The 115,343-nt window shown below is 68.9% G+C and carries 97 protein-coding genes, 1 tRNA gene and 1 pseudogene (2 of these 99 cut by a window edge); 53 read left to right on the plus strand and 46 right to left on the minus strand.

Annotation, left to right across the window (positions count from 1 at the left end; all coding sequences use genetic code 11):
* Both AB0J95_RS17140 and AB0J95_RS17145 read right to left on the minus strand, forming a co-directional pair.
* Positions 1–42, minus strand: the 5' portion of a protein-coding gene (locus AB0J95_RS17140) for a hypothetical protein (RefSeq protein ID WP_364758071.1). Its footprint begins 312 nt before the window's first position; the window shows 42 of its 354 coding nt (coding positions 1–42); it begins with the start codon at positions 40–42; its stop codon lies beyond the left edge, outside the window.
* A gap of 406 nt (positions 43–448) precedes the next feature.
* Positions 449–871: a hypothetical protein gene (locus AB0J95_RS17145; protein ID WP_364758073.1), complete on the minus strand. Its 423-nt coding sequence runs from the start codon at positions 869–871 to the stop codon at positions 449–451.
* Between the two features lie 136 nt (positions 872–1,007).
* Here AB0J95_RS17145 and AB0J95_RS17150 point away from each other — a divergent pair, with 136 nt between their 5' ends.
* The 4 genes from AB0J95_RS17150 (at position 1,008) to AB0J95_RS17165 (ending at position 3,936) form a co-directional block, all read left to right on the plus strand.
* Positions 1,008–1,751, plus strand: a complete 744-nt coding sequence (locus AB0J95_RS17150) for a LysR family transcriptional regulator (protein ID WP_364758074.1) — start codon at positions 1,008–1,010, stop codon at positions 1,749–1,751.
* Between the two features lie 28 nt (positions 1,752–1,779).
* Positions 1,780–2,268 carry a VOC family protein gene (locus AB0J95_RS17155; RefSeq protein ID WP_364758076.1) on the plus strand — a complete coding sequence of 163 codons (489 nt, stop codon included), beginning with the start codon at positions 1,780–1,782 and terminating at the stop codon, positions 2,266–2,268.
* A gap of 112 nt (positions 2,269–2,380) precedes the next feature.
* Positions 2,381–3,373 (plus strand): aldo/keto reductase, encoded by a 993-nt coding sequence (locus AB0J95_RS17160; RefSeq protein ID WP_364758078.1) that lies wholly within the window; start codon positions 2,381–2,383, stop codon positions 3,371–3,373.
* 128 nt (positions 3,374–3,501) lie between these two features.
* Positions 3,502–3,936: an LLM class flavin-dependent oxidoreductase gene (locus AB0J95_RS17165; RefSeq protein ID WP_364758080.1), complete on the plus strand. Its 435-nt coding sequence runs from the start codon at positions 3,502–3,504 to the stop codon at positions 3,934–3,936.
* A 207-nt stretch (positions 3,937–4,143) separates the two neighbouring features.
* Here AB0J95_RS17165 and AB0J95_RS17170 read toward each other — a convergent pair whose 3' ends face one another.
* Positions 4,144–4,908, minus strand: coding sequence for a LuxR C-terminal-related transcriptional regulator (locus AB0J95_RS17170; RefSeq protein WP_364758082.1), 765 nt, complete (start codon positions 4,906–4,908; stop codon positions 4,144–4,146).
* 304 nt (positions 4,909–5,212) lie between these two features.
* Between AB0J95_RS17170 and AB0J95_RS17175 the strand changes: the two genes are divergently transcribed.
* Complete coding sequence (locus AB0J95_RS17175; protein WP_364758084.1) at positions 5,213–5,587, plus strand: peptidase inhibitor family I36 protein; 375 nt, start codon at positions 5,213–5,215, stop codon at positions 5,585–5,587.
* Positions 5,588–6,020: 433 nt separating this feature from the next.
* Entirely contained in the window at positions 6,021–6,881 is an 861-nt protein-coding gene (locus tag AB0J95_RS17180; RefSeq protein WP_364758086.1) for a S1 family peptidase, read from the plus strand.
* Positions 6,882–6,924: 43 nt separating this feature from the next.
* Here AB0J95_RS17180 and AB0J95_RS17185 read toward each other — a convergent pair whose 3' ends face one another.
* The 3 genes from AB0J95_RS17185 to AB0J95_RS17195 form a co-directional block, all read right to left on the minus strand.
* Positions 6,925–10,875, minus strand: coding sequence for an amino acid adenylation domain-containing protein (locus tag AB0J95_RS17185; RefSeq protein WP_364758088.1), 3,951 nt, complete (start codon positions 10,873–10,875; stop codon positions 6,925–6,927).
* Entirely contained in the window at positions 10,872–11,381 is a 510-nt protein-coding gene (locus AB0J95_RS17190) for an SET domain-containing protein-lysine N-methyltransferase (protein WP_364758090.1), read from the minus strand. The genes AB0J95_RS17185 and AB0J95_RS17190 overlap by 4 nt, the downstream gene beginning before the upstream one ends.
* Positions 11,382–11,485: 104 nt before the next feature.
* The gene (locus tag AB0J95_RS17195; protein WP_364758091.1) at positions 11,486–12,367 is read right to left on the minus strand and encodes a helix-turn-helix domain-containing protein; all 882 of its coding nucleotides are present in this window, start codon (positions 12,365–12,367) and stop codon (positions 11,486–11,488) included.
* Between the two features lie 387 nt (positions 12,368–12,754).
* Here AB0J95_RS17195 and AB0J95_RS17200 point away from each other — a divergent pair, with 387 nt between their 5' ends.
* Together AB0J95_RS17200 and AB0J95_RS17205 are read left to right on the plus strand one after the other, a co-directional pair.
* Entirely contained in the window at positions 12,755–13,843 is a 1,089-nt protein-coding gene (locus tag AB0J95_RS17200) for a histidine kinase (RefSeq protein ID WP_364758093.1), read from the plus strand.
* A 14-nt stretch (positions 13,844–13,857) separates the two neighbouring features.
* Complete coding sequence (locus tag AB0J95_RS17205) at positions 13,858–14,505, plus strand: response regulator transcription factor (RefSeq protein WP_364758095.1); 648 nt, start codon at positions 13,858–13,860, stop codon at positions 14,503–14,505.
* Here AB0J95_RS17205 and AB0J95_RS17210 read toward each other — a convergent pair.
* Positions 14,502–15,971 carry an MDR family MFS transporter gene (locus AB0J95_RS17210; RefSeq protein WP_364758097.1) on the minus strand — a complete coding sequence of 490 codons (1,470 nt, stop codon included), beginning with the start codon at positions 15,969–15,971 and terminating at the stop codon, positions 14,502–14,504. The genes AB0J95_RS17205 and AB0J95_RS17210 overlap by 4 nt on opposite strands.
* Before the next feature lie 232 nt (positions 15,972–16,203).
* Between AB0J95_RS17210 and AB0J95_RS17215 the strand changes: the two genes are divergently transcribed.
* The gene (locus AB0J95_RS17215; RefSeq protein ID WP_364758099.1) at positions 16,204–17,757 is read left to right on the plus strand and encodes an amidohydrolase family protein; all 1,554 of its coding nucleotides are present in this window, start codon (positions 16,204–16,206) and stop codon (positions 17,755–17,757) included.
* Here the strand turns inward: AB0J95_RS17215 and AB0J95_RS17220 are convergent.
* Positions 17,722–18,117 carry a helix-turn-helix transcriptional regulator gene (locus AB0J95_RS17220; RefSeq protein WP_364758101.1) on the minus strand — a complete coding sequence of 132 codons (396 nt, stop codon included), beginning with the start codon at positions 18,115–18,117 and terminating at the stop codon, positions 17,722–17,724. The two genes, AB0J95_RS17215 and AB0J95_RS17220, sit on opposite strands and share 36 nt — an antisense overlap.
* A gap of 451 nt (positions 18,118–18,568) precedes the next feature.
* Here AB0J95_RS17220 and AB0J95_RS17225 point away from each other — a divergent pair, with 451 nt between their 5' ends.
* The gene (locus AB0J95_RS17225; protein ID WP_364758103.1) at positions 18,569–20,170 is read left to right on the plus strand and encodes a tannase/feruloyl esterase family alpha/beta hydrolase; all 1,602 of its coding nucleotides are present in this window, start codon (positions 18,569–18,571) and stop codon (positions 20,168–20,170) included.
* A gap of 45 nt (positions 20,171–20,215) precedes the next feature.
* On the opposite strand, the gene AB0J95_RS17230 is transcribed toward AB0J95_RS17225, so the two are convergent.
* Together AB0J95_RS17230 and AB0J95_RS17235 are read right to left on the minus strand one after the other, a co-directional pair.
* Complete coding sequence (locus AB0J95_RS17230; protein ID WP_364758105.1) at positions 20,216–21,013, minus strand: alpha/beta hydrolase; 798 nt, start codon at positions 21,011–21,013, stop codon at positions 20,216–20,218.
* Between the two features lie 47 nt (positions 21,014–21,060).
* Positions 21,061–21,642, minus strand: a complete 582-nt coding sequence (locus tag AB0J95_RS17235) for a TetR/AcrR family transcriptional regulator (protein ID WP_364758107.1) — start codon at positions 21,640–21,642, stop codon at positions 21,061–21,063.
* Between the two features lie 70 nt (positions 21,643–21,712).
* Between AB0J95_RS17235 and AB0J95_RS17240 the strand changes: the two genes are divergently transcribed.
* Together AB0J95_RS17240 and AB0J95_RS17245 are read left to right on the plus strand one after the other, a co-directional pair.
* Positions 21,713–22,456, plus strand: coding sequence for an SDR family NAD(P)-dependent oxidoreductase (locus AB0J95_RS17240; protein ID WP_364758109.1), 744 nt, complete (start codon positions 21,713–21,715; stop codon positions 22,454–22,456).
* A 19-nt stretch (positions 22,457–22,475) separates the two neighbouring features.
* Entirely contained in the window at positions 22,476–23,306 is an 831-nt protein-coding gene (locus tag AB0J95_RS17245; protein ID WP_364758111.1) for a siderophore-interacting protein, read from the plus strand.
* Positions 23,307–23,754: 448 nt separating this feature from the next.
* On the opposite strand, the gene AB0J95_RS17250 is transcribed toward AB0J95_RS17245, so the two are convergent.
* Positions 23,755–25,815, minus strand: a complete 2,061-nt coding sequence (locus AB0J95_RS17250) for a hypothetical protein (RefSeq protein ID WP_364758113.1) — start codon at positions 25,813–25,815, stop codon at positions 23,755–23,757.
* 249 nt (positions 25,816–26,064) lie between these two features.
* Here AB0J95_RS17250 and AB0J95_RS17255 point away from each other — a divergent pair, with 249 nt between their 5' ends.
* Complete coding sequence (locus AB0J95_RS17255) at positions 26,065–27,105, plus strand: ferritin-like protein (RefSeq protein WP_364758115.1); 1,041 nt, start codon at positions 26,065–26,067, stop codon at positions 27,103–27,105.
* Positions 27,106–28,629: 1,524 nt separating this feature from the next.
* The gene (locus tag AB0J95_RS17260; protein ID WP_364758117.1) at positions 28,630–28,752 is read left to right on the plus strand and encodes a hypothetical protein; all 123 of its coding nucleotides are present in this window, start codon (positions 28,630–28,632) and stop codon (positions 28,750–28,752) included.
* A 365-nt stretch (positions 28,753–29,117) separates the two neighbouring features.
* Here the strand turns inward: AB0J95_RS17260 and AB0J95_RS17265 are convergent, their stop codons facing one another.
* Genes AB0J95_RS17265 through AB0J95_RS17275 form a run of 3 tightly spaced genes read right to left on the minus strand, consistent with a single transcriptional unit; the run spans position 29,118 to position 32,447 of the window.
* Positions 29,118–31,484: an FtsX-like permease family protein gene (locus AB0J95_RS17265; protein WP_364758118.1), complete on the minus strand. Its 2,367-nt coding sequence runs from the start codon at positions 31,482–31,484 to the stop codon at positions 29,118–29,120.
* A 4-nt stretch (positions 31,485–31,488) separates the two neighbouring features.
* Complete coding sequence (locus AB0J95_RS17270) at positions 31,489–32,196, minus strand: ABC transporter ATP-binding protein (RefSeq protein WP_364758791.1); 708 nt, start codon at positions 32,194–32,196, stop codon at positions 31,489–31,491.
* Between the two features lie 38 nt (positions 32,197–32,234).
* On the minus strand, positions 32,235–32,447 hold the full coding sequence (locus AB0J95_RS17275) for a hypothetical protein (protein WP_364758120.1): 213 nt from the start codon (positions 32,445–32,447) through the stop codon (positions 32,235–32,237).
* Positions 32,448–32,570: 123 nt separating this feature from the next.
* On the opposite strand from AB0J95_RS17275, the gene AB0J95_RS17280 reads away from it, so the two are divergent.
* From AB0J95_RS17280 to AB0J95_RS17290, 3 genes are all read left to right on the plus strand, one after another.
* A complete protein-coding gene (locus AB0J95_RS17280) occupies positions 32,571–33,806 on the plus strand; it encodes a sensor domain-containing protein (RefSeq protein ID WP_364758121.1) in 1,236 nt (411 codons plus the stop codon).
* Positions 33,797–34,456, plus strand: coding sequence for a response regulator transcription factor (locus tag AB0J95_RS17285; protein WP_364758123.1), 660 nt, complete (start codon positions 33,797–33,799; stop codon positions 34,454–34,456). The genes AB0J95_RS17280 and AB0J95_RS17285 overlap by 10 nt, the downstream gene beginning before the upstream one ends.
* Positions 34,457–34,575: 119 nt before the next feature.
* Positions 34,576–35,397, plus strand: coding sequence for an SAM-dependent methyltransferase (locus AB0J95_RS17290; RefSeq protein ID WP_364758125.1), 822 nt, complete (start codon positions 34,576–34,578; stop codon positions 35,395–35,397).
* Here the strand turns inward: AB0J95_RS17290 and AB0J95_RS17295 are convergent.
* Both AB0J95_RS17295 and AB0J95_RS17300 read right to left on the minus strand, forming a co-directional pair.
* The gene (locus AB0J95_RS17295; protein WP_364758127.1) at positions 35,394–36,503 is read right to left on the minus strand and encodes a hypothetical protein; all 1,110 of its coding nucleotides are present in this window, start codon (positions 36,501–36,503) and stop codon (positions 35,394–35,396) included. The two genes, AB0J95_RS17290 and AB0J95_RS17295, sit on opposite strands and share 4 nt — an antisense overlap.
* Before the next feature lie 46 nt (positions 36,504–36,549).
* Positions 36,550–37,368, minus strand: a complete 819-nt coding sequence (locus tag AB0J95_RS17300; RefSeq protein WP_364758129.1) for an acetylxylan esterase — start codon at positions 37,366–37,368, stop codon at positions 36,550–36,552.
* A gap of 123 nt (positions 37,369–37,491) precedes the next feature.
* On the opposite strand from AB0J95_RS17300, the gene AB0J95_RS17305 reads away from it, so the two are divergent.
* Complete coding sequence (locus AB0J95_RS17305; protein WP_364758130.1) at positions 37,492–38,343, plus strand: hypothetical protein; 852 nt, start codon at positions 37,492–37,494, stop codon at positions 38,341–38,343.
* Between the two features lie 165 nt (positions 38,344–38,508).
* Here AB0J95_RS17305 and AB0J95_RS17310 read toward each other — a convergent pair whose 3' ends face one another.
* From AB0J95_RS17310 to AB0J95_RS17380, 15 genes are all read right to left on the minus strand, one after another.
* Positions 38,509–41,619, minus strand: a complete 3,111-nt coding sequence (locus AB0J95_RS17310; RefSeq protein WP_364758132.1) for a BTAD domain-containing putative transcriptional regulator — start codon at positions 41,617–41,619, stop codon at positions 38,509–38,511.
* 38 nt (positions 41,620–41,657) lie between these two features.
* The gene (locus AB0J95_RS17315) at positions 41,658–41,975 is read right to left on the minus strand and encodes a DUF190 domain-containing protein (RefSeq protein WP_364758134.1); all 318 of its coding nucleotides are present in this window, start codon (positions 41,973–41,975) and stop codon (positions 41,658–41,660) included.
* Positions 41,972–42,286, minus strand: coding sequence for a DUF190 domain-containing protein (locus tag AB0J95_RS17320; RefSeq protein WP_364758136.1), 315 nt, complete (start codon positions 42,284–42,286; stop codon positions 41,972–41,974). Before AB0J95_RS17320 ends, AB0J95_RS17315 begins: the two co-directional genes overlap by 4 nt.
* Before the next feature lie 45 nt (positions 42,287–42,331).
* Positions 42,332–43,012, minus strand: a complete 681-nt coding sequence (locus AB0J95_RS17325; protein ID WP_364758138.1) for a response regulator — start codon at positions 43,010–43,012, stop codon at positions 42,332–42,334.
* 100 nt (positions 43,013–43,112) lie between these two features.
* Positions 43,113–44,135 (minus strand): hypothetical protein, encoded by a 1,023-nt coding sequence (locus AB0J95_RS17330; RefSeq protein ID WP_364758140.1) that lies wholly within the window; start codon positions 44,133–44,135, stop codon positions 43,113–43,115.
* Positions 44,128–44,316 (minus strand): hypothetical protein, encoded by a 189-nt coding sequence (locus AB0J95_RS17335; protein ID WP_364758142.1) that lies wholly within the window; start codon positions 44,314–44,316, stop codon positions 44,128–44,130. The genes AB0J95_RS17330 and AB0J95_RS17335 overlap by 8 nt, the downstream gene beginning before the upstream one ends.
* 113 nt (positions 44,317–44,429) lie before the next feature.
* Entirely contained in the window at positions 44,430–44,657 is a 228-nt protein-coding gene (locus AB0J95_RS17340; protein ID WP_364758144.1) for a hypothetical protein, read from the minus strand.
* Between the two features lie 72 nt (positions 44,658–44,729).
* Positions 44,730–44,891, minus strand: a complete 162-nt coding sequence (locus AB0J95_RS17345) for a hypothetical protein (RefSeq protein WP_364758146.1) — start codon at positions 44,889–44,891, stop codon at positions 44,730–44,732.
* Between the two features lie 126 nt (positions 44,892–45,017).
* A complete protein-coding gene (locus tag AB0J95_RS17350) occupies positions 45,018–47,666 on the minus strand; it encodes an AAA family ATPase (RefSeq protein WP_364758148.1) in 2,649 nt (882 codons plus the stop codon).
* A 158-nt stretch (positions 47,667–47,824) separates the two neighbouring features.
* A complete protein-coding gene (locus AB0J95_RS17355) occupies positions 47,825–49,666 on the minus strand; it encodes a glycoside hydrolase family 15 protein (protein ID WP_364758149.1) in 1,842 nt (613 codons plus the stop codon).
* Between the two features lie 297 nt (positions 49,667–49,963).
* Positions 49,964–50,239, minus strand: coding sequence for a hypothetical protein (locus tag AB0J95_RS17360; protein ID WP_364758151.1), 276 nt, complete (start codon positions 50,237–50,239; stop codon positions 49,964–49,966).
* Positions 50,240–50,306: 67 nt separating this feature from the next.
* The gene (locus AB0J95_RS17365) at positions 50,307–51,647 is read right to left on the minus strand and encodes a dipeptidase (RefSeq protein ID WP_364758152.1); all 1,341 of its coding nucleotides are present in this window, start codon (positions 51,645–51,647) and stop codon (positions 50,307–50,309) included.
* The gene (locus AB0J95_RS17370) at positions 51,647–52,075 is read right to left on the minus strand and encodes a hypothetical protein (RefSeq protein WP_364758154.1); all 429 of its coding nucleotides are present in this window, start codon (positions 52,073–52,075) and stop codon (positions 51,647–51,649) included. The genes AB0J95_RS17365 and AB0J95_RS17370 overlap by 1 nt, the downstream gene beginning before the upstream one ends.
* Positions 52,072–53,490, minus strand: coding sequence for an APC family permease (locus AB0J95_RS17375; protein ID WP_364758156.1), 1,419 nt, complete (start codon positions 53,488–53,490; stop codon positions 52,072–52,074). The genes AB0J95_RS17370 and AB0J95_RS17375 overlap by 4 nt, the downstream gene beginning before the upstream one ends.
* A gap of 73 nt (positions 53,491–53,563) precedes the next feature.
* The gene (locus AB0J95_RS17380) at positions 53,564–54,841 is read right to left on the minus strand and encodes an APC family permease (protein WP_364758158.1); all 1,278 of its coding nucleotides are present in this window, start codon (positions 54,839–54,841) and stop codon (positions 53,564–53,566) included.
* Between the two features lie 168 nt (positions 54,842–55,009).
* Here AB0J95_RS17380 and AB0J95_RS17385 point away from each other — a divergent pair, with 168 nt between their 5' ends.
* From AB0J95_RS17385 to AB0J95_RS17420, 8 genes are all read left to right on the plus strand, one after another.
* A complete protein-coding gene (locus AB0J95_RS17385) occupies positions 55,010–55,213 on the plus strand; it encodes a hypothetical protein (RefSeq protein WP_364758160.1) in 204 nt (67 codons plus the stop codon).
* 84 nt (positions 55,214–55,297) lie between these two features.
* Positions 55,298–57,718: a LuxR C-terminal-related transcriptional regulator gene (locus AB0J95_RS17390; RefSeq protein WP_364758162.1), complete on the plus strand. Its 2,421-nt coding sequence runs from the start codon at positions 55,298–55,300 to the stop codon at positions 57,716–57,718.
* Between the two features lie 89 nt (positions 57,719–57,807).
* Positions 57,808–58,572, plus strand: a complete 765-nt coding sequence (locus AB0J95_RS17395; RefSeq protein ID WP_364758164.1) for an ANTAR domain-containing protein — start codon at positions 57,808–57,810, stop codon at positions 58,570–58,572.
* Positions 58,569–59,252, plus strand: a complete 684-nt coding sequence (locus tag AB0J95_RS17400; RefSeq protein ID WP_364758166.1) for a hypothetical protein — start codon at positions 58,569–58,571, stop codon at positions 59,250–59,252. The genes AB0J95_RS17395 and AB0J95_RS17400 overlap by 4 nt, the downstream gene beginning before the upstream one ends.
* Before the next feature lie 27 nt (positions 59,253–59,279).
* Positions 59,280–59,717, plus strand: a complete 438-nt coding sequence (locus AB0J95_RS17405; RefSeq protein WP_364758168.1) for a hypothetical protein — start codon at positions 59,280–59,282, stop codon at positions 59,715–59,717.
* Positions 59,714–60,805: an AI-2E family transporter gene (locus AB0J95_RS17410; RefSeq protein WP_364758170.1), complete on the plus strand. Its 1,092-nt coding sequence runs from the start codon at positions 59,714–59,716 to the stop codon at positions 60,803–60,805. The genes AB0J95_RS17405 and AB0J95_RS17410 overlap by 4 nt, the downstream gene beginning before the upstream one ends.
* Positions 60,793–61,278, plus strand: coding sequence for a DUF1269 domain-containing protein (locus tag AB0J95_RS17415; protein WP_364758172.1), 486 nt, complete (start codon positions 60,793–60,795; stop codon positions 61,276–61,278). The genes AB0J95_RS17410 and AB0J95_RS17415 overlap by 13 nt, the downstream gene beginning before the upstream one ends.
* A 19-nt stretch (positions 61,279–61,297) precedes the next feature.
* Positions 61,298–61,930, plus strand: a complete 633-nt coding sequence (locus tag AB0J95_RS17420) for a 4a-hydroxytetrahydrobiopterin dehydratase (protein ID WP_364758174.1) — start codon at positions 61,298–61,300, stop codon at positions 61,928–61,930.
* A gap of 697 nt (positions 61,931–62,627) precedes the next feature.
* Here the strand turns inward: AB0J95_RS17420 and AB0J95_RS17425 are convergent.
* The 6 genes from AB0J95_RS17425 to AB0J95_RS17450 are packed head-to-tail and all read right to left on the minus strand — an operon-like array spanning position 62,628 to position 68,750.
* Positions 62,628–64,094 carry an aldehyde dehydrogenase family protein gene (locus AB0J95_RS17425; protein ID WP_364758175.1) on the minus strand — a complete coding sequence of 489 codons (1,467 nt, stop codon included), beginning with the start codon at positions 64,092–64,094 and terminating at the stop codon, positions 62,628–62,630.
* The gene (locus AB0J95_RS17430; RefSeq protein ID WP_364758177.1) at positions 64,081–65,103 is read right to left on the minus strand and encodes a branched-chain amino acid ABC transporter permease; all 1,023 of its coding nucleotides are present in this window, start codon (positions 65,101–65,103) and stop codon (positions 64,081–64,083) included. The genes AB0J95_RS17425 and AB0J95_RS17430 overlap by 14 nt, the downstream gene beginning before the upstream one ends.
* Positions 65,100–65,978, minus strand: coding sequence for a branched-chain amino acid ABC transporter permease (locus tag AB0J95_RS17435; protein ID WP_364758178.1), 879 nt, complete (start codon positions 65,976–65,978; stop codon positions 65,100–65,102). The genes AB0J95_RS17430 and AB0J95_RS17435 overlap by 4 nt, the downstream gene beginning before the upstream one ends.
* Entirely contained in the window at positions 65,975–66,685 is a 711-nt protein-coding gene (locus AB0J95_RS17440) for an ABC transporter ATP-binding protein (RefSeq protein ID WP_364758180.1), read from the minus strand. The genes AB0J95_RS17435 and AB0J95_RS17440 overlap by 4 nt, the downstream gene beginning before the upstream one ends.
* Entirely contained in the window at positions 66,685–67,440 is a 756-nt protein-coding gene (locus tag AB0J95_RS17445) for an ABC transporter ATP-binding protein (RefSeq protein WP_364758182.1), read from the minus strand. The genes AB0J95_RS17440 and AB0J95_RS17445 overlap by 1 nt, the downstream gene beginning before the upstream one ends.
* Positions 67,437–68,750 carry an ABC transporter substrate-binding protein gene (locus AB0J95_RS17450; protein ID WP_364758184.1) on the minus strand — a complete coding sequence of 438 codons (1,314 nt, stop codon included), beginning with the start codon at positions 68,748–68,750 and terminating at the stop codon, positions 67,437–67,439. The genes AB0J95_RS17445 and AB0J95_RS17450 overlap by 4 nt, the downstream gene beginning before the upstream one ends.
* A 100-nt stretch (positions 68,751–68,850) precedes the next feature.
* Between AB0J95_RS17450 and AB0J95_RS17455 the strand changes: the two genes are divergently transcribed.
* The 4 genes from AB0J95_RS17455 (at position 68,851) to AB0J95_RS17470 (ending at position 73,655) form a co-directional block, all read left to right on the plus strand.
* Positions 68,851–69,657, plus strand: a complete 807-nt coding sequence (locus AB0J95_RS17455) for an IclR family transcriptional regulator (RefSeq protein ID WP_364758186.1) — start codon at positions 68,851–68,853, stop codon at positions 69,655–69,657.
* Positions 69,658–69,735: 78 nt separating this feature from the next.
* Positions 69,736–70,863, plus strand: coding sequence for an NAD(P)-dependent alcohol dehydrogenase (locus AB0J95_RS17460; protein WP_364758188.1), 1,128 nt, complete (start codon positions 69,736–69,738; stop codon positions 70,861–70,863).
* Positions 70,860–72,317 carry an aldehyde dehydrogenase family protein gene (locus tag AB0J95_RS17465; RefSeq protein ID WP_364758190.1) on the plus strand — a complete coding sequence of 486 codons (1,458 nt, stop codon included), beginning with the start codon at positions 70,860–70,862 and terminating at the stop codon, positions 72,315–72,317. The genes AB0J95_RS17460 and AB0J95_RS17465 overlap by 4 nt, the downstream gene beginning before the upstream one ends.
* Before the next feature lie 114 nt (positions 72,318–72,431).
* Positions 72,432–73,655: a S1C family serine protease gene (locus AB0J95_RS17470; protein ID WP_364758192.1), complete on the plus strand. Its 1,224-nt coding sequence runs from the start codon at positions 72,432–72,434 to the stop codon at positions 73,653–73,655.
* 206 nt (positions 73,656–73,861) lie between these two features.
* Here AB0J95_RS17470 and AB0J95_RS17475 read toward each other — a convergent pair whose 3' ends face one another.
* Positions 73,862–74,506 (minus strand): PhoU domain-containing protein, encoded by a 645-nt coding sequence (locus AB0J95_RS17475; RefSeq protein WP_364758194.1) that lies wholly within the window; start codon positions 74,504–74,506, stop codon positions 73,862–73,864.
* 546 nt (positions 74,507–75,052) lie between these two features.
* On the opposite strand from AB0J95_RS17475, the gene AB0J95_RS17480 reads away from it, so the two are divergent.
* A complete protein-coding gene (locus AB0J95_RS17480; protein ID WP_364758196.1) occupies positions 75,053–75,673 on the plus strand; it encodes a DUF47 family protein in 621 nt (206 codons plus the stop codon).
* 2 nt (positions 75,674–75,675) lie between these two features.
* On the plus strand, positions 75,676–76,662 hold the full coding sequence (locus AB0J95_RS17485; protein ID WP_364758198.1) for an inorganic phosphate transporter: 987 nt from the start codon (positions 75,676–75,678) through the stop codon (positions 76,660–76,662).
* On the opposite strand, the gene AB0J95_RS17490 is transcribed toward AB0J95_RS17485, so the two are convergent.
* Together AB0J95_RS17490 and AB0J95_RS17495 are read right to left on the minus strand one after the other, a co-directional pair.
* On the minus strand, positions 76,646–77,155 hold the full coding sequence (locus AB0J95_RS17490) for an ATP/GTP-binding protein (RefSeq protein WP_364758793.1): 510 nt from the start codon (positions 77,153–77,155) through the stop codon (positions 76,646–76,648). The genes AB0J95_RS17485 and AB0J95_RS17490 overlap by 17 nt on opposite strands.
* 61 nt (positions 77,156–77,216) lie before the next feature.
* Complete coding sequence (locus AB0J95_RS17495) at positions 77,217–77,564, minus strand: roadblock/LC7 domain-containing protein (RefSeq protein WP_364758200.1); 348 nt, start codon at positions 77,562–77,564, stop codon at positions 77,217–77,219.
* A 616-nt stretch (positions 77,565–78,180) separates the two neighbouring features.
* Between AB0J95_RS17495 and AB0J95_RS17500 the strand changes: the two genes are divergently transcribed.
* The 11 genes from AB0J95_RS17500 to AB0J95_RS17550 all read left to right on the plus strand — a co-directional run bounded on the left by AB0J95_RS17500 (position 78,181) and on the right by AB0J95_RS17550 (position 99,834).
* Entirely contained in the window at positions 78,181–79,221 is a 1,041-nt protein-coding gene (locus tag AB0J95_RS17500) for a DUF1996 domain-containing protein (RefSeq protein WP_364758202.1), read from the plus strand.
* Positions 79,222–79,233: 12 nt separating this feature from the next.
* Entirely contained in the window at positions 79,234–80,508 is a 1,275-nt protein-coding gene (locus AB0J95_RS17505) for an FAD-dependent oxidoreductase (protein WP_364758204.1), read from the plus strand.
* The gene (locus AB0J95_RS17510) at positions 80,501–80,770 is read left to right on the plus strand and encodes an acyl carrier protein (RefSeq protein WP_364758205.1); all 270 of its coding nucleotides are present in this window, start codon (positions 80,501–80,503) and stop codon (positions 80,768–80,770) included. Before AB0J95_RS17505 ends, AB0J95_RS17510 begins: the two co-directional genes overlap by 8 nt.
* Complete coding sequence (locus tag AB0J95_RS17515) at positions 80,757–81,548, plus strand: thioesterase domain-containing protein (RefSeq protein WP_364758207.1); 792 nt, start codon at positions 80,757–80,759, stop codon at positions 81,546–81,548. The genes AB0J95_RS17510 and AB0J95_RS17515 overlap by 14 nt, the downstream gene beginning before the upstream one ends.
* Positions 81,549–81,558: 10 nt before the next feature.
* Positions 81,559–85,446, plus strand: a complete 3,888-nt coding sequence (locus AB0J95_RS17520) for a beta-ketoacyl synthase N-terminal-like domain-containing protein (RefSeq protein ID WP_364758209.1) — start codon at positions 81,559–81,561, stop codon at positions 85,444–85,446.
* A 146-nt stretch (positions 85,447–85,592) separates the two neighbouring features.
* Entirely contained in the window at positions 85,593–87,581 is a 1,989-nt protein-coding gene (locus tag AB0J95_RS17525; RefSeq protein WP_364758211.1) for an SDR family NAD(P)-dependent oxidoreductase, read from the plus strand.
* Complete coding sequence (locus AB0J95_RS17530) at positions 87,581–93,532, plus strand: PfaB family protein (RefSeq protein ID WP_364758796.1); 5,952 nt, start codon at positions 87,581–87,583, stop codon at positions 93,530–93,532. Before AB0J95_RS17525 ends, AB0J95_RS17530 begins: the two co-directional genes overlap by 1 nt.
* A complete protein-coding gene (locus AB0J95_RS17535) occupies positions 93,529–95,025 on the plus strand; it encodes a PfaD family polyunsaturated fatty acid/polyketide biosynthesis protein (protein WP_364758213.1) in 1,497 nt (498 codons plus the stop codon). Before AB0J95_RS17530 ends, AB0J95_RS17535 begins: the two co-directional genes overlap by 4 nt.
* A complete protein-coding gene (locus AB0J95_RS17540; protein ID WP_364758215.1) occupies positions 95,022–96,737 on the plus strand; it encodes an acyl-CoA dehydrogenase in 1,716 nt (571 codons plus the stop codon). The genes AB0J95_RS17535 and AB0J95_RS17540 overlap by 4 nt, the downstream gene beginning before the upstream one ends.
* Positions 96,725–98,404, plus strand: a complete 1,680-nt coding sequence (locus AB0J95_RS17545; protein WP_364758216.1) for an acyl-CoA dehydrogenase family protein — start codon at positions 96,725–96,727, stop codon at positions 98,402–98,404. The genes AB0J95_RS17540 and AB0J95_RS17545 overlap by 13 nt, the downstream gene beginning before the upstream one ends.
* Positions 98,401–99,834, plus strand: a complete 1,434-nt coding sequence (locus AB0J95_RS17550) for an MFS transporter (protein ID WP_364758218.1) — start codon at positions 98,401–98,403, stop codon at positions 99,832–99,834. The genes AB0J95_RS17545 and AB0J95_RS17550 overlap by 4 nt, the downstream gene beginning before the upstream one ends.
* A 3-nt stretch (positions 99,835–99,837) precedes the next feature.
* On the opposite strand, the gene AB0J95_RS17555 is transcribed toward AB0J95_RS17550, so the two are convergent.
* From AB0J95_RS17555 to AB0J95_RS17565, 3 genes and pseudogenes are all read right to left on the minus strand, one after another.
* The gene (locus tag AB0J95_RS17555; protein WP_364758220.1) at positions 99,838–101,022 is read right to left on the minus strand and encodes a low temperature requirement protein A; all 1,185 of its coding nucleotides are present in this window, start codon (positions 101,020–101,022) and stop codon (positions 99,838–99,840) included.
* A gap of 46 nt (positions 101,023–101,068) precedes the next feature.
* Positions 101,069–101,314 (minus strand): hypothetical protein, encoded by a 246-nt coding sequence (locus AB0J95_RS17560; RefSeq protein WP_364758836.1) that lies wholly within the window; start codon positions 101,312–101,314, stop codon positions 101,069–101,071.
* Between the two features lie 196 nt (positions 101,315–101,510).
* Positions 101,511–101,813, minus strand: a pseudogene (locus AB0J95_RS17565) (AsnC family protein); the annotation flags it as partial.
* Between AB0J95_RS17565 and AB0J95_RS17570 the strand changes: the two are divergent.
* The 5 genes from AB0J95_RS17570 to nrfD all read left to right on the plus strand — a co-directional run bounded on the left by AB0J95_RS17570 (position 101,743) and on the right by nrfD (position 107,470).
* Positions 101,743–101,907 (plus strand): hypothetical protein, encoded by a 165-nt coding sequence (locus tag AB0J95_RS17570; RefSeq protein ID WP_364758839.1) that lies wholly within the window; start codon positions 101,743–101,745, stop codon positions 101,905–101,907. The pseudogene AB0J95_RS17565 and the gene AB0J95_RS17570 overlap by 71 nt on opposite strands.
* Before the next feature lie 222 nt (positions 101,908–102,129).
* Entirely contained in the window at positions 102,130–102,450 is a 321-nt protein-coding gene (locus AB0J95_RS17575; protein ID WP_364758221.1) for an STAS domain-containing protein, read from the plus strand.
* Positions 102,451–102,505: 55 nt separating this feature from the next.
* A complete protein-coding gene (gene fdh / locus AB0J95_RS17580; protein ID WP_364758223.1) occupies positions 102,506–105,739 on the plus strand; it encodes a formate dehydrogenase in 3,234 nt (1,077 codons plus the stop codon).
* A gap of 1 nt (position 105,740) precedes the next feature.
* The gene (locus tag AB0J95_RS17585) at positions 105,741–106,559 is read left to right on the plus strand and encodes a 4Fe-4S dicluster domain-containing protein (protein ID WP_364758225.1); all 819 of its coding nucleotides are present in this window, start codon (positions 105,741–105,743) and stop codon (positions 106,557–106,559) included.
* Positions 106,559–107,470, plus strand: a complete 912-nt coding sequence (nrfD, locus tag AB0J95_RS17590; RefSeq protein ID WP_364758227.1) for an NrfD/PsrC family molybdoenzyme membrane anchor subunit — start codon at positions 106,559–106,561, stop codon at positions 107,468–107,470. Before AB0J95_RS17585 ends, nrfD begins: the two co-directional genes overlap by 1 nt.
* Here the strand turns inward: nrfD and selD are convergent.
* Positions 107,454–108,443 (minus strand): selenide, water dikinase SelD, encoded by a 990-nt coding sequence (gene selD, locus AB0J95_RS17595; protein WP_364758229.1) that lies wholly within the window; start codon positions 108,441–108,443, stop codon positions 107,454–107,456. The genes nrfD and selD overlap by 17 nt on opposite strands.
* Positions 108,444–108,496: 53 nt before the next feature.
* On the opposite strand from selD, the gene AB0J95_RS17600 reads away from it, so the two are divergent.
* The 5 genes from AB0J95_RS17600 to AB0J95_RS17620 all read left to right on the plus strand — a co-directional run bounded on the left by AB0J95_RS17600 (position 108,497) and on the right by AB0J95_RS17620 (position 113,612).
* Positions 108,497–108,591 (plus strand) — tRNA-Sec (locus AB0J95_RS17600).
* Positions 108,591–109,850, plus strand: a complete 1,260-nt coding sequence (gene selA / locus AB0J95_RS17605; protein ID WP_364758230.1) for an L-seryl-tRNA(Sec) selenium transferase — start codon at positions 108,591–108,593, stop codon at positions 109,848–109,850. The genes AB0J95_RS17600 and selA overlap by 1 nt, the downstream gene beginning before the upstream one ends.
* Complete coding sequence (locus AB0J95_RS17610) at positions 109,841–111,523, plus strand: SelB C-terminal domain-containing protein (RefSeq protein WP_364758232.1); 1,683 nt, start codon at positions 109,841–109,843, stop codon at positions 111,521–111,523. The genes selA and AB0J95_RS17610 overlap by 10 nt, the downstream gene beginning before the upstream one ends.
* A gap of 23 nt (positions 111,524–111,546) precedes the next feature.
* Positions 111,547–112,455 carry a LysR family transcriptional regulator gene (locus tag AB0J95_RS17615; RefSeq protein WP_364758234.1) on the plus strand — a complete coding sequence of 303 codons (909 nt, stop codon included), beginning with the start codon at positions 111,547–111,549 and terminating at the stop codon, positions 112,453–112,455.
* Positions 112,456–112,523: 68 nt separating this feature from the next.
* Positions 112,524–113,612 (plus strand): TDT family transporter, encoded by a 1,089-nt coding sequence (locus tag AB0J95_RS17620; RefSeq protein WP_364758236.1) that lies wholly within the window; start codon positions 112,524–112,526, stop codon positions 113,610–113,612.
* Here the strand turns inward: AB0J95_RS17620 and AB0J95_RS17625 are convergent.
* Positions 113,534–114,154, minus strand: coding sequence for a dihydrofolate reductase family protein (locus AB0J95_RS17625; protein ID WP_364758237.1), 621 nt, complete (start codon positions 114,152–114,154; stop codon positions 113,534–113,536). The genes AB0J95_RS17620 and AB0J95_RS17625 overlap by 79 nt on opposite strands.
* Before the next feature lie 67 nt (positions 114,155–114,221).
* Positions 114,222–115,343 carry the 3' portion of a ferredoxin reductase family protein gene (locus AB0J95_RS17630; RefSeq protein ID WP_364758239.1) on the minus strand. 219 nt of this gene lie beyond the right edge of the window, so only the last 1,122 of its 1,341 coding nucleotides appear in the window; its start codon lies beyond the right edge, outside the window; its stop codon occupies positions 114,222–114,224.

Here is a 115,343-nt window from a genome sequence, read left to right on the forward strand (position 1 = left end):
GGTGGTGGCGAGGTCGGTCCTCAGGCGGGTCACGGTGCTCATTTCGGTCCCCTTTCCGGTCTCTGCTCATGCGTCGAACCGGACCCGGCGATCTCGACAGGACCGCGGGAAAAATCTCAGCCGGTTCCCGGCGGCAGGAACCCGTGCTCGGACAGGTCGAACCAGTTGCCCTCCGGGTCGATTGCGCGGTACTCGGCGAACGGCCGATCAGTGGGCCGCGAGACCGGGTGTGGCACCCGGCCGGGTTCTCGCTGTCCAGCCGGTGCTGGATGAGCGCGAGGTTGATGTACCCGTCGGTGACGAAGTGGCTGCCGTCCGGGTCGACGTGGAACAGCTCCATCTCCAGCTGCTCGCAGGAGAACGCGGCCATCTTGGCGGCGTCGCGCACGACGAAGGCGAGGTGCGCAACTTCGGCTTGCTCATCGGGTCGGTCCTCCAGCGGCGGGAATCATGTTGTGGAAGCGGCGATCGCGCTGTCGGCGACCACCGCCTGGGAGGCCCGGCCGTGGTGTTTCTCGCCGCGCACGGTGACGAACGAGACGTCCTGCACGCAGCCGGAATCGCCGGGCCGCCACGCGGCGAGGCTGTGATAAAGCCTGCCGTGCAAGCGTTCCAGGTAACAGACGAGGTTGACCGGCCAGCCGCTGGCGTGGAACACGTACTCGTCCATCGGCGTCGGCCGTTCGCACAACGGATGCGCGCGGGCCGTCCCGAGGCCGAGCCGGGGCCAGTCCGGGTGCATGTGGATCGACCCGAGGATCTCCAGTCCGCCCGCCTCGGCGGCGCGGGCGGCGCAGAGCAGGTCGGCCGGGTCGAACCACCACGCGCGCACCGGGTTCTCGTATGCGGCACCGAACTGCGGCACGATCACGTCGCGAACTCCGCACATGCGGCCGGATCGGTGGTCCGCACGTTGCGCCCGAACTCGATGCCCCCGACGACGCAGGCGCCGTCCACGACCCGCCAGGAACGGCCGCAACGCCCGGTCGGATAGCAGAACGGGGCGCATGCGCCTTGATCTCCTTCATCTCGAGCTGATCGTGGCGATCGGGAACGCGGGCAGCCTGCGGCGCGCGGCCGCCGAACTGCACCTGACCCAGCCCGCGGTGACCACCCAGCTCAGACGGATCGAGCGGCACCTCGGCGGTGCGTTGTTCCTGCGCGGCGCCGAGGGCGTGCAGCCGACGCACCTGGGCGCCCTGGTGCCGCAGCAGGCCAAACAGGTGCTCGGGCAGCTGACCGAGCTGGAGCAGACCGCCCGGCGGGAGGCCGCGTCGGTGCCGGTGCGGGTCGCGGGGATCCCGGCCCAGCAGTACGCGCTGCTGGTGGAGACCGAGGTCGGGCTGGCCGAGCTGGCGGCGGAGAGCTGGGTGATGCCGCATCCGGACGACAGCGGCATGAACGAGTTCTTCGCGGCGGCCTGCCGCGCGGCCGGGTTCGAGCAGCGGATCACCGACTTCACCACCGAGTCGCACGTGGCGTTCGCGCTGACCGCGTCCGGCCGGGTGATCTGCCCGCTGTACCCGATCGGCGCGAACCGGGACGGGCTGGTCACGCTGCCACTGGCCGGCAACCCGCTGTTCCGGCGGATCGTGCTGGCCTGGCGGGCCGGCTGGGCCGAGGCCGCCATGGTGGACGAGCTCTGCGCGCGGATCGGCAAGGGATACCGTGAGCTGGTCGCTGGCGCCCCGGTCCATGCGGGCTGGTGGGCGCGGGGCGGGGCCGGTTTCGCCCTGCCGGGATCGGAATGAGAGGCGGACGACGGTGGCCATCCGGGGCATGAACCACGCGGTGCTGTGGGTGCGGGACGCGAGCGTCAGCACGGACTTCTACGTCGATGTCCTCGGCTTCCGTGTGGTGCACCGGACCGCCAGGGCCGCGTTCCTGCAGGCCCCGGAGTCGGCCAACGACCACGACCTGGGCCTGTTCGAGGTCGGCCCGCAGGCCGGGCTGAGCACCGCGGGAACGGGCCAGGTCGGCCTGTACCACGTGGCCTGGGAGGTGCCTACCCTCGCTGACCTGCGCCATTACCAGGAGCGCTTGTCCGAGGCGGGCGCGCTGGTGGGTTCGGCGGACCACGGCACGACGAAGGGCCTGTACGCCAAGGACCCGGACGGGCTGGAGTTCGAGGTCTGCTGGCTCGTGCCCGCCGACCTGGTCGACGACGACGCCCGCAACCGCCGTGGCGAGCTCGACCTGGACGCCGACATCGCCCGCTACGGCGCGGACACCGTCGGCGCGTGCGCCCGCGTCGGTACCCCGGGTTGATTGGAGTCATTCCCGCGAGAGTTCGTGGAGGCGCTAGTTGACCTTGAGCGCGGTCCAGGAGCCACAATCCCGCTCAACGCCCTGCGCTGATGGGCAACTGAGGGGATTTCGCATGAAGTACCGCATGATTGGCGGCGATCCGAGGACTCGCCGGGAAGTCAGTGTGCTGAGCCTGGGCGCGATGTTGTTCGGCACCGCCACGGACGAGGCGACGTCGTACGCCATCCTCGACCGCTTCGTCGAGGCCGGCGGCACCTTTGTCGACACCGCCAACAACTACGCCTACTGGGTCAATGGCACTCAGGGAGGTGAAAGTGAAGCGCTGCTGGGCCGCTGGCGACGCAGCCGCGGTGTCACGGACGAGGTCGTCATCGCCACAAAGCTCGGCGGGCGGCCCAACGCTCCGGCGACCGGGCTCAGTCACGACCTTGAGGGCTTGTCCGCCCAGGTGATCCGGGAGTCCTCGGAGCGCAGCAGGGAACGGCTCGGCGTGGACAAGCTGGACCTGCTGTACGCACACGCGTACCTCGAAGGCTCCAAGGTGCCGCTGGCGGAGACTGTCGAAGCTTTCGGGGGTTTGGTCGAGGACGGCACCGTGGGTCTCCTCGGTGCGAGCAACCACTGGGTATGGCGACTCGAGCGGGCCAGGAACCTCGCGGCCGCAGCCGGGCTCCCGGGCTATGAGGTCCTGCAGTATCACCATTCCTACCTGCGACCCCGCACCGATCTGCCGACCCTGCGGTCCGAGGACGGCAACCTCGGCGTGGTCGGCGGGAACCTGCTCAGCTACCTGCGGGCCGAGCCTGAGCTCACGCTGGTCGCCTACTCCCCCTTGCTGGGCGGCGGCTACGTACGTGACGACAAGCCGTTCGATGCCGCGTTCGACCACCCAGGCACGCCTCGGCGTCTCGCGGCACTGCGGGAGGTGGCCAAGGAGACGGGAGCATCCCTCAACCAGGTGGTGCTCGCCTGGCTGATGGGCGGTGACATTCCGATGATCCCCCTGGTCGGCGCCTCGTCCGTCGAGCAGTTGGAGGAGAGCCTGGCCGCGGTGGACCTGGAGCTGACGGCGCAGCAGCGGACGACACTCGACGCCGCGTACTGACACTCCAGCACCACCCATACGCCGTAGGGAAGGTCACGCGTGCGATTCGGACTCAAGATCAACCCGCGCGGCTGGGGCGATGCCACCCAGTGGGCCGCCATCGCCGAGGAGGCGGGCTTCGACAGTCTGTGGACCGGCGACAACCTGCGCCATCCCCGCGACCCGGCGGTGCCGGCACACCGGTTTGGAACGCGCGAGAACGCACGGATCGGCTCAGCGAGTTCGTCGGCATCGTCGACCGGCTGCTGCGGGGAGACGTCAGCGATCACAGCGGCGCCCACTACGCGTACCACGATGCCGCCATGGCTCCGGCGCCGGTGCGGGAGCGCGTCCCGCTCATCGTCGCCGCCAACGCCGCCCGATCGCTCGCGGTGGTGGCCGACCACGCCGACGGCTGGGTCACGTTCACCGGCACAGCATCGGAAGACGACTTCCACCAGGCGTCGATCGAACGCTCCCGCAGGCTCGGCCAGCTCTGCCTGAAGCGGGATCGCGATCCACGGACACCGCGCAGGATCCTGCTCGCGTACGGGGCGATGAACCCATGGGCCAGCACCGACTGACTCCCTGGCCAGGATCGCAGACCGCTACCGGGCGATCGGCTTCGACGAGATCGTCTGCTTCGCCCCCACCCCGAACGAGCGTCCCGTGTTCGACAAAGTCGCTGGGCGGTTGAGCGACTTGCGGCAGACGTGCGAGCGGTCTGCGGGCCGGACGGGGTGCCAGCGTGCACACCCCGAGATCGGCGACATCATTCCGAGGTCATCCGATCACGTGTCGCCACGTTCACAACCTCCCTGGGCAGTACAGCCAGCCGGGGGGAGGAGCCCGAGGGTTTGGGCGCGCAGGACGGTGAGGAGCCGGTCGTGGGTGCGGAGTTTGCGGTAGAGGTTTTCGAGGTGTTTGTGGGTGGTGCGGGTGGTGGTGCCGAGGCGGTGGGCGATGGCGGGTGCGGTGAGGCCTTCGGCGAGGAGGGTAAGGACGGTGAGTTCTCGGGGTGTGAGGCGGTGTTCGGCGGCGAGGGCGACTGGGTGTCCTTCGGTGGCCGGGCGCGCGGTGTGCGGCCGGGTGAGGGTGGTGTGCCAGGCCTGCAGGTGTTGGAAGTGGTTGTCGAGGCTGGTCAGGATGGGCCGGAGGCGGTCGAGACAGGCTCGTTCATGGTCAGTGAAGGCCGCGTCTGCCCGGCCGAGGACGATGAGACGTCGGGCGCCTGCGGGGGCGGGCAGTAGCAGGCCGAGTTTGGTGTCGGTCACCGGGACGCGGCGGCGGACGGCCTGCTCCACCATGGCGGGCAGTGCACGTCGGCCGAGTTCGACGGGTTCCCAGGCGGGAACACGGGTGGTGCCGGAGGCGTCGATGCCGACGACGAAGCCCCAGGGCGCGTGCAGGGATCTGGTCAGCTCGGCCAGGACCACTGGCCAGGGCAATCGCGGCTGCCAGGTATCCGGATCGTGGTCACCGGTCATGGCGGTATCCAGGAGCGTGGCCACCAGCGTGAGGACGCGTTCGTAGTCCCGCCCGGTCAGCTCGACCACCGGCCTGCCCCCTTGTCCATTCGTACCGGTACGTATGTCGCTCCCGGGTGCCGCGGTGTCACAGTGGAGACCGTAAAACCAGGAACGATCAGTGTCCGTCGACAGGGTTGCATATCCTTATTCGCACCACGCCGGTGTCCGGCTAATAGCCGGCATGACAATGTGACCGCGGAATGCTGACATTCTCGGATCCCGATTCGAAGATCACACACTCACAGTCGGGAAAGATCGAGGCCAGGACTGCGCCATCCATGGACGGCGCCACCGTCCACGACCTCGCAGGGATCTCCAGAAAGGGCCTATTGTGCGCAAGATCGTCAAGTGTTCACTGGTACCGTTGTCGATAATGGTGCTGCTGAATCTCACCCCGGCGGCGCACGCCGCCTCCGTGCTCGACAATGTCTGCGACCCAGGCGAGATCTGCCTGTGGGCGAATCCGAACTTCACTGGCCGGATGCTGACATTCTTCCCAGGCGACAAAGCCAACCTGACCGACTGGAATTACAACGATCAAATGTCGTCATGGCGCAACAGGACCAACATCAATGGTACGTGGTGGGAACAGGTGCACGGCACATGGTTCAATCCCTGTCACAACCTCTACGCCAACTCGTCGGCATCGTCGGTGTCACCGGACAACTCCGCGTCAGCGATCGAGATCGCCGGCGGGACGTGCTGAACCATCGCAACCGCTCGATACATGGGTGTATAGGGCCACGCTAGTCGCCCGACGTTTTCACAGGTCGGTTCTCGTGAGTAGCGCGACAATTTGGAAACGAGAGAAATGGTCACGAGAGCCGACCTTCCGGCCTCGCCGGGCGTCGGCACGCGACCGGCCGTTGGCTGAGCATCGAGGTCGCGCTCAACACGGTGTTCGAGACATCACGACCTCCACCGGCACACCCACCGCTGCGACCGATCCACCATGGTGAGCAGAGGAACCCTCTTGCGGACCCGTCCGGGTTCCCTGGTACGCACCCACATCGAACACGACCGGCCCGCCACACCTCGTTGAGATCGCCTCATCGATCCGCGGAATTGAACCGGGGGTTCCGTAACACCCGTATAGCCCGTGTAGGCAGGCCTATGTCCGGGCAGCGGGAGGTAGTCGAGTGCGCGCCGTCCACAGGAAAGTGACCAAGAAGAAAGCGCTGGTAGCGGCGGCGGGCGTGGCTGTCGTGACCGCTGCGGCCATCGCCATTCCGCAGGCGAACGCGTCCAGCGCCCCGCGGACATCCACGGCCATTCCAGGCACCGTGTGGGTGACAGATCCCGACACCGGGCAGATGGTCGTCACGGCCGACCGCACGGTGAAAGGCGACCGCTGGGACACGCTGATGACCACGGCCAAGACCATGAACGCGCGGGTCGAGCGGTCGGCCGAGGAGTTCCACCTGTTCGCCGCGGGCGGCGACGCCATCTTCGGCGGCGGGGCACGGTGCTCGCTGGGCTTCAACGTGACCACGGACGACGGCGACCCGGCTTTCCTGACCGCGGGCCACTGTGGCGTCGCCGCACGGCGGTGGTCGGTGTCGCGCAACGGCAGGCAGACCGCCACCGTCCAGCAGGCGCGGTTCCCCGGCAACGGCGACTTCGCCCTGCTCACCTACGACAACACCAACACCCAGGCACCGAGCGAGATCAACCTCGGCGGCGGGCGCACGGTCCAGATCACCAGGGCGGCCGACGCCCGGCGCGGCCAGCAGGTGTTCCGGATGGGCAGCACCACGGGCCTGCACAACGGCCGCGTGACCGGCCTGAACGCCACCGTGAACTACCCCGAGGGCCGGGTCACCGGCCTGATCCAGACCACCGTCTGCGCCGAGGGCGGCGACAGCGGCGGCCCGCTGTTCACCCAGGACGGCGCCGCGATCGGCCTGACCTCCGGCGGCTCGGGCAACTGCCGCACCGGCGGCGTGACCTTCTTCCAGCCGGTCACCACCGCCCTCGCCCGAACCGGCGCCCAACTCTGAAAGGTCAGCCCTCGTGCCTGGTTCGCGAGGGCTGACCTTTCAGTCATGCCTTGGTGGGGGCGCCTTCGTAGCGGAGTTTCGGCAGCAGGCGCTCGTGTTTCATCACGACGCTGTGCGCCGCGACCGAGGTGCACGTGCCGATGTCCGCGCCGTACAAGGGAACCGTGGCGTGGGCGAGCGTGGAGTAGGCGCCCACCTTGACCTTGTCGATCTTCAGGACACGGTCTTCGAAGGTGTGCGCCTGGAACATGGCGTTCACCGTGGCGCCGTCGCCGAACTCCAGCATGTCGGGGTCGACGACCTGGGCGAACCCGTCGCCGAGCACGACCCGTTTGCCGATCTTCATGCCGGTCCGCCGCAGGAAGACCGCCAGCATCAGGGTGCCCTCCAGCGCCGCCAGCGTCCCGCTGGCGATGACTCCCCAAGCGACGTACAGGAAGTCCCACCGGCTGCACCAGCATGACCACAGTGGATGGACGCCGGGCTTGACTTTGCCCAGCAGCAGCCATTTCATCGCCAGGATGATCAGGCACGGCAGCAAGGTGACCCCGAAAGTCACCACCGCGGCGCCAATCGCGAGAAAGGCCGCGAACGGCAGCAGCCGCACCGCGGTCGCGGTCCACCAGAACCACGTCACCATGATCGCCAGCGGCACCACCGGCAACGCGAACCGCAGCCACTCCCAGAACAGCCGCGTGACCCGCCGGGCCAGCGACGGCGAGTGAGTCAGCTTCCGGTCCACCTCGACGACTTCCCGGTGCGGCAGCTCGAAAGCGGGATGCCCGAACCACGAGCTGCCCGGCCGCACCGCGCGATCGTCGGCCACGGTGCTGATGCCGATCAGGATGTCCGCGGGCAGCCGTTGGCCGCCGGTGATCACCGCGTGGTTGCCGAGGAACGTCCGCGGGCTGATGTGGACGCTGCTCAGCGTCACCGTGCCCTGCTGGATCCTGGGCCCGCCAAGGTAGATCCCGTCGGCGAAGAACGTGTCGCCGCCGATGCGCACCAACTCGGGGACGACGTCGATGATCGTGCTGATCTCACAGCCACGCCCCAGTTTCATGCCCGCCCAGCGCAACCACACCGGCCAGTACAGGCCGCCGGACAGCCAGCGGCCGGCCGAGTCGACCAGCCCGGCCTTCAGCCAGATCCGGATGTAGGCGGGACTCCACCGGCTGATCACCTTCTCGGGCACCCGGCCGAGCATCCGCGCGGCCAGCGCCTCGAAGGCGATCGTCACCATCAGGGTCAGGCAGACGAGCCCGGCCATCAGCCACAGGAAAGGCATGTACAGCAACGGGTTGGCGATGGTCTGCAGCAGGTTGTCGAAAGTCAGCCCGTAGTACAGGATCACCCCGACCGCCAGCCCGGTGGCCGGGATGGCGAGCACCCAGCCGAGCAGCGTCCGGCTGACCAGCATCGCGATCGCGTGCAGCATCGGCGAAAGGATGCTGCCCTCCCGGTCCGGCTCGGGCGGCCGAGGGGCCGGGCCCACCAGCCGCGCGGGTACGCCGTCGTGCAGTTCACCGTCCGAGATGGACTGGCCGGCGGGCAGCGAGGACAGCGGCGCGAGCCAGGAGTCGCGGCCCATGTGCGTACCCGCCGCCAGGCCCGCGCGAATGTCCACTGTGGCACCGGAGTCGATCCGGACCGGGCCGACGACGATCTGGCCGTGTTCGAACCCCACCAGCCCGATGTGCGCGTCCTGGCTCAGCGTCACGTCGTCGCCGATGTCCAGCAGGTCCCAGCCGCCCTGAGTCAGGTTGACGCCGCGGTGGATGTGCACGCGTTTGCCAATCCTCGCACCGAGAGCGCGCAACGCCATGCACTGGAATTCCGTCCCGGCAATGAATCCCCACGGGATAAGCCGCACAACATGCTGCACGATCCACATCCGCAGGCGCAGGTTGCTCCAGGCCGGGGCCCGCACCGGCCGGTAGATCCCGATCAGCATCCGCTTGAGCCACACCGCGAGCAACACCGCGATCGGCGTCCAGGCCAGGCCGAGCGGGATCAGGATCACCGGCACGATCAGCACCAGCGGCAGCAGCCCGGTCTGGTCCGCCAGCCACGGCAGGAACTTGAACGTGATGAGATACGCGATCGGCGCCAGCAGAAGCAGTTCCAGCGCGATCCACGCGGCCTGGACCATGGTCACCTTGGCCGCGGCCCGCGCGGTCGAGACCACCGGCACCGGCGCCGGTTCCTGCCGGGCCGGCGCGCCCGGGCTGACCCGCCGGGCAAGTTGAGCGACGGTACGGGCTTCGTAGACGTCCCGGACGGTGATCGCCTCGGTGGCCCGGTTGAGCCGGAGCTTGGAGATCAGGATCGCGGCCTGCAGCGAGGTCCCGCCGAGGTCGTCGAAGAAGTCGTCCGTTGTGGACACTCCCCCGCTGATGCCGAACACCTCGGCAAAGGCGTCCGCGATCGCCTTTTCGACCGGGTTCGCCGCCACCGCGCCGCCATTGCTGCGGCGTTGCGGCAAAGTGAGCATGGGCAGGTCGGTCCGGCGCAGCTTTCCGCCCGCACTGCGCGGCAGATCCTTGATCACGCCGTACAGCGTGGGCACCATGTACGCGGGCAGATCCTCATGCAGCCTGGCCTTCAGGCCGGCCACATGGGGCGGCCGCATCGGGTCGACCGGAACGATATGCGCCGCGATGGCTTGCACCGCGCCCTCGCCCTGGACCCGGCAGGCCGCCTCCCGCACCCCGTCGCACCGCGCCAGGCAGGTCTCGATCGCCTCCAGTTCGATCCGGTAGCCGCGGACCTTGACCTGTGAGTCGATCCGGCCGTGGTAGAACAGCGTCCCGTCCGGCTCGGCGTGCACAAGGTCACCCGTGCGGTAAAGCCGCCCCAGCGCGGGATGATCCGGGAACTTCTCGGCACTCAGCTCCGGCAAGTTGAGATACCCCAGCGCGAGCCCGGCCCCGGACATGCACAGTTCGCCTTTTTGCCCGGGGGCGACGGGGTTCAGGTGTTCGTCGAGCACCCAAGCCCGCATGCCCGGTACCGCGTGACCGACGGCGATCGGTTGTCCCGCAACGATGTCCTGCCGAAGACAGGTGACCGTGCACTCGGTCGGGCCGTAGCCGTTGACCATCCGCCGCCCGCGCGACCACTGTTCGGCGACGTCGTCGGGCAGCGCCTCGCCGCCCACGTACAGCAGCCGCAACTCCGGCAACGCGGCCAACGGATCGGGACAGGACGCCGCGCGCAGCAGGGTCGGCGGCGGACAGAACACGGTGATCCGTTCGTCGCGCAGCCACGGCACGACATCGGGGCCGAGCCGGACGGTCTCGTCGTCCATCACCACCACCGTCGCACCGGCCGACAGGGCCATCCAGGTCTCTTCGACGGAGGAGTCGTAGGCGGCGGACGACCCCTGCGCCACGCGGTCACCCGGGCGGAGGCCGAACTCCACCAGGTCACCGCTGACCAGGTTGGCGATGGACGAGTGCGTGATCATCACGCCCTTGGGACGGCCCGTGGTGCCGGACGTGTAGATCAGGTACGCCAGGCCGTCCGGCGCGCGCGGCGCCTCGAGTGGCTGCATGGCGGCGATCGGCGCGTCGACTCGCACGATCGCGCCCGGGTAGCCGATCCGGTGTGCGCGCTCGGCCCCGGTAGCGTCGGTGACGAGTACCCGCGCCCCGGAGTCCTTCAGGATGTGTTTGACCTGGTCGTCCGGAAAGGACGGATCCATGCACACGTGCGCGGACCCGGCTTTCAGCACGGCCAGCTGGGTCGCGTACAGCGCGTCGGACGTGCGCGGCAGCAGCATCGCGATGATCCGGCCCCGGCCGACCAGCCGTTCGAAGATCCCCGCGGCCGCGGTGCTCTTGCGCAGCAGGTCGCGGTAGGTGACGCGGCTGCGCTGCGGCCGCCCGCCGGCCGGCGGGATGTCCACCGCCACGGCGTCCGGCCACCGCTGGGCGGCCTGCTCGAAGAAGTCGTAGAGCGAGACCGCCGGGGACTGGACGGTCGCGGTCATCGCACTTCGGCGGCGAGCAGGTGGGCCGCCAGCCACGGCCGCAGCCGGGCCCGCTCGTCCGCGGGCAGGTGCCGGTACCCCTGGACACGCCCGGCGCAGCGCTCGCTGCCGCACCGGCAGGCGAACGGCTCGGCCATGTCGTATTCGGTGGTGTTGTAGTTGAAAGTGATCTCCTGCCCGAATTCGATCGGTTTCAGGCTGACCACCTCGCGGCCCTTGATCGTCACGGTCGGGTCGCAGCCGTGGTTCATGAATCGCCAGTAGAACTGGTCGAGAATCGCCTCGAAGTCATATTCGGCCGGTACATCGATATGCATCGCGAGCCCTACCTGCACCGTATACTTCGTCGGCCGGTGGCTGAGCTCGCCCACGATGGCGAACAGGTGTTCACCGGCGGCGACCGGCCGGTTCGCGATCAGGCGGAACTCGCCGCCCGCCCGCACGACCGCCACCGAACTCGTCGTGCCGAGCATTTCTATGGTCACATCGACTCCCCGGATCGGCATTTTCAACTGCTTCCACCTGGGATACGACCGCACCTCGGAATTGGTTCAGACTTCGCCGACGACCGGCAATACGATACGAAATTCGTTCCCGGCTGGACACTCTGTCAGGAATGTCCGGGCCGAATGGCGTCGTGGCCGAGCACCGCGATGTGCAGGGCCGCCCTGGCCCGGGGCGAGTCGAGGTCGGCGTCCAGCAGCTGCCCGATCCGCTTGAGCCGGTCGTACAGCGCCTGCCGGGACATGTGCGCCGCAGCCGCCGCGTCGCTCTTGTTGCCGCCACTGTCCAAATAAGACCGCAATGTGCTCAGCAGGTCCGACCCCGGGTTCTCGGCCGTGTACGAGAGCAGCGGGCCCAGCTCACGCTCCACATAGGCCTGCAGGTCGTGGTCGTCTCGTAAGGACAGCATCAGGGCGGGCAGACCGACGTCGGCCGGCCGGGCATATGGTCTGCCGCCGCCGGGCGCGACCGCCGCCACCCTCAGCGCCTCGGTCAACGTCTGCCGTGCGTTGTGCACCGCCGTCACCACCCGGCCGGCTGCGATCACGACGTCCGGTCCCACCCGGGTGCGGACGGCGGCCGCCAGCTTGGTCACCTGGTCGTGACCGTCCTCTCCGGACGCCAGCGTGAGCAGGATCGCCACGGAACCCTCGGCCACCAAGCCGAACAAGGCCGGCTGGCCGGTGTCGCGGAGCGCGTCGCCGACGGCCCGTGGGCGGCCGCGCACCGCGACACCGATGAGGGCGCCCTCCGCCACAGGCACCCCCAGCACCTCTGCCCGCACCGCGAACTGCGTCGCGGGCAGGTTCCCGGCCAGCAGTGCGGTCAGCAGACCGCGCTGCGCCCGGTGCGCCGGTTCCTCATCCCGGCGCAGCAACCGGTCGAGCGCGACCGCCGCCGCGGCCCGCTCGGCCAGCTGTACATGTGGGTCCGACGGGTGCGCACCGCACCAGCAGCCGGCCCCAGAACCGTCCTCCCGCGCCGACAACCGTTGCCAGCCAACCGGTTCGCTCGTCGTACGACGTCTGTCCCGTGGTGACGATCCGGCGGGACAACGCTCTCCATTGGACGAGTACCGCCTGAGCGTCCGCCGACGGCGGGGCGAACGCAAGCACGCGGTGCGCGGTGTCCTCCAGGACCACCGGCCCGCCCGTGACCGCGGCCGCTTGTGCCACAACGACATCAGCGTCCGCGCCGGCCAGCGACAACTCGGTGAAACACCGGTGGATTTCCATGCATGACGGTAATTCCGGTGCCATCCTCGGGCGGGCTCCTCCTGTTCGGCGGACAGCCATGATTTCGCGGACCGCCGCGCGGCCCCATCCGCCGGTCGGCCGGAGCACCCCCGCCGGGTGGCGGGGATATCGTCGGGCGGGTGCGTGCTCGCCTTTTCGACGCGATGGCCGTCTGTGCCGCGGCCCTGGACGCCTGGATCAGCGTCGACTCCACCGACCACATCGGCATGTCCTGCGCGGCGGTCGCCTGCGCCGCTCTCGTTGTGCGCAGGCGGCTGCCGTACCTGGTCTTCGCGCTGACCCTGCCCGCGGTCGTGGCGTCCATGGCGGTGATCGCGTCGCTGATCGCCTTGTACACACTGTCTTCCCGGACCCGCAACCGTCCGGCGCTGATCGCGTGCACCGTGCTCGCCGTGATCGGTTACGCCCTGCCGTGGCCCACGTCCGAGTTCGACCTGACCAGCCCGGACGCGATCCTGATCAGCCTCGCCTACTCGGCCGCGATGGCCGCGGCGCCCGCGTTCTTCGGCCAGCTCGTCGTGACCCACCGGGATCTGTCCGCGCGGCTCGCGGAGATCGAGGAGGTCCGCGAACACCGGCAGGAGCTGATCGCGCAGAACGTCCTGGCCAAGGAACGCGCCCAGCTGGCCAGGGAGATGCACGACGTGGTCTCCCACCAGGTCAGCCTGATCGCCGTGCGCGCGGGCGCCCTGCAGATGAGCACCGCCGACCCGGACGCGGCCGAGGCCGCCTCCACCATCCGCGCGCTCAGCGTCGGCACCCTCGACGAACTGCGCCACATGGTCACGTTGCTGCGCGCGTCCACCACCGTCCGCGGCGAGCTCGCCCCGCAGCCGACGTTCGCCGAGCTGGAGGTGTTGCTGGCCAACAGCGGGGTCCCCATCCGGCTCGACGGCGATCTGCCCGCCGGTATTCGCCCGCCGCATCAACGCGCGATCTACCGCACGATCCAGGAGGCCCTGACCAACATCCGCAAACACGCCCCCGGCGCCACCGCGACCGTCCGGGTCTGGGCCGATGACACCCACGCGGGCGTCACGGTCACCAACACCGCGCCGACCAGGCCCGTCATCCCGTTGCCCAGCGCCAGGCACGGTCTGATCGGCCTGCGTGAACGGGCCGAGCTGCTCGGCGGCGACCTGCACTGCGAGCCCTGCCCGGACGGCGGCTTCCAGCTGCGACTGCGCCTGCTCACCACTGAGGGGTGACTAGGGTTCCGATCATGATCCGGGTGGTCGTCGTGGACGACGAGGCGTTGGTGCGGTCCGGTTTCCAGCTGATCCTGCAGGCCGCCGGGGACATCGACGTGGTGGCCACCGCGACCGGCGGGACGGCGATGGCCGAGATCGCCCGGCACAGCCCCGAGGTGGTCCTGCTCGACATCCGGATGCCCGATGTCGACGGCCTGACGATCCTGCGGCAGCTCCGCGCCCTGCCCGACCCGCCGGTCGTGGCGATGCTGACCACGTTCGACTCCGACGAGTACATCGCCGCCGCGCTGCGCGAAGGCGCCGCCGGGTTCCTGTTGAAGGACACCGATCCCCAGCAGCTCGCCGGGCTGGTCCGCAACCTCGCGGGCGGCGGCATCGTGTTGTCCCACAAGGTGATCCGCTCGGTGGTGGACGGCTACCTGGACGGCGGCGCCACCCCCGCGGCTGCCGGTCGCGTCGCCCGCCTGACCGCCCGCGAACGCGAGGTGCTCACCCTCGTCGCCGACGGACTGTCCAATTCGGACATCGGCATCCGCCTGCACCTGAGCGTGGGCACGATCAAGGACCACGTCAGCTCGATCCTGACCAAGCTCAAGGTGACCAGCCGGATCCAGGCCGCCCTGCTCGCCCAGCAGGCCGGCCTGTTCCGCGGCAACTAGTCCACGACGGCGACGGCGGGTTCGGTCTCGTCGACGGGGTCCCGCTTGGGGTCCTTGCGGCGGCGGGTCAGCTGCACGCCGACGACCACGGTCAGCAGCGCGAGGGCGGCCGACACGGCGAAGGCCAGCCGCATCCCGCTCAGCTGCGCCGCCGCCGGAGCGACACCGTCGGCGATCAGCGCACTGGCCCGCGCGGACAGCACCGTCACCGCGAGCGCGGTCCCGAACGCCGCCGCGACCTGCTGCAACGTTCCCAGCATCGAGCTGCCGTGCGAGTACAGGTGCTCGGGCAGAGCGGCCATGCCGAGCGTGAACACCGGGGTGAAGATCGCGGCCAGGCTCAGCATCAGCAACGTGTGCAGGCTGAGGATCTGCCAGTACGGCATCGTGGTGGAGATCTGCGCGAACCCGGCCAGCGCGAGCACCATGCCGATCGTCCCCGGCAGTACCAGCGGCCTGGCGCCGAACCGGTCGTACACCTTGCCCGCGGTCGGCCCGAGCAGGCCCATCGCCAGACCGCCCGGCATGACCAGCAGGCCGGTCGCCAGCGGGCTCAGCCCGCGCAGGTTCTGCAGGTACAGCGGCAACAGGATCATCGAACCCAGCATGGCCAGGAACGCGATCGCCTGGAGCACCAGCGACTGCCGGTAGGTGCGGTTGAGCAGGGTGCGCAGGTCCAGCAGCGGCGTCCCGGAGCGCTGCAGCCTGAGCTGGCGGACCACGAACACCGCGATGGTGGCGGCCCCGGCGGCGACGATGCCGATGCCCAGCGCGACCGGCGAGGTGGGGTCGCCGAACAGGCTCAGGCCGTACACCAGGCCACCGAAGCCGAGCGCGGCCACCACGACGCTGAACCAGTCGATCGAGCTCACCTGCGGCTCGCCGATGTCGGTCATCCTGCGCAGGCCGAGCACGCCGACCACTCCGGCGATCGGCAGCACGACCACGAACAGCAGCCGCCACGACCCGGCCTGCAGGATCAGGCCGGACACGGCCGGTCCGAGCGCGGGCGCCACCGAGATGGCCAGGGTGACGTTGCCCATCACCCGGCCGCGGTCATGCTCGGGCACCACGACCATCAACGTGGTCATCAGCAGCGGCATCATCACGGCGGTGCCCGCGGCCTGCACGACGCGGGCCAGCAGCAGCACGATGAACGACGGCGAGACGGCGGCCAGCACGGTGCCCGCGAGGAACACGCCCATCGCGGTCGCGTAGGCCTGCCGGGTGGTGACCCGCTGCAGGAACCAGCCGGTCATCGGGATCACCGCGGCCATGGTGAGCATGAACGTGGTGGACACCCACTGCGCGGACTGCTCGGTGACGTGCAACGACTCCATCAGCCGGGGAATGGCGTTGATCATGATGGTCTCGTTGAGGATCACCACGAACGTGGCCAGCACCAGCAGCCGCACCACGGTGGGTGTTCTGCCCTTGGTGGCCGGTCGCGGGCTGAGAGCTGACATCTGGTCCTACCTCGCTGGGCTCCGGGTCGCGGCCCGGCCCCCAGGCAGCGACGTTGCGGTGTCACCGATACAGACCAGGACGCCCTGCGGAACTCATCGGTGACACCAGAGTCTTTCCTATCAACGCGCGGGACTCACCCGAATTTCCGCCCATATCCGCAAGAATCGCGCAATCCCTAGGCACAGCACACATCAAGGGCTAATGTGACCTGCGTCACTGGGGGTGATAACCATGTCGGTACCCAACCGGCGAACCTTTCTTTCCTGGCTGGCCAAGAGCGGGCTCGTGCTCGCCGCAGCCGGCTCCGCCATGGCGGAGGGGACCGCTGCGGCGGCCGCTCCGCGCGACATTCTCGTGCTGACCAACGCCACGCTGATCGACGGCACCGGGGCGGGACCACGCCCGGACACGACGATCGTTGTGGCAGGCAACCAAATCCTCGCCGTCGGCCGTCAAGGGATCGCGCCACCGGCGGGCGTGCGCGTGGTGGACCTGCGTGGCAAGTACGTCCTACCTGGACTGTGGGACATGCACACGCACACCGCGGACTTCGAACAACTACTGCTGCCGTTGTACATCGCCAACGGTGTTACCTCGGTCCGGGAGATGTGGGGCTTTCCGTTCGTGCGCGACGTGCACCGGCGGATCTCGTCCGGTGAGCTGCTGGGGCCGCGGATGGTGGTCGCGAGCACGATCGTGGACGGTCCCGACTCCTGGCTGGTCAACCTGTGGAAGGACAACAAACCGTTCCAGGTGCGGACACCGGCCGAGGCACGTGCCGCTGTCCGGCAGGCGAAGCGGGACGGCGCCGACTTCGTCAAGGTGTACTCGCTGCTGCAGGAGGACACTCTCGCCGCTGTCGGTGAGGAGGCCGCCCGGTTGCGACTGCCGATCGCCGGGCACGCGCCGGACCGGATGTCCGTCGGCCGATCAAGCCAACTTGGGATGCGCACGCAGGAGCACCTTTACGCGCTGTACGTGGACGTGTCCCGCGACCGTGACACGATCAGGCAGACCATCCGGTCGATGCCCACCACTCCGGCGGACCCGTTCGCGTTCTTCTTCGCCGTGCGTGAACTGGAGCGGCAGGCGATCAAGTCCTACGACCCGGCGCGTGCGGCCTCGGTGTTCGCTTCGTTGGTACGCAACGGCACCTTCCTGACGCCGACGCTGACCGTGTTGAAACTGTTCACCTCCACGCCCGCGGAGATCCGCGATCCCAGCCGCGAGAAGTACATGCCCAAGTGGGTCGTGGATCTGCGGTGGGCGCTCGGGCCGACCCCGCCGCCGGACGTGATCGCCGCCAACCGCGCGTTCTTCGAGGCTTCGGCGCGGCTGGTGCGGGACGCTTCGGCGGCTGGCGTCACCATGGTCGCCGGCACCGATGGCGGGTTCCTGGCGCCGTACATCCTCGGCGGGTTCTGCCTGCACGACGAGCTGGAACTGATGGTGCGGATCGGGTTCACGCCGATGCAGGCGCTGTTGAGCGCGACCCGGGATGCCGCGCGCACGGTCGGCCTGCAGCACGTCAGCGGGACGGTCACGCCCGGCAAGTACGCCGACCTCCTGGTGGTGGACGGCAACCCGCTGGCCGACATCCGCAACACCACCCGGATCCACGCGGTCGTCGCCAATGGACGGTTCATCAGCCGCGCCGAGCGCGAACGGATGCTCGCGGACGTCGAGGCCAAGGCCAAGCTGATCCCACCACCGGAAACCGTGCTGCCAATGGGATCCTGTTGCGCGCCGCTACCCCGCCGTGGCGCGCATCAGCTCGGCTCGTGACCGGATGCCGAGCTTGCGGTAGGCCCGGGCGACGTGTGACTCGACGGTCCGGTGGCTCATGAACAGAGTGGCCGCGACCTGCTTGTTGGTCATACCTGTGACGACCAGCTCGACAACCCGCCGTTCGGTACCGGTCAGGTGGGCGTTCGTGCGCCGACGGCCGACTCTCGTCAGCTCATCGCGAGCCATGGCGGCCCACACCGGGTAGCCGTTGAAGATCGCTTCGGCTTCGGTGAACGCCGTCGCAGCTGCGCCTGGCCTCCGGGCCCGGCGCAGCAACCGGCCGCGCAGCAACAACACCCTGGCCTGGTCGAACTTCGGCCACCGCGGGTCCACTTCCAGCTCGGCGTCGTTTCTCACCACTGCCCGGCCCCGGACCAGCACCGGCTGCATCCACACCCTCGGGAACCGTTCGTAGCGCTGCTCGAACTCGGCCAGCTCCGCCTCGGCTTCTGCTCTCCGGCCAAGTTCCGCCAGTGCGCAGATCCGTTCGGCCGGGGGTCTTCGCGGCCGATGGGTTCCTTGATGTGCATGGTGGCGAGGTGCCGCTTGCTGCGCCCGGTGTAGTCCACGACGGCTTGCGGATCGGCTTCGGACGCGGCCACGAACGCCAGTACCTACCAGCCACCCTGCCCCTGACCTGGGCGAACCTTCCCCCATCTCACACGCGTCACCACTGTAAGGGGTGACGAATGGCATGAATCTGCCATTGTAACCAGTTCTCGATCACAAAACTCATCACCGGCTTGACAGGTTATCAATTCGCCTGTGAAGGTATTCCCGATCGAGCCGGAAGGTGAACCCCGAATCCATGAAAATTTCAACAAAACTGTTGACGGCGGCCGTGCCCCTGGCCCTGCTGATCCCGCTCACCGCGGCGGCCGCCTCATCGCAGACAGGGCCACAACAGCAGGTCACGTGCGCTTCGGTGCCGCTCACCGCGCCGCAGGGCGCGAAGATCGAATCGATGCAGGCGGTACAGCAGCCGGGCGGGACAGTGTCGTTCCCGGCCACTCCCCTCTCACCGGCGATCACCCTCACCGACGTTCCCGCCTATTGCGAGATCACCGTCGCGCTCACGCATTCCGGCGCGAATGACCACGTCAAAGTCGCGCTCACGCTGCCGGACACGGGCTGGTCGGGCCGGCTGCAGGCGACCGGCGGCAGCGCGTACACCGCGGCTGGGTTCGGCGCGCCGATGGTCCAGGCCGTCAAGGACGGCTACGCCGCCGTGTCGACCGACGCGGGCGTGCCGCTGACCGGCCTGGACACCACCTGGGGGCTGACCGCGGACGGCAGGACCAACCAGCCGTTGCTGACCAACTTCGCCACCCGCTCGGTGCACGAGGCGGCCGTGATCGGCAAGGAAGTGACGAGGAAGCACTTCCACCGCGAGGTCTCGTACGCCTACTGGAACGGCTGCTCGACCGGCGGCCGCCAGGGTTATGCCGAGGCGCAGAACTACCCGGACGACTTCGACGGCATTCTCGCGGTGGCACCGGCGGTCAACTGGACGCAGTTCGCGGTGGCGACCCTGTGGCCGCAGACCGTGATGAACCAGGACCACCACTTCGTCGGCAACTGTGTGCTGGGCGAGTTCCAGAAGGCCGCGGTCAAGGCCTGCGACGCGAACGACGGCGTCACCAACGGCATCATCGACTACCCGGACGAGTGCGGCTACGACCCGCGCCGGCTCGTCGGCACGAAGATCCTGTGTGACGGCAAGGAGATCACCGTGACGGCCGCCGACGCGGACGTCATGCGCAAGATCTGGGCCGGTCCGACCGACGAACGTGGCCGGAGCCTGTGGGCGGGTCTGCCGAAGGGCGCCGATTTCGGCTGGCTGGCCGGAACTCAGGCGGATCCGAGCGGGAACCTGTTCGCGCCGGGGTTCCCGGTGGCGGTGCACTGGGTGCAGACGTTCCTGGAGCGCGATCCGGCCTTCGACACCTCGAAGATCACCTACCAGCAGTTCCGGGAGCTGTTCCGGCAGTCGGTGCGGGAGTACGACGACGTCATCGGCACATCGGATGCGAACCTGTGGGACTTCCGGCGGGCCGGTGGCAAGCTGCTGAGCTTCGAGGGCACGGCCGACCAGCTGATCCCGCCGGGCGGCACGCTGCAGTACCGGCAGGACGTGGAACGGCGGATGGGCGGCGCCGGCCGCGTGAACGACTTCTACCGGTTGTTCCTGGCGCCGGGCGCGCAGCACTGCTCGGACGCGACGGGTCTGGTTCCGACGAACCCGTTGGGCGCGTTGGTGGACTGGGTCGAGCACGGCAAGGCCCCGGCGACGCTGGCGGCGGCGAGCAAGGACGGTTCCGCGAACCGCGACCTCTGCCCGCTCCCCCAGCTCTCCCGCTACTCGGGTCACGGTGACCCGAAGGCGGCGTCGAGCTACCGCTGCCGCTGAGTGACACGTGGAGGTGCCGCTGCCACAGCACCTCCACATCGTCGGTCACGCCGTCAACTCGCGGACGGCCGCGGCGATGGCGCCGGAGTCCTTCCGCAGGATGGCGCCGTGGTTGCTCTGGACCTTCGCGCCCAGCTTGATGTTCGGGTTGTGCGCGATCACCGCGTCGAGGCCGGCGCGGATCCGTTCCTGCTCGTCACCGCGGCTGCCGAGGGACGTCCCCGAAGCCACCACGTACCGTACCGGGACGGTGAGGGCGTCCAGCACCGGCCGCAGCTCGCGCTCACGGGACAGTTTGCCCAGCTCGATGTTGCTCTCGGCCTGCTGTTCGGCGCTCATCCGTGGGGTCAGGCCGGTCGGGCGCAGCAACGGCATGAACCAGTTCAGCCGCCGGAACAGCTTCCGGATCCGCTGCTCCATCGCGTCATCCAGCCAGTCGTGCGGGAACGCGCCGTCGACCAGCACCGCCCCCAACGCGCGGTCCGGGTTCCGGCGAGCCCAGTGCGCCGCCACGACCGCGCCGTACGACCAGCCCACCACCACCGCGCGCTCCACGCCCCTCGCCGCGAGCACGGCGTCGACATCCCGCACGGCGGCCTCGAACGAGTAGTCCGCCGAACGCTTCGACTTGCCGCGAGCCCGCTCGTCGAACGTGATGTGCCGCCATTCCGTCCCCAGCTCCGCCAGGACCCGCCGCCAGTAGCCCTGCGTGGCGAACTGGCCGTTGAGGTACACCACCGGGACACCAGGACCACCCGTGTCGGTGACCGCCAGCTCCGTGTCGTCGACCGCCACCATGCCGGTCCACACCGAATCGGTTGAAAGAGTTCCGTTCTTTGTCATGTGCCCACCTTGAGCGCCCGGACTGTCACCGCCCTGACGCCGCCCTGTCACTGCCGGAGCACCGCAAGAGCGGCGGTGACGGCGAGCGCGGCCTGTCCGTCGAGGGTGTCGAACGTTTCGAAGCTGCCGAGGGCGCAGAGCAGGTCGAGGGTCTGTTCGCGGTCGCGGCCGGACGTGTCCAGGTCGGGGAAGCGGTCGAGCAGGGCGGCGAAGCCCTGGCGCTGGCGGGCGTTGCGGGCCTTGATGACGGCGTCGAGGTCCTTGTCGAGGGTGGCGAGGCCGCGCAGGCGCCTGGTCACGGTGCGGTCGGTGGCCCAGAACTTGTAGAACGCCGTGAGGAACAGGGTGATGGCGTCGGTGCCGTCCGGGGCGGTGAAGGCCGCGGCGATGCGGTCGATCCGGCCGCGCTCGGCGAGGTGGTCGCACAGCGCCTCGAGCAGGCCGGATTTCGACCCGAACGCGTTGTAGACGGTCTGCCGGGACACGTCCGCCTGCGCGGCGACGCTGTCGATGGTCAGCTGGGGAACGCCGCGGCCGGCCAGCACCCGGCGCGCGGTCTCCAGGATCCGGCGACGCGTCTCGTCGGCGGCGGTCTGCCGTTTCTCCGAGTGGTAGCCCCGTGGGCTCATCGGGTTGCCTCCGGCGCTTAATTGGATGTACGGTCTGTCCAACGAAATGGTAGCACGGAGGGAGCGGGAGATGGACCTCACCGGACGGATCGCGGTCGTGACCGGCGGATCCCGGGGGATCGGCGCGGCCACCGCCGCGAAGCTCGCCGAGCTCGGCGCCCGGGTGGCCATCGTGGGACGCGACGAGGAGGCGCTCGCGGCCATGGTGTCCACAGTGGAGGGTTCGATCGGTGTGCGGGCGGACGTCACCAACGCCGACGACATCGCCGGGATACGCCGGCAGACCGAAGAACAGCTGGGACCGGTGGACATCCTGGTGGCGTTCGCCGGCGGGAACCCGGCCCGGCCCAAGCCGATGGTCGACGTCACCCTGGCCGAGTGGCTCGCCGCGATCGACGGCAACCTGACGGCGACTTTCCTGACGGTGAAGGAGTTCCTGCCCGGCATGATGCAGCGCGGGCGCGGGTCGATCGTGACGATGTCGTCGACCGCGTCCCGGCAGCCGACCGTCCACTCCCCCGGCCCGTACGCGGTGGCCAAGGCGGGCGTGGAGATGATGACCCGGAAACTGGCGCAGGAGGTCGGTCCGAGCGGTGTGCGGGTGAACTGTGTTGCCCCGGCGGCGATTCTGACCGAGCGGAGCAAGCGGGACATCCCCGCGGAGATGCAGCGGACCATGGCCCAGTCGTACCCGTTGGGGCGCGTCGGCGAGCCGGCCGACGTCGCCTCGGCGACCGCGTTCCTGGCCTCCGACGAGGCCGCGTGGCTGACCGGGTTGACCCTCGACGTCGCCGGCGGGCTCGTCCTGCGCTGACCGCGCTAACGTGGGGATCATGGCAGAACGGCGCGAACGCAAGGCGAACATGGGCGTGGTGTCCCAGGTCGAGCAGCTCACCCCGCACATGGTGCGGGTCGTGCTGGGCGGGGACAGCCTGGCGGGGCTGCCCGCCGACCAGTTCACCGACCACTACATCAAGATCCTCTTCCCGCAGCCCGGCGTGACCTACCCGGAGCCGTTCGACGTCGGCGCCATCCGGGCCGGCATGCCGCCGGAGACGTGGCCGGTCATCCGCACGTACACCGTCCGCCGCTGGTCACCGGAGGTCCCGGAGCTCTGGGTCGACTTCGTGATCCACGGCGACGTCGGCGTCGCGGGCCCGTGGGCGCTGCGGGCCAAACCAGGTGACCAGGTCTTCTTCATGGGCCCCGGCGGCGGGTACGCGCCGAGCGCGGAGGCCGACTGGCACCTTCTCGCCGGTGACGAGAGCGCCCTCCCGGCCATCGCCGCGGCGCTGGAAGGCATGCCCGCCGGGGCGCGGGTGACGGCGTTCATTGAGGTCATCGACCCCGCGGAGGTGCAGAAACTGGAGACCCCGGCAGCCGCCGACATCATCTGGCTCTACCGCGGCGACGAGCGGCCCGGCTCGGCACTCGTGCCCGCCGTGCGGTCCTTCGAGTTCCCGGACGGCCAGATGCAGGCGTTCGTGCACGGCGAGGCCAACTTCGTCAAGGACCTGCGCCGCTACCTGCGGGTCGAGCGCGGGATCCCGCTGTCGCAGCTGTCGATCTCCGGCTACTGGCGCAACGGCTTGAACGAGGACGGCTGGCAGTCCAGCAAACGCGAATGGAACGCCCAGATCGAAGCCGAACAGGACCAGCCGTAACCACCATCCCGTTGTGTCGTCGACATCACCGATCTCCACCGGTATGAGTCCGGGTTGCTCGGCCAACGTGTCCAGCAGGTCCTGCACCTGCCACCGGAGTCGCAGGTCGACCAGCCCGCGGCCACGAACGCAGTCGTCTTCGTCCGGCTCGACCCGGTCAGCCGCCCCGTGCAGGTGACCGGGTCGCGAGCCGGATCAACGGCGGATACCCCTGCACCACAAGGAAATGCGCGCCGGACACGATCTGCGCCATCCAGCGTGTACGTGCGCAGCCCGCCGCTCTTCTGCTTGAGCTCACCTGCGTCCAGCCCTGTCCCGGCGTTCGCTCCACGTCATCAGGAGTTGAGCGTGACCGGCTGGCGCCACGGCCGCGTCTCCCGGGTTGCCGCCACAGTGCGCCAGGACCTCGGCAAGCGCCATCGCGGCAGACTTCGTCAACGGCCCAAGTCTACCGGTCTCCGCCGGTCATCATGCGGTGGGCAAAGGACTTGGCTTCCTCGATACGTTCGGCGTGACGGGCGGTCCTGTTTGGGCGGAAGTCGTTGTCGCGCGGCTTGGTTTCGGAGTCCTCCCCGATTTCGTCCATATCGAGGTGGTTGAGGAAGGCGCGCAGCTCGGGGCGGGTGGTGGGTGCGTTCGCGAGATCCTCGCGGATGCGGGGCGGGAAGCCGCTGGAGTAGCGGGCGCCGTGGTATCCGTCGACGACACCGAGGAACATCGCGTCGAGGTTGGGGAACGATTCCTGGGCAACGACTTCCGGCGGCAACGGGGTGTCATAGCGCCGGGCGTTGGGGTTCCAGCAGTCCTGTTCCAGGCCGAGTTCGAGCAGTTGTTGTGCCGCTTGGGATACGGCCAGGTCGATCAGGCCATCGTCACCGATGATGTGGTCGTGCAGGTCGAGTTCCCACAGCTGCGGCAGGACCTTCCAGGCCGCGAGGGCTCGCGCGCCACGCGAACGGATGCTGTTGTAGGCCAGCGAAATGCTGCGGAGATCGGGAGCGGTGGCCGCTGTCATGGCTTCGATGTCGTCATCGCCGAGACCGCACTCGGTGAGGTTCAGGGTCCGCAGCGTTCCCCAGTTGTCCAGGGACTCGGGCCAGGCGTCCACCGGATTGCGCGACACATCGAGGTTTTCCAGCCGCAGCCCGGAACTCATCAGCGCGGCAAGGCCGTTCGCGCCGAGCCCGGTGGCCGCCAGTTTCAAAGTGGTGAGTTTCGTGGCGTTCGGCGATGACACCCAGGTTGCGGCGCCCGCGTCGCCGATCGCTTGGATGGAAGGGCGCCCGTAGTAGGGCGAGCCGACGACGCGACCGCTGAGATCGAGGTATTCCAACGCGGGCAGCCGGACCTCGGTCGCCAACCGCTGTGCGCCGTTCGCGCCCAGGCAGTTTCCGCGCAGATCCAGGTGGCGCAGACGTGGGAACGGTCCGGCGAAGGCGGAGATCGTCACGTCGGTGGCGACGACATCCGCGAGCGTGAGCTGCTCGATGAGCGAATGGTCGATGCCCGCGATGATGCCGGTGAGGGCCGCGTCACCGAGCGGCAGCAGTTCGAGGGTGAGCGAGGTCAGCCGGCGCAACACTCCGCTGGCGGCAATAGCGGCCGCGCCTCGGGCGCCGAGCCCTTCCCGGCCGAGTCCCAGCGCCGTGCCCTGGACTTCGAGGGTGCGCAGGCCGGTCAGGTCGGCGCGGGCAAAGAATTCCTCGCAAGCTTCGTCGTCTTCCTCGATGACGTTGCCGAAGAACGGCGTCCACCCCGGGTGCGATTTGTTCCAGCCACAACGGAACCCGATGGCCAGCCGGTCGAGTCGCGCGAGGCCGGGACACTCGGCAAGCTCTCGCGCCTCGTCGAGGCTCGCCACCAGGACCTCGGCCGAGCGCAGGTCCGGCACCAGGTCCGAGCGCATCAGGTGAGCCAGATCAAGCGCCCGCAGACCCACGTGGCGCAGGCGCCATGGCTGCCCGGCAGACGGACGGAATCGTGGCTTGTCGAACTGGAACAGGTCCTCCTGCGCGGTCGCCAAGGTCAACGACTCGAGCCGCGCGACGGCGGGGTGCTCCGCGAGCCGAGCGACGATCTCCGTGTACAGCGGGCTGAGTCCGGCGATCTTGACCGACCGGAGGTTGTCCCACTGGTCCATCGTGTCGACCAATGTGGCCAGCCGGCCGCCTCCGGGCCCGTACCAGCCCAGGTCGAGGTGGGTGACGCCGTGCGCTTCCGTGCGGGGATCCGGCAGCGCGAGGGCGGCGGTGCCGGCGCGGGCGGACCGGAATCCGAGGGACCGGACGAGCCGCCACCCGGGTTTGCTGACACCGGAGTCGAGCGCGGCAAGCCAGGACCAGGGCGCCTCGCGAACCGGATCGGGCCATGCGGCCAGTCGTTGGTCGGCGTGCGAGACCAGGTCCTCGGGATTCCCGGCGCGGTGCAGGGCAGCGCAGAGCGCACGGAACGCGAGCTTGCCCGGCGGGCCATCCAGGACGCGCTCGGCCTCAGCGCGGTAGTCGATCACGTAGTCAACGTAGCGGCACGGCGGCGGGTGGGACCAGCCACGCTCTGCTTGACGCAAACCTCGTGAAGGCCGTCTGAAACCCGGTGTTCCCGCTCTTATCTCGCGACTCGGCCGGACCGCTACGTCTGGAAAGGACCATGCGGAGGTCCCGGCTGTGACAGGGGTGCCCGTCGACCGCTGTCACAAACGCCGGTGCTGAGTTGTCCTTGCTGGCGACCTGACCGAGGACTGCCGAGACGAGGTTCCACGATGGACACCAGCCGTGCCATCGACACGGTGGACGATCTTCGCCGCCACCTGCAGTGGGCGATCGAGCTCGAACATTCGACGATCCCGCCGTACCTGTGCGCGCTGTACTCGCTGGATCCCGGCCGCAACGCCGAAGCCATCCAGGTGGTCGGCAGCGTGTTCGCCGAGGAGATGCTGCACCTGGCCCTGGCCGCGAACCTGCTCAACGCCGTGGGTGGAACACCGAAGGTCGACAGCCCGGAGCTGCTGCCCGCCTACCCGCACCCGCTGCCCCACGGTGACAAGTCGCTGCACATCAACCTGCTCCCGTTCGGCCCGGACGCGCTGGAGCTGTTCCTGCGCATCGAGAAGCCGGAGTCGGCCGGCGCGCCGCCCGAGGCGGACGGGTACAAGACGATCGGGCAGTTCTACGCGGCCATCAAGGACGGCTTCATCACGCTGGCCGACAAGCTCGGTGAGGAAAAGCTGTTCACCGGCGACCCGGCGCGGCAGCTCGGCGAGATCCACATGCACAACGGCGGCGGCAAGGGCATTCCCGTCCGCGACCTGAAGTCCGCGCTGGCCGCCCTGGCCGAGATCATCGAGCAGGGCGAGGGCGCGGCGGTGACCGACGTGTGGGACGGCGACCGCGACGTCTTCCACCCCGACCACGACGCGGTGGCGCACTACTACCGCTTCAAGGAACTCAAGCACGGCCGCCGCCACCAGCCCGGCGACACCCCGCAGTCCGGGCCGACCGGTGAGCAGATCGCCGTCGACTTCGACGCGGTGGCCCCCATGCGCCACAACCCCAGGACGGCGGACTACCCGGAGGGCAGCCCGATCCGCGCCGCGATGGAGGAGTTCAACAACAGCTACTGCCTGCTGCTGTACCTGCTGGAGGAGACCTTCAACGGCAACCCGACCCAGCTCGGCGGCACCGTCGGCCAGATGTACGCGCTGAAGGCACAGGCCCAGGCCCTGATGAAGATGCCCACCGGCGACGGAACCACCACCGCCGGCCCACCCTTCGAATACATCCCCCCAGACCAGCGCTCATAGACACCCACTGGGGCGATGGGGAGTCCACTGAGGACGATCGCGGCCCACCGCGCCGCGAAGTCGCGGTCGATGATCTCCGGTGACGCGACCGCGATCGACAGGTAGGTGAGCTGCCTCGACGTGAACCCGGTGCCATGAGGATTGCGCGGACTTCGGCCAGTAGTGGGTTGTCGGTGCCGAGCCTGTCCTGGTGTTCGTCGGTACGGACGCTCAGCGTGATGAAGAACGCGTCTTTGGTCTCAAAGGCGGCGCCATGCCACATCACCGCCGTCGTGCTTTGGCTTCGATGACCTGCCGGACATCACCCAGTCGGCTAGTGGCCTTTCGGAAGATTACTGGTCTGTTCGGCGGATCCAGGTTGCCGCCGAAGGCTGTGTTGAAAGTGCTTGTCCGCCAGGTGTGCCGCCACGGCAAGCCGCCGGAATCGCTCAGGAACACACCACAGAGGGTCACAGCTGGCCAGATGATGTTTGAAGGAACACGTGATCGTGCGTGCGCTGGCTGGCCTGTTGGACGATCCGAGCCACTGGCGACGCGAGGTTTCCTTGAGCGCGTCGATATCCGGGTCGATCACTATCACCCGATCTTCCGGGTGGGTGTTGTGGCGTTGCAGTGCCGCCACGTTTGACCAGCTGAGCGGCTCAGAGCACCCCGTCGGGTGTCCGAGAGCACCTCGTGCTGATACGGAACGCGCTCGTCTGCCGCGGTTCGGCAGGGATGCGGTGAACCCCGCTCCACGTTGGGGCTTCGGAGGATCGCGCTGCCTGCCGAGGCGATCGATGCCCCTTGAACCAGCCGTCACGCGAATGCCGGAAGCAAGCCCCCGGCTTCTACACCCTGGCCAGGCACAAAGGGTTCGCTATCCCCAGCGCGAGGTCAGACCGTCAGCTCTTCTGGGCAACCCACGTCGGCAAGCTACACAAGCACTTCACGTCACCCAGACGGCATCGTGTCGGAAGTGAATGAACGATGGTGGCCGCCTGTGCAGGACGGATCGTCCAAAGACGCGGCGAGGAGACGTAAAGCCTTATGACCGAAGGTACCAGTCGTTGGGCCAGGTACGGAAAAAAAAGGGGCGGTGGCAGCATTCGTCACCGCTGTTGTGGTCGGTGCCGCCAACCTCGACGGGTTCTTGTCCATGGTTGAACGATTACCGGCTCGGACCAGGCAGCTCCAACTACAGTACCCGGGGCACCACAATCGACGGTGACCACCACAGCTAGCTCATCAGCAGTATCCGCCTCACAGCCGACCGTTACCGCAGCCACTGAGCCTGACGCGTCGCCGCCAGCGGTGGTGACGGCTCGACCGCGAGCGACGAGTTCCGCGTCGTCGGCTCCGACCGCTCCAGCGCCAACACGCTCGGGCTCGTTGGTGATCACTATTCGAATGGGTTCCGGCGGCAAGATCGGTCCGTCGGAAGGTCATAGCAACGCCAAAGACTTTCTGGGACCATCCAGGGCTTGGCTTCTCACGGTGTGATCGACGTGGTGAGTTCGGCTTGGAAGGAGGTGGCTGGTTGGCATGGCGGGTGGTCAGGTCGCGGAACTGCTTGAGCCGGTTGAACATCGCTCGACCCGCGTTGCTCTGGTTGTGCTGCCGGTGGTCGAAGACCGGTGGACGGTCGCCATGGTGATCCTTGGCTGATGCCGTGCTGGAGCAGAGCGGTGTGGGTCGAGCGATGTGAACCGGTGTTGTGGGCAATAGCGGTGTGAGCGGCCGGGCCCTTCCCCGTTGGCAGTGATGGCCTTGGTGCCGGGCGGCATTCCCTTTCCGGGTGCCAGCAGTGTGTTGATGCGTCTCCAGCTCGCGGACCAACCGCGAATGCTTGCGGCGGCAAGGGAGCAAGGTCACTCTCCCGGCAACCAAATGGTTAGGCAGGACACCCGGCGGCGGCGCGGTCGCCAAGGCAGACGGCCCACCGGCGCTCGATCCCGTGATCTACAAGCACACGAGGTCGAGTGTTGTATCAACCGGCGCAATAGCAAGGGGGTGTGGCCGTGTGGGTGGGGTTAGGTTTCGCGGGGGATGTGGGTTCGGAGGGCTTGGCGGGCGGGGAGTTCGGTGGCGAGGAAGGTGAGGGTGATGACGACGAGGGCGACGGCGGGGACCAGCCAGGGTGGGCCGGATGGGTAGGGGCGGCCGAGGAAACCTATGGAGAGCAGGACGATCGGGATCACGGATAAGACGGTTCCGCTGAGGACCGCGAGGGCGGACATCAACGCGGCCTCGCGTCGGATCATTGCGCGTAGTTGTTTGCGGGTCGCGCCGGACAGCCTGAGGGTGGCCAGCTCGGTGCGGCGCTGGGTGGTGGCGGCCACGAGTTTGTTGGCCATGCCGAGCAGGAGATAGCCGATCAGGACGGCGAGAACGGCGACGTTGATCCACAGCTCCGGGGCCGCCTTGGCGGTGGGACTCGGTGCCGGACCGAAAGTGAGGTGCGGTTGGGTCGCTGCGAGGGTGTCACGAGCCGCGCTGGTGCCGTCGGTGCGCACCAGGATGCTCTGGTCGAGCGCGGCGGTGGTGTGCCGCAAAGCCAAGTCGCGAGACAGAATCACCGGGCCGGCGGCCAGGTTGGACGCATAGGTGGCCACAACCCGGGCGGTGACATGGGCGCCGTCGCCGAGAATCAACGGAACGGACTCGCCCACCGAATAGTCGCTGTCGGCCGCGACCGTGTCGCCGGTGAGGTCCGCCAAGGATCCACTGTGGACATCCAGGGCCGTGATGGCCGACGCCGCGGGTGTCAGGATGAGCGCCGAGAAGCTGTCGATGTTCTTGGAGCCCAACAGAACCGTCGTGGCCGAAACCGGCGCCGCGGCAAGGACGCCGGGAGTGTGCTGGACGGCCGCGAGCGCGTCACCGGGCAGACCGCCGCCCGCGGTGACGGACGCATCGGCCCGGAACATCGACTCGGAACTCGCTGCGAGCACAGTGGTCTGCGTGAACGTGTAGGTGATCGTGAAGACCACGACCATCGCCAACGTGGTCACCGCACCGGCGAACCGAAGCGCGTAGCCGTGGCTGTTCGCCACCGCCAGCCACGTCGCAGCGGACGCCCGGGACGGCAGCCGGCGGGCCAGCGCGCCACTGACCTTCTTGATCAACGCCGGACCGGCCAGCCCCAGCCCGATCGCCGCGAGAATCCCGGCCAGCGCGGTGACCGCGGCACCGTCCTGGGTCTGCCGCAGCAACGGCATGATCGCGACCGCGTTCGCCATGACCAGCAACGCCAGCCCGGCCCACGTCCTGGTCGGCGACGGGTTCCGGGGTTCGCTGCGCGACTCGGCGACCGCCTCGGTGGCGGGCAGGTGCGAGATCCGCCAGGCGGCACAACGCCCGGCCACCTGCACGACCGCGAACATCAGGAGCAGAGTCGCGATCGCCGGAAGCGGGCTGACGATCAACGGGAGCACCGACGGCAGCAGACCGGTCGACACCAGCAACCCGCGGAACTGCTCCGCCAGCAGATACCCGGCGACGACACCAGGCACCATCGCAACCGCGGCGACAACAGTCGCCTGACCGGCAGCGAGCCGGCGGATCTGCCGTGGCGTGGCCCCGACGGCCCGCATCAACGCCAGTTCCCGTCGTTGCGCGGCCACCGACACCGCGAGCGCGCCACCCACGATGAACCCGATGACCAGCAACGTCACCCCCGCCAGCGAGCCCGCGAGCAACGGCAGCAACCGCCGTGAGGCCGCCGCACCGAGATCCTCGGCGTCCCCCCGCTCCGCGCCGGTGGACACGACCAGCCCAGGATCCAGCCCGCGCACCGCATCGGCCACCGCCTCCTCGGCACCGGGCGCCGTGCGCACCGCGATCAGGTCGACCTGGCCGTGCCCGGCCAGCCGAGCGGCCGTGGCGTCGTTGAAGTAGATCCCCGGTCCGGCGACGACAGCCGAGACGCGGTACGTCCCGCGCTGTCCCGCCGCCGTCACGGACACCTGGTCGCCCGGCCGGGCCGTCCCTTCTCCCACGGCGATCTCCGCCGGCCCCGGTCCCGCTCCGGCCAGGCCCAGCGAGGCCCAGCCATGGCCGGTGCCCTCCGGTCCGGAACCGACCGCGGCCGGGAAGGTGTAGTCACCGGCCGCGGCCGTGACACCGGGCAGGCCACGGACCCGCGCGACGAGATCCGCCGACAGCCGGGCCCGTTCGGGCAGGGCCAGCGGCAGGTCCTCCTCCGGCTGGAACGTTTGCGGCGCCGAGACGACCACGGCCGCCCCGGCCAGGCGGCCGACCGGGGCGTGCGACCGCAGCCCGGTCTCGGCCAGCACACCGATCCCGGTGACCATGGCGGCGCCCCCGAGCGTCGCGAAACCGATGGCCAGCAGGGCCGCGACGCGGTAGCGGGCGGTGTGCAGCGCGAGGCGCAGCATCGGGTTACTCCGTTTCCAGGGTGGTGACGCGCTGGGCCAGCACGTCGGCGGTGGGGGTGACGAGGGTGTCGACGATCCGCCCGTCGGTCATCAGCAGGGCGAGGTCGGCGCGCGCCGCGGCGGCCGCGTCGTGCGTGACCATCACGACCGTCTGACCGAGGCCGTCGACCAAGGCACGCAACAGGTCCAGCACCTCGCGGGCGGTGCGCAGGTCCAGCGCGCCGGTCGGCTCGTCGGCGAACACCACGGCGGGCCGGGTCACCAGGGCCCGGGCGATGGCGACCCGTTGCTGCTGGCCGCCGGACAGCTCCGCCGGGCGCCTGCCCAGCCTGCCGGTCAGCCCGACCCGCTCGACCAGGGTCCGCAGCCAGGCCTGGTCGGGCGCCACGCCTGCCAGCCGCAGCGGCAGCGTGATGTTGTCCATGATGCTCAGCGACCCCACCAGGTTGTAGGACTGGAAGACGAACCCGATCCGCTGCCGCCGCAGCTGCGTGCGCCGGGTCTCGTTGAGCGAGCCGATGTCCGTGCCGTCGATCACCGCGCTGCCGCTGGTCGGTGTGTCCAGCCCGGCGGCGCAGTGCATCAGCGTGCTCTTGCCCGACCCCGACGGCCCCATCACCGCGAGGAACGTGCCGCGCGGCACCGCCAGGGACACGTCGTCGAGCGCCCGCACACCACCGGGATAGACCTTGGTGACATGCGACAGCGCCACGGCGGGCAGCTGGTTCGTCCGCTGTGGACGGACGACGCTCACCGGTGCCGGTAGTGGTCGACGGCCAATGCGATCCCGCACGCCAGCGTGACCAGGCCGAACGCCACGCTGATGAAAACGTTGACGCTTAAGGAGGAGGTGACGACGTTCGCGGCCCCGCTGAGCGCGAGCACCACCCACAGCAGTGGGCGCTTGCTCCGCCAGTCCGGGCTGGTGCTGATGTTCGCGCTGGTGACTTCTTTGATGTCCATGCGGCAAAAACTACGGAGACCGGCGCTTGTGGACGATCCCGCCAGCCGCACAGTTGAGGTATAGCAGGCTGTACTTCGCTCTGGCCGCCCAGCCGCTAGTCTTCGGGGCCGAGGAGGTGACGCATGCCGGTGGCCCGCAAGCTGGGCGTGATCGCGCGCAACGCGTTGGACGGTCTCGAGCACCTGGTCGGCGGGCTCGGCACCGCCGTACTGGCGTTCGCGGCGATGTTCGGCGTGCTGATCACCGCGGCGGCCTGCGTGATCGGCGTCGGTCTGCTCATCGCCCCGTTCACCCTGCGCGTGGTGCGGGCGATCACCCAGCGGGAACGGTCGCGGCTGTCACGGTGGCGGCCGGACGAGGACCTCGCCTCGCCGGTGCGGTTGCCGGACAGCCTGATCCAGGCCGTCCGGGACCGCGATGTGCTGCGGGAGCTGGCGTGGGTGGGCTGTCACGGCTCGGCCGGGTTCGTCCTCGGGCTGATGGGGCTGGCCCTGCCCCTTGGCGCGGTGCGGGACATCGTGTTCCCGCTGTACTGGCGGCTGCTGCCGGAGTCCGAGGCCACCGGCCAGCTGTCCCTGTGGACCGCGCACGACTGGGCCGGCGCGTTCGCCGTCACCGGCGAGGGACTGGTGTTCCTCGTGCTGAGCGCCCTGCTCATCCCGGGGATGGCCCGGCTGCAGGAACGCTACGGCCGCAAGTTGCTGGACGCGGAATACGCCGACCTCCACCTGCGGATCGCGGAGCTGACCGCGACCCGGGCCGCCGCACTGGACGCGCACACCGCGGAGCTGCGGCGGATCGAGCGGTCCCTGCACGACGGGACGCAGAACCGGCTCGTGGCCGTCAACGTCCTGCTGGGCGCGGCCCGCCGGGCGCTGGCCCGCAACTCGCCGAACGTCGACGACGTGCTCGTCCGGGCGCAGGACGCCACCGAACAGGCGCTCGCCGAGCTGCGTGCGGTCGTCCGCAGCATCCTGCCGCCGGTGCTGATCGAGCGCAGCCTGCCCGACGCGCTCAGCGCGCTGGCCGCCGCGTGCCCGGTGCCCTGCATGGTGGACGCCCAACTGGACGGCCGGTGTGCCACATCCGTTGAGGCGACGGCATACTTCGTCGTCGCCGAGACGCTGACCAACGTCGCCAAGCACAGCCAGGCGCGGAGCGCCGTCGTCCAGCTTTTCCGCCACCGCACCCGGCTGTTCGTGACCATCAGGGACGACGGCCGCGGCGGTGCGGACGAGCGCGAAGGATCCGGGATCGACGGCATCCGCCGCCGGGTCGAGGCGCACGACGGTGAGTTCACCCTGAACAGCCCACCGGGCGGCCCGACAACCGTGAGGGTGACCCTGCCATGCGGATAGTGATCGCCGAGGACGACCCGTTGCTGCGCCAGGGCCTCGCCCTGCTGCTGCGCGCCGAGTCGCTCGACGTCGTCGCCGTCACCGGCAACCCGGACGATTTCCTTGCCGCGGTGGACGAACACCGGCCCGATGTGGCCATTGTGGACGTTCGCATGCCGCCGACGCACACCAGCGAGGGCATCACCGCGGCCGTCGAGGCGCGGCGGCGGCAGCCGGATCTCGCCGTCCTGGTCCTGTCGGCCTACGTGGAACAGGCCTTCGCCACCGACCTGCTCGCCAACGGCTCCGCGAAACTCGGCTACCTGCTCAAGGAGCGCGTCGGCCGGGTCGAGGAGTTCCTCACCGCGCTGCACCGGGTCGCCGGCGGCGGCACCGCGATCGACCCCGACGTGGTGTCACAGCTGCTGACCCGCACCCGCCCGGACACCAGGCTGGAGCGGCTGAGCCCGCGGGAACGCGATGTCCTGTCCCTGATGGCCGAGGGCCTGGGCAACACGGCCATCGCCGAACGCATGGTCGTCACCGAAGGCGCCGTGCACAAACACATCCGCAGCATCTTCGCCAAGCTCGACCTCGCCCCCACCGACCGCACCGACCGCCGCGTCACCGCGGTCCTGCACTACCTCGACGACGCCCGGCGCCGGTCCTAGCACCGTGCTTCGTCGACTACCGAAAGTCACAGGTGGGGCTGGGTACCGCGGCACGGCGTGATCCAATACCCTGAGCTGCGTCGGGGTAGTTCAACGCGCGAATGTTCAGGTGGCCCAAGGTGTCGGATACGCAGGAGGACGAGAACCGGTCGTCCGCCTTCGACACGAACCGGCCCCATGTCGCGCGCATCTTCAACGCCCTGCTCGGCGGCAAGGACAACTACCAGGTCGACCGGGACGTGCGCGACCAGCTGCTGGCCCGCGCGCCCGCCATGGGCGACCTGGCCAGGGACGTGCGGTCGTTCGTCGGCCGGGTGACGCGGTTCCTGGCCGGTGCCGCGGGTGTCCGCCAGTTCCTGGACTGCGCGCCGGGCATGCCCAACAACGAGAACGTCCACGAGGTGGCCCAGCGGGAGAACCGCGAGGCCACGGTCGTGTACACCGCCACGGACCCGGTCGTGCTGGCGCACGGCCGCGCGCTGCTGGCGGAGAACGACCGGACCCACTTCGTGCACGCCGACTTCCGCTGCCCCGACCAGGTCTTCGACGACCCCACGGTGCGCAAATGCATCGACCTGAACGAGCCGGTCGCCGTGTTCCACGTCGGCAGCGTGCAGTACGTCAGCGACGCCCGCGACCCGGCGGAGATCATCGCCGGGTACATCGACCGGATCCCTTCTGGGTCTTATGTCGTGCTCGGCCACGGCTATGACCCGGAGGACGGGTCGTTCCCGCGGGAACTGCGCGAGGTGTACCTGAACAGCGACGTCGGCCTGGGGTACTTCCGTAGCCGGTCGCAGATCGAGTCGTTCCTCGACGGGCTGGAGCTGGTCGATCCCGGGCTGGTCGCGGTGTCCGACTGGTGGCCGGACGGGCCGCGGCTGGCCGGTCAGGACCCGGTCCAGCGCCTTGCGCTCGGCGCCGTCGGCCGCAAGCCCTAGCTCGGCGTTTCGTAGGCGGTCGAGCACCGGTCCATGGCGCGGTCGCGCAGCTCGCCGTTGCTCTCCCGGCCGAACGCGTCGAGGCCGCTCAGGCACGCGTAGCGGGGACCGCCATTGGTGGCGATGGAGATCATCGGCACAGTGCCGTTCGGCTCGGCGGGGACGGTCGAGGTGACCTTCATCGGCTGTCCCTCGGCGTAGCTGAACATGAGGATGCTCGGCGGTTGCTTCTTCTGCAGCATGCCGAAACCGGTCCGGCCGTCCGGGTTCATCACCGCCATGGTCAGCCTGCCGTCCTCGGCGGCCGAGTCGAACAGGACACGGCCGGACAGCAGGTCCGAGCCCTCGGCGTCGACGTCCAAGGCCCGGGACTGCACCTTCCCCACGGTGACCTTGCGCGACCCGTTGGTCGGCTGGGTGAACTCGCCCGTGGTGTAGCCGAGGGTGTGGTTGTCGCTGGCCCAGACCAGCTCGCCGAGGATCATCGGCTTGGTCATCGTCCAGGTCCGCCGCTTGCCCGTGACGGAGTCGAGCACCGCCATCGTGGTAGGTGTTGCCAGCGCGGGAGAGTCTGCCTCCTTCTCGCCGCAAGGCGCTGTCGCGTAAGCGATCCGGCGACCGTCGGGGCTGATGGCCAGGCCCGCCGCCAGCGCTGGAACGGTTCCGCCGGTGACCGGCGCGATGTTCTTGGCGTGCCCGTCATCGGTCAACGTGAACTGGTACAACTCCGTCTCGCACGGCTTGGTCTTCACAGCCGCGACAACGAACGTCCGGCCCGGCCCGCCGACGATGCTGGCGACGCTGCCAGCAGTGGGCGACGGCGGCTCGACCGAGGCGATCGGGTCCTGCTGCCCGGTTTTCGTGGTGTCGAAGATGTCGAACCACGACGCGCCACCGGATCTGCTCGCGGTGACCATGAACCGCGGCTTCCACGCCTGCTTGGGACCGGTGGCCCCCGACGGCGCATCCGATGGCTGCTGTGCCAGCACGATCCCGCCGACCGCCCCGGCCACCAGCACACCGGCGCCGATCGGCATCGCCCACCGCAGCCATCGGCGCGGCTGCCGGACTTCGCTCTGCTCTTCGTTCGGTGGCCCCTCCAGCATGGCGGGGATCATGCCAGCCGCGGTGAAAGGTTCGCTGGGGATTCGGTCAACTCGCCTTGGAATTACGGACGAAGGCTGTCCAGACCGGCGACGTGCAGTACTCGCAGTCCGGGCCGAAGAACAGGTCACGGGCTTGGGGGTCGCCCATCAGCTGGTAGCGGAACCATGCGGTGACCGGTCCACGCAGACCGCTGTCGCTGACCTCGAAATGTCCCGCGCCGCGCAGTTCGGCGTAAATGGCCGGAACCTGGCTCGCCTTCTCGTACTGTCCCTTGACCACCGACGGCCAGACGACGATGTCCTTCTCCCCCGCGGTGAACAGCGCCGGGCCATGCAGTTTGCCCGGGTCGTTGAACGGGCCGCCGAACATCGGCGCCACGGTGTCGACTCGGGAATCCGCGCCGGTGCCGACCGCCTGGCCGCCGCCCAGCGAATGGCCGCTGGCTCCGACGTGCTCCAGGTCGACCTTGCCCGCGTAGACGCTGCCCTCGGTGCTGTTCTGGCGGGTCAGGTTGTCCAGGCCGGCCAGCATGGGTTTCGGGTCGGCCGACTGCCCATCGGACGCCGCGACGATGAACCCGTGCGACGCGAAATGGTTCAACAGAACGGCATAACTCGTCGGGGTGGCCAGAGTTCCGTTGCCCCACAGGATGACCGGATGCGTACCGCAGCCCAGGCTGCCGAGGTTCACCGGCCGGAAGATCGTGGTGCCCGCGCCGTTGGACTCCTGCGTGACCGCGAACGGCCCAGGTCCGGCCCAGTTGCCGTTGACCGATGGGCAACTCGACGCCGCGCCCGCCGACGGCACCCCCACCGCCCCGAACATCACCGCCACCAACCCGGCCAGCGCCGTCAACCGCCGCACGACGTCTCCTCTCTTTCGGACCCGACGTCATGATCCACCACGTTTGGCATGCACTGCGTCACCACCGGTGCACAGGGATGGACAGTAGGAACTGCCCACAAGGGCTGTTGTAGGTTGGGGCTCATGATCGACATGGCGCGGAAGACCTGGCGGGCGCTCGAGGCGTACCACGGGATGATCTACTTCTCCCCCGAGGCCGCCAAGGCCTACGAGGACCTGGGGTTACGCGGCCGTGCCGGCTACTTCGCGTCCCGCTCGGCGGCGATGGGCGCTGTGCCCGCCAACGTCGTGGTGGCCATGTTCTACAACTTCAACCCCGCCTTGGTGCACTCCTCGATGGACGGCGCTTGGTCGATCACCGACCCCGCTCGCGTGCTGGCGGCGCGGTACGAGAGCGTCGACCGGACCCTCCGGCGGATCCTCGGTGATGCCATCGAGTCGCCCGAGATGGCGCGGGCCGCGACGCTGCTGCGCAACGCCGCCGAGGCGATCACGGATGACGTCACCGGCCGTCCGCTCTATGCCGCGCACGCCTCGCTCCCGTGGCCTACCGAACCGCACCTCGTGTTGTGGCACGCCCAGACCCTGCTGCGCGAGTACCGGGGCGATGCGCACGTCGCCGCCCTGCTCAGCGCGGGCCTCAGCGGGATCGAGGCCCTGATCACGCACGCCGCCTCCGGTGCCGTCGGCGCCGAGACACTGCGGACCACCCGCGGCTGGCCGGAACCCGAGTGGCAGCAGGCCATCGACGGCCTCCGGGAACGCGGCTGGCTCACCGACGACCCCACTCCCACGTTCACTTCCGCCGGCGAAGCCCGCCGCGCCGACGTGGAAAGCACCACCGACCACAACGCCACCGCCCCCTACACCCACCTCGGCGAGGACGCCTGCGCCGAACTGCGCACCCTCGCCCGCCCGTTCAGCCAGGCCCTCGCCACCGAACTCATGCCCTGGCTCACCGCCAAACCGGCCTGACCCTGCCCGTCCGGCGGGGACGAACGGGGAACACACCCCGGACGAACGGGGGACACGGCCCCGACGAACGGGGGACACGCGCGGGAGGAACGGGGGACACGCCGGGGCGGGTGTAGTGGGCGGACGACGGCAACGACAGCGGGCACGCGTCGCGCAAGGGCAGCATCAACTGTTCTTGAGCTTGGCCAGGATCCGGTCGAGCACCAGGGCACCTCGTTCCTCGGCGATCCGCGCGGCACGCTGCCAGGCCTCGGCGGCTTGGTCAGCGTGCCCCAGCGCCGTGTGGGTGTCGCCGAGGTGTTCCAGGGCGTCGAGCAGCGACTGCTGGTCCTTCAGCTCCTCGGCCATCGCGAGGGATTTCTCGAAGCAGGCCAACGCCTCGGTGTGCGCACCGAGCTTGAGGTGCACATAGCCGAGGCTGTCCCATGACCCGGCCTCGCCGTGCTGGTCGCCGACTTGTTGTTGCAGGGCAAGGGACTCCTGACAGCAGGCGAGCGCTTCGCGGTACTCGCCGAGCTGGGCGTGACACCAGCCGACCGCGTTCAGGCCGGTCGCGATCCCAGGCGTGTTGTCCAGTGCCCGCAACACTTCCAGGCCGCGCTGGGCGTGTTCCAGGGCATCGCGGTACCGGCCTTGGCGTTCGTACAACGCGCCGTAGCCGATCTCCGAGTGGGCGGCGCCGAGGGTGTTGCCGGCGCGCAGATAGAGGGCCACGGCCTGTTCGGTGTGCCGGTAGGCCGAGTCGAAGTTGTGGACCTGTTCGTAGGCACGGGCCAGGCTGCGGTGGGCGCGGGCCTGATCGTTGAAATCGCCGTGGTGCGTGGCCACGTCGACGGCGATCAGCGACGTCGCGACGTAGTCGCTGAGCAGCCCGCGCCGCAGGAAGTAGTCGATCATGACCCAGGTGAACTGGAACACGTGCGCGTAGTGGCCGTGTTCGGCCGCGGCCGAGACGGCCGCCAGCAGCAGCTGGTACTCCGTCTCGAACCAGGTCATCGCCTGCTCGCTGGTCTCCAGCGGGGTGGGCACCACCTGCGGGTCGAGCTCGGGCAGGTCGAGCCGCTGCCGGTGCGGCTTGAGCAGCAACGCCGCGGCGTGCCCGGTGTGCACGTAGTAGTCCATGATGCGGCGCAACGCCTTCTCGTCGTCCGCCAGCTCGATGGCGTACAACCGCACCAGGTCGTGCAGCCGGTAGCGGCCGGGAACGTGTTGTGTCACAAGGCAAGCGGCCTCGAGTTCGGTCAGCAGCGAGCGGGTGCGGGCCACTGGCAGCCCGGTCAGGCTCGCCGCCGCGTCCAGCCCGAACTCCGGCCCGGGAACCAGCCCGAGCTGCGCGAACACCCCGGCCGCGGCCGGGCTCAGCGCGCGGTACGACCAGGACAGCACCGCGCGCAGGTTCGTCTCGTGGTCGTCGCCGTCGAGCGCGTCCAGCCGTGACTCGCGCAGTTCGCCGGCGAACAACGCGAGCGGGAAGTCCGGGTACGCGGTGATCCGCGCGGCCATGATGCTCAACGCCAGCGGCAGGCCCGCGCAGGCGTTCAGCAACTCCTCGACGGCGTCCGGCTCGGCGGCCATCCGCGCGGCCGGGATGTGCGCGGCGAGCACCTGGCGGGCTTCGTTGTCGGACAACACCTCCAGCTCCAGGGCCATCGCGCCGACCGAGACCACGAGCGAGGTGAGCCGGTTGCGGCTGGTGATCACCACCGTGCCGGTTTCGTTGCCGGGCAACAACGGCGTGACCTGAGCGACGTCACGGGCGTTGTCCAGCACGACAAGCATGCGGCGGTCCGCGGCCACACTGCGCCACAACGCGGCCAGGGCGTCCAGCTCAGCGGGCATCTCCTGTGCCGGGAAGCCAAGCGCGCCAAGGAAACCACGCAACGCGGTGGCGGGCGCCATCGGGGCGTTCCGCGAGTCGAAGCCGTGCAGGTTCACATACAGCTGGCCGTCGGGGAACCGTTCGGTGTTGGCGTGCGCCCACTGCAGCGCCAGCGTCGTCTTGCCGATGCCGCCGGTGCCGCGGATCGCGGAGATCACCGCCGTGCGGCCGACCTGGTCGAGCTGGTCGAGTTCCCGCGCCCGGCCGGTGAACACCCTGGTGACCGCGGGCAGCTGCTTCGGCACCGTCAGGGCGCTGACCACGAGCGCCGGGTCGGCGTGCAGGATCTGCTCGTGCAGCCGTCGCAGCGACTGCCCGGGGTCGACGCCGAGGTCGGCTGCGAGCCGGTGGCGCACCTCCTGGTAGTGCTGGAGCGCGGCGGCCTGATCGCCGCCCCGGTACAACGCGAGGACGACCTGTCCGGCGAGCCGCTCGTTCCACGGGTTCGCCGCGGCCACTTCGGACATTTCCGCCAGAAGCGACGTGTGCTGGCCGCGCCGGAGCTGGACGTCGTAGTAGTCCAGGCGTGCGGCCAGGTACTCGTCCTCGGCGATGGCCCGGATCCCGGCCAGCCACTCGGACTCCACCCCGGTGAACGGGTCGCCCCGCCACAGCGCCAGGGCCTCCTCGAACCGCACGGCCGCCGCGTTGTCGCTGCCGCTGCGCCGTGCTTCCCCCACCAGGGCCCGGAACCGGTGCAGGTCCACCGCCATCTCGTCGACCACCAGCGCATACCCGCCCGCGCTGCGGTCGATCCGCACGTCGTGCGCCGACTCCAAGGCCGCCCGCAACCGCGAGATGTACGTGTGCAGCGCCGCTCCCGGCCGCTGCGGCAACCGCTCTCCCCAGACCCGGTCGGCCAGCTGGTCGAGCGTCACCACGCGGTTCGCCTCGACCATCAGCACCGCGGCCACACACCGCACCCGCGCCTGCCCAAGCTCGATCACACCACCACCCACACACGCGGTGATCTCGCCGAGCACACCGAACTCTGCCTGCATACGTCCTCTCCGTGGCCGCCAACAGGTTAGTGGAGATCCAGCCAGTCGGCCCGGGCACGGACCGGTGCCCTTCGAACGCCACGCGTCCACAAGCGCAGTGAGCCGCGCGATCACGGTGTGCGCCAACGCGGCTCGGCCGGTTTCGTCCAGGCCGTAGCGGTCGCAGAAGATCCGCGGCCGCGCCGCCTGCTCTTCGGTCGTGCCGAACCCGTCCTCGTTGCCCGGGGCCGTCATCGGTACCCACCGATACACGGCGTAGGCCACGTCCCAGACTCGCGAACCTGGCTGTGCGTGGTCGAAATCGATGATCCCAGCCACCCTGGTGGCGTCGAGGACACAGTTGTGCGGTGCGAAGTCACCGTGGCAGAGCACCTCGACCGGCTCGACACCCGCCACCTGCCAGCCATCCCGTGGCGCCGTCGCGGCAGCGAAGCCTAGGGGCGAGCGGTCAGTACTTCGACTTCGTCGAGGAACGCGGTGCGGACGCCGGGCAGACCGTCGAGCCGGGGCACGAACCCGCGCACCCGGTCCTCGACGTCCACGATGATCACGGCGATCGGCAGGTTGTCGGCGAGGTCGACCGACCGGTCGGTGTGCACAAAAGACGAGGCGCCGTAGCCTTCGCAGCCGCGCAGCACAGTGGCGCCGGCCAGCCCGGCTTGCTGGGCGCGGGCGACGATCTCGTGGTACACGGGTGTGTGGTGCCAGCGGTCGTCGGCGCCGAGCAGGATGGTCAGCCGGACGGCCTTCACCGGAGCACCTCGACCTCGTCGAGGGTCATCAGGCCGGTGATCTCCAGTTCGTCCAGCTGGGTCAGGAACCCGTGGACGCGTTCGGCGGTGTCCACGATGACGATCAGCATCGGCCGTTCGCTGCCCGCGCGGAACAGGTGGGATGGGTGGATCCTCGAACTGGCGCCGAAGCCCTCCACACCGCGGATCACGGTGGCGCCGGCCAGCCCGGCCTGGTGGGCGCGGTGCACGATCTCGACGTACAACGACCGGTGCCGCCAGGTGTCCCCCTCACCGACGAAGATCGACAACCGCAGCCCGGACGGTCCCATTCCCCGAGTACACGCCGGCCGGCAGGCACGGTCAACCCTCACGGGTCACGCCAGGCGGTAGCCCATTCCCGGCTCGGTGATCAGGTGCCGGGGCCGGGCCGGATCCGGTTCGAGCTTCTGGCGCAGCTGGGCGATGTAGATCCGCAGGTAGTGCGACCGGCCCGCGTACTGCGGGCCCCAGACATCCGCCAGCAGCTGCTTTTGGGTGACCAGCCTGCCGCGGTTGCGCACCAGCAGTTCCAGCATGCCCCACTCGGTCGGGGTGAGGTGCACCTCGGCACCCTGCCGCCACACCTTCTTCACCCCGAGGTCGACGCTGAACGAGCCGGTGTCCACCAACGGCTCGTCGGCCTGCCGGGCCGCCACCGCGGATCGCCGCAGCGCCGCACGGATCCGGGCGAGGAGTTCGTCCATTCCGAACGGTTTGGTGACGTAGTCGTCGGCGCCCGCGTCCAGGGCGGCGATCTTGGTGGTCTCGTCGGTGCGGCCGGACAGCACGACGATCGGGGTCACGGTCCACGCCCGGAGACTGCTGATCACCGAAATGCCGTCCGTGCCAGGCAATCGGAGGTCCAGCACGACGAGATCCGGTCGCGCCTTGGCGGCCGCGCGCAGAGCTTCGGCGCCGTCGTGCGCCACGGCCACGCGGTAACCGCGCGCGGACAGGTTGATCCGTAACGCACGCGCGATCTGGATGTCGTCGTCGACCACCAGCACAAGGGTCATGGACGCGTCATTCCCATCACCGCAGTGTCCTTATCGGACACAGCCGCGGCGATGGGCCTGACGCGGTTTTGACAGCCGGTGAGCCGGCGTTAACGGACTGTTAGCGGGCCCGGCGACGCGCCGCGGCCAACACACCCGCCCCGCCGAACAGCACCAGGGCACCGAGTCCGGTCAGCCCCATGACGTCGACACCGGTGTTGGCCAGCTCGTCGGTCCGCGGTTTTGCCTGGGCGTCAGGCGTTACGTCCGAGGGCGACGCCGGCGCGCACGGCTGCGCGGGCCGGGCAGCGCCGCTGCCGACCTCCAGCACTCCGGCACCGGCGCCCACGGCGACCTGCACCTCGACCGGGTTGCTGGGCAGTCCGGTCCAGTCCGCCTGCCCCGGGTAGAGGTACGCGAGGTATTCGGTGCCGGGCACGATGTGCTTGATCGTGACGATCCCGTTGGCGTCCGTCACGCCCTCGCCGGCGATTGGGCAGGCGCCCTCGTTGACCAGGACGACCCGCACGCCGGGAACGGGGTTGCCGCGGCAGCCGGTGCCCTTATGGCACGGGAAGTTGCGGACATCGGCCTTGTAGTCGGCGAAGACACCCTTGAGCGGCGCGCTGTCGTGGGCGACGGCGTGCGTGGTCCGTTCATGGTCGCGGCCGTAGCCGAAGTAGCAGTTCGCCCCCACGTAACCCCAGGTCCGCGCGCTGTCGGGGACCTTGTCGGAGACATCGAGGGTCTTCGTCGTGCCCGCCGGGATGGTCACCCCGTCGCCTGCGAGGTCGCCCCAGCCGGGGGTGGTTCCGGTGAGCCCGACCGGTCCGCAGGAGGACACGATGCCCGCCATGTCCGTCGTACCGGTGTTCTGCAGGGAGACGATGAGGTGGGCGGTGTCGCCGACGTTGTAGCTGTCACCGGTGAACTCCACCGACGCCTTCAACGCGCCGTTGAGCGGGTGGACCAGGCGAAGCCGGACATTGTCGAGGTCGCCGTCCACAGTGATCGGTGCGTGCGCCAGCTCCCAGCCTGCGGGTGCACCGCCGAAGACGTCGTAGGCGACGGTCGGCAGCTTGTCGAAGGTGAACCGGCCCTGGCTGTCAGTGGTCGCCTCATAGGCCTTGCCGTAGTCATGCACATACCACCAGCGCGCCGTGACCCCCGGCCATTCCCTCGCCCGGGTCCATCCGGTTGTTGTTGTTCTGGTCGCCGTACACGGTTCCGCTGACCTTGGCGGTCCTCAGCGTGATCGGCGCGGTGATGGTGACGTCGGTCCACGGTGGGCGGCCGGCGCTCGCGGAGACGTGCAGGTTCACCACAGTGGACTCGGCGTGCGGCTGGTAGCCGGTGATGGTGACCGTCTTGGTGGCGTCCGCGTCGAGGCTGATCCCGTCGGCCTGCAGCGCACCCCACTGGGCGTTGTAGTCGTATTTCAGGGTGTCGTTGTCGGACGAGCCACCCGCGGCACGTTGTCCAGCCGCTGCGCGGTGACGTTCTTGATGGTCACCGTGGCCTTGATCTGCTCACCGGTCTGGTACCCGGCCTTGTCGAACTTGGCCGTGACCTCGAGCTTCGGCTCGTCCGCGGCCGAAGCCGCCCCCGGCACACCGGTCACCAGCACGGCCGCGGCCACCAAGCCCAGCCAACATCTCCGAAACACGCCAAACCCCCAGGTAGATACGTCGAGAGCGCGAACCTATCAGCGGCGCCCTTGCAGAAACCTTGCACACAGTCACCCGCGCTGCGCGCTGGGTGCCAGCACCGGGACGCCGAACACACCGCGGGTGACGACGATTCCGGCGACGGCGATCAGCGCGGCGACCAGGGCGGTGGCCGACCCGCCTGCCCACAGCCGTCCGGTGTCCCGCCGGTAGTCGTCGGTCGTGGCAGCCATCGAACACCTCCAGGTCGGCGGGACAACGACGACATCCACACTGCGGCCCGGCGCTCACCCCGGAAGGGTGGGATGGCGCTCAGCGGGCGCGCGTGGGGCCCTCCACGCGGCCGGCCGAGCCCATGCTCAGAGCAGTCCGCGCTCGCGTGCCACGGAGATCGCGTCGCGGCGCTGGCTGACGCCCAGCTTGCGGTAGATCCCGCGCAGGTGGGTCTTGACGGTGTTGACCGAGACGAACATGGTCTGGGCGATCTCCTCGGCGGTGCGCATCGAGGGCAGCTCCAGCAGCAGCTCCTGTTCGCGGTCGGTCAACCCGTCGGTGGGGGTGGTGGGCAACGTGGCGGGCAGCATGGCCCGCACGGTGGTGGCGAACGGTTCGAGCCGGCCGAACCGGCCCGCGCCATGCGCCAGCAGGTCCCGCACCGACCGCCCGGCCTCGCGGAACGGCCGCACCGCCTGGTAGGGCGCGGCCACGGCGAGCGCCTGGGACAGCGCCTCGTGCGCGCGGTTGTCCTGCGCGCTCAACGCGGCCAGGTGCGCCTCCAGCAGCCAGGCCTCGACCAGCGTCGTGGTGACCAGGGTCCGCGTCCGTCCACTGAGGACCGGCTCGAGCAGCCGCCGGGTGGTGCTCAACCGTCCTTTGTGGGCATAGAGGATCGCCTGGGACAGCACCCTTTCCCCGCAGGGCACGTCCAGGTCCGCCACGCCGTCCAGCACCTCCATCGCCCAGCCGACCTCGCCGACCCGCAACGCCATGCGCTGCAGGGCGGGCGCGGCGTAGGCGACCAGCGCCGGGGCGACCATCCGCCCGCTGAGCCGCCGCCAGTGTTCCCGCAGCCGCCCGACGACCCTGTGCGGGGTCTCGGTGGCCTCGAACGCGATCACCGCCCGCAGCGTCAACGCGGACAGCTCGACGGTCGGGTCGACGTTGCGCGGCAACAGGTTCGTCGACAGCGTGGCGAACCGCAGTGCCCGCTCGTCGTCCAGCCGTTGGTAGGCCTCGGCACCGAGCAACGTGTAGAGGTAGGCGGTGCGGGAACTGTAGGTCCAGTCACGGGCCTCGGCGAACTCCAGCGCCGCAGCAGTGAGCCCGGACCGGTCACCGGCGGCGACCGCCATCGCGGCGAGATGCACCTTGCACTCCAACGCGATCGCGTCCCGCCGCTCCGGCCGGGCCAGCCGCAACGCCTGCACCAGATCGGCTTTGGCGTTGGCGTGGTTGCCCACCCACGCCAATGCGATGCCGCGGTTGAGCAACGCGAGCAGGTCCGCGTCCAGGTCACCGGTCTCCCCCGCGCTGGTCTGCCGCAAGGCGGCGAGCGCCGTCCGGACCTCGCCGTGCAACCGCGCCCGGTGCAGTTGCACGGTGGCATGCAAGGCCTGCAACCGCTTGGTCCGCAGCGCGTGCGCGTTGATCCCGCGCAGCCTGCGGTCGGCCGCGGCCACGTCGCCGGCGTCCAAAGCCGCCACCGCGGCGACCAACGCGACCGAGGGCCGGTTCACCACGTGCGGAGGCAGACCGTCGATGACACAACGCAGCCGGTCGGACTGTCCTTTGAGGACCTGTTCCAGTCCCGACCGGGCCACGAGCCGGGTCACCAGATCGTCGTCGCCCGCCGCGAGCGCGTGTTCCATGGCCGCCAACGGGTCCCCGTTGGTCACGAACCAGCCGGCCGCGACCCGGTGCTGCTGTTGTTGCGCGGCAAGGCCGCTGCGGCCGAGCTCGATGTGCAGATAATCGCGCAGCAATGGGTGATAGCGGTAGCCGTCGCCCGCCCTGGTCAGAATACCGTTGTACTCCAGGCGGTCCAGGAGCTGACCGGAGTTCTCCTGGCCGGACAGGATCGCCGCCAGGTCGGCGGGCAGCTCGTGGCTCACACAGGTGGCGAGCATGAACCACTGCACCTGACCGGGTTCCCGCGCCAGGATCTCCGCGCGCAGGTAGTCGGCGACCAGGCGGTGCCCGGCGTCGAAGCACGCCAGGTGCTCGCCGGGCCGGGCCGGATCGGGCAGCGTGATCGCCGCCAGCCGCAGCGCCGCGGCCCAGCCCTCGGTGCTGCGCATCAGCAGCCGCAGTTCGCTGTCCGCCAGCTGGATGCCCTCCTGCTTATACAGCCTGCGGGCCTCCTCGGCGGTGAACGTCAGCTCACCGGGCCCGATCTCGCGCAGCCTGCCCTCCAGCTTGAGCCGGGGCAGGATCAGCGCGGGCGGGAACCGGCCGGCCAGCACGATCCGCAGCGCCGGCGGCAGCTGGCGCAGCAGCACGTTCAAGGTGTGCAACGCCTCCCCGGCGTGGAGCTCGTGGATCCCGTCCAGCACAAGCACTACCGGTTTCGGTGGCGACTCGAACGCGGCGATCACCGCGGTGAGGAACCCCGCGTAGCGCTCGTCCGCGGGCGGGGCCAGCCGGTCGAGCGCGGGCCACGCGCCGCTCGTCCGCAGTGCCTGCAGGATCACCTGCCACAACAGGTTGGCGTCGTTGTCCTCGCTGTCCAGGCACGCCCAGGCGACGTACACGTCCCCGCGGGCGGCCAGGCGCCGGGCCCAGGCGGCCAGCATCGTCGTCTTCCCGGTCCCGGCCGCCGCCCGCACGAGGGTCACCGCACCGCCCGCGGCCGTCCTGTCCAAGAGGGTGTTGAGGCGATCGCGGACCAATATGGCGGGCGCGGACGGCGGAATCGTGACCTTCGCCGTTGTCACCGCCATATTCACGTCTTCGGTCGCCGCTGGGCCCTGTTCGGGTCCGGAATCGCTTTCCAGAGCAGTCACACGCATTGTTCTCCCCGGTACAAATGGCCTGAGTTCACATGTCCCCGACTACCACAACAGCAAGTCCGTACTCCCGGCGCAGGGCCGGAAGGTGACTTGTATCGCGACAGGAAAGCCGCGCACTTCGCCCACCACGGGTGAATGCGCCCGCGCGGCCTGGGGGATCACATCGTATTTCCGCGCTCCAGCGCCTGATCCAGCGCTATCGCGGCATCGATCAGGGAGAGATGGGTGAATGCCTGCGGGAAGTTGCCGAGCTGCTCACCCGTCGGGCCGATCTCCTCGGCGTACAAACCGAGATGCGTGGCATATGTGAGCATCTTCTCGAACACCAGCCGGGCCTTGTCCACGTATCCGGCACCGGCCAATGCGCCGACGTAGGCGAATGTGCACAACGAGAACGTGCCCTCCGACCCGCGCAGGCCGTCCGGGGACGCACTGGGGTCGTAGCGGTACACAAGGCTGTCGGTGACCAGCTCGGACTCCATCGCGGTGAGCGTGGCGAACCATTTCGGGTCGCTCGGCGCGACGAAACCCACCTGCGCCATCCGCAGCAGCGAGGAGTCGAGCACATCCGAGTCGTAGCGCTGCACGAACGCGCGCCGGCCCGGATGCCAGCCGCGGTCCCAGATCTGCCGGTAGATCCGGTCCCGGTGCGCCCGCCAGCGGTCCACCGGCCCGGGGCGGCGCAACGACTCGGCGAGCCGGATGCCGCGGTCGAACGCCACCCAGCTCATCAGCCGCCCGTAGGTGAAGTCCGCCTGCCCGCCGCGGGTCTCCCAGATCCCCTCGTCCGGCCGGTCCCAGTTGTCGCCCAGCCAGTCCAGCACGCCGGTCAGCGCCGACCAGCCGCGGTGCCCGGCCCGCAGCCCGTGCAGGTGGGCCTCGTAGACGCTGTCCATCAGCTCGCCGTAGATGTCCAGCTGCAGCTGCCCGGCCGCGCCGTTGCCGATCCGCACCGGGCGCGACCCGCGGTAGCCCTCCCAGTGGTAGAGCGTCTCCTCGCCCAGCTCGGCCGAACCGTCCACCCGGTACATGATCCGCAGCGGGCCGCCAGGCGCGGCGGTGCCCTCGGAGTACCGGTCGGCCAGCCAGCGGCTGAACCCGGCGGCCTCCTCGGTGAACCCGAGGTTCAGCAACGAGTACACCGCGAACGAGGCGTCCCGGATCCACGTGTACCGGTAGTCCCAGTTGCGTTCGCCGCCGATCTGCTCGGGCAGGCCGGCGGTCGGCGCCGCGATCACCGCACCTGTCGGCGCGTACGTCATCAGCTTGAGCGTGATCGCCGACCGGTTGACCATCTCCCGCCAGCGCCCGCGGTAGGACGACCCTGCCAGCCAGGTGCGCCAGAACCTGGCCGTGTCCTCGAAGGCGTGCAGGAACTCCGCGGACCGCACCGGCCGGGGTGGACCATCCGCACCGGACTCCAGCACGAACCCGCGGACATCCCCCGCGCTCAACGTCAGCCGCGCGTACACGTCGTTGTCGCCGGTGACCTGGATCTGGGCGAGCCGGGCGTCATGCGGTTCCCGCACGGCATGCAGCGTCAGGGTGGCCGATCCGGCGTCGAAGATCGCGCCCTCCCCGGACAGCCTCGTGGTGTGCGACCGGCGGCCGTAGTCGAACCGCGGCGCCACCTCGACCTCGAACTCGACGTGCCCGCGGACACAGCGAACCATCCGGATCAGCCGGTGCCGGTCGGTCGCCTGCGTCAGCGGCGCGGGCGGCATGAAGTCGGCGACCTCGGCGGTGCCGGTCTCGGTGGAGAACCTGGTGATCAGGATCGCGGTGTCCGGGAAGTACAGCTGCCGCGCGGTGTACGGCTGACCGGCGGGACGGATGCCGCAGTGGCCGCCGCGTTTGTGGTCCAGCAACGAGGCGAACACGGTCGGCGAGTCGAACCTGGGGCAGCAGAACCAGTCCACTGTGCCGTCGCTGCTGACCAGCGCGGCCGTCTGCAGGTCCCCGATCAGTCCGTGGTCGGCGATCAACGGGTACGGGTCCACATGGGCTCCTTTCGTGCGGCACGGGCAGGGTTCACGGTTCTCGCGGCGCGGTGGCCGGGTCGTCATCTGTCCGGGATGAGTTGTGCCGTGGCCGCACCGTTTCTCGCCCGGACGGGGTGACATGACGGCCACCGGCCGGTGGAACTGTGGCTCGCGGATGGACGCCGACATTGCCCCGGGAGTGACGCAGCCGACCGCGATCACCGAACGGCTCACCGTCCTGGTTCTCGCGCACGGCAGCGCGCCGGTGCTCGTCGTCCCGGCGCTGGAACGGCCGGACGCCATGGCCGCGACGGATCACCTGCAGATCACCGGGTGCATCGACGGCGGTGATCCGTACGAGGTGGTGGTGGGCCTGCTGCGGCCCGGCGGCCGGTTCGCCGTGTCCGGCTCGATGTGGTCGGCGTACCTGCTGGGCCTCGGCAGCGCCTGCCCGGCCGCGGCCTTCCAGGGGCTGGGCGAGGTGCAGCCGCTGCTGCGCGCGATCAAGGACGACAACGAGATCGCGCGCCTGGACCTGGCGGCCGCGGCCGCAGACGAGGTGTACAACGAGATCGTCCGGCTGCCGTTCATCGGGATGGGTGACGCAGGACGGTGGCCGGCGGCTGAACAACACCGGCCACGCCCTGCGGGTGGTCCACTAGCGAAGCGCGTACCGGCGCAGGAACACCGCCTCCGCCAACGCCATCGACGCGATCTCGTGCGGGTCCACGCTCTCGTTGGGGGCGTGGATCAGTGCGAGGGGTTCCTCGACGCCCATCAGGATCAGCTCGGCGTCCGGGAAGGTGCCGGCCAGGACGGTGCACAGCGGGATGGACCCGCCTTGGCCCAACGTGGTCATCGGGCGGCCGTACGCGTCCCGCATGGCCTCGGCCATGGCCTGGTGCGCCGGTCCGTCCACGCCGGCCCGGAACGGTGCCCCTGAGGCCTCGGGCTCCACATGCACCCGCACACCCCACGGAGCCGCCGCCTGGAGATGTTCGATCAACGCCGTTTGCGCGTCCGCGACGGACACCCCGGGCGGCACCCGCAGGTTCAGACGGGCGGACGCCTCGGGCACGATCGCCGCCGCCGACCCCAGCACCGGCGGACAGTCGATGCCGAGGATGGTCACCGCGGGCCGGGCCCACAGCATGTCCGCGACTCCCCCGTCGCCCAGCAGGTGCACGCCCTCCAGCACGCGGGCGTCGTTGCGGAACCATTCGGCCGGATACGGTTCGCCCAGCCAGATCTGGTCGTTGTTCACACCGAGCACGGCGGTGTTGCCCTGGGTGTCGCGCAGGGTCGCCAGGATCGCGACGAGCGCGGCCAGGGCGTCCGGGGCGGGACCGCCGAACATGCCCGAGTGCAGCGGCGCTTCTAGGGCCCGCACCGTGACGACGACGTTCACCATGCCGCGCAGGCTGACTGTGACCGCCGGACGTCCCGGGGCGGCGTTTCCGGTGTCCGCCACCAGGATCGCGTCCGCGCGGAACAGCTCAGGGTGCTGCGGCACGAACTTCTCCAGCCCGCCGGTGCCCTGTTCCTCCGAGCCCTCGACCACGAGTTTGAGGTGCACCGGGATGTCCGGGTCGAGCGCCCGCAGTGCGATGAGGTGCATCAGGATGTTGCCCTTGCAGTCGGCCGCGCCGCGCCCGTACCACCGTCCGTCCACTTCGGTCAGTGTGAACGGCGGTGTGCGCCAGGCACTTTCGCCCATGGCGGGCTGGACGTCGTAGTGCGCGTACAGCAACACCGTCGGAGCGTTGATGTCCGGGCAGAAACGCGATCCCACGACCGCCTTGCTGCCGTCCGGTGTGGACTCCAGATGCACATCGGTGAACCCGACCTCGCGGAACTTCTCCAGTACCCACCACGCGGCCCGTTCGCACTCCTCGGGCGGCACCTGCCGGGGATCCGCGATGGACCGGATGGCCACCAGCTCGGCCAGCTCCGCTCGCGCCCTGGGCATCATTTCGGCGATCGTGGTACGCAGCCGCATCATCCACCTTCTCCGTCGGTCGTGGCCAGGCCGTCGACGAACTGCTGGAACTCGGGCAGCTTGTCCGGGCAGTAGATGGAGATCACCAGCAGCTCACCGTTCAGCAGGCGGCCGTCGGCGATCACCGGCCGGGTGCCGGGGCCGCCCGCACCGTTCGACAACCCGGCCAGCGCGGCAGCCCGGACCAGGGCCTCGTTCGGCGCGGCGCAGACCGAGCCACCGTCGGTACCCAGCAGCCGCACCACCTGGTCGGCCGGTGGCGTTTGCGCCCCGGCGGCACTCAACGCGGCGGTGAGCTGGGCGGCCTTGCGTTCGGCTTCCTTGTCCGCCTTGGACGAACGCCAGCTCAGCAGGGCGATGATCAGCAGTACCACCACAACGGCGGCGGCCGACCCATAGAGAACGAACCGTTGACGCCGTTCCGTCACGAAGTCACCTCTTCTTCCTGTTGCTGCCATGAGGGCTTACGCAGCTTGTAGAACAACAGTGGCACCACGATCCCGAGTCCCAGCGCCCCGGCCGCGACGATCAGCACGTACGTCCCGGTGCCGCCAGAGCCGAACTGCGACGGCGGGATGAAGCCGACCAGCAGCGCGGCGAACGAAGCGACGAAACCCACGACGCACAACGTGGTCAGCATCGGCGCGCGGAACCCGCGGGGATGGTCGGGATCCTTGCGGCGCAGCCGGACCGCGGCCACGAACATCAGCAGGTACATGATCAGGTACACCTGGGTGGTGATCACCGAGAAGATCCAGTACGCGCTGGAGACGTCCGGGATGAACGCGTACATCAGGGCGATCCCGGTGGTGACGAGCCCTTGCACGACCAGGATGTTCTGCTGCACGCCGTGTTTGTTCAGCTTCTGCAGGAACGGCGGCAGGTAGCCTTCCTGCCGGGAGATCAGCAGCAACCCTTTGGACGGGCCCGCGAGCCAGGTCAGCATGCCGCCGAGCGACGCGGCCACCAGCATGATCCCGATCACCGGGGTGAGCACCTGCCAGCCGAACTTGGCGAACACCGCGTCGAACGCCTGCATCACGCCCGCCGTCAGGGAAAGCTCCTCGCCCGGCACGACCCAGCTGATCGCCAGCGCGGGCAGGATGAAGATCACCAGCACCAGCGCCATGGCCAGGAACATCGCCCGCGGGAACTCCCGGCCCGGCTTGCGCAGGAACGAGACGTGCACCGCGTTCATCTCCATGCCCGAGTAGGACAGGAAGTTGTTCACGATCAGCACCAGGCTGGCCAGCCCGGCCCACGCGGGCAGCAGGTGGTCCGCGGTCATCGGCGCGGCGGATGCGTTGCCCTGGCCCAGGAACACGATCCCGAGCACGACCAGCAACGCGCCCGGCACCAGCGTGCCGATGATCAGCCCGCCACTGGCCAGGCCCGCCACCCCCTTGGTGCCCCGCGAGGAGACCCACACGCCGGACCAGTAGGCCACCATGATCACCGCGGCGGTCCACACGCCGCTGCTGGCCAGCGCGGGATTGAACACGTAGGCCAGGGTGCTGGCCACGTACCCGAGCAGGCTCGGGTAGTAGAAGATCGTCATCGCGAACTGGCACCAGACCGCCAGGAACCCGGCCGGTTTGGAGATCCCGCGGGCCACCCAGTTGTACACGCCGCCGCTCCAGCCGGACGCCAGCTCGGCGGACACCAGCGAGGTCGGCAGCAGGAACACGACCGCCGGGATCAGGTACAGCAGCACACACGCCAGCCCGTAGACGGCCATGGTCGGCGAGGGCCGCAGGCTGGCCACCGAACTAGTCGTCATCAGCGCCAGCGCGACCCAGGTGATCCAGGCCGGTTTGCCGGAAGGTTGGTCGTGACCGCTCATCCGCATCGCCCTTCGTGCGAGTTCCGATGTGGACAACAGGTTCTCGACTGCTGGTGCGGCCGCGGCTCCTCCCTCACGGGTGAGATCGGCGGGCCCGCACCCGTGTCCACACCAGATCCATCACCACCGCCAGGCCGAGCACGGCGATCATCACCGCGAAGATCACCGGATCGGTGCGCAGGGTCTGCACCGCGAACGCGATCAGCACCAGCGAGGTCATCGCGATCGCGGCCACCAGAAGCCACGCCCTGGCACCGATCTCGGCCCGCAGCCGCATCGCCGCGATCGCCAGGACCAGGAAGATCACCAGTGCCACCACGCTGCCCAGTGAGGCGATCGCGGTCAGGTCCACGAACAACGCCAGCAGCAACACGATCAACACCGACAGCACCAGCCCGCGCGTCCCGCCGACCCTTGCCAGCCTGCCGAACCCCGGTGGGAACGTACCGGTCTCGGCCAGCTTCGCGGTGGAACCGCTGGCAGCGAACAGGTTCGCGTTGACCGAGGACGCCGTGCCCAGCAGCGCGGCGATCGCCATCATCACGAACCCAGCGGTACCAAGGGCGGGCTGTGCGGCGACGGCGAGCGCCGTCTCACCGTGCTCGCCGACCTGTTGCACGGTCAGGGTTCCGAAAACCCCCAGGGCGACCAGCACGTACAACGCGGTCGTGATGCCCAGCGAGAGGTACATCGCCCGAGGCAGGTTTCGCCGCGCGTCCGGCAGGTCCCCGCCGGTGAAGCTGACCACCGCGAACCCGAGGTAGGCGAAGAACGTCAGCGCCACACTGGACACGATGTTCAGGGCCGGTGGATAGGTGGACGGCGCCAGCAGGCCGGGATCGATGCGCAGCACCGTCACCCCGACGAAGACCGCGAAAACAGCCAGCAGCACCACCACGATCCCGGTCTGCAACCGGTCGAGCATGCCGGCCCCGGCGATGTTGACCGCGGCCGCACCGATGATCACGGCCACGGTCAGCACCTTCGCCCAGCCGGCCGAACCACCGAAGAACAGCGCGGAGCCGTAGTGTCCAAAGGAGACGGACACCATCGCGGTCACGATCAGCGCGGCGAAGTAGAGCAGCCAGGACACGACGGCGGTGATGTGCCCACGACCGAACCCTTGCAGCAGATACGTGACGACGCCGCCCGATGACGGGTATCTCGCGCCCAGCTTGGCCACCGCGTAGCCCTGCGCGAGCGCTACCAGCCCGGCGAGCAGGAACGACAGCCAGACCGCGGCACCGGCTACCGCCCCTGCCTCGCCGAGCAGCGCGAAGATGCCCGCTCCCACCATCGAGCCGATGCCCAGGAAAGCCGCGCCGCGCACGGTCATCCGTTGTTCCGCCATGCATGCTCCCAGTCGTCGGCGGGTTTTGGCCGAAGCTAGTGCGCCACTCCCGGCCGTCAGATCACGCCGGGCAGGTGAACCCGTCCACCGAACTCACCCGGACCGGGCGAAGAGGGCCGTGGTCCGATTCGGACAGCATCGCCGGCGACACCCTAAGGAGCACAGCTGATGCCACGTGAACCCGGCCGGCCAAGGCGGCGCAGACTCGCGATCCTGGGACTGGTGCTGATGATCCTGCCCTCGTCCGGCACGAATGAGGAGAGATCCGCGTGCCCGGGCGGGATCGTGCTGACCTGCGTCCCGGTTCAGCTGGTGCGGATCCTGCCATCGCTGGCCCGTTTCCTGCTGGCAGACGTCCGATCGGCCAGGTGAGCCGGGAACGACGCCATCATGCCTGGTCAGCAACCTCAGTCCACGCCACCGAAATCACGGATCCCGGTCACCACACCGGCACCGGTGCGCCGCGACCGACTACTCACCCTGCTCGACGACATCGGCAACCCGTCCGGTCCCCGGCCGGTCACGGTCGTCTCCGGCCCGGCCGGGTCCGGCAAGACCACGTTGCTCGCCGCCTGGGCCGCCGACCGGTCACCCGCCCGGCTGGCCTGGCTCACCCTGGACGACCGGGACAACGACGCCACCACGTTCTGGTCGGCGATCTGGGACGCGTTGGGCGACAACGGACCCGCCACCCCGGCCGACATCGCCGCGGCGATCGGCCACTCCGGCGTGCCCGTCCACCTGATCCTCGACGAGGCGGACCGGTTGCGCGACGAGGACGTGCTGACCGGCCTGGAGACCCTGCTGCGGCAGACCCCGGACAACCTCCGGCTGGTACTGGCCGCCCGGACCCCGCCGAACCTGCACCTGTCCCGGTTGCGGCTGGAGGGACGGCTGCTGGAGATCGGCCTGCCGGAGCTGGCGTTCACCCACACCGAGGCCGCGGAGCTGTTCGCGCTGCACGAGGTCGAGCTCTCGCCGGACCAGATCGACGAGGCGCTGCACCGCACCGACGGCTGGCCCGCGGGCCTGCGGCTGATCGCCATGTCGATGAGCGACGAGACGGCGGACGACCGCGCGATGGCCGACTACCTGAGCGAGGAGGTACTCAGCGCGCATCCCGCCCACGTCCGGCAGTTCCTGCGCGCCACAAGCATCTGCGAGCTGGTCAGCGCCGAGCTGGCGACCGCGCTGACCGGGCAGGCCGACGCGGGCGAGATCCTGGACCGCCTCGACCGCGCCAACGCGCTGGTCACGCGGACCACCGAGCCGGGCGGCTGGTACCGCTACCACCCAGCCCTGCGCACGGTACTGCTGGCCGAACTGGACCGGCGGCAACCGTTGGTGCGCACCAACCTCCACCAGATCGCCGCCGAGTGGTTCCGGGACGCGGGCCTGCCGTTGGCCGCGCTCACCCACGCGGTCGCCGCCGACCAGCCCGGCCTGATCGAGGACCTGGCCGGATCCTGCGGCCTGCGGTTGATCCTCAGTGGACATTCAGCCGAGCTGCACACGCTGCTGAACCAACGTCCAGTCACTTCGTCCGCGGCGGCATTGGCAGCCGCCGCGGCAGCACTGGATCTCAGCGACCTGCCAGCCGCCGACCTCTATCTGTCCACAGTAGAGCGCGATACGCCGCTCCATGCGACTTTGGTACAGCAGCGGGCTCTGCTCGCCGGGCAGGCTGTCGACGATGCGGCGCCCGATCCGACCGGCGACGACGACGTGGACACCCTCGCCTTGCTGAACCAGGCCAACGCCCTGATCGGCCGTGGCGACCACACCCGAGCGGAAAGCGTGGTCCAGCGGGCACAGAAGCTGGCCATCAGCAACGGACTGGACAACGCCATTCTGCGTTGTCTGGTCCAGCTGGCGTCCATCGCGGGTGCCCGCGGTGAACTGTCCCAGATGGACACCCAGGCCGCGAACGCCATCGCGTACGCGACCGATCGAGGCTGGGAGCGAAGCGTGCCCTGCCTGCCCGCGTACACGATGCGGGCCGCCCTCGCCTACCTCCGGCTGGATTCCGGTGCCGCCCGGAAGTTCGTCACCGCCGCACGCGAAATGCTTCCGCCCAAAGCGATCCCACCGGCCGCCCTGGCGACGCTCGCCCTCGACGCCATCATCGCGTTCGACGACGACCCACCGTCCGAAGCGGCCGCCGAGATGGTCCGCGACCGGTGGCGTCGTCTCACCGCCGCCGCCATGGCACCACAGCTGTTCGCGTACGTCGCTCTTGCAGCACAACGGATCGCGTTGACGAGCGGCCTGATCGACTGGGCAGTCGAGGTGGCACAACGAGTCGAGAATGACCTGACCGACACGGCGGAACACTTTTATGTGCAAGCGGCGCTGCAGGCACATCGGTCGAAACCCATACCAGCCCGCAAGCTCCTGGTCCCGGTCCTGAGCGGAGACGCCAGGGTTGCCGCGGCCACCACTCCGATCGATTCCTGGCTGCTGGAGGCCGTTCTGCTCAGCCGCATGGACGACTACCACCGCGCACACGGCGCTATCGCCAAGGCGTTGGCACTCGCCGAACCGTTGTCGGCGCTGCGCCCTTTTCGCGCAGCCGGTCCGCCGGTCCGGGATCTGCTGGTGAAGGGCGCCGGGCGGTTCGGCAAGCTCGACCGGTTCGCCTCCAACGCACTGGCGGCGTTGCCCGCCCCGCGGACCGGGCCGGTGGACCAGCTCACCAGCCGCGAACACGACCTGCTGATCGAGCTGCCGTCCATGCGCACCACCGAGGAGATCGCCGACTCGATGTTCGTCTCGGTCAACACGGTCAAGACCCACCTGCGCGGGATCTACCGCAAGCTCGGCGTGAACCACCGGCGCGACGCGGTGGCCGTGGCCCGGGAACGGGGCCTGCTCTGACATCCGGTCTCATCCGTTCCGGGGGACGCGCGGGAGCCCCGGCGACGGCCAGAGTTCGTGCTGTCCACCTGGGACACGAAGGAGGAACAGTGCAAGTGAGTCAAGCCCGGCTGGAGGACCTGATGGACGGGGTGCTGACCGCGATGGCGCAGGACCTGCCCTGGTTGCTCGGCGCGGACATCACCGCGTACCGGCAGGACACGCCGATGGTCTTCGCGGCGTACGGCGTCGGTTCGGCCGTACAGGACGTCCAGCTGCGCCACAGGACCGGCCCGACCCGCGACGCGGCGCTCAGCGACGGCCCGGTCACCAGCGACGACCTGTGGAACGACCGGCGGTGGAACCGGCTCGACCTCGCCCAGGCGTGCGCCGAGCACCCGCAGCACGCCCGGGTCCTGCAGAAGGTGCGCAGTGTCGTCTCGCTGCCCGGCCTGCAGGACGATGCGGGTCTCGTCGTCATCTCGGCCTACCTGGCGCATTCCCCGGCCGAGGACGCCCTGGATGTGCTCACCCGGTACGAACGGCTGGTCACCGCGGACATCGCGGCACTGTCCACAGTGTCCGGGACCGACCAGCGGACCAGCCGGGTGCTGGCCGCCCTGCAACGCAGGTACATGATCGAGCAGGCCAAGGGCGTGGTGATGGCCACCTGCCGGACCGACCCGACCATGGCGTGGCTGCTGCTGCAGGACGCGGGCCGCCGCTCGAACACCAACCTGCACGCGCTGGCCGGCGAGTTGATCAAACAGGTCCAGGCCACCGGCCCACCGCCTGTCGACGCCGACGGTCCGCAACGCGCCGCGGGCGAGCTGTGGTCGGCGTTGCAGCACATCCACACCTCGGCGACGCGATGAGCGCTCCGGCGAAAACCAAGCCCTGGCAGGGGCCACCGCGGCCGTCCGTGCGCCGGATCGCCGACCTGCCGGTCTGGATCCTGCGCCCGCCGACCCCGCGCACCCTCAACTGTGTGCTGATCGAGGGCAACGACGGGCTGATCCTGGTCAACACCGGTACCACGCACCGGCACGGCGCCGCGATCGGTGAGGCCATCGCCAGGCTGACCGACCGTCCACTGCGGACGATCATCTACCCGCACCACCCCACCGACAGCTGCCGCGGCACCACTGGGATCACCGACCACGACAGCGCCGACTCCGGCAGGGTGGTGATCCTCGCCGCGGGCCGTCCGCAACGGACGTCCCGGGGCATCGCCCCCAACCTGATCATCGACCGGGAGTGCATCCTCGACCTGGCCGGGGTCACCGTGCGGCTGCTGCCGGTGGGCACCAGCTCGGTCGCCGGGATGAACATCTACCTGCCGCAGCACCGGGTCGCGATCCTCACCGACGAGCCGTGCATGTGGCAGCACAACATCGGCGTGCGGCCCCAGCCGGGCGGGCCGTTCGCCCGCGCAGTCGGCTGGTTCCTCCGGTTCCCGGTGGAACACCTGCTGGGCAGCCACATGCTGCCGCTGTCCGGCCCGGAGGTGCACCTCGTGCTCAACACCTACCTCACCCGCGCCGGCCGACGCTGAACGCCCTGCACAACAACAGGAGGCAGGATGACCGACTACACCACCCATCGCCACGAAGTCCCGACCGCGCAGCAGTCCAGGATCACCGTCTGGTCCGGCTGGATCTGGTTCGCGTCGATCATGATGATCCTCACCGGGGTCTTCAACGCGGTCGAGGGCCTGGTGGCGCTGTTCAACCGTAGTTTCTACGTCTCCAACGGCGAGCACCTGGTGCTGCTGGACCTGACCGCGTGGGGCTGGCTGCACCTGGTCCTCGGCGGGCTGGTCGGCCTGGCCGGTATCGCGTTGCTGACGGGGGCGATGTGGGCGCGGGTAACAGCAGTCGCGCTGGCGTCGATCAACGCGATCGCCCAGCTCACCTTCATCCCCGCCTACCCGGTGTGGTCCACCATCGTGATCGCGCTGTGCGTGGTGGTGATCTGGGCGATCGTGGTGCACGGCAACGAAACGGGCGACCTGTCTTGACCGCGGGGCTGCCTCGCGCGCTGGTCCTGTTGCTGGGCACGGCATCGGCCGTGATCACCGTCGCCGGCCTGCGGTCGGTGGCCTGGCTGGTCACCCCGATCCTGCTGGCCCTGATCATCGTGATCGTGGTCAGCCCGGCGCACAACCGGTTGCGCCGCATCGGGTTCCCGAGCTGGGCGGCGACGCTGGTGATGGTCCTGCTGGTGTACGGCACGCTCGTCGCGTTCGCCATCGTGACGTTCGTGTCGATCGCCCAGCTGGCCGCGACGCTGCCGCGGTACGCCGACCGGGTCGGCGGCATCGTGCACGATGTCTCGGTTGTGCTGGGCCGGTTCGGCGTCTCGCCCGGCGAGGTGCGTGATGCCCTGTCCGGCCTGGATTTCGGCAGGATCCTGCCGTACGTGGGATCGATCGTGCGGGACCTGACTGGGCTGACCACGAGTCTGGTGTTCCTGTTGGCGCTGCTGCTGTTCTTGAGCATGGAGGCCACCGGGGTGGACGTCCGCCTCACCGAGATCGGCGGCGACCGGCCGCACATCTCGGTGGCGCTGCGCAGCTTCGCCCGCAAGACCCGGTCGTACCTGATCGTGACAACGGTGTTCGGGTTCGTCATCGCGGTGTTCGACAGCGTGGCCCTGGCGTTGCTCGGCATTCCGCTGCCGGTCCTTTGGGGACTGTTGTCGTTCGTCACCAACTACATCCCGAACATCGGGTTCCTGATGGGCCTGATCCCGCCCGCCGCGCTGGCCCTGCTCGCCGGTGGCTGGCAGCTGATGCTGGTCGTGATCCTGATCTACTGGGCGGTCAACTTCGTTGTGCAGTCGCTGATCCAGCCCATCTACGTCGGTGACAGCGTCGGGCTGTCGTCGGTGATGGCGTTCGTGTCGCTGGTGTTCTGGGCGTGGGTGCTCGGCCCGCTCGGCGCGCTGCTGGCCATCCCGGTCACGTTGCTGGTGATGGCCCTGCTGGTGGACATCGACCCGCAGGCCAGGTGGGCGGGCGCCCTGCTGCGCGCACCGGACCGCCCGGCCCGCAAACGCCCCTTCTCCCGTTCCAAGACCGAAAGGACAGCACCATGGCCACCTTGACTATCTGGCGGTTCGGCAAGGCCGACGGAGCCGAACGCGCCGGGGCGATCCTCGCCGGCCTGGCCCGCGACGGCCTGATCAGCATCCACGACGCGGCGACCGTGTCCTGGCCAGCCGACCGCAAGCGGCCCAAGACCCGCCAGCTGCACAACCTCGCCGGGTCGGCCTCGCTCAGCGGCGCGTTCTGGGGCATGCTGTTCGGCCTGATCTTCTTCATTCCCCTGCTGGGCGCGGCGATCGGGGCCGGGCTCGGCGCGATGTCCGGGTCGCTGGCCGATGTCGGCATCGACGACGACCTGATCAACCGGGTCCGCGAGGACGTCGGCCCGGGCACCTCCGCGTTGTTCGTGCTGAGCTCCGACGCCGTGCTGGACCGGATCCGCGACGCCTTCGACGACGACAAGCCGGAACTGATCTATACCAACCTCTCACGCGCCGAGGAGAACTGGCTCCGGGACGTCTTCGCGGAGTGATCTCTGCCAGGATGGCGGGATGACGAAGCTGACCGGGCAACAGATCGCCGATGCCGGGCTGCAGGGGTGGGCTTTCCTGCTCGGTGGGTTGCAGACCCGGATCCACACCAAGGATTTCGCGACCGGCCTGAGCCTCGTCAACGCCATCGGCGCGGCCGCCGAGAAGATGAACCACCACCCGGACATCACCCTGCGCTACCCGCACGTCGACATCCGGCTGACCAGTCACGACACCCGCGGGGTCACCGACCGGGACATCTGGCTGGCCCGGGCGATCACGATGGTCGCCGCCCGGGCGGGCCTTCAGCTGGACGCGGGGAGCGTCTCCCGGCTCGAACTCGCCCTCGACACCCCGGATCGCGCGGCTGTGCTGCCGTTCTGGGCCGCCGTGCTGGCCATGGACCCGGGCTCCGACGACGTCGTCGACCCCTCGGACCGGCTGCCGGCCATCTGGTTCCAGGGATCCGGCACCGACGAACCCCGCCAGCGCTGGCACCTCGACATCTGGGTCGACCCGGACCAGGTCCAGCCCCGCATCGACGCCGCCCTCGCCGCCGGCGGAACGCTCGTCAACGAAGCCCCGGCCTTCTGGGTCCTGGCCGACCCCGAAGGCAACAAGATCTGCCTGTGCACCTGGCAGGAACGGGACTAGCAGCGCGTTCCACACCTGCCTCGGCGCGCGGTCCGTCGTCACCGGGGATCGACCATCGAACACCAAGGTGCCGGGTACGGGTTGGGTCAGCGACCAGTTGCTGCGTTCGCGCATCAGGTTGTGGTGCTTGCACAGGGCGGCGGTGTTGCCGGGCTCGTGCACGCCATGATCGGCGCGACGGATGGTGTGGTCGACCTCGCACCGCTCCGCCGGGACAGAACACCCCGGCATCCGGCAGGCCCGATCGCGCACCTGAATGAAGTCCCGCAACCCCACCGGCACATACCGCCTCCGACCCACCTCCAGCACCTGCCCCACCGGATCGGTAATCAGCCGCCGCCACAAGCTCCCGGGCATGCCCCGCGGTGATCAGCCCATACCCCGACAACTCCCCGGACACTCGTTAAGACCCAGCAACGTGATCATCGGCACCGTCACATTGAGCGGCTACGGTGCCGGGCAACCGTTCCACCAGATCCTCGGCCCGCGCAATCTGGTTCAACGCCGAGGCGGGACCCGAACCGTGCCAGGGCTCGCACCTTGTACGCCTCGGCTGCCGCGATGATTTTGTCAGCCTCGATGGCGGCGTCGAGGCATTGCGATGCGTCGCTCGAATGGGCAGTGCCTGGGGGTGTGGAGATCGATGAGTGCTGGGCACGCCGATCCGGGTTCGGGATTTCGTCCACATCGGACTCGGTCAGAACGGGAACTCTCGGGGTTCACCGCGTAGGGTCACCCATTGCAGTTCGGAGAACTCCTCGGCGGCGAAGCCCATGCCGAACCGGCCCCACCCGCTGTCCTTCATCCCGCCGAACGGCATCTGCGGTTCGTCGTTGACCGGCTGGTCGTTGACGTGGACGATGCCGGCTTCGAGGCGTTGGGCGATCCGCAGGCCGCGGTGGGTGTCGCTGGTCAGGACTCCGGCGGCGAGGCCATATTGGGAGGCGTTGGCGGCGTCGACGGCTTCGTCGACGTCCGCGACGGTGTCGAGCATGACGACGGGGCCGAAGGTCTCGGTGAAGGCCAGTTCGGCGTCGGGCGGGACGTCGGTCAGCACGGTCGCCGGATAGACGGGTGGCGCGGGGGTTCCACCGGTCAGGACCCGGGCGCCCAAGGATACGGCCTCCTCGACCCGGCGGGTGAGCAGGGACAACGCCCATTTGTTGATCACCGGGCCGACGATGGTCCGCGGGTCGCTCGGGTCGCCGGTGGGCAGCGAGGCGACCTTCTTGGTGAACAGGCGGGTGAACTCGTCGGCGATCGGGCGTTCGACGTAGATTCGGCGCGCGCACATGCACACCTGTCCTTGGTGGACGAACGCGCCATAGACAGCGGCGTCGACGGCGTAGGTCAGGTCGGCGTCGGCCAGCACGATGAGCGGGTTCTGCCCGGACAGCTGCAACACCAGGCGCTTGAGGTGCCGGCCGGCCAGTTCGGCGAGCCGCCGGCCGGTCACGGTGGACCCGGTGAAGTTGATCCGCCGGACGTGGGGGTGCGAGATCAGCTCCTCGGCGATCGCGCCCGCGTCGCCGGGGCCGTGCGTGACCACGTTCAACACCCCCGGCGGTAGCCCGGCTTCGGCGAACAGCTCCGCCCACAGCGTGCCGCCGGTGATCGGCGCCTCCTCGGACGGCTTGAGCACGACCGTGTTGCCCAGCGCGAGGGGCCCGACGATGGCTCGGCCGGACAACGGCAGGGGCGAGTTCCAGGGAGCGATGGCCGCGACGACGCCGACCGGGCGCCGCACGGCCATGGCCCGTGTCCCGGGGACGTCCGACGGCAGCATCTGACCCGTCGGCGCGTACGGGATGTTCGCGGCCTGGCGGAGCAGTGATCCGGCGAACTCCAGCTGCACGTTGGCGAACATCGCGCCGCAGCCGGTCTCCGCGGCGAGCAGGGCGACGATCTCGTCCGAGCGGCGTTCCAGCGCATCGGCCGCGCGCAGCAGGATCCGTTGCCGCTCAGCGGGCGGGCTGCTGGCCCACGTGCCGAACGCGGTGTGCGCGGCCTCCACGGCGAGCCGGGCGTCCTCGGCGTCACCGGCGGCGACCGTGGCGAGCACTTCCCCGGTCCAGGGGCTGTGGTCCGGGTAGCTGCCGCCCTTGACCGGCTCGGTCCACTCGCCGCCGATGTGGTGGCGGACCCGCAACTCAGGAGTGATCACGGCGTCCAGTATCCCGCCGCAGGTGGTAGCCCAGCGGGAGCAGCCGGACCGTCAGCCTGTCGCCGACCAGGCTCCACAGCCCGCGCGGCAGGAACAGGGCGAACGCGACCGCCGTCACGCCGAGCCCGATCAGGTACCAGGCGCCCTGGTCGGCGAACAGATTCTGGACCGCGAAGTACAGGATGGCGCCCAGGATCGGGCCCTCGAACGTGCCCAGCCCGCCAACCAGCACCATGAAGATCATCGCGGCCGACCACTGCACGCCGAAGATCGACTGCGGCTGGATGAACAGCGTGTTCGCCAAGGTCAACGCCCCGGCAGCGCCACAGCCGAACCCGGCCAGCACGAACAGCAGCAGCTTCAACGGCCGGGCTCGGACCCCGAGCGACGCGGCCGCCAGCACGTCGTCCCGGATCGCCTGCAGCGCCGCGCCCGTGCGGTGCCGGAGCAGGAGGAACAGCAGGATGAGCAGCAGAACCGCGAAGCCCAGCGTCAGCCAGTACGTCAGCGCGCGCCGGACCTCGGGCGCGAACACGTTCAGCCCCTGCAACGAGACGCCGGTGCCGCCGCCCAGATCGTGGTTGAGCAGGAACAACACGGCGATGGCCTCGGCCACGACCCAGGTGCCGACCGCGAACTGGCCACCGCGGAGGCGCAACACCAGCAGGGACAACACCAACGCCAGCACCGCCGAACCCGCGGCGGCGAGAACCACGGCGAGGTAAGGCTGGATGCCCTGCTGGGTCAGCAGAATCGTGCCGTAGGCGCCGAACCCGATGAACGCCTGCTGCCCCACCGAGACCAGGCCCGCGTACCCGGCCAGCGCGTTCCACATCACCGCGAGGATGACGAAGATCAGCAGACTCGTCAGTTGCTGAACGACGTTGGCGTCGAACACCTGGGGCACCGCGAACAACCCGATGCCGACGAGAATGAAGACACCGGATGCGATGCGGGAGGCCGGGCTGGAGCGCTGGACTGTCCACTGTGCGAGAGCCGCGGTGGTCATGCGGTCGCCCTCCTGACGGCGATGAACCGGCCACGCGGGCCGGCGAGGATGACGAGGAAGACCAGGTGCCCGGCCAGGATCGCGTACTGCGGGTCGATGGCGGCGCCGATGGTCTGGGCCACACCGAGCACGATGCCGCCGGTCAGCGTGCCCCACAACGAGCCGAGCCCGCCGATGACGACCGCCTCGAACGCGAAGATCAGCTGCGTCGGGCCGCTGGACGGGTCGAACGTGGACTGCATCGCCAGGAACGCCCCAGCGAGCGCGGCCACCGCCACGGCGATCGCGGTCGCCCTCGCATAGACCGAGGCGGCGGGCACGCCGACGAGCGCGGCGGTGTCCGGATCCTGCGCGGTGGCGCGCATCTCCCGGCCGATCCCGGTGCGGCGCAACATGAACTGCAACCCACCGAGCACGGCGACAGCGACCGCGAGGATCACGACCCCGAGGTACGGCACCGACAACTGATCAGTGAGCCGCCAGCTCCCGGTGGCCAGCGACCCGGCCGACGGCCCCAGCGAACGGACATCCGGCGAGAAGATCTCCAGCAGCGCGTTCTGCAGCACGATGGCCAGGCCGAACGTGGTCAGCAGCGGAGTCAGCTCGCCCCCGCGCAGGCTGCGCGCCAGAACCGTGCGCTGCAAGAGGTAACCGATGACGAGCATGGCAGGCAGGACAAGGATGAGCGCCAGCGGAACGGACATGTGCGCCTCGGCGACGAGCACCCACACCCCGAACGCACCCAGCACGGCGATGTCGCCATGGGCCAGGTTGATGATCCGCATGACACCGAACATCAGCGACAGTCCACATGCGAACAATGCGTACAGCCCACCGAGGAACAAACCTTGCACGACAGCGTTGACCCAGGTCATGCCGATCCCTTCCGTGCCAGCCCGAAGTACGCGCCGGTGACCTGGTCGCGGGTGACCATTCCGGCCGCGGCCTCGAGCGCGACCCGGCCTTCGAGCATGCACACCACCCGGTCCGCCACCGACATCGCGCGGCCAAGATCCTGCTCCACCAACACAATCGTGGTTCCGCCGTCGATGAGCACCGCGAGGCACTCGTACACCGAGTCGACCGCGACCGGGGCGAGGCCGAGCGAAACCTCGTCGAGCAACAGCACCTGCGGGTTGGTCATCAGCGCGCGACCGATCGAGGTGGCCTGCTGCTGGCCGCCGGACAGGTTGGCGGCGCGCTTGTGCCGCAAGGGTTCGAGCATCGGGAACGCGTCGAGGACGGTCTTGACGGACCACGGGCCTTTCCTGGCCCGACGGCCCGCGACGAGCAGGTTCTCCTCGACAGTCAGGTCCGGGAACAGCTTCCGCCCCTCGGGCACCAAAGCAACGCCCAGCGCGACCCGGCGATGTGCGGCGAGGCCGGTGATGTCCTTGCCGTTGAGGGTGATCGTGCCCGCCGCGGCGGGGTGGGCACCGGCGATCGTACGCAGCAGGGTGGACTTGCCCGCACCGTTCGCGCCGACGAGAGCAACCACCTCGCCCTCGCGAACCACAAGGGAGACACCGCGAACGGCCTGCAACAGACCGTGTTTCGCGTCCACATGGGACACTTGAAGCATCAGTGCCCACCTCCCAGGTAAGCGTCGACGACATGAGCGTCGCTGAGCACGGCCTCGGGTTCACCGTCCGCGATCACCCGCCCGGCGTCCATGCACACCAGCCGTTCGACGACCTGGACCAGCACGTGCACGATGTGCTCGATCCACACGATGCCGATTCCCAGGCCGTGCAACTGTTTGATGGTATCGACGAGTTGCTCGGCCTCGGCGTCGGTGAGCCCGCCGCCGATCTCGTCGAGCAGCAGCACCTGCGGCCCGGTCGCCAGCGCACGAGCCAGCTCAAGCCGTTTGCGGTGCAGCAGACCCAGAGTGTCCGCGCGGCGGTTGGCCAGCTCGATCAACCCGCACAGCTCCAGCACTTCCACGCACCGGCGATAAGCGTCGTTTCGAGACACGCGGGTGCCGTAGGAGACACCGACGAGGACGTTCTCCAGCACCGTCATCCCGCCGAACGGCCGCGGGATCTGGAAGGCGCGCCCGATTCCCTTGCGGCACCGCATCTCCTGCCTCAGCTTGGTGACGTCCTGCCCACCAATGTGGACAGTGCCGCGATCGGGCTTGATCGCGCCCGCGAGCACGCCGAGCAACGTCGTCTTGCCGGCGCCGTTGGGTCCGACGATGCCGACTGCCTCACCAGCGCCGACGCTGAAGTCGACCTCGTTGAGCACCCGCAGATCGCCGTAGTTCAGCGACAGGCCGAGCCCGGCGAGCGCGGGCTCGGTCGCCTGGACGGGCTTGCTCCGCACGGTGCTCATGCGGTGTAGGGATGCAGCTTCGCGGCGACCGGCACGTTCGGGTCGCTGGAGTTGTCGCACAGCACGAAGTCCACTTTGTACGGACTGCCCGCCGGAGCCGCGATCCACTGGCCGCCCAGGATCGGCGCGGCGACCACGTTGGCGTTCGGGCCTTTGCCCCACTGCAGGCGGCCGACCGGTGTCTGCACGTCAAGGGTGCCGATCGCGCGGGCCAGACCCTTGCGGTCCTTGGGATCGGTGACCGCTTGGAACGCGGCGGCGGCCACGTCGAACAGCGCCAGGCTCGGGCCCAGCTGCTGGTTCCACTGCTTGCCGGCGGACTTCTGGTAGCCGTCGCCCAGTTGCTGTGACGTGACCTTGGTGAGCGAGGAGGTGTACGGGTAGGTCGGCGTCCAGTAGGCGCCACCGGCGATGTTCACGCCGATCGGGCCGAGCGCCTCCACCTGCGACGGGAACAGGCCGGTCTTGGCGATCTGCGCGATCTTGGGCCGGTAGCCCTGCTGCGCGGCCTGCCGCCAGAACGTGGCGAAGTCCGACGGGATCGGGAAGGCGTTGAAGATCTCGCAGTTCTCCGCCTTGAACCTGGCGATCTGCGAGGAGAAGTCGTTGGTGCCGTCGGTGTAGGCGCCCGGGTCGACGATGGTGTACCCGGACTTGGTCAGCAGCGGGCCCAGCGCCTGGCGGATGGCGTTGCCGTCGGAGTCGTTGGGCCACATGACCCCGACCTTCTTGTTGGTGTCCACTTGGGACCACAGGGTCTGGTAGGCGTTGTGGAACTGCTCGACGCCGAAACAGAAGTGGAAGGTGTACTGGAACGCCTGCTTCTGGTCGGGTTTGGCGCCGCGGCCGAAATACCAGGCCTCCCAAGGCACAACGGTCGACACGCACGGCACACCGGCGGCCTCGCAGGCGTCCGAGACCGGGTTGACCGTCTCCGGCGTGGACGTGGTGAGCATCAGGTCGACGCCGTCACCGTTGATCAGGTCGTTGGCCACCTGCGCGGACCGCTGCGGGTTGGACTGGCTGTCCTTGTCGATGATCTGGACGTCGAACTTCGTGCCGCCGAGGGTGAGGCCCGACGCGAACGCCTGCCTGGCCAGGTCGAGCACGTAGCCGTCCGGCTCGCCGAACCCGGCCGCGGGCCCGGTGCGCGGGCTGACGAAGCCGATCTTGATCGCGCCCGTGCCGCCGGTACTGCTGGTGCCGGCGCCGATCCGGCACGCTGCCAGCGCCGGGCCGGCCATGATGCCCAGGCTGGCAGCCCGCAACAGCTGCCGTCTGGTCAAACCGGAGTTCGGGGAGTGGGGCATTGTCGCCTCCCGTCGGAAAAGGTGGACGGACCGTAGGGAGTGGCGATGGAACAGGTCAAGATGTTGTTCAGATAGTCGAGATCTCTGGTTAATATGCGGAATGGCTACTCGAGCGGACGCCGATCCGGCCGGTTTCTCCCAGTCCCTGGAGCGCGGCCTGCAGATCCTGGCCGAGTTCAGCGAGGGGCGGCCGGTGCTGGGCATCGCCGACCTCTCCAGGTCGGTGGGCCTCAACCGCAGCACGACCTACCGCTACGTCGCCACCTTGGCCAAGCTCGGCTACCTGGAACAGGACCCGGACAGCAAGAAGTACTCGCTCGGCCCGCGCGCGGTCGACCTCGGCTACGCGGCGATCACATCGATGGAGATCACCCGGGTCGCCGGTCCCGACCTGCAGGGGCTGGCCGACAAGACCGGCTACACCGTGAGCATGGCGGTGCTCGACGGCCCGGACGTGGTCTACATCGACCGGCACCGCAGCGGCCGGACCGGGGTGGCGGCGATGAGCCTGCACCTGAACGTCGGCTCCCGGCTGCCCGCGTACTGCACCGCGCTCGGCAAGGCCCTGCTGGCCCACCAGGAACCGGCCGCGTTGCGGACTCTGCTGGACCGCACCGACCTGGCCCGGCGCGGCCCGAAGACGATCACCGCCCGCGAGCAGCTGATGGTCTCGCTCGCCCGGGTCCGGCGCGGCGGGATCGCCGTCAACGACGAGGAGCTCGCCGCCGGTCTGCGGGCGGTGGCCGCCGCGGTGCGTGGACGCAGCGGCGGGGTCGTGGCTGCAGTGAACGTCGCCGTGCACCTCACGCACTGGAACACCACGATCGACTCGGTGGTCAACCGGCTGGAAGGCCCGCTGCGCCGGACGGTCGCGGACATCGAGTCGCGGCTCGGGTTCCGCTCATAGTTCATTATCCGAGTGCTGAGTCTGGATATCGGAACGATTCATTGACAGTGCTGATCAGCGGCACCAGACTCTGCCGCCATGCGAGTCCAGGCGGCGGTCTTCGCCCAGCAAGACGGGCCTTTCCGGGTGGAGGACGTTGACCTCGACGGCCCCGGCGCCGGTGAGGTGCTGGTCCGGATCGCCGCGACCGGCATCTGCCACACCGACGGCCTGGCCCGGCACGGTGACCTGCCGTTTCCCGCTCCCGGCGTGCTCGGCCACGAAGGCGCCGGCACCGTCGCCGCCGTCGGCCCTGGGGTGACCGGGTTCGCCGAAGGTGATCACGTCGTCATCGGCTGGCCGTGGTGCGGTTCGTGCCGGAACTGCCTGGCCGGTGAGCCCCGGTACTGCGCGCGATTGGGGTCGTTGCTGGTCGGTGGGACGCGGCCGGATGGGCCTTCCGCGTACCGCCGGGCCGATGGTTCGGCTCTGTACGGCCATTTCTTCGGCCAGTCCTCGTTCGCGACCTACTCGATCGCCGACGCCCGCAGCCTGGTGGCCGTGCCGCGGGAAGTCCCGTTGGAGCTGCTCGGCCCGTTGGCGTGCGGGCTTTCCACTGGTGCGGGCGCGGTTCTCAACACATTGCGGCCCGAGGCGGGGTCGAGCCTGGTGATCTATGGGACCGGTTCGGTCGGTCTCGCCGCGGTCATGGCGGCCCGGAACACCGGCGCCACAACGATCATCGCCGTCGACCGGCACGGCTCCCGGCTCGACCTGGCCCGCTCGCTGGGCGCCACCCACACCGTCAACGCAGCCGAGGACGACCCGGTCCAGGCGGTCACCGACATCTGCGGCGGTCCGGCCGACAACGCGTTGGAGTGCACCGGGATCATCTCCGTGGTGCGCCAGGCGGCCGACTCGGTCGGCATGCTCGGCACGTGCGCGCTGATCGGCGGCGCCCCGGCCGCCGCCGAGTTCACCCTCGACCACCTGACCACGTTGTGGGGCAAGCGAATCGTCGGCGTGCTCGGTGGTGGCGGCCGCAGCACCCAGCTGATCCCCGCCCTGATAGACCTGTATCGCCAGGGCCGGTTCCCGATGGACCGGCTGGTGTCCTGGTTCGACCTCGACCAGGTGGAGGACGCGCTGGCCGCGTCCCACGCGGGCGACGTGATCAAGCCGATCGTCCGTATGCCCTGTTCACAACCCGCGGAGGAACTCCGATGACGCGCAACCGTGACCTTCTGATCGGCGGCAAGGACGTCCCGGCCCGCTCCGGCCGCACCACCGAGGACATCAGCCCGTACACCGGCGAGGTGTTCGCGACCGTGGCCGCCGCGGGAGTCGAGGACGTCACTCTCGCGGTCGACGCGGCCCAGGCCGCTTTCCCCGCGTGGGCGGCGATGAGCCCGTTCCAGCGGCGGGCGATCTTCCTGAAGGCCGCGGATGTGTTGGAGGAACGCACTTCCCAGGCCGCGGACCTGATGGCGGGCGAGGTCGGCGGGACCCGGCCGTGGGCGTACTTCAACGTCGGCCTGGCTGCGGCGATGCTGCGTGAGGCGGCCGCCGCGATCACCGCGCCCCGCGGGGAAGTCCTGTCGGCTCAGGAGGAAGGCGTCCTCGGGCTCGCCGTGCGGGAACCCGTGGGTGTGGTGGCCGCGTTCGCCCCGTGGAACGCGCCGATCATCCTGGGCGTCCGGGCGGTCGCCGCGGCTCTCGCGGCCGGGAACACCGTGGTGGTCAAGCCTTCCGAGGACGCTCCGCTCGCATGTGGACTGTTCATCGCCGATGTCCTGTACGAGGCCGGGCTTCCCGACGGCGTGCTCAACGTGATCACCAACGACCCCGCCGACGCGGCCGGCATCGCCGAGGCACTGGTCGCCGACCCCCGGGTGCGCGCGGTGAACTTCACCGGGTCGACCGGGGTCGGCCGGATCATCGGCATGCACGCCGCCCGGCACCTCAAGCCGGCGTTGCTGGAGCTGGGCGGCAAGAACGCGATCATCGTGCTGGACGACGCCGACGTGGACTACGCCGTCAACGCCGCCACGTTCGGCGTGTTCATGAACGCGGGGCAGATCTGCATGTCCGGCGACCGGATCCTCGTGCACTCGTCCCTGGTGGAGGAGTTCACCACCAAGTTCGCCGCGAAGGTCGCCGCGTTGCCCGCCGGGGATCCGGCCCTGCCCGGCACCGTGATCGGCCCGCTGGTCTCCCCCGCCGCCGCGCAGCGCGTCGCCGGTCTCGTGCGGGACGCCGTCGCCAAGGGCGCCAGTGTTGTCGCGGGTGGCGACGTCGAGGGCGCGGTCCACCCCGCGACTGTCCTCACTGGACTCACCCCGGACGCCGAGCTTTACCACGCGGAGTCGTTCGGCCCGGTCTGCGTGGTCCAGTCGTTCGCCACCGACGACGAGGCCGTCGAGCTCGCCAACGACACCGAGAACGGCCTCACCGCCGGCATCATCACCGAGAACGGCACCCACGGCCTGCACGTCGCCCGCCGCCTGCAGACCGGCATCGTCCACATCAACGACCAGTCCGTCGCCGACGAACCCCAGGCCCCCTTCGGCGGCTTCAAGGCCTCCGGCTACGGCCGCTTCGGCGGCCGCTGGGGTCTCGAAGCCTTCACCAACACCCGCTGGCTCACCCTCGCCACCCAACAAGCCCACTACCCGTTCTGAACACCCTCAACTGGCTGTCACGTCTGACAGGTTTCTCTTAGTCGATTCATGGTCGTGGCACCGGCAACTCTCAGGGAGGAGGCGCTTACTGGTGAGGTAGGAAAGGAGACGGGCGTGAGCCAGATCGATCCGCGGCAGGCAGGGCAGCAGTACGGCGCCTGGCAGCCGCCGTCATATCCCCAGCAGTGGGCTCCGCCGCCACCACCCCCTCGCCGACGGCGCGGGCCGATTGTGCTGTTGGTGACGTTTGCGCTCGCTGTGCTCGTCGGGGTGGGTGTGGCGGGGTGGGCTATTGGGCGGGAGACTCCGGGGACGCCGGAGACGTCGTTCAGCTTCCCGCAACAGCAGCAGCCACAACAACAACTACCGCAGCAACAAGAACCTCAGCAGCAACCGCTGGACTCGTCGGAGGCGGCGTCCAAGGTCGCGGCGGGCCTGGTGGACATCAACACCGTGCTCGGATACCAGGGTGGGCAGGCCGCGGGCACGGGCATCGTGCTCACCGCCAACGGCGAAATCCTCACCAACAACCACGTCGTGGAGGGCGCGACCCAGATCTCGGTGACGGACATCGAGAACGGGCAGTCCTACGAGGCGTCCGTGGTGGGGTACGACCGCAGCCACGACATCGCCGTGATCCAGCTGAAGAACGCGTCCGGGCTGACTACCGCGCCCCTCGGCGACTCGTCGTCCGTGCAAGTCGGCGACCAGATCCTGGGTATCGGCAACGCCGGTGGCCGGGGCGGCGCGCCGGATGTGGCGCCCGGCACGGTGACCGCGCTGAACCAGTCGATCACCGCGACCGACGAGACGGGCTCCAGCTCGGAGGACCTCACCGGCCTGATCCAGGTCAACGCGAACATCCAGGCGGGTGACTCCGGCGGCGCGCTGGCCAACAGCAGCGGCCAGGTCGTCGGCGTCGACACCGCCGCCTCGGCCGGGTACCAGCTGGGCAGGCGCGGCGGTCAGATCGGCGGCGCCGAGGGGTACGCGATCCCGATCAACCAGGCGCTGAGCATCGCCAGGCAGATCGAGTCGAAGACCGCGTCCTCAACCGTCCACATCGGAGAGTCGGCGATCATGGGCATCAGCATCACCGACACCACCGGCGGCGTGGGCATCCAGGGTGTCGTCTCCGGCGGGCCGGCCGCTCAGGCCGGGCTCACCGCCGGGTCGATCATCACGGCGCTCGACGGCCGGCAGACCACCTCGACGACCGCGCTCACCCACGCGATGGACCAGCACCACCCGGGTGACAGCGTCAAGGTGACCTGGCTGGACCAGACCGGACAGCAACACACCACCACCGTCAAACTCGCCACCGGCCCAGTGGGCTGAGTTCCGCGAAGAAGCCCTGGTCGATCAGAGGTCGGCCAGGGCTTTGGCGACTGTCAGGGCCAAGGCGACATGGCAGTCGATGGCGGCGGAGTCATTGCACGGACAGGCCGAGCGTCCAATGTGGAACATCCGGGCCGCGGTCTCACAGTTGATGACTCGTCCTCGGCGCCCGTCCCCCGCCCCGGCTGGACCCCGGCTCGCCGGACCTAGCTGGGCAGGTCGCCGGTGGCCGCGAACTCCAGGCGCCGCGCGACGGACACCGACTGGTCACCGAACCGCTCATAGAACCGCGCCACCAAAGCAAGACTGGACGCGGACGCGGCACCGTGCGGCCATTCGGGCGCGGTGATGATCTCGAACACCTCGGCGTGCAAGGCGTCGACGCCGTGGTCGCACTGCTCCAGCTCGGCGAAGCTGCCCTCGGCCGGTGCGGAGATCAGCTCGCCGATCCGGTCGGCCATGCCCGCGGTGATCCGGCCCAGCTCGGCGAACTTGCCGGTCAGCTCGTCCGGGACGGCGTGCGCGGGATGGGTGAACCGGGCGGTGTCCGCGATGTGCGCGGCCAGGTCGCCCATCCGTTCGATCTTGTCCGCGCAGTACACGGCCGACAGGACAAGCCGCAGGTCACCGGCCACGGGGGCCTGCAATGCCAGCAGGCTGTGCGCCTGCTCCTCACACTGGCTGCGCAGCAGATCCAGTTCGGCATCCGCGCCGAGCACCTGCTCGGCCAACGGCAGGTCCGCGCCCAGCAACGCCGTCGTGGCCTGCCGCATGGCCACCGCGCTGCGCGCGCACATCGCCGACAGCTGCTCGCCCAACCGGGCCAGATCCCCGTGGAAAGCCTCCCGCATAGCTGCGCAGCTTACCTGTCAGGACTCCGGGACGGGTTCGACCAGTCCGGTAGTGACGTCGTGGACCAGGCCGGACACCCCGGATTCCGCCCCGCCGGGATTCGGCGCGCAACATCGCGATAGCCACCCACCGGCACACCTGCCTGACTCGCGGTCAGTCTCTTGTGGACCGCAACCGTTGAGGTCGTGCATCACGCCGCAGCGCGCGTGGTCCACGCCCTGACGGCGGTCGGCCGCGAGCTGGAACCGGCCATCAGCCACTGGGGCGCCACCCGACCTGGTCATCACCGTCAAGCTCGCCGACGAACTGCCCTCCTACCGGGCGGCCAAGCGCGGCTGGACACCTTCCTCCGGGTGGTCACCGTGCCCGCCTGACCGGCCGGATGTTCAATCCCCGACCTCCTGGGCACCCAGAAGTTCACCAACCCTTTCGTCCGAGTTCGTCCGAACGACCAGGTCCGGACCATGCCTGCTGTTAGTGCCGCGCCGGCTAGCAGGTACGGTCCGCGTCGTCCACATCGGATGCCCGGCCAGGAAGGAACCGCCATGCGACTGCGGCTACAGCCCAGGGACACGAAGTTCTTCACGATGTTCACCGAGTGCGGAGCGAACATCAGCGCCTGCGTTGAGGTGCTGCGCGAGTTCGTGACCGCGCCGCCCGAACGGCATCCCGAGCTGGCCAAGCGCATGCACGAGGTGGAACACGCCGGGGACGAGTCGACGCACGCCATCACCGAGCAGCTCAACCGCTCGTTCATCACCCCGTTCGACCGGGAGGACATCTTCCGGCTGGCCCTGCGGCTGGACGACGTGATCGACTTCATCGACGCGGCGGTCGACCTTGCCACCCTGTACGAGGTCGGTGACCTGCCCGAAGGCGTGCACAACCAGGTCGAGCTGCTGTGCCGGGCGGCGGCGCTGACCGCGGACGCGATGCCGAGGCTGAGCAAGCCCGCCGGCCTGCACGGCTACTGGGTGGAGATCAACGAGCTGGAGAACGAGGCCGACCAGGTCTACCGGCGGATGCTGAAGTGGCTGTTCAGCGGCGAGGTGGACACGCTGACGGTGATGAAGCTCAAGGAGGTCATCGACCAGCTGGAGTCGGCCGCGGACGCGTTCGAGCACGTCGCGGACGTCGTGCACGGGATCGCGGTCAAGGAAAGCTGACCGTGGAATTCTCCCTCATCCTGCTGATCGTCCTGGCGCTCGGGTTCGACTTCACCAACGGCTTCCACGACGCGGCCAACGCCATCGCGTCGGCGGTCTCCACCAAGGCGCTCTCGCTGCGCGGGGCCCTGGTGCTCGCCGGGGCGATGAACCTGCTCGGCGCCCTGGCCGGGACCGGTGTCGCGGTCACCGTCGCCAAGGGCGTCATCGCCACGCCCGCCCCCGACCAGGGGCTCACCGTGATCATCGCGGCCGTCATCGGCGCGATCACCTGGAACCTGATCACCTGGTACTTCGGCCTGCCCTCGTCCTCGTCGCACGCGCTGATCGGCGGCCTGGTCGGCGCCGCACTCGCGTCCGCCACCACCGTGCAGTGGAGCGGCGTGCTGGAGAAGGTCGCGCTGCCGATGATCATCTCCCCCGTCGTCGGGTTCGTCCTCGGCTACCTGGTGATGACCGGCATGCTGTGGATCTTCCGCGCGGCCGACGCGCACCGGGTCGCCCGCGGCATGCGGCGCGCGCAGATCTTCTCCGCGGCCAGTCTCGCGTTCGGGCACGGCCTGCAGGACGCCCAGAAGAGCATGGGCGTGATCGTGCTGGCCTTGGTGATCACCGGGCACCAGCAGGACTACTCGGTGCCGTTCTGGGTGATCCTCTTGTGCGCCATGGCTCTGGCGGCCGGCACCTACGCGGGCGGCCTGCGGATCATGCGAACCCTCGGCCGCCGGATCTTCCCGTTGACCCCGCCGTACGGGTTCAGCGCCGAGGTCTCGGCCGCGTCCGTGCTGTACCTGACCGCTTTCGTGTTCGCCGCACCGATCTCGACCACACATGTGATCACGTCGGCGATCATGGGTGTCGGCGCGACCAGACGCCGTTCCGCCGTCCGATGGTCGGTCGCGGGCAACATCGTCACCGCCTGGGTGCTCACTTTGCCTGCCGCCGCTACGGTCGCGGCGATCATCTACACGATCACGCGGTTGTTCTGATGTGTTGCATCAGATCGGTCAGGATGCGCGTGGTGGAGGCGCGTCTGCGGGCATCGCAGGCGTAGACGGGGGTCGCGGCGGGGAGACTGAGGGCCTCGCGGACCTGGTCGGTCGTGTGCGTCGCGACGCCGTGGAAGTGGTTGACGCCGACGACGAACGGCAGGCCGCGCGCCTCGAAGTAGTCGACGGCGGCGAACCCGTCGGCGAGCTTGCGGGTGTCCACCAGCACGATCGCCCCGGCCGCGCCCAGCATGATGTCGTTCCACAGCAGACAGAAGCGGTCCTGGCCCGGCGTGCCGAACAGGTACAGCACGAGGTCGCCGTCGATGGTGACCCGGCCGAAGTCCATGGCGACCGTCGTGGTCCGCTTGTCCCACAACCGGATCCCGGTCAGCGGGGCCTCGCTGGTGAGCGGCTCGATCTCGGACAGCGACGTCACGAACGTCGTCTTCCCGGCGCCGAACCCGCCGGTGACCACGATCTTCGACGCGATCCGGCCGCCGGTCCGGGTGGTGCCGCGGATCCAGGCGTACCGGCGGACCCGCTGGGCGAAGTCAACCACCCGTCACCTCCCACGCCAGCCGCCCGGCGAAGTGCGCCGCGGGGGCGAAATCCGTGTCGGGCTCGGCAAAAACGGCCAGCGCGACACCGTCGCCGACGGCCATCAGCAGCAACAGCCCCTGGTCCATCGTCACGACGGTCCGGGTGACCGGCTCGGCGCGGAAGAACCGTGCCGCACCACCGGCCACACTTTGCAGCAGGGACACCACGGCGGCGGCTTCGTCCGCGGTGTCCGAAGGCAGCGGGTCGGAACACCCCAGCAGCCGGCCGTCCGGACCGGCCAGCACGGCGTGCGCGACTCCGGGCGTGGCCCGCACGAAAGACGTGATCAGCTCATTCATCGAACCCCTCCTGGACCCGGAAGAACCAGCACCGCACGCTAGCCCTGTCTGGCCGCAACGAGCCAACCGCTGTGACGGTTACCACCGTTAACCCAGGATTGTTGACGCGATTCTTACGCGCATCCGGCGAATTCCGGCGGCATTCCAGGCGACAAGGTTACCGACAGGTAACAGGATACGCCCCAAGCTGGCGAAGTACTTTCTGCCGAGCGACCGAAAGACGGCTCTGCCAGCGCGTATCGCGTCGATATGCATGCGGTGCAGCCGCTGGAGGCGACACCCGGAAATCACCCATGCGTGAACGATGATCATTGCCGACGTCCATCTAAACAGCTGTAAACATGTTCGGCGCACGGCCTCATCACCAGGCGAACCTACTGGTCGGTAGGGATAAATTCAGAACACCGCCATCGCCGACCTTCGAGGGCGATCGATTGCATTCGAGCCGTGACCAGAATGAACTTTTTCGTTCAGGTGAGGCGGCTCACCGCGGCCGGACCGGCATTTACCTTCCTTTAACGGTCAGTGACCTTGTGCTCACGGGTTGGAGCCATAGCCTGGCGGAGCCGGGCCCGGCGGAGTCTCCGCGGCCCGAACCCAGGAAGGTCCCGAACCCATGCGAGATCGCCTTGTGCGTACCGGCAGCCGCGCGCCCGCCCGGCTCGCGGCCGCGCTGACCGCGGTCGCTGCGACCATCAGCGGGGTGGTCGTGGCGACCGCGCCGTTCAGCACCGCCGCGCCCGTGGCCGCCCCGTCGTCCAAACAGGACGCTTCGTTTCAGGCGGTGTGCACCTTCAGTCACCGCAACAACGACGACCCGATCGTCTTCCTCGACGAGCCGAACAAGTCGCACACGCACGACTTCTACGGCAACCCCACGACGAACGCCTTCTCCTCCACGTCGAGCCTGCGCAAGAGCGCGCTGACGACGTGCAACATCCCGTTCGACAAGTCCGCGTACTGGGTGGCGAACCTGCGGCGCAACGGTCAGCCGGTGACCGCGGAGCGTCTGGTCGCCACCTACCAGGCGAGGTTCAAGGACCGGGTGGAGCCGTTCCCCCGTGGCCTGAAGATGGTGTCCGGCAACGCCATGGCGATGATGCCTCAGCAGCTGTCCACAGTGGAGTGGAGTTGCAACGACGATGTCAGCCAGGCCTCGCCGAGTGTGATCCCGTCCTGCCCGGACCCGGCCAAGCCGCTGACCATGACCGTGTGGTTCCCGGACTGCTGGAACGGCACGGATCTGGACAGCCCGAACCACATCAGCCACATGGAGTTCAGCTCCGGCGGCAAGTGCCCGGCCAGCCATCCGGTCCCTGTGCCGGGGTTGAAGGAAACGGTGTTCTGGCCGGACGAGAAGTCCAGCAAGGGCCTGACGCTCTCAGCGATGAACAGCACGCTGACCGGGCACGCGGACTTCATGAACGGCTGGGACGCGTTCGGTCAGGGCACGTTCGTCCGGGTGTTCCTCGACCTGTTCAACAGCAACAACATCTTCGGCAGCATCGCCAACCGCCCGCTGCGCACGGTGATCGGCGTGACCGCGGGCCCGCCCAACCGGCCCGAGCCCCGCCGTACGCCCCCGACGATGCCTGAGTCCACATCGGATGGTGGTCCGTTCGCCGGTCTGTTGTCCGCCCTGTTCGGCAAGCGCTGAAGGAGGAACGTGGTGAGAGTCGCCGTGATCGGAGCCGGGATAGCGGGCCTCTCGGCCGCCTACCGGCTGCGCGCCGACGCGGAGGTGACGTTGTTCGAGTCGGCCGCGCAAGCCGGCGGCCACGCGCACACCGTCGAGGTCGACCACAACGGCACCACACTGGGGCTGGATACGGCGTTCATCGTCTACAACGAGCCGCACTATCCGTCCCTCACAAAGTTCTTCGCTGACCTCGGCGTGTCCACCAAGGCGCACCCCGGCCGGTTCAGCTTCTTCGACCACGGCGGCTCCGCGTATGTCTCCGAGGACTTCGACCTGCCCGAACCCGAGGTGGTGGCGCGCTATCCGGCCGGGTTCGTGTCGCTGTGGCGCGAGGCGAACCGGTTCCACCGCGAGTCCCCCAAGGACTTCATGCGCGGCCGGGCGGACATTCCGCTCGCCGAGTACCTGGATCGCAACGGGTACAGCGAATCCTTCCGGCACGGGTTCATCGTGCTGATCGCCACCGCGGCCTGGTCGGTGCCCGCCGAGCGGATCTGGGACATGCCAGCCTCGACGGTGATCGCATTCTTCTTCGCCCATGGCGCCGAAGGGCTCGGTGGCCGGACCGTGCCGTGGCGAACTGTCGGAGGCGGCAGCATCACGTATGTCCGCGCGGTGCTCGACCGGTTGCAGGCAAACGCCGCCATTCGCCTCCGGACAGAAGTACTGGGCGTGCGCGAGGAAGCCGACACCGTCGAGGTCAGGACCGCTGCTGGAGTCGAACGGTTCGACCAGGTCGTGCTCGCCACGCACGCCGACGACGCCCTCCGCCTCCTCGAACGTCCCACCCCACGCCAGCTCATGCTCGCCGCGATCGAGTACCACCCGACACGTGCGGTCCTGCACACCGACGCGACGATCATGCCCGCCGACAAAGCACACTGGCGCAGCTGGAACTACGGCCGCTCCCCCGAGTTGCGCTCGTGGGTCGTCTACTACCTCAACCGGCTGCAGGACTTCTCCTGCGACAAGGACTTCTTCGTGTCGCTGGACTGTCCACTCCGGATCCGCGACGAGCACGTCATCGCGGACCTGCGGTACCGGCACCCGGTCTTCACCGCTGAGGTCCGGCGCCTGCAACGGGAGATCCATTCGGTGAACGATGGCTCGCGGGTCAAGTTCGCCGGGTCCTACTTCCATTCCCGCCGGCTCGGGCCGGACATCGTCGGCTCGCACGAGTCGGCGTTCGACTCCGGCCAGGCGGCCGCCGAGTCGGTTCTGTACAGAAAGGACAGTGATGACTGACCGCCGCACCGCCGCAGAAGTCCAGGAGTGGCTGGTGGCCAGGATCGCCGGCCGGCTCGCGGTCCCGCCGGAGCAGGTCGACGTCGACCAGTACTTCGACGAGTTCGCCCTGGACTCCACCGAGGCCCTGGTGCTGGCCGGGGAACTGGAGAACTGGCTCGGCCTCGAGCTGGAGACCACGGCGCTGTGGTACCACCCGACCATCGCCGACCTGTCGGCGTGGATCGTGTCCATTCAGGAGCGTGCCGGTGCCCGCCACTGACACGGTCGTCATGGTCCATCCCGGCGCGCTGCCCGCATCCTGCTACGCGGGTCTCGCTCGGGAAGTGGACCTTCTGGTGATCGATCTGGAGCAGATCCCTTCGTACCGCGCGATGATGCTGCACGACGACAGCCGGGGCGTGTCCGTGGCCGGGCTCGCCGAGCATGTCGCCGACCGGATCGTCCGCATTTCCGGACCGTGGTTGCTGGCTGGTTGGTCGCTCGGCGGTGTGATCGCGTACGCGGCCACCAGCCTGCTGCCCGACCATCGCCTGCCGCTGCACCTGGTCGCACTGGACAGCATCGCTCCCGTTCCGGAAAACCAGCGGCGTGCCAGCGACTTTCCACCCGAGGTGCTGGTGACCTGGTTTGCCGGGTACCTCGCCGCGAAACGAGGTGGGCGCCTCACTGTCGATGTCCCTGGTGGACTGTCCGTTGAGGACGCGCTGGCAGTTGTTCTCCGAGAGGCGATCCGAACTGGGTTGGTGTGGCCGGATGTCACGGTCGCCGGGATGCGCAAGCTGTTCGAAGTCTATCTCACTGGACTGTTCAGGAACGTCGATCTGACCGCGGGGTATGAAGCTCCGCCCGCACGGGTGCCGATGACGTTGGTCCGCCCGGCGGTCGGGCTGTTGGCCACGCCCGGTGCCTTGGGCTGGCAACGACTGGCTCCCGCGCTCACCGTCGAGCACTGCCCGGGCGACCACTACTCCATGGTCGGCGAGACCGACGCCATCGCAGGCGTGTTCCGCTCCCGCCTCGCCGGTCAGCTGATCTGAGGGGACCACTGTGAACAACCGGATCGCCATCATCGGCCTGGGCGCGCTGTACCCGAAATCCCGGGATCTCCGGGAGTTCTGGAGCAATGTCGTCGAGGCGCGGGACTGCATCGAGGATGTGCCGGAGACGCACTGGTCGATCGCGGACTACTACGATCCCGATCCTTCGGCGCCGGACAAGACCTACTGCAAGCGCGGCGGGTTCATCCCCACGGTCGACTTCGACCCGCTGGAGTTCGGCCTGCCACCAAGCAGTCTTGAGGTCACCGATGTGCTGCAGTTGCTGAGTCTGGTGGTGGCCAAGCAGGTTCTCGCCGACGCGGGCGCGCCCGGGTCGGCCTGGTACGACCCGTCTCGGACCGGGGTCGTCCTCGGCGTGACCGGCGCGAACTCGCTCACCCAGCCGCTGGCGACGCGGTTGCAGACCCCTGTGCTCAAGCGGGTGCTGCACTCGTTCGGGATCAGCGGCGCCGCTGCGGACGAGATCGCGGCCACGTGGGTCAAGGCGTTCGCGCCGTGGGAGGAGAACTCGTTCCCCGGCATGCTGGGCAACGTCGTCGCCGGGCGGATCGCCAACCGGTTCGACCTCGGCGGCACCAACTGCACGGTGGACGCGGCCTGCGCGAGCTCCCTGGCCGCAGTGCACCTCGCGGTGTCCGAACTGGTCAGTGGCCGGGCCGACCTGATGATCACCGGTGGCTGCGACGCGGAGAACACCATCCTGATGTACCTGTGTTTCTCCAAGACCCCTGCTTTCTCGCGCAGTGGCACCATCCGGCCGTTCGACGCGGCGGGCGACGGGACGTTGATCGGCGAGGGCATCGGGATGCTGGCGTTGAAGCGGTTGGCCGATGCCGAACGGGACGGCGACCGGATTTACGCGGTGCTGCGGGGAATCGGGAGTTCCAGCGACGGCCGGTTCAAGAGCATCTACGCGCCACGACGGGAAGGCCAGGTTGTGGCGTTGAACCGGGCTTACGCGGACGCGGGTTTCGACCCTGCTGAGGTCGGACTTGTTGAGTGCCATGGGACTGGGACGGCAGTCGGTGATCAGACGGAGCTCGCCGCCTTGCGGGAGGTGTTCGCCGCAGCCCCGCCCGCATCCGTGGCCGTGGGCAGTGTCAAGTCGCAGATCGGGCACACCAAGGCGGCTGCAGGGGCGGCCGGGTTGATCAAGCTGGCGTTGGCGTTGCACCACAAGGTGTTGCCGCCCACGATCAACGTCTCCCGGCCGCGTGCCGAGTTCGCCGGTTCGCCGTTCTGCGTGAACACCTCGGCGCGACCTTGGATCGCCGATCCCGCACGCCCGGTCCGGCGAGCAGCGCTGTCCTCCTTTGGTTTCGGTGGGACGAACTTCCACTGTGTGCTTGAGGAACACGGCTCTGCTGGTACTGCGCTGCATCCTGTTGCTCGGGTGCATATCTGGCATGCTGAGTCGGCTTCTTCGCTGGCGGCCCTCGTCGAGTCGTCGGCGACTTGTTCGGAGCATGTGCCTGCTTCTTCCGCGCGGCTGGCGATTGTCGCCCGGACTTCGCAGGAGCTTGCTTCGTTGCGGGCCGAAGCGGTCCGGCGGTTGCGGGATGATCCTTCGTCGTTCTCGTTGCCTGGTTGCTACTACCGGCGGCGGGCTGTGGCGTGGGACGGGTCGGTAGCCGCCATGTTCGCCGGTCAGGGGAGTCAGTACGTCGGGATGGGCGCGCAGGCGGCTCTCGCGGTTGCGTCGGTCAGGGCCGCATTCGACCTTGCCTCCACGTCATCTCCATTGGGGCAGGTGGTTTTCCCGGCACCGGCTTTCGATGCGGCCACCCGGGCCGCGCAGGAGGCGGCTCTGCGGTGCACTTCCCATGCCCAGCCCGCCGTGGGCGCTCTCGCTTTGGGGCAGTACCGGTATCTGACCGAGTCGGGGTTCGCGGCTGATGGTGCGATCGGGCACAGCTTCGGTGAGCTGACGGCGTTGTGCGCGGCCGGGAGCTTCAGCGATTCGACGTTCCTGCGTTTGGCTTGGGCGCGCGGCCAGGCCATGTCCGTTCGGTCGTCCGATCCGGGCACGATGGCCGCGGTCCGGCTGGACGTCGACAAGGTGACCGAACTGGTCGCCGCGCACCCGGATGTCTTCGTGTGCAACATCAACGCGCCTGACCAGACCGTTGTCGGCGGCGGGACTTCCGCGGTCCGCGGCTTCGTCGCCTCGTGCCGTGCTGCCGGTGTCGGCGCCCAGGAGATCCCGGTCGCGTCCGCTTTCCACACCCATTACGTGTCCGGCGCGGACTTCCGGACCGCCTTGTCTGCAGTGGACGTCGGCAGGCCTTCCTTCCCGGTGTACTCCAACGTTGCCGGTGCCTCATACGGCGACGATGTGGCCGCCAACCGGGATCTGCTGGTGCGGCAGATCGGGTCGCCGGTGCATTTCGCGTCCCGGATCGAGGAGATGTACCGGTCGGGGCTGCGGATCTTCGTCGAGTTCGGCCCCCGCGCGGTGCTCGGCGGCTTCGTCCGCACGATCCTCGCCGGCCACCCCGACGTGCACATCCTCGCCGCCGACTCCGGCCCGGGCACCGACAGCGACCGTTCCCTGAAACAACTCGCTGCCCAGCTCCTCGTCCTCGGCCTCCCCCTCCACACCCTCAACCGCCACGCATCCACCCACCCAGAGCCGTCACCGACCCACGGAATGAGGATCCCATTGAACGGGGTGAACCACTTGTCCGAGAAGCGCCGCCAAGCCTTCGACCAGTCCCTGGCCACCACCCACCACGCCCTCACCACCGACCCTCGCGATCACCGGCTGCCCGCACCGCTGGAGTCCACTGCCACCAGCCCTTCCTCGCCCGACGGACCTCACCACTCGGCTGGGGTCACCGGCCCGCGTCCTGCCGTCGGCGGTCACCAACTGCCTGCCTCGATGGAGCCCATCGCCGCCGACCACCTGGCTCTCACCACCGATGGCCTTCACCATTCGGCCGGTACCGACCCGCGCCCTACCTCCGGTGGTCACCGAATGCCCACCACCATCGAGTCCGTCGCCGCCGACCACCTGGCTCTGCACCGCGAATACCTCACCAACCAGCTCCGCATCACCGAGTACCTGGCCACCCTCCTCACCACCAACCCGCACCAGGACACCCTGACCACGATCAACGCCCTCCTCCACCACGCCCACACCCTCAGCCAGACTCACATCCACGCCACCGAACTCCTCCGAACCATCACCCACCCCCATCCCACCAACGCCTCACCCACACGCACGAACCCAACACCAGCCCCATCCACCCGACCGCAACCACCCACTCACACCCCAGCCCAGCCCTCGGCCCCCTCCCACAGCCCTCTACCCGCACTCACCAACCCGGCGCCAGCCCCATCCACCCGACCGCAACCACTCACTCACTTCCCAGCCCAGCCCTCAGCACCCACCACCACTGCCCTACCCCCACTCACCAACCCAACACCCCTCCCATCCGCCCAACCACAACCATCCACCCACACCCCAGCCCAGATTTCCGCACCACCGTTCGTCGCACTCCCACCAGCCCCCACCAACGGCGCCCAGCCAACCGCACCGAGCCTGGCCACGCCGCCCCCGGCTGTCGCGCTGACGCCTGCGCTTTCAAGCCTGGAGCCGCCCGCCCCTGCGGGGGTCCACCCGGATGTGGTCCGGGATGCGGTGCTGGCCGTGGTGTCGGACAAGACGGGCTATCCGGTGGACATGCTGGATACCGGGATGGATGTGGAGGGGGATTTGGGGATCGACTCGATCAAGCGGGTGGAGATCATGGGGGTGCTGGGCGAGAAGTTCGGCGGGGTGGCTGGGGTGGGGGTCGAGCGGTTGGCCGAGGTGCGGACGTTGGCGGACATCGTCGGGTTGCTGGTGGAGGTGGGGACGGGCCCAAAAGGGTGACCGCACGGCGGTCCGCGGGGTTGGTGCGGTTGCCGGCTGTTGACCGGGTCGAACGACGGCGAGGGCCGCGAGTTGCCTTGCTCGCTGGGGAGAACGGCTCACTTGCGCAGGCCATTGGCGAAGCCTTGAGCGCTGATGGGTGGCTTGTGCGGACCAGCAGCGAGACCGAAGCCGTGGAGTTGGTGGTGTGGGTTGGCGGCGAACCAGCGGGCGTTGCAGCGGCCAGCGAAAGTCTGGTCGACGCGCTGCTGGTGGCACGGGATACACAGGCGCGTCTGGAGGAAACCCACGGCACCTTCGTGGCCGTCACAAGATCCAATGTGGACGGTCACAGCATGGCCGTGCTCGGTGGGGTGTCAGGCCTTGTCAAAACGCTCGCGATCGAGGCGCCGGAGGTGTTCTGCCGTGTCCTCGAACTCCCCATGCAGCTCGACGACCAGAGATGCGCCGGGCTGGTGCTGGCCGAACTCGCCGACAGCCAGCGAAGCCTGGCTCACGTCGGCTACGACGCGGACGAGAAACGGTGGACGATGGGCCTGATCGACACCCCCAGCAGAATCGGGACGGCACCCGGACCGCAGGATCTGTTCGTGGTCACAGGCGGTGGCCGGGGCATCACTGCGGCCTGCGCCAAGGGACTGGCCGAAAAGTACGGCTGCGGCCTGATCCTCCTAGGCCGCACCCCATTGAGAGAACAACCAGAGTGGGCAAGGGAAGTCCCACTCAAGAATCTCAAAGCCGCAATCGCCAAGCACCTCACAGCACCAACCCCACGGGAAGTCGACAAGATCTACCGCGAACTGGCCGCGAGCCGCGAGATCACGGAAATCCTGCAGGGGACAAAAGCCGAATACATAGCAGTCGACATCACCGACCCGGAAGCTGTAGCCAAAGCCCTCGCGCCCTACCGCATCACCGGACTGGTGCACGGCGCGGGAGTGCTCGCGGACAAGGTCATCAAGAACAAGCAAGCCGACGACGTCCGCCGTGTCCTCAAACCGAAACTCGAAGGCCTGAGCGCAGTCCTCCAAGCGGTGGACGTGCGACAACTACGTCACATTGTGTTGTTCTCGTCGGTCGCGGGCTTCTTCGGCAACCACGGCCAAGCCGACTACGCGATGGCCAACGAGGCGCTCAACCGGATGGCGGCCGTCCTCAAGCGACAGTATCTGGATGCCCAGGTCACTTCGATCAACTGGGGCGCCTGGGACGGCGGCATGGTCACGCCTCAGCTCGCGAAAATGTTCACCGAACGCGGCGTTCCGCTCATCTCCGTGCCCGAAGGTGTTCGGCACTTCCTCGACCTGTTCGAAAGCCCGCAGGAGGTGGTAACGGTGGTCGGGCCGGCGACCCCCCTGTCGGCCCGGCCACCCCGTTCCAGCGGAACCCTTGTGCTGCACCGAGACCCGCTCCCGGCTCATCCGTACCTCAAGGATCACACCATCGGCGGCCAACCGGTCCTGCCGGTCACGGTGGCGATCGGCGCCATCCTCAACGCGGTCGGCCGAGTCCGCCCCGAGCTGACCACACTCACCGACTTCGCTGTCCTCAAAGGACTCGTTGGCAAGCCCGGCCCACTGAAGCTGAGACTCGTCGAGCGCCACGACGGCCTGGCGGTTCTGGTCATGGACGACACCGGCCGCCCCCGCTACCAAGCCTTGATGGAACACCAAGGACCACAACCAGAACCGATGATCCTCCCCGAGCCGACAGAGAATGTGACCGCGTATGCCGACGGAACCCTTTTCCACGGCCCATCGCTGCAAGGCATCGCGAAGATGACCAGCGACCGCAAGATCTTCGAGTGTGACCTGTGCACCACCCCGCTGGCGGACGGCGCCTACGCCACGGACACCTACGACCCGTTCAAGGCCGACCTGCTGCTGCAAGCGGCGCTGGTGTGGGTGCGTCACCAGCGCGGAGTTGCGAGCCTGCCGGTCGCAGTCGGTACCGTGGAGTGCCACAAACCGTTGCCCCAAGGGCCGTTCCGGGTCCTGGTGGAGCAGACCGGCGAGGTGGAGTCGCGGGTGATGTGCACGGTGACGGCATGCGCGCCGAACGGTGAAGTCCTGCTGCGGTTCCGGGGTGTTGACCTGGTGTGCAGCCAAGCGCTCAAGTTCGCGGTGGGGGCGTGATGCACCTCGCGATCATCGGCATGGCCTGCCTGCTGCCCGGCGCCAGCAGCCCCGAGGAGTTCTGGGACGCCATCCGCGAAGGACGTGACCTCCGTACGGAAGGCGACTTCGACCCGGCCGTCCCCGGCGGCTGGGGCGACGAACACCACAAGATCACGGCCACCCGCGGCGGCTTTGTGCACGACCGCGAGCCCAGGAAGGCGGTGCGCTGGCCGCTGAAAGTAGCACAGGAGGCCCTCGCGGACGCGAAAACACCGGCCGAAGCCCTCGACCGCACTGGAATCGTGCTCGGCAACTACGCCTTCCCGACCGAGGACTCAACACGCCTCGCCATCCCGTTGATACAACGCGAGGTCTGCAAAGGCCTCGGCGTCGAACCGAAAGACGTGCCACAGGGCGACTATCGCGAGATGCGCCCCTTCGGTCTCCCCGCCAAAGTCATCGCGGACACCTTGAAGCTGGGCGGCCCAACGCTCGCGGTGGACGCAGCCTGTTCATCCATGCTGTACGGACTTGCCATCGCCCGCGACTACCTGAAAGCAGGCCTGGCGGACGTCATGCTGACGGGAGCGGTCTGCGCTCCGGATCCCACACTGATCCATCTGTCCTTTTCGGACCTGAAAGCGTACCCGAGCAACGGTGTCAGCCAACCGTTCAACGAGGACTCCACCGGAATTGTCACGGGTCAGGGCGCAGGAATGTTCGTGGTCAAACGTCTGGCCGACGCCGTCCGGGACAACGACCACATCCACGCGGTGATCGAGTCCATCGGACTGAGCAACGACGGCTCCAGCGGGCACATGCTCACCCCGAGTGTCACCGGCCAGATCGACGCGTACAAAAGGGCGCACCAACACTCCACGGTGGACTACATCGAATGCCACGCCACTGGAACGCCGATCGGCGACAAGACGGAGCTGGCGGGACTGTCCACATTCTTCGGCGAACTCCCGGCACTTGGCTCGGTCAAAGGCAATATCGGCCACCTGCTGACCGTGGCGGGGTTCACGAGCCTGCTCAAGGTCATCCTGGCGATGCGCGCGGGAGTAATACCGCCTACGCCGGGAGCGACCCACCCCAGCGTCGTGCACACCGAACGCCCATGGCCAGGCCCTCGACGGGCGGGCGTGTCGGCGTTCGGGTTCGGCGGCACCAACGCGCACGCGATCCTCACAGACAGGCCGGGCCGGGACCCCGACGGCCCCACCCCGGTCCGGCCTCCCCACCTCGCCATTACCGGGATCGGCGTCCGTCTCGGCGACATCCGTACACTCCCCGAGCTGGCCAAAGCAGTGCGCAAGGCAACGCCAGCATTGCGGCCCCGGCCGGATGACCACTGGTACGGAATGAACGATCTCGTCGACCACGGACCCGCCGGCTACATCGACCATGCCGACATCGACCCGCTGGCCTACCGCATCCCACCCGCCGACCTCGCCCAGCTCAACCCGCAGCACGCCGTGCTGTTCGAAGCCGCTGAGGCAGCACTGAACGACGCGGACCTGAGCGGCGGGAGGGTCGGGGTCGTCGTGGCCATGGAAATGGATCCCCGCACGCACACCCATCGCGCCCGGTTCGACATCGGTGCTCACCTGCGGTCTATAGTGGACACACCATCGGACACACTGGAAGAGAAGGTCCGGGACGCCGTCCATGAACCGTTGAGCGCCAACGAGGTCCTGTCGTACATCGGCAACATCATGTCCAGCCGGATCTCAGCCTCACGCGACTTCACCGGCCCCTCGTTCACCGTCTCCTCCAGCGCCCGGGCCCTCGAAGTCGCCGGCCTGCTGATGATGGACCCGAGCATCGAAGCGGTGGTGGTCGGCGCCGTCGACCTGGCCTGCGGGGTCGAGAACGTCCTCGCCCGCAACGAACTCGAGGACGAAGTCCCACCGCTGGGCGATGGCGCGACCGTACTGGTGTTGACCAGGCACAGCGAACACGCCTACGCGACGATCGGCCCTGCCGAAGGCACGTTCGACTACCTGGCCCTGACCGACTCCACGGCCCCAGCGAACCAAACAGGCGAACCCCTGTCGTGCGCGATCGGCAGTCTCACCCCGCTGGTCGGCGACACCCAGGTCTGCGCATTACTGGCCTCGGTCGCCAAGGTCGCGTTGTGCCTGTCACAGGCCGAATTGCCGCCGACACCGGCGGAGTTCCTGTTCGACCCACCAGAAAACTCGCCGTTCTGCCGTCTGGAGGCGCCGCAACCGTGGATGAGCCGCAACGGCGTCCGCACGGCAGCGGTCGCCTCCAGCGAAGCCACCTTTGTGCTGTCTTCAAGCGCACCAGCACGAAGGGTGAGCTGCCCGGGCCCGTTGATCATCATCTTGGCCGGTGACTCAGGTCAAGATCTCGTCGAAGCCGCCACCCGGTGCCTCGACGATCCCACCCATCGCACAACCGGCCGATACAAAGCCGTATTGGTCGCCGAGGACATGCCCCGAATGCGCCGCGAACTCACTGCCGCGCAACGGGACCTCCCGGCGGTGATCGAGCGCGGCGGCGAATGGACCACTCCAGCGGGCAGTTACTGCACGGCGAGGCCGATCGGACCGGGCCGGATCGCGTTCGTCTACCCCGGCGCCTTCACCACGTACCCGGGCGCCGGGCGCGACCTGTTCACACTGTTTCCCCAACTCCTGGCGGACTTCGAAGCCGAGGGTGACCCGGCGGAACGGTTCAAGCACGCCCGGCTCTACCCCCGTGCCCGCAACGGCATCGACCGCCGAGCGGCCCTCAAACACGAGGCCGGACTGCAGGACGACATCCCGACAATGCTGGCCGCCGGGACGAACTTCGCCGTCCTGCACACGAAGATGTTGCGGGACATCCTCGGCATCCACCCCGACGGCGGCTTTGGCTACAGCCTGGGCGAAAGCAGCATGCTGTTCGCGCTGGACGTCTGGGATCCGGCCAGCCGTGACGACACCGCCCTGGCAGCGAGCCCGCTTTTCCGCGTCAAGCTGTCCGGTCCCAAGCGCCTGATCCGCGAGACCTGGCAGATCCCCGAAGATGTGCCGGAGGTCTGGGCCACCCACGTCGTACTCGCTGGCGCCCAAGCGGTCCGGGTCGCCGCCGAAGGTCTGGACCGCGTCTTCATCACCCACATCAACACACCCAACGAGGTCGTGATCGCTGGCGACCCGGCACAATGCCGGGAAGTCATCGATCGGCTCGGCTGCCGGTCCGCCAAGGCGCCGGCCAATCACGTGATGCACTGCCCCATCGTCGACCCGGAGATCGACTCTCTGGCGGACCTCAACGACTATCCACTCGGGACTCCCGAAGACATCGAACTGCTGTCAGCATATGACTACGACAAGATCGACCACATCGACCGAACGGTTCTGGCCGAGCGGATCGCGTACACGCTGTGCAACACAGTCGACTTCAGCAGGCTCATCCGGACCGCCTACGACCGCGGGTTCCGCTACTTCGTCGAGGTCGGTCCGGGCGCGACCTGCACCCGATGGATCAACGAGACCTTGGACGGAACAGACCACGTGGCCGTGTCGGTGGATCGGCGCGGGGCTCCGGGCGCCACTGTGCTCGCGCAGGCGTTGGCGCGACTGATCAGCCATGGCGTTCCGGTTGATCTGGACCAATTGTTCGGTCCGCGCGACGAGAAGCCGGCGCGGCGGGCGTTCCCGGTTCGCTGCGGCGGCGAGTCGATCGCGGACCGAGTCCGGCAAGCCAGATACCTCTGGGGTCCCGATGACCTCACCGAGTTCGCCAGCGGCAGCGTGGCAAACGTTTTCGGACCACAGTTCGTGGAAATCGACAGTTACCCGGTCCGGGTACGGCTTCCCGAATCGCCGTACCTGTTCGTCAGCCGGGTCACCGAGCTGACAGGAAGGACCGGTTGCTTCGAACCATCGTCCATCACGACCGAGTACGACATCCCGGCAAACGCCTGGTACACAATGGACGGCCTGGTTCCGTGCGCGGTCACCATCGAGGCCGGGCAGTGCGACCTGCTGTTGATCAGCTATCTCGGTATCGACTTCCGGGTCCAGGGCACTCGGCGATATCGGTTGCTGGACAGCCGTCTGGTGTTCCACGGTGGCCTGCCCCGCGAAGGTCAGACGCTGCGCTACGAGATCAAGATCGACCGGTTCGTCTGGAACGGCGACGCACTGCTGTTCTTCTTCAACTACCGGTGTTTCGCCGATGGTGAGCTGATCCTGGAACTGCTCGACGCCTGTGCCGGGTTCTTCTCCCCCGCCGAACTCGAAGACTCCCTGGGGGTCATCCAGACCCAGGCCGATCGCCGCCGGTACCAGGCGTTCAAGAAGACCTGGTTCAAGCCACTCGCCCGAACCGACCGAACCGAGTTGTCCACATCGAACCTTCAGGAACTGGCCGCGGGTAAGCCGGGAGCGGTGTTCGGCACGGAGTGGAGCCACGGCGGCAACCCGTCGCTCCGCCTGCCCGGGGAGATGCTGCGAATGATCGACGGGATCCCGCGGGTCGACCGGCTCGGCGGACCGTGCGGGCTCGGTGCGTTGACCGCCATCAAACACCTCGACCCGGACGGCTGGTACTTCCGCTGCCACTTCCCCGGCGACCCAGTGCTCGCTGGTTCGTTGGTCGCCGAGGGCGGCGTGCAGTTGCTTCAGGTCTACGCACTCTACCTCGGCATGCACATGGTCCTGCCGGACGCCGAGTTCCAGGCCGTTCCGGGGCTGGAGACCTCGGTCAAGGTACGCGGTCAGATCACGCCCGAGACAACGCAAATCCGTTACGAGGCCGAGATAACCCAGCTCACGCTCCTGCCGCGGCCAACAGTGATCGCCGACATCACGGTGTACGACGGCGACAAGCCGATCATCAGCATGCGCGACTTCGGCATCCAGATCCGGGAAAAGCCCGGCACGCCGTCCCGTCCTGGTCCCGGCGGCGTGCCGGAGTTCCTTGGCCGTCGCAACCACCAGGGCGAACCGGCGTTCATCAACGAACTTCACCTGGCGCACGCGGCCCGCGGAGACCTCGGCGTCGCGATGGGACCGGAGTTCGACATCTACCGCGACCGCCGCGCCCCGCACATTCCCAACGGCGACTTCCAGTTCGTCGACCGGATCATGGTACTGGAAGGCGTCCGCGGCCAGCTGATCCCAGGCGCAGTGCTGGAGACCGAGTACGACTCGCCGCCGGAAGCCTGGTACTACAACGACTCCCCGACCATGCCCAACTGCGTCTACATGGAAACTTCGCTGCAGGCCGCGATCCTGCTCGGCTACTACCTCGGCGCGACCTTGGTCAGCCCCGAGGACGAGTACAGCATCCGTAACCTGGACGGCGAGGCGACCATCCTCAAGGCCATCGACCTGCGGGGCAAGACCATCCGGCAACGATCGGTCCTGCTATCCAGCCAGGCCGCGGGAGGCGTTGTCTTGCAACGGTTCCGCTACGAGCTGCGCTGCGACGGCGAGGTCTTCTACGTCGGCGAGTCCCTGTTCGGCTATTTCACCGCCGCAGCGCTCGCCAACCAGGTCGGTCTCCCCCCTCTGCAACCGTTGACACAAGCAACACCGGACAGTCTGTCTATTGTGGAAGGCGGTGGCGAGTATGGCAAAGGGTATGTGGCCGGCCGCCGCCGGATCAGTCCGGACGACTGGTACTTCGACTGCCACTTCCACCGCGATCCGGTCATGCCCGGGTCGCTGGGCGTCGAGGCCGTGATCCAGGCCCTACAGGTGTTCGTGACCGAGACCGGTCTGGCCCGCTCCCCCGTCTTCGTCCCGCCCGAAGGGATCGCCATGTCCTGGAAATACCGCGGCCAGATCCTGCGCACTGACCCGGAGATGACGTTCGACCTGCACATCAAGGAGATCCGCGACGGGGACAAGCTCGTGGTGATCGCCGATGCGAACGTCTGGACCGGTTCGCTGCGCATTTACGAGCTGAAGAACGTGGCCGTCGCTGTCCAGGAGGAACGATGACGCTGTTCGCCACCGTCCACACCGACATCGAGGGCATCCGCCACGCCTTGGCACGATTGGACGTTCCCTGTTACGTCGTCGACACCGGACACGGGATCGGCGTCACAACAGAGGAACCTGCCTCCGCGATCGCCAGCGTCGGGCCATTGCCCGCGAACCGCCTGGGGTCAAGCGCTTTCCAAGCCCGGCATGGAATCGCGCACAGTTATCTCGGCGGGGCGATGGCCGCGGGTATCGCGTCCGAGGAGATGGTGATCGCCTTGGCCCGGGCCGGGTTCCTGGGCAGTTTCGGCGCGGCCGGCCTGTTGCCGGACCGGATCGAGCGAGCATTGCGGAGGTTCGCGGCGGAGATCCCGGAGCTTCCGTTCGCCGCCAACCTGATCCACAGTCCCAGCGAGCAAGCCCTGGAGAGGTCCACTGTGGACCTTTATCTCCGGCACGGCGTGCGATGCGTTGAGGCTTCCGCGTTCATGGACCTCACCCCCCACATCGTGCGCTACCGCGTCGCCGGTCTGCGGCGTGCAGCTGATGGTCCGGTCGCGACCAACCGGGTCATCGCCAAGGTGTCCCGGCCCGAAGTGGCTGAGCGGTTCCTTCTCCCGGCGCCCGAACCGATCGTCACCGGGCTGCTCAGCGACGGCTTGGTCACGGCCGAGCAGGCGGCGCTGGCCCGCGAGGTGCCCATGGCCGACGACATCACCGTGGAGGCCGACTCGGGCGGCCACACCGACCGCCGCCCGTTGGTCGCGCTCTTCCCGGTGATCGCCCGGCTACGGGACAAGCTCCGTCCGGGAGTCGGCCTCGGCGCCGCCGGTGGGATCGGCACGCCGCAAGCGGTCGCGGCGGCGTTCACGCTGGGGGCCGACTACGTGGTGACCGGCTCGGTGAACCAGTCCTGTGTGGAGGCTGGAACTTCGGACCTGGTCCGGCGGTTGTTGTGGGGCGCCGAGATCGCCGACTGCGGGATGGCTCCGGCTGCCGACATGTTCGAGCTGGGCGTTGACCTGCAGGTGCTCCGGCGAGGCACGTTGTTCCCGATGCGCGCACGGCAATTGTGCGAACTATATCGGCGTTATGACGGTTTGGACGCCCTGCCCGCCACCGAGAAGGACCGGCTCGAACAGCAGATCCTGCGCCAGCCGCTGGACAAGGTGTGGAAGCAGGTCGTGGAGTACTTCCTGCACCGCGATCCGACCCAGGTGCAGCGCGCTTCGGACGACCCGAAACGGCGGATGGCCCTGGTGTTCCGCTGGTATCTGGGCATGGCCTCACGCTGGGCCACCACCGGCGAACCGGCCCGCGTCATCGACTACCAGATCTGGTGCGGCCCGGCGATGGGCGCGTTCAACGACTGGGCGCGCGGCACGTATCTCGCCGAGAACCGCCGGGTGGCCGACGTTGCGGCGCATCTGATGCGAGGGGCGGCGTTCACGCTCCGGGTCCAACAGCTGGCGTTGGCGGGTGTGCGAATTCCGGTGGAGTACCGGCCATGAGCACTTGGAACGGTCCCTACCGCGCCGCTGCGGACCTGGACCGGCTACTCGGTGATCCCCGGGATCCGTTGAACCCGCACGGGTATGCGGCCATGGCCGGGCGCGACGCGGCGGAGACGTACCCAGACGCGCTGGCCGCCGAGGTGTCGCCGTCGCTGCGAGACGCTTTCCTGCCCGGGGGGCGGCCCGCGGACGAGACGATGATGATCATCCGGGCGGTCGGCCGGCGGGACATCACGATCATGCCGGCGACCATGTTCAGCATCACCGCGGCGACCTGCGTGCTGCTGGCCGGGTCGGCGGCGCAACAGGATTGGGTCCGGCGGCTGCTCGCGGGCGGCGGGTCGATCGGGTTCGCGTTGTCTGAGGCGCCGCATGGCAGCGACCTGCTCGGCAACGACTGCATCGCCGAACCGACGCCCGGCGGCTTCGCCCTGACCGGCGAGAAATGGCTGGTCGGGACGGGCGCGAAATGCGAAGCCATGCTGGTGGTCGCGCGAACCGGCGTCCGTGGACCCTCGTCGTTCTCGTGCTTCCTGGTCGACGGCGATCTCCTGCGACGCGGCGAACCGCAGCGGCCGACCGGGATGCGGGGCATCGACTTCACCGGCTTCCGCTTCGACGGAACGCGGCTCCCCAGGTCAGCGCTGGTCGGCGAGGTCGATCACGGGCTGGAGACGGCGATGAAGGCGATGCAGGTCGTCCGGGTCACCGGCACGGCCGCCAACCTCGTCTGCGCGGACACCGGGCTGCGGCTGGCCCTGGATTTCGCCACCTCGCACAAGGTCGGCGGCCGCGCACTCATCAACCACCAACAGCCCCAGGCGGACGTGGCCACCGCATTCACCGCATTGCTTGCGGCGGACGCGGTCGCGCTGTCGGCGGCGCGCGCTCTGCATACCCTGCCCGGCGCGCAGAGCCTGTGGTCGAGTGTGGCCAAGAAGGTGCTGACGGACTTGTCGGGCGAGGTGCTCGACCGGTGCGGGGACGTTCTCGGGACCCGCTCGGTGTTGCGGGACGGGCAGTTCGCGGCTTTCGACGTGGTCCGGCGCGACAACGCGGTGGCCCGGCACATCGACACCGGCCCGACCGCGAACACACGGCTGGCGGCCGCTCAGTTGAGCCAGATCGTCGCCGCTGGGCTCGGCCCGGCTGGTGTCGACCTGTCGGGAACGTTCGCGGTGGACGTCAAGCTGCCGCCGCTTCGACTGTCTGAACTGGACATGTCGACGCGTGGCCGGGACGAGGTGACCGCGGGTCTACCAGCAATCATTGGCCTTGCCAGGGCAGTCTTGCACGGTGATGAGCATGCGGGGCGGACGCGCAAGGCGATGTCGTCCATCGATGCCGCGTTGACGATGGTCCGGGAGGACACTCAGGTGTCCTTGGCGCAGCGGGCATCGGGGTTGTTCGACCTCGCCGAGCGGTTCTGCTACCTGCATGCCGCGGCCAGTTGTGTGTACTTGTGGTGGTACAACCGGCATCTGCCGCTGGCCGGGCTGCGGCCGGGGTCGTCGAGCTGGCTCTGGCCGGTGCTGGAACTCCTGCTCGACCGCGCGCACCAGCGTCATCGGCGGCTGGCGCCGGACGCCGTTTCGGCCGTGATCCCGCTGCTTCGCCGTCTGCACAGTGGCGGACGGCTGTTCTCCGTTGTCCCGCTCCCGTTGGCCGAATCGTCCACTGTGGAGGGAATCGTGCCATGGCCGGTGTGACCGACGTGGCCGCCTTGGTCAGCAGCCTGGAGAAGCACCTCGGGGACCCCTTCGACCCGGACATGCCGTTGTCCTTTGCCTCGGCGTTGGAACACGACGAGCGCGAGGCTTATCCACATCTGCCATTGGCGGCCTTGCACGCGTGGTCCACACAGGACTTCTCTGTGCCGCCCGACGCCGGCGGCCGGGCGATCGATCTGCAGGACACGCTGGTCTTGGTGACTCAGGTGGCCCGCCGGGATGCCGCGACCGCGATGGCGATGTGCACCACCAGCTTGGCGTACATGCCGATCTGGGTGGCCGGGACGCCTGCGCAACGGCGGCACTACGGGCAACGCGTGTTGGGTGGCGCGAAGATGTGCTGGGGTCTCACGGAAGGCGCGCACGGCAGTGACGTGCTGGCCAACGAGATGAGCGCTCGCAAGGTGGACGGCGGCTACCTCGTCACCGGCCGGAAGTGGCTGATCGGCAACGGAACGCTGGCCGATCACCTGGTGTTGTTCGCACGTACGGACGACCGCGGCGGACCCGGCGGGTTCTCGATCCTGGTGGTGGACCGTGCTTCCGTTCCACCGGACCAGATCCAGCCGCTGCCCAAACAGCGCCTGCACGGCGTTCGCGGGGTGGACACGAGCGGGTTCGAGCTGACCGGGTGTTTTGTGCCCGCGTCGGGGTTGATCGGCGCCGAGGGGCATGGCCTGGAGATCATGCTCAAGGCGTCACACCCGATCCGGGTCATGGTCACCGCCTTGGCTCAGGGCGGTGCCGACACCGCCTTGCGGCTGGCGATGGACTTCGCCATGACACGGACCCTGTTCGGCAAGCGAGTGTTCGACCTCCCGGTCTCGAGACGGGCGCTCGTGGGGTGCTTCGCGGACCTGTTGATCACCGAGGTCGTGGCCACCTGTGCGGCCCGCAGCCTGCAGGTCGTGCCCGAGCAGAGCAGTGTGTTCTCGGCCGTGGCCAAGCATCTCGTGCCCTTCACGCTCTCACGGACTGTGGACGAACTGTCCACAGTGCTCGGTGCTCGGCACTACCTTCGGGATCACCATCGGTTCGGCGTGTTCCAGAAGATCCTGCGGGACCTGCCGATCGCCGGGTTCGCCGACGGGAACTCCCTGGTGAACCTCAAGAACATCGCTCTGCGGCTCGACACTCTGCCTCAGCCGACCGGATCTTCCCGGGCACGGCTGTTGTTCGACTGGGACGCCGACCTTCCCGAGTACCGGCCGGACGCGGCGCAACCGTTTCACCGCGGCGGCGACGAAGTCCTGCAGGCCCTCGACCAGGTGCGCTCCTGGGCTTCGGATGAGCGGCTCGTGCAGCTCGGCTCACTGTTCGCCGAGCGACTGGCCTCGCTCAAGGGTTCGCCCGGACAGTCGGCCGAGTCGTTCTCCTCGGCTGAGCAGTACACGGTCGTGCACGCCGCAGCGGCCTGTATCGGGCATGCCATCCATTCTGGAGGATGGCTCAACGGGACGCCACTGGGCGGCGAGCTGCCGTTGCTGTTGTGCTTGGAACGGTTGTGGCAGCGGTTCGAGCCGTACCGGCGGTTCACCACGCCTTCGGACATCGATACAGGTGCGGAGATCCTGCTCACTTTGCATTCGAGCGGTAAATCTTTCGGGTACCGGCAATTTCCGTTGTCCACTTGGGATTCACCATGAAACGCCCGGCTCCCGGGTGGTCGATCCTGGCAGCGTCACTGCCGATGTTCATGGTGTCGCTGAACAACTTGGTCGTCACGAACGCGCTCCCGGCCATCCGCAAGGACTTCGGTACCGATGTCGCCGGACTGCAGTGGGTGGTCAACGGTTACGTGCTTGCCTTCGCGAGCTTGCTGCTGACCGGGGCCGCGCTTGGCGACCGGTTCGGCCGGCGGTTGGTGTTCCTGATCGGCATCGCGGCGTTCGCCTATGGCTCGATCGGCTGCGCTATGTCGACGTCGATTCCCGCGCTCATCATGGCTCGGGTCGTGCAGGGGTGCGGCGCCGCCGCGGTTCAGCCACTGTCGTTGACGTTGCTCGCCGCCGCTGTTCCGGAACGCCGGCGCAGCGCGGCGCTCGGCTTGTGGGGTGGCGTCAACGGGCTGGGTGTCGCGCTTGGGCCGGTGGCCGGGGGCGCGGTCACCGAGGGTTTGGCGTGGCAGTGGATCTTCTGGGTGAACCTTCCGGTCGCTGCGGTCGCGGTGCCGTTGGCGCGGTGGGCCTTGGCAGAGAGCTGGGGGCGCGACCGTGGTCTGGACCTGCCCGGCATGGTGCTCGTGACCGCCGCTGTCACGCTTGCCGTGTGGGGCATCGTTGAGGCCGGGCAGACCGGTTGGGACGACCAACTCGTGCTCAGTGCCTTCGGCAGTGCGTTGGGACTGCTGCTGGTGTTCGTGTTCTGGCAGAAGGCCGCACCGAACCCGTTGCTGCCGCTGCGGTTCTACCGGATCCGGGCGTTCGTCGCGAGCAACCTGCTGTCGCTGGCGATGTTCTTCGGCGTGTTCGGCTCGATCTTCTTCCTGGCCCAGTACTTGCAGGGCCCATTGGGATTCGCCCCACTGGCTGCAGGACTCCGGACGCTGCCGTGGACCGCGATGCCCATGGTGTTCGCGCCGCTGGCCGGGTTGCTCACCGACCGGCTGGGCGGCGGCCGACTGATGACCGTTGGCCTTGCGCTGCAAGGCTTTGGGCTCGCGTGGATCGCCGTACGGGTGTCGCCGTCGGTGACCTACTCGCAACTGGTGCCCGCGTTGATGGTCGCCGGCGCCGGAATGGGGCTGGTGTTCGGCCCGACCTCCGCTGTGGTGCTGGGTTCCGTGCTGCCCCACGAACACGGCAAGGCATCCGGCGCCAACAACACCGTCCGCGAGGTCGGTGGAGCGCTCGGTGTCGCCGTGCTGACCACCGTGTTCAGCAGCAAGGCCCCCAATCCGGCCACCGGGTTCCTCGACGGACTCGTTCCCGCCCTGTGGGTCGGCGTCGCCGTGGTCGCCCTGGGTGTCCTGGCGGGACTGTTCATCCCCTCCCGCCGCGTCCCCGACCTCGCCACGATCCCGTTTCCCCGTGTGCGCAAGGAGAAGTACGTCGGCCGCCACCGGTTGCAGACCTGAAGCTCACCTGGTTCTCGACAGGGCGTAGAGCTGCCCGCCCGCGGCGGCCGCGAGCAGTGCGACGAGCACCGCGGCGGGCAGCCAGGGCGCCAGAACCCCAGCCACGGCGGGCAGCAGGACGGCCGCGGCCCTGGCCGGCCACAGACGGGCGTGCGCGGACAGAAGGTTGACGACCAACAGGAACACCGAGACGCCACCGCACATCAGCCAGGTGGAGGCGGGGTTGAGGTGGGCGGAGGACTCGGCGGCGGCCGCGCCCAGCCCGGCGGCGACGGTGGTGATCGACGCGATGGCCACGAAGTGCGCGGGCAGGATCAGCGAAGGCGGAAAACGGGTCTCCTCCGCGAAACCGTGCCGGACGTTCAGGCCCCAGATCGTGACCAGCAACGCGAACGCGGACACCACCAGGAGAAACAGCAGCCAGCCTGCACCGTGGCCCGGCCGCCAGTCCTCGATCTCCGCGATCGCGCCGACCACCTGCAGCATGGCCTCGCCGAGCACGATGATCACGAACAGGCCCAGGCGTTCCCCGAAGTGCGCCGGATCCAGCCGCGCGGCCACCACCCCGGTCCGGCGGGCTTCCTGGCTCCGCGGCGCTCGTTGCCGGGCCCGGTTCGCCCGTTCCACGAGCCGCTCGTTCATCTTGGCGACCATCTCCTCCTGGTCGCCACGGCTGCGCAGCACACTGAACGCCACCGTGACCAGCAGACCGGCCAGCCACAACCCGAGCTTCGCCCACGGGTGCTCGACGAAGAACGCGATCACCCACAACGCCAGCCCGGAGTTCTGCCACGCGGCCGACCAGGAGAACAGCACCACACCCGAACGCTGGAACGCCCCGCCCCCGATCGACGAGGTGATCAGATACGCGGCCGCGAACACCCCTGCCCGGCCGTCCATGCTGTGCGGGACCGCCGCCGCCATCGTCGCGATCCCGGCCATGCCCAGGAACATCGCCCGCACGCGCACTTTGTCGGCGACCACGCTCGAGTACACGGTGAAAGCCGTCCACACCAACCAGATCGCCAGGTACAAGGTGAAGAAGGTGACGATGTCCAACGCGCCCGGCCCGTGATGCGCGTCCCCGTGCAACAGGTGCGCCAGCTGACTGACCGCCACCACGACCACCAGGTCGAAGAACAGCTCCAGCCAGCTGGCATGCCGGTCGGCGGTCCCAGCCTCAGTCATGAGCGACAGGCTAATGACCACCCGGGACGATTCGGGCAGGCGGGGATCACCACCGATTCCCGGCGCATCCATCAAGAAGTGCCCGTTCGGCCGCGATGGCGTTCTGTTCCGGCCATGGCCGCATGGGGACACCGCGGATGTGCCGTCCTTCCGGATCGAGGATGTGCCCGCCCAGTTTCATGTGCCACAAAATCATGCTGCGCGCCCTGACGGTGAGTTCCGGTATGCGTTTGGTGAGCATGATCCCGACCGGTTCCAGATCGCCGACCGACCGGAGCCAGAGGGTGAACATCAGGTTCTCCGGACCGGACAGCGAAATGCATGACCGCGTTTCCCTCAGCGCCACCAGCTACTTGCGATCCGACCGGCTCGGGTCGGCGCCCACGGCCGCCACCAGCGCCAAGTCGGCCTCGCCGGGTGGACGCGCCGGACCGGTCCGCGAGCAGAACCCCCTGGTCGGCGGCGGTGAGCCGGTCCAGCCGATCCCAGCGCCGCGCCGCTGTGGACGGGGCCACTTGGAGAATCCGCCCGATCCGTTGCCAACTAGCCCGCGAGGAGATCCGCAGCGCGGTGACCAGCCGCCGGTCCAGCTCGTCGAGATCGACGTTTTCCCGTATGTGACCACCACAATCCGGAAGGTTCCCGCGATACCGCCCCGGGACGCATTGGGTGCCGCAGGCTACTCCGCACACATTGCGCTTCACCGAAAAGAAGATGGAAATGCGACTGTCACGCCAGGAAATCGTGCAGTTCGGCGGCCTGAACGCGCAGGCACTGCTCTGGTCCACCACCGGCAGGCACATCGCCGACCTGCCAGGGCGGTTGGAAGACGGTCCGCACGGGCACCGTGACCGGCGAGTTCGCGCCTCGCTGAGTCCGGGGTGAAGCTTCGCCGGCCCGCTGCTGGACCGGCGAAGCCACGACCGGACCCGATGCCGATTCCGGTCGGTAACGGCACAACCACGCTGAGCCTGGCTCAACCATTTTGCGTTCGTCAACGAACGGGCCTACGGTGAAGGTGCCATCTCAACGAGTGCGAGGTTGTTGCGACCCTGGGTTGAACCACCAGCTCGGCACGCGTAGCTGCTCCGCTAAGGAGGCACGCCGATGGCTCCCACTTCGCCCATCATCCAGGTGTCCGGCGAGATCGATCTGGCCACCCAGGACGCCATGGCCGACCAGATCTTCGCCCGGCTGGAGCACCGGCCGGAAAGCCTGGTCATCGACCTGTCCGGGGTCCAGTTCATCGACTCCACCGGGATCAGCGTGCTGATCCGCGCCTTCCAGGCCGCCCAGAAGATCCCCACGCGGCTGCGCATCGTGGTGAACACGCCGCCAGTGACCAACCCGCTGCGTTTGACCGGTTTGACCGAGTACCTGCCGCTGTCGGCGAGCGTCGCCGAGGCCATGGACTTCCTGAATGGTTGAACCCGTTCCCCGGGGGTAACTTGACGATCAAGGACCCCTGGAGAGGCGGTGGCGAGTGCGGAAGTGGATCGAGGGCTGGCCGGTCTACCGCCAGTGGGCCGCGAAGGACCTGTCCGGACGCGGCTCATCGGCCAAGAGTGACCGGTCCGCGAACCTCGTCCCCCGCACCGCCAACGCCGACAAAGTGGTCAAATCGATCTGCCCGTACTGCGCGGTCGGCTGCGGCCAGAACGTCTACGTCGCCCAGGGCAAAGTCACCCAGATCGAGGGTGACCCCGACTCGCCGATCAGCCGCGGCCGGCTGTGCCCGAAGGGCTCGGCCAGCCTGCAGCTGACCACCGGCCCTGCCCGCGAGTACAAGGTCCGCTATCGCCGCCCGCACGGCACCGACTGGGAGGACCTGGACCTCGACCAGGCGATGGACATGATCGCCGACCGGGTGCTGGCCGCGCGCGAGGCGGGCTGGCAGCAGCGGGTCGACGGGGTGACGACCCGGCGGACCATGGGGTTCGCCAGCCTCGGCGGCGCCACCCTGGACAACGAAGAGAACTACCTGATCAAGAAGCTGTTCACGGCCCTGGGCGCGATCCAGATCGAGAACCAGGCCCGTGTTTGACACTCCTCCACGGTTCCCGGTCTGGGGACCTCCTTCGGTCGCGGCGGCGCGACGACCTTCCAGCAGGACCTGGCGAACTCCGACTGCATAGTCATCCAGGGTTCGAACATGGCCGAATGCCACCCGGTCGGGTTCCAGTGGGTGATGGAGGCCAAGGCCAGGGGCGCCAAGGTGATCCACGTCGACCCGAGGTTCACCCGGACGAGTGCCATGGCGGACCTGCACGTGCCGCTGCGCGCGGGGTCCGACATCGCGTTCCTCGGCGGGATCATCAACTACGTCCTGGAGCACGGCAAGGAGTTCCGCGAATACGTGCTGGCGTACACGAACGCGGCCATGATCGTGTCCGAGGACTTCGCCGACACCGAGGACCTGGACGGCGTGTTCTCCGGCCTGGACCGCAAGACCCACACCTACGACATGAAGTCCTGGCAGTACGAGGGCCGGGACGTGCAGGCGATGGCCGGTGACCCGGACGCCCAGTGGACCGAGCGGACGCAGGGCGTGCGAGAGGCAGCCCGGGGCGAGATGCACGGTTCCGGTGGTGCACAGGTCAGCGGCGACATCCGGACCGACGAGACGCTCCAGCATCCCCGCTGCGTCTACCAGATCCTCAAGCGCCACTACGCCCGCTACACGCCCGAGATCGTCGAGCAGATCTGTGGTGTGCCCCAGGAGAAGTTCCTGCAGGTGTGCGAGCTGCTGACGGCGAACTCCGGCCGCGACCGCACGAGTGCGTTCGCCTACGCCGTCGGCTGGACCCAGCACACCGTTGGTGTGCAATACATCCGTACCGCCTCGATTCTGCAGTCCTTGCTGGGCAACATCGGCCGGCCCGGCGGTGGCATCCTCGCCTTGCGGGGCCACGCGTCCATCCAGGGGTCGACGGACATTCCCACGCTGTTCAACATCCTGCCCGGCTACATCCCGATGCCGCACGCCCACTCCAACGAGGACCTGGACACCTTCATCGAGGCCGACTCCACGGTGAAGGGCTACTGGGCCAACATGCGCTCCTACCTGGTGAGCCTGCTGAAGGCCTGGTGGGGCGACTACGCGACGGCGGAGAACGACTTCTGCTTCGACTACCTGCCCCGGCTGACCGGTAGCCACAGCACATACGAGACCGTGCAGGAACAACTGGCCGGCAACTGCAAGGGGTACTTCCTGCTGGGCGAGAACCCGGCGGTCGGCACGTCCAACACCAAGATGCAACGCCTGGGCATGGCCAACCTGGACTGGCTGGTGGTGCGGGACTTCTCCTTGATCGAGAGCGCGACCTGGTGGAAGGACGGGCCGGAGATCGAGACCGGTGAGCTGCGCACCGAGGACATCGGCACCGAGGTGTTCTTCCTGCCCGCGGCCGCGCACACGGAGAAGGCAGGCAGCTTCACCAACACCCAGCGGCTCCTGCAATGGCGCCACCAGGCCGTCGAACCGGCCGGCGACGCGCGCAGCGACCTGTGGTTCACGTACCACTTGGGCAAACGCATCCGGGAGAAGCTGGCCGCGCGGTCCGACGACCTCGAACGGGACCGGCCGATCATCCAGCTGACCTGGGACTACCCGACCAAGGGCGAGCACGACGAGCCGGACGCCGAGGCGGTGCTGGCCGAGATCGGCGGCTGGAACGCCAAGGGCGAGCCGCTGAGCACCTACGAACAGCTCGAACCGGACGGCTCCACCGCGTGCGGCTGCTGGATCTATTGCGGCGTCTACGCGGACGGTGTGAACCAGGCGGCGAACCGCAAGCCCGGCAAGGACCAGTCCTGGGTGGCCCCGGACTGGGGCTGGGCGTGGCCGTTGAACCGCCGCATCCTCTACAACCGCGCCTCGGCCGACCCGGACGGCAAACCGTGGAGCGACCGCAAGGCGTATGTCTGGTGGGACGCCGAGAAAGGCGAGTGGACCGGGCACGACGTCCCGGATTTCAAGAAGACCAAACCGCCGGACTTCGAGCCCGAACCGGGCGCCAAAGGCCCGGACGCCTTGTCCGGCACGGACGCGTTCGTCATGCAGGGAGACGGCAAGGCCTGGCTGTACGCGCCTGCGGGGCTGACCGACGGCCCGTTGCCCACGCACTACGAGCCGCAGGAGTCGCCGTTCGAGAACCTGTTGTACAGCCAGCAAAGCAACCCGACCCGGCAGGTGGTCCGGCACCGGGAGAACAGGTTCAGCCCGACCGGCAGCGAGATCTTCCCGTACGTGCTGACCACGTACCGACTGACCGAGCACCACACCGCGGGCGGGATGTCGCGGTGGCTGCCCTACCTGGCGGAGCTGCAACCGGAGATGTTCTGCGAGATCTCCCCCGCGCTGGCCGCCGAACGCGGGCTGGAACACCGTGGCTGGGCCACGATCGTGACCGCGCGCGGGGCGATCGAGGCACGCGTGCTGGTCACCGACCGGATCACCCCGTTGAAGGTGCAGGGACAGACGCTGCACCAGGTCGGCGTGCCGTACCACTGGGGACCGAACGGCCTGGTCACCGGGGACGCGGGCAACGAGCTGCTGGCGTTCGTGCTGGACCCGAACACCCACATCCAGGAGTCCAAGGCGCTCAGCTGCGACATCCGGCCCGGCCGCCGTCCGCGCGGGCCCGCGCTGCTCGACCTGGTCCGGGACTACCAGCGACGGGCCGGGATCACCGACGACACCGGGCAGGAGACGTGAGATGACAGCGATCAGCGGCCCGGCCTTCGGACGCGACTACGAGAACCCCCAGCCACGGATGGGGTTCTTCACCGACACCTCGGTCTGCATCGGGTGCAAGGCCTGCGAGGTCGCGTGCAAGGAGTGGAACGCGATCCCCGAGGACGGCCTGGAACTGTCCGGGATGTCCTACGACAACACCGTCGGGCTGGGCGCGAACACCTGGCGGCACGTGGCTTTCATCGAGCAGCGCGATGTTCTGGCCGACGCCGAGAACGGCGACGGCGGCATGCGATGGCTGATGGCTTCCGATGTGTGCAAACACTGCACGCACGCGGCTTGCCTGGATGTGTGTCCGACGGGTTCGCTGTTCCGCACCGAGTTCGGCACGGTCGTGGTCCAGGAGGACATCTGCAATGGCTGCGGCTACTGCATTTCGGCGTGCCCGTACGGCGTGATCGATCAGCGCAAGGACGATGGGCGGGCGTGGAAGTGCACGATGTGCTACGACCGGCTCGGCGCGGGCATGGAACCCGCGTGCGCCAAGGCCTGCCCGACCGATTCCATCCAGTTCGGTCCCCTGGACGAACTACGCGAGCGGGCCCGCGAGCGAGTGTCCGCTGTGGAGGGTGCCCGGCTCTATGGGGACTCACCGGATGATGGGGTGGGCGGCGATGGAGCGTTCTTCCTGCTGATGGACGAGCCTGAAGTGTATGGCCTGCCGCCGGATCCGGTGGTGACGACGCGCGATCTGCCGGAGATGTGGCGGCATGTGGCCAAAGCGGCGGCCACGCTGGCGACTGGGGCTGTGGTGGCGTTCCTGGCGTCGAGGAGGAAGTGATGGGACGGCGCCGCGGTGAGCAGCCGGTCGTGCCGGACACGGACTTCGTTTCGTACTACGGCAAACCGATTCTGAACGGGCCGGTCTGGCACAGCCCGGACATTCCCGGGTACCTGTTCCTCGGCGGCCTCGCCGGCGCCTCCTCGCTGCTCGCGGCCGGAGCACAGGCCACCGGCAGGCCAGGTCTGGCCACGGTCGCGAAAACGGCCGCAGCGGGCGGGATCGCACTGTCCCTTGTGGCCCTTGTCCGTGATCTCGGCAAACCCAAGCGGTTTCTGAACATGCTGAGGGTGTTCAAGCCCAGCTCGCCGATGAACGTCGGATCCTGGATCCTGAGCGGCTACGGGCCGTTGGCCGGTGCCGCCGCGGCGTCCGCCGTGACCGGCAAGCTTCCTCGCCTTGGTGCGCTCGCCACTGCCGGGGCCGCCGTGTTGGGCCCGGCAGTGGCGTCCTACACCGCCGCATTGATCAGCGACACCGCCGTTCCCGCGTGGCACGACGGGTTCCGCGAGCTGCCCTACGTTTTCGTCGGGTCCGCCGCCGAGGCCGCCGGTGGCATGGGCCTGCTCGCTGGACCGGTCAGCGAGAACGCACCCGCGCGCAAGCTCGCCCTCCTGGGTTCGTCGCTGGAGTTGGTGGCGTTCAAGAGGATGACGGACCGCATGGGGATGGTCGCCGAGCCGTACCACGACAGCAAGTACATCAAGGCCGCCGAGGTGTTGTCGGTGGCCGGGATGGCGGGCGCGCTGCTCGGGCGGCGCAGCACTGTCCTCACGCGACTGTCCGGCGCCGCCTTGGTCGGTGCGTCGGCGTTGCTGCGGTGGGGCGTTTTCCACGCGGGCGTGGCTTCCGCGAAGGACCCCAAGTACACCGTTGTCCCGCAACGCGAGCGTGTCAACGCACGACGATAACGTGCTCGCCGCGCGGGATCAGCTCACCGATCACCGGCGCGCCCGGGATCTCACCCGCCAGCAACAAACCGCCCGAAGTCTGTGCGTCGGCCAGCAGCAAGGCTTCGTCCTCGTTGACCGCGGTCAGGTCGGTGTGCGGGCGGACCCAGTCCAGGTTGCGTTTGGTGCCACCGCTGACGTACCCCTCGCGTAAGGCCTCCCGCGCGCCTTCCAGGTACGGCACGGCTTTCGCGTCGATGACCGCGGTGACGCCGCTGGCGCGGGCGAGTTTGTACAGATGGCCGAGCAGCCCGAAGCCGGTGACGTCGGTGGCGCAACGGATCCCCGCGTTCACCGCGGTCTCGGCGGCCATCGCGTTGAGGGTGGTCATCGCGTCGATCGCGGCCTCGAACCGCTCGCCGGTGGCTTTGTGGCGGGAGTTCAGGACACCGATGCCCAGGGGCTTGGTCAGCGACAAGGGCATTCCGGGCATACCGGAGCTGTTGCGCATCAGATGGCCGGGTGCGGCCACACCAGTGACCGCGAGGCCGTACTTGGGTTCCGGGTCGTCAACGCTGTGCCCACCGGCGAGATGGCAACCGGCCGCGTTGCACACGTCCAGACCGCCGCGCAGGACGTCCGCGGCCAGGTCGAACGGGAGCGTGTCCCGTGGCCAGCCGAGCAGGTTCACCGCGACCACCGGTCGGCCGCCCATCGCGTAGACGTCGGACAACGCGTTCGTCGCCGCGATCCGGCCCCAGTCGTACGCATCGTCGACCACGGGCGTGAAGAAGTCGGTCGTCGCGATCAGCGCGAGGTCGTCCTGGATCCGCACGACCGCCGCGTCGTCGCCGTCCTCCAGGCCGACGAGCAGCTCGCCGAGCGGCTGCCGAGGGCTGCCTGCCAGGCCTTTCACCACCCCTTCCAGCTCGCCGGGCGGGATCTTGCAGGCACAGCCGCCGCCGTGCGCGTACTGGGTCAGTCGAACGCTCACCCGTCCATCGTGCAGGTCCCGGCCGTGCTTGGCAGGATGAGCGCATGAGCCAGGGAGGCGTACCCGGCCTGGTGGCCGGCGCGGTCTTCAAAACCGTTGAGCGGCAGGCACTGCCGCTGGCGGGTTCGATTCCCGTCCGTCTCCGCCATGGCTGACCCGCGGCGGCTGATCCCCCGCACGGACGCGCTGCTGGCCGATCCGGCGCTCGCCCCCGCCCTCAGCCGGCTGGGCCGCGACCGGGTGAAAGCCCTGATCGTCGCCGCTCAGGAGCGTGCGCGGGCAGGTTCGCTGCCGCCAGACGAGATCGTGGCCTGGGTGCTCGCCGCCACTCCGTCCTCGCTGCGACCGGTGATCAACGCGACCGGCGTCATCGTGCACACCAACCTCGGCCGCGCTCCCCTGTCGTCCGCCGCGGTCGAGGCGGTCGTCGAGGCCAGCGGGTTCACCGACGTCGAGTTCTCGCTGGTCACGGGCGCGCGGGCGCGGCGCGGCGAAGGTGCTCTCGCGGCTCTCGCCGAGGCGGTCCCCGGGGCCGCCGTACACGTGGTGAACAACAACGCCGCCGCGCTGCTGTTGTGCGGGCTGGCTTTGGCCGCGGGACGGGAGATCATCGTCAGCCGGGGCGAGCTGGTTGAGATCGGCGACGGGTTCCGCATTCCCGCGCTGCTGGAGTCCACCGGTGCGCGGTTGCGCGAAGTCGGCACCACCAACCGGACTCACCTGCGCGACTACGCCGAGGCCATCGGGCCCGAGACGGCGTTCGTGCTCAAGGTGCATCCGTCGAACTACCAGGTCAGCGGGTTCACTTCGGCGGTGCCGGTCGCTCAGCTGGCCGGGTTGGACGTTCCGGTCATCGTGGACATCGGGTCGGGTTTGCTGGCCCCGCATCCGTTGCTGCCCGATGAACCCGATGCTGCCTCTGTGCTGGCTGACGGGGCCGCGTTGGTCACTGCGAGCGGGGACAAACTGCTGGGCGGCCCGCAGGCCGGGTTGCTGCTGGGGCAGGCCGGTCTCGTGGAACGGTTGCGCCGGCATCCCGCGGCTCGGGCTTTGCGGGTGGACAAGCTGACCCTCGCCGCGCTGGAGGCGACTCTGCGCGGTCCATTGCCGCCGGTGCGTGCGGCTTTGGAGGTGTCGCAGGCTGTTCTGCTCGAGCGGGCCGAGAAGATCGCCGCCGCGTTGACCGGTGCCGAGGTCGTCGAATCGGTGGCCGCGGTTGGCGGCGGTGGCGCACCTGGGGTCTCGTTGCCCAGCGCCGCGGTGAGGCTGCCTTCGCGGTTCGCGGCCGCCTTGCGGTCCCGGGGTGTGGTCGGGCGGATCGAGAACGGGCGGTGCCTGCTCGACCTGCGCACCGTCCCGCCCGCGCGGGACCAGGACCTGATCGAGGCCGTGCTCGCATGCACGTGATCGCCACCGCCGGGCACGTGGACCACGGCAAGTCGACCCTGGTGCGGATGCTCACCGGGATGGAACCCGACCGGTGGGCGGAGGAACGCCGCCGTGGCCTCACCATCGACCTCGGCTTCGCCTGGACCGCGGATCTGGCCTTTGTGGACGTTCCCGGGCACGAACGGTTCGTGCCGAACACGCTGGCGGGCATCGGGCCGGTGCCCGCGGTGATGCTCGTCGTGGCCGCCGACGAGGGCTGGATGCCGCAGACCGCCGAGCACGTCGCCGCGCTCAACGCGCTTGGCGTGCGGCATGGCCTGGTGGTGATTACCAAAGCCGACCGTGCGTCTCCCTCATCGGCGACGACTCAGGCGCTGCACGAACTTTCGGACACCACTTTGGCTGGTTCCCCGGCTGTTGCCGTCAGCCACGACGGTTCGGGCCTGCCAGAGCTGCGTTCGGCGCTCGCCTCCATGACCTCTCGCCTACCCGCACCCGATGTCGACGGCGATGTCCGCCTGTGGATCGACCGGGCGTTCACTATCCGGGGCGCGGGAACCGTCGTCACCGGAACCCTCACCGCGGGCACGCTTCACATCGGCGATGAACTTCAGCTTTCCAGCGGCGCCCGTGTGCACGTCCGCGGCCTGCAGTCGCTGGGCTCGCCGCATTCCTTTCTCGGCGCGGTCGCCCGGGTCGCGGTCAACCTGCGCGGCAAGGACACCGTCCGCCGCGGCGATGCCTTGCTCACCCCAGGAGCGTGGCTCACTTCGTCCGAAGTGGACGTTGCCCTGCGGTCGGCCGGGAAGCTACACCGGGAACTCGTCCTGCACATCGGATCGGCCGCGGTGCCGGTGCACGTCCGTCCACTCGGGACTTCGTTCGCCCGCCTCACTTTGGCTTCCCCGCTACCACTTCGGATCGGTGACCGCGGGCTGCTGCGCGATCCAGGAGCCCACCGCATCGCCGCGGGCTTCGATGTTCTCGACGTCCGCCCGCCTTCATTGTCCCGTCGTGGCGCGGCCCGCCTGCGCGTCGAAGAACTCGCGGCAGATTCGTTTCTCGGCAAACGTTTCATCGCGGTCACCGAGGCTCGTGCCATGGGGTGGGCCGCCATCGGCCACCGGGTCGGCGACTGGCTCGTCTCCGATGAACACTGGAAAACCCTTGCCTCGCAGGCACAATCGTCCGTCACGGCATGGCTGGACGCCCACCCCCTCGCCGCCGGGATGCCAGCCGAGACCCTCCGCCAAGCCCTCGACCTGCCCAGCCTGGACCTCGTCGAACCCCTCCTGGACCGCCCGCTCACCAACGGCATCGTGCCTCGCGCAGCCGAAACCCTGCCGCAGCCAGTCGAATCCGCCATCCGCAAGATCGAACAAGCCCTCCGAGAGAACCCGTTCCAGGCCCCGGAAGCCGACGATCTGCGCGCCCTCGGCCTCGGCCGCAAAGAGCTGGCCGCCGCCACCCGCCTGGGCCGCCTGACCACCATCGCCGACGGCATCACCCTCGGCCCTGACCCTTACCCGCAGGCCCTTGAAATCCTGGCCACCCTCCCCCAGCCCTTCACCGTCAGTGACGCCCGCCGCGCCCTCAACACCACCCGCCGCGTCGCCATCCCCCTCCTGGAAACCCTCGACACCCTCGGCCACACCCACCCCCTCCCCGACGGCCGCCGACAGCTGACCTAGCGACGAGCACATAAGCTTCGGCTATGCCTCTACCGGCCGGGGTCAGCGACCTCACCAGCTTTGACCTGCTGCTCAGTGTCGCGAAGCTGGGGAGCATCGGGCGGGCGGCGGTTGCCCATGGGATTTCGCAGCCTGCGGCGAGCGCGCGGCTGAGAGAGTTGGAGCGGCATCTCGGTGTCCGGCTGTTGGAGCGGGAGGCTCGGGGGACGAGGCTCACGACGGTCGGTGAGCTTGTTGCTGGGTGGGCTCAGCCGGCGATTGAGCGGGCGACGGATCTGGCGGCAGGGATCGCGACCTTGCAGACCGACCGGGACAGTCAGCTCAGGATCGCGGCGAGTCTGACGGTGGCCGAGTATCTGCTGCCTGGGTGGCTGATCGCGTTGCGGAGCGCTGTTCCGAATACGGTGACCGCGCTCTCGTGTGGCAACTCCGGCGAGGTCGCGACCAAGGTGCTGCACGGTGACGCCGAGATAGGGTTCGTCGAGGGCCCGACCATCCCCGCGGGGGTGGACGCTCAGGAGATCGCCCAGGACGAGTTGGTGGTCGTGGTCGCCCCGGACCACCCATGGGGCAGCAAGAAGCGGGTGAAGGCCGAGGAGCTGTCGGCAACGCCCCTGGTCAGCCGCGAGCCCGGCTCGGGCACCCGCCAGGCCTGGGAACGCGCGGTCCACGAACAACTCCACCTCACCCTGGCCAAACCCGCCCTCGAAGTCTCCTCCACCACGGCGATCAAGGCCGCCGCGATCGGCGGCATCGGCCCGGCGGTCCTCAGCGCCCGAGCGGTGACGGCCGAGCTCAGAAGCGGAACACTAGTCCGCATAGTCATCCCGGGCCTCGACCTCACCCGGCGGCTGCACGCGATCTGGCCGCAAGGGCAACCGGTGAACGGGCCGGCCAAGGACCTGCTCGCCATCGCGACCCGGAACCCATAGGCGCGGGTTATGCATCCATCGCCGATCACTGTCTACTGCGGCGCGGTGACCAGGCCGAACATAGGAGCATGACAGCCACGACCCGACTCGGCCCGAACTGGTTCGCCTCGGTGATGGGCACCGGGATCGTGGCCAACGCGGCAGCGAGCCTGCCTCTGCAGTTCCCTGGGCTCCGCGGCGCCGCCACGGTGGTGTGGGCGCTGGCCGCGGCCTTGCTCATCACGCTGACCTGCGCGTTCGTCAAACAGTGGCGGCAGCACCGGGAGTACGCGGCCGACCCGGTGATGGCGCAGTTCTGGGGCGCGCCGCCGATGGCGCTGGTGACCGTCGGCGGCGGCACGCTCGTGCTCGGCCGGGACTGGATCGGGCTGGACTCCGCGGTGGCGATCGACTGGGCGCTGTGGACCGCGGGCACGGTGTTCGGCCTGGTCACGGCGGTGTGGATCCCCTATCGGATGATGACCGACCACGCCGTCAAGGCCGACAGCGCGTTCGCCGGGTGGCTGATGCCGGTCGTGCCGCCGATGGTGTCCGCGTCCAACGGCGCCCTGCTGATCCCGCACGTCAGCTCGCACCAGGGACAGCTGGCCCTGCTGATGTCCTGCTACGCGATGTTCGGGGTCAGCCTGTTCGCCACGCTGTTCATCGTTCCGCAGGTGTGGCAGCGGCTGGTCCTGCACAAAACCGGACCGGCCAGCACCGTGCCCACCGTGTGGATCGTGCTCGGCCCGCTCGGCCAGTCGATCACCGCCGCCAACCTGCTTGCCCAACCGGCCACCACCGTCCTGCCCGCGCCCTACGGCGACGCGGCGGCCGCGTTCGGCCTGTTCTACGGCGTCGTGACCTGGGGCTTCGCGGTGTTGTGGGTGGTCATGGCGGCCGCGCTGACGCTGCGGGCGGCGCGCCGGAGGCTGCCGTTCGCGCTCACCTGGTGGAGCTTCACCTTCCCCGTCGGCACCCTCGTCACCGGCACGAGCGCGCTCTACAACCGCAGCCACGCCGAGATGTTCGCGGTCGTCGCCGTCGCGCTCTACCTGCTGCTCGTCACCGCCTGGGTGACAGTGGCGATGCGAACCGCCTACAGCATGAAGGAGCCGAAGGTGGGTTTGCCCGAACGCCGGTACACCATGCCGACCACGCCGGAGTCCGTCGCCTGAGTGGACACCAGCTCCAGGCCGGACGGGATCGCCCCGTCGCCGAACAGCCGCTTGCCCGAGCCCAGCACCACGGGGAACACCGCGAGCCGGTACTCGTCGATCAGGTCATGGCGGATCAGGGTCTGCGCAAGGTCGAGGCTGCCGAGCACCTGGATCTCACCGAGGTCCTGCTCCTTCAGTTCGGCCACCGCGGTAGGCAGGTCACCGGCCAGCTGGGTGCTGTTCTCCCAGTCCAGGCTCGCCGAACCGCGGGACGCGACGAACTTCGGCGTCGAGGTGAGGATCTCGGCCATCGGCGCCTCCTCGTGGTCGGCCGGCACCTTCGGCCAGTGCGAGGCGAAGATGTCGTAGGTCCGGCGGCCGAGCAGCAGCGCGCCCGCGCCGGTGTGCCACGGGCCGATGAGCGCGCCGACCTGCTCGGTGAACAGCGGCACGGTCCAGCCGCCGAGCTCGAACCCGCCGGTCCGGTCCTCCTCCGGCCCGCCCGGCGCCTGCGCGACGCCATCCAGGGTGACGAAGGTGTTGATCACGATGGTGCTCATGCGGTTCTCTCCCGGGTCTAGGGCGTTGTCTGCCTCTGCGTCGAACGACCGGACCCGGGATCGACAGTCACGCCAGGCTGAATTTCTCCGCGTGCACCTGGCCGTTGGGCACACCGAGGGTGCGCAGGCTGGTGAGGACCGCGGCGGTCATGGCGGGCGGGCCGCACACGTAGACATCGCGGTCGGTGATGTCCGGGATGGCGTTGCGCATGACCTCTGGCTCGAACGGGCGCGCGCCCTGGCCGGTCCGGCCGGTGAGCAGGTGCAGGCGGCCGCGGCGGGCGTTGACCAGCTGCTGCACCTCGTTGAGCAGCACGGCGTCCCGCTCGTCACGCACGCGGTACAGCACGACCACGTCACCCGGCCAGCGCTCCTCCAGCAGCGCCCGGATCGGTGTGATGCCGACACCACCGGCGATCAGCACCATGCCCCACTTGGTGCGCTGCTTGGTGGTGAAGGCGCCGTACGGGCCCTCCAGGAACACGCGGCTGCCGACCTGGAGCTGCCGCAGCCCGGCGCTGGTGGTGCCGACGGCGCGGGCGGTCAGCCGCAGGTTGCGGCCGTTGGGCGCCGCGGACAGGGAGAACGGGTTGGCCAGCCACCAGTTGTTGTGCCCGGGGAACCGCCAGATGCCGAACTGGCCGGCCTGCGCGGGCAGTTTGCCGAGGTTGCGGCCGGTGACGTACACGGAGGTCGCGTTGTCCGACTCGGGCACCACGGCCTCCACACGGAACTGGTGAAAAGCGTTCCGCCGCAACGGGATGATCAGCCGACCGGTGATCAGCGCGCCGACCGCGAACAGCCACAGCGCCCACCAGTAGACCCGCGCGAAGATCGACGAGGCGAACGTGGTCGTCTCGATCATCTGGTGCACGAACGCGAATGCCATCACCAGGTACACCAGCATGTGGATCGCGTGCCAGGTCTCGTAGCGCAGCTTGCGCCGCAGCGGCCGCAGGGAGGTCGCCGCGATCACCACGACACAGGCCGCCGCGAGCATGCCGAGCAGCGACGCGGGCACCCCGGCCAGGGCGCCGAAGGTCTTCACCATCGACACGTTGTCCAGGGTCGCGTACCCCAGCACGACCAGGGTGGCGTGCGTGAGCACCGTCCAGAACATGGTGAACCCGACCCAGCGGTGCCACACCGTGAGCCGGTCCATACCGATCCGCCGGTCCAGCCAGGACAG

This window comes from Actinocrispum sp. NPDC049592 (assembly GCF_040675465.1).
In the GTDB taxonomy this organism is placed as follows: Bacteria; Actinomycetota; Actinomycetes; order Mycobacteriales; family Pseudonocardiaceae; genus Kibdelosporangium.

What these genes read in the sequence shown, in the direction of transcription:
- AB0J95_RS17295 (WP_364758127.1), bottom strand. Translation starts at nt 36,503, where the DNA reads ATGCTGGAGGGGCCACCGAACGAAGAGCAGAGCGAAGTCCGGCAGCCG.
- AB0J95_RS17305 (WP_364758130.1), top strand. Translation starts at nt 37,492, where the DNA reads ATGATCGACATGGCGCGGAAGACCTGGCGGGCGCTCGAGGCGTACCAC.
- AB0J95_RS17320 (WP_364758136.1), bottom strand. Translation starts at nt 42,286, where the DNA reads ATGGGACCGTCCGGGCTGCGGTTGTCGATCTTCGTCGGTGAGGGGGAC.
- AB0J95_RS17480 (WP_364758196.1), top strand. Translation starts at nt 75,053, where the DNA reads ATGCGACTGCGGCTACAGCCCAGGGACACGAAGTTCTTCACGATGTTC.
- AB0J95_RS17615 (WP_364758234.1), top strand. Translation starts at nt 111,547, where the DNA reads ATGCCTCTACCGGCCGGGGTCAGCGACCTCACCAGCTTTGACCTGCTG.
- AB0J95_RS17455 (WP_364758186.1), top strand. Translation starts at nt 68,851, where the DNA reads ATGGCTACTCGAGCGGACGCCGATCCGGCCGGTTTCTCCCAGTCCCTG.
- AB0J95_RS17225 (WP_364758103.1), top strand. Translation starts at nt 18,569, where the DNA reads ATGAAAATTTCAACAAAACTGTTGACGGCGGCCGTGCCCCTGGCCCTG.
- AB0J95_RS17375 (WP_364758156.1), bottom strand. Translation starts at nt 53,490, where the DNA reads ATGAGCGGTCACGACCAACCTTCCGGCAAACCGGCCTGGATCACCTGG.
- AB0J95_RS17380 (WP_364758158.1), bottom strand. Translation starts at nt 54,841, where the DNA reads ATGGCGGAACAACGGATGACCGTGCGCGGCGCGGCTTTCCTGGGCATC.
- AB0J95_RS17435 (WP_364758178.1), bottom strand. Translation starts at nt 65,978, where the DNA reads ATGACCTGGGTCAACGCTGTCGTGCAAGGTTTGTTCCTCGGTGGGCTG.
- AB0J95_RS17545 (WP_364758216.1), top strand. Translation starts at nt 96,725, where the DNA reads ATGGCCGGTGTGACCGACGTGGCCGCCTTGGTCAGCAGCCTGGAGAAG.
- AB0J95_RS17440 (WP_364758180.1), bottom strand. Translation starts at nt 66,685, where the DNA reads ATGCTTCAAGTGTCCCATGTGGACGCGAAACACGGTCTGTTGCAGGCC.
- AB0J95_RS17280 (WP_364758121.1), top strand. Translation starts at nt 32,571, where the DNA reads ATGCCGGTGGCCCGCAAGCTGGGCGTGATCGCGCGCAACGCGTTGGAC.
- AB0J95_RS17510 (WP_364758205.1), top strand. Translation starts at nt 80,501, where the DNA reads ATGACTGACCGCCGCACCGCCGCAGAAGTCCAGGAGTGGCTGGTGGCC.
- AB0J95_RS17155 (WP_364758076.1), top strand. Translation starts at nt 1,780, where the DNA reads ATGAACCACGCGGTGCTGTGGGTGCGGGACGCGAGCGTCAGCACGGAC.
- AB0J95_RS17570 (WP_364758839.1), top strand. Translation starts at nt 101,743, where the DNA reads ATGCGACTGTCACGCCAGGAAATCGTGCAGTTCGGCGGCCTGAACGCG.
- AB0J95_RS17235 (WP_364758107.1), bottom strand. Translation starts at nt 21,642, where the DNA reads ATGAGCCCACGGGGCTACCACTCGGAGAAACGGCAGACCGCCGCCGAC.
- AB0J95_RS17475 (WP_364758194.1), bottom strand. Translation starts at nt 74,506, where the DNA reads ATGCGGGAGGCTTTCCACGGGGATCTGGCCCGGTTGGGCGAGCAGCTG.
- AB0J95_RS17555 (WP_364758220.1), bottom strand. Translation starts at nt 101,022, where the DNA reads ATGACTGAGGCTGGGACCGCCGACCGGCATGCCAGCTGGCTGGAGCTG.
- AB0J95_RS17350 (WP_364758148.1), bottom strand. Translation starts at nt 47,666, where the DNA reads ATGCGTGTGACTGCTCTGGAAAGCGATTCCGGACCCGAACAGGGCCCA.
- AB0J95_RS17430 (WP_364758177.1), bottom strand. Translation starts at nt 65,103, where the DNA reads ATGACCACCGCGGCTCTCGCACAGTGGACAGTCCAGCGCTCCAGCCCG.
- AB0J95_RS17325 (WP_364758138.1), bottom strand. Translation starts at nt 43,012, where the DNA reads ATGACCCTTGTGCTGGTGGTCGACGACGACATCCAGATCGCGCGTGCG.
- AB0J95_RS17240 (WP_364758109.1), top strand. Translation starts at nt 21,713, where the DNA reads ATGGACCTCACCGGACGGATCGCGGTCGTGACCGGCGGATCCCGGGGG.
- AB0J95_RS17540 (WP_364758215.1), top strand. Translation starts at nt 95,022, where the DNA reads ATGAGCACTTGGAACGGTCCCTACCGCGCCGCTGCGGACCTGGACCGG.
- AB0J95_RS17530 (WP_364758796.1), top strand. Translation starts at nt 87,581, where the DNA reads ATGCACCTCGCGATCATCGGCATGGCCTGCCTGCTGCCCGGCGCCAGC.
- AB0J95_RS17445 (WP_364758182.1), bottom strand. Translation starts at nt 67,440, where the DNA reads ATGAGCACCGTGCGGAGCAAGCCCGTCCAGGCGACCGAGCCCGCGCTC.
- AB0J95_RS17400 (WP_364758166.1), top strand. Translation starts at nt 58,569, where the DNA reads ATGAGCGCTCCGGCGAAAACCAAGCCCTGGCAGGGGCCACCGCGGCCG.
- AB0J95_RS17620 (WP_364758236.1), top strand. Translation starts at nt 112,524, where the DNA reads ATGACAGCCACGACCCGACTCGGCCCGAACTGGTTCGCCTCGGTGATG.
- AB0J95_RS17230 (WP_364758105.1), bottom strand. Translation starts at nt 21,013, where the DNA reads ATGACAAAGAACGGAACTCTTTCAACCGATTCGGTGTGGACCGGCATG.
- AB0J95_RS17360 (WP_364758151.1), bottom strand. Translation starts at nt 50,239, where the DNA reads ATGAACGGCAGCCGGACGATCTCGTTGTACACCTCGTCTGCGGCCGCG.
- AB0J95_RS17150 (WP_364758074.1), top strand. Translation starts at nt 1,008, where the DNA reads ATGCGCCTTGATCTCCTTCATCTCGAGCTGATCGTGGCGATCGGGAAC.
- AB0J95_RS17610 (WP_364758232.1), top strand. Translation starts at nt 109,841, where the DNA reads ATGCACGTGATCGCCACCGCCGGGCACGTGGACCACGGCAAGTCGACC.
- AB0J95_RS17205 (WP_364758095.1), top strand. Translation starts at nt 13,858, where the DNA reads ATGATCCGGGTGGTCGTCGTGGACGACGAGGCGTTGGTGCGGTCCGGT.
- AB0J95_RS17495 (WP_364758200.1), bottom strand. Translation starts at nt 77,564, where the DNA reads ATGAATGAGCTGATCACGTCTTTCGTGCGGGCCACGCCCGGAGTCGCG.
- AB0J95_RS17465 (WP_364758190.1), top strand. Translation starts at nt 70,860, where the DNA reads ATGACGCGCAACCGTGACCTTCTGATCGGCGGCAAGGACGTCCCGGCC.
- AB0J95_RS17585 (WP_364758225.1), top strand. Translation starts at nt 105,741, where the DNA reads ATGACAGCGATCAGCGGCCCGGCCTTCGGACGCGACTACGAGAACCCC.
- AB0J95_RS17415 (WP_364758172.1), top strand. Translation starts at nt 60,793, where the DNA reads ATGGCCACCTTGACTATCTGGCGGTTCGGCAAGGCCGACGGAGCCGAA.
- AB0J95_RS17405 (WP_364758168.1), top strand. Translation starts at nt 59,280, where the DNA reads ATGACCGACTACACCACCCATCGCCACGAAGTCCCGACCGCGCAGCAG.
- AB0J95_RS17185 (WP_364758088.1), bottom strand. Translation starts at nt 10,875, where the DNA reads ATGACCGCGACCGTCCAGTCCCCGGCGGTCTCGCTCTACGACTTCTTC.
- AB0J95_RS17420 (WP_364758174.1), top strand. Translation starts at nt 61,298, where the DNA reads ATGACGAAGCTGACCGGGCAACAGATCGCCGATGCCGGGCTGCAGGGG.
- AB0J95_RS17275 (WP_364758120.1), bottom strand. Translation starts at nt 32,447, where the DNA reads ATGGACATCAAAGAAGTCACCAGCGCGAACATCAGCACCAGCCCGGAC.
- AB0J95_RS17215 (WP_364758099.1), top strand. Translation starts at nt 16,204, where the DNA reads ATGTCGGTACCCAACCGGCGAACCTTTCTTTCCTGGCTGGCCAAGAGC.
- AB0J95_RS17575 (WP_364758221.1), top strand. Translation starts at nt 102,130, where the DNA reads ATGGCTCCCACTTCGCCCATCATCCAGGTGTCCGGCGAGATCGATCTG.
- AB0J95_RS17365 (WP_364758152.1), bottom strand. Translation starts at nt 51,647, where the DNA reads ATGCGGCTGCGTACCACGATCGCCGAAATGATGCCCAGGGCGCGAGCG.
- AB0J95_RS17500 (WP_364758202.1), top strand. Translation starts at nt 78,181, where the DNA reads ATGCGAGATCGCCTTGTGCGTACCGGCAGCCGCGCGCCCGCCCGGCTC.
- AB0J95_RS17385 (WP_364758160.1), top strand. Translation starts at nt 55,010, where the DNA reads ATGCCACGTGAACCCGGCCGGCCAAGGCGGCGCAGACTCGCGATCCTG.
- selA (WP_364758230.1), top strand. Translation starts at nt 108,591, where the DNA reads ATGGCTGACCCGCGGCGGCTGATCCCCCGCACGGACGCGCTGCTGGCC.
- AB0J95_RS17210 (WP_364758097.1), bottom strand. Translation starts at nt 15,971, where the DNA reads ATGTCAGCTCTCAGCCCGCGACCGGCCACCAAGGGCAGAACACCCACC.
- AB0J95_RS17460 (WP_364758188.1), top strand. Translation starts at nt 69,736, where the DNA reads ATGCGAGTCCAGGCGGCGGTCTTCGCCCAGCAAGACGGGCCTTTCCGG.
- AB0J95_RS17265 (WP_364758118.1), bottom strand. Translation starts at nt 31,484, where the DNA reads ATGCTGCGCCTCGCGCTGCACACCGCCCGCTACCGCGTCGCGGCCCTG.
- AB0J95_RS17560 (WP_364758836.1), bottom strand. Translation starts at nt 101,314, where the DNA reads ATGTTCACCCTCTGGCTCCGGTCGGTCGGCGATCTGGAACCGGTCGGG.
- AB0J95_RS17260 (WP_364758117.1), top strand. Translation starts at nt 28,630, where the DNA reads ATGGCGGGTGGTCAGGTCGCGGAACTGCTTGAGCCGGTTGAACATCGC.
- AB0J95_RS17160 (WP_364758078.1), top strand. Translation starts at nt 2,381, where the DNA reads ATGAAGTACCGCATGATTGGCGGCGATCCGAGGACTCGCCGGGAAGTC.
- AB0J95_RS17190 (WP_364758090.1), bottom strand. Translation starts at nt 11,381, where the DNA reads ATGCCGATCCGGGGAGTCGATGTGACCATAGAAATGCTCGGCACGACG.
- AB0J95_RS17245 (WP_364758111.1), top strand. Translation starts at nt 22,476, where the DNA reads ATGGCAGAACGGCGCGAACGCAAGGCGAACATGGGCGTGGTGTCCCAG.
- AB0J95_RS17345 (WP_364758146.1), bottom strand. Translation starts at nt 44,891, where the DNA reads ATGGCTGCCACGACCGACGACTACCGGCGGGACACCGGACGGCTGTGG.
- AB0J95_RS17255 (WP_364758115.1), top strand. Translation starts at nt 26,065, where the DNA reads ATGGACACCAGCCGTGCCATCGACACGGTGGACGATCTTCGCCGCCAC.
- nrfD (WP_364758227.1), top strand. Translation starts at nt 106,559, where the DNA reads ATGGGACGGCGCCGCGGTGAGCAGCCGGTCGTGCCGGACACGGACTTC.
- AB0J95_RS17535 (WP_364758213.1), top strand. Translation starts at nt 93,529, where the DNA reads ATGACGCTGTTCGCCACCGTCCACACCGACATCGAGGGCATCCGCCAC.
- AB0J95_RS17550 (WP_364758218.1), top strand. Translation starts at nt 98,401, where the DNA reads ATGAAACGCCCGGCTCCCGGGTGGTCGATCCTGGCAGCGTCACTGCCG.
- AB0J95_RS17625 (WP_364758237.1), bottom strand. Translation starts at nt 114,154, where the DNA reads ATGAGCACCATCGTGATCAACACCTTCGTCACCCTGGATGGCGTCGCG.
- AB0J95_RS17450 (WP_364758184.1), bottom strand. Translation starts at nt 68,750, where the DNA reads ATGCCCCACTCCCCGAACTCCGGTTTGACCAGACGGCAGCTGTTGCGG.
- AB0J95_RS17285 (WP_364758123.1), top strand. Translation starts at nt 33,797, where the DNA reads ATGCGGATAGTGATCGCCGAGGACGACCCGTTGCTGCGCCAGGGCCTC.